Below are 110,037 nucleotides of genomic sequence, written 5' to 3'. Positions count from 1 at the left end.
CAACCGCAGATCGTGTTTGATGAACTACGACAGGTTGCTTGATTTGGCGGGTGTTGCACTTCGGAGTTGAATTCGCGGGTTCGCAGATCTACTCTGGGGCATCGGAACAGAAACCGATCAACAGGGCCGAGCACAGGTCCGACAGTGTTTACACCAGAGGAACGAACAATGAAAAAGACAGCATTGACCATGGCCATCTCCAGCGTGCTGCTGGCCGGTGGTGCGCAAGCCGCTACCGTCTACAACCAGAACGACACCAAACTCGACATCGGTGGTCGCGCTCAAGGCATGTACTACGGCACTGATGACAACGGTTCTGAAGGTGACCAGAGCTACCTGCGTCTGCACGTTGCCGGCGAAACCAAGATCGACAACGAGCTGACCGCGTTCGGCTTCGCTGAATACAACCTGCCGGTCTCCGGCTCCGACAACGACGAGCTGCGTTATGCCTACGCCGGCATCAAGCACGATCGTTTCGGTGCCTTCAGCTACGGCCGTCAGGATGGTCTGTTCACCAAAGCCGTGAACAACTACACCGACGTGCTGCCAGAGTGGGGTGGTGACGGTCTGGGCAAGGACACCGAAATATTCGGTACCGGTCGTACCAACGGCCTGGCCCAGTACATCTACACCTATCAGGGCCTGACCCTGGGTGCCCAGTTCACCGGCAACAACGATCCGCAGAATGCCGATCGCTCCAACCTGACCGGCGCCAACAGCACCTGGAATCCGAAGGGTTCTGCTGAAGGTTTCGCCGTGTCCGCCAACTATGACTTCGACATGGGCCTGAGCCTGGGTACTGCCTACAACCAGGCTGGCAAGACCGACGAGCAGGCCGCCAACGCCGCCTTCGGTGGTGACCGCGATGCCAAGCTGTACGGTGTCGGTGCCAAGTACGCCGTCGGCGACCTCTACCTGGCTGCCACCTACTCCCACGGTGAAGACCACATGTACGTCAGCACCTTCAACGGCTACGCCGAGAAGATGGATGGCTACGAAGCCGTCGCCCAGTACGCCTTCGGCAAGTTCAAGCCGTCCCTGGCCTACCTGCGTACCGACGTGAAGGACAACGCTCGCGGCATCGATGACACCGCCACCGAGTACGTTTCCATCGGTGCCTGGTACAACTTCACCGACAACTTCAACGCCTACGTTGATTACAAGATCAACCTGCTGGACAACAACGGCGATAAATCCCACACCAACTCGCTGGGCAAGAACACCGACGACGTGGTCGCCGTGGCCCTGCAGTACAACTTCTAAGTCTTCCCTGAATTGCCTACTGTATTTTTTACCGGCCGCCCAGCGGCCGGTTTTTTATTGCCCGTCAGATGTCGACCCGCGCCAGACTCGGCTCGCGGTGAAAACAGTTCACCAGCAGCAGCAAAGTCGTCACCCCGACCGTGCCCAGCACCAGCCAGGGTAACCAGGGCTGCCCCTGCAGCATGGCGTAGTCATGCAGCGCGCCGCCCCCCACGTAACCCGTCATGCCCCCCAGCGCCAGCCCCAGCCGGCTGAAGCCCATGTAGCTGCCGCGTGCCCCCGGCTGCGCCAGTTTAGTCATCAGCGTCTCCCGCGCCGGTTCGGCGATGACGATCCCCAGATAGAAGCAGGCCAGCAGCATGAACACCGCGGGCAGGGTGTTGGCAAACGCCACCAGCCCGATGCCGGTGGTCATCAACAGTACCCCCGCCATCAAGCGGCTCTCCAGCTTGAAGTGGCGCTCGCCATATCGCGCCAGCGGATAGAGCAGCGCCAGCGAGATGGCGGTCTCCAGGGTATACATCCAGCCCACCGCCGTGGTGGTGCCCGCCATCTGCTTGACCAGGATGGGGAAGATCAGCATCACCTGGACCCAGAGCGCGTAGTAGCCGCTCAGGATCAGCACCAGCCGGCAGAACGCCTTGTCCGCCAGCACCTGGCCGAGACCGGCGCGGATCGGGGTCGGTCGCACCGAGAGCTTATAAGCGGGCAGGATCAGCAGGTTGCACAGCGCGGCGCAGACAAACAGGCCGGCCCCCAGCAGACAGACATATTCGAAGTCGAAGTTGAGCAGCCAGCTGCCGAGCAGGGCCCCCACCACGGCGCCGGCGCTCTCCAGCATCATCAACAACGAGATGTAGCGCCCCCGCTGACGGGGCCGGGTGAATTTGATCACCAGCGCGGCGCGGGGCGGATCGAACAGACAGCCTCCCAGCCCCGAGATGATGCAGGAGAGGATCAGCTCCAGCCCGCTCTGGGCATAGGCCAGGCTGGCAAACCCCGCCGCCCGCAGCAGCATGCCGCCCACGATGAGCGGCCGTGCGCCGAACTTGTCCGCCAGCGAGCCGCCCAGAATGCCCAGCCCCTGCTGGGTCAGCTGGCGCAACCCCAGCGCTAGCCCGACCACCCCGGCCGCCCAGCCGAGCTGATCCACGAAACGCAGGCTGATCATGGGCATTACCACGAAGAACCCCAGGATCACCAACAGGGAATCCAACGCCAAAAACCACCGCCCCAACCGCCTCGCCCGCTCCACCATGACTACCCGTCCCCTGCTTTCTGATGACATTCCGATTAATTCGTCTCATCGCCCGAATGACGCCGTCACCAAACGGGCTCAAGGTGCAACGAGCCCCTGAACCGATATGGCAATATGCCAAAGCACAACGATTGATACTGCTATTCTGGAAGGACGCCAGATATAGTGGTAGCCGACAACTGGCTATATTTTATATTGGATTATGTTATGGCTATGACCCTCGACGATCTGCAATTGCTGCTGGATGTGGTCAATCGCGGCAGCTTCAGCAAGGCGGCCGCCGTGCGCGGCTGGTCACAACCCATGGTGAGCCAGCGGATCGCCGTGCTGGAACAGGATCTGGGCCAACCCCTGTTTCGTCGCCATCGGCGCGGTGCCACCCCCACCCCGGCCTGCGAGCAATTCCTGCCTGCCGCGAGTGCGGCACTGAGTGCGCTGGAAGGGGGTCGCCTGGCGATGCAGGGAGCGCCAGCTCTACCGCGCATCCGGCTCGCCTGCCTGCCCTCCCTGACGACCGTGGTGTTCGGCCCCCTGCTGCTGGCACTGGTCGACGAGACCTTCGAGATCCGCTGCAACACCGATCACTCCGGCATCATCATGCAGGAGCTGCTGACCGGCGAGACCGACGTCGGCTTCATCCTCAAGTGTCCCGCCATCGCCGGCATTCAACTCGAACTACTCTATCGCTCCCCCATCATCGCGGTAGCCTGCGCCACCCATCCGCTGGCCGGGCGGCAGGGCCTGACCCTGCAGGACATCGCCAACGAGCGGCTGGCCCCCCAGCAGTGGGGTACCGGCTGCGACGAGCTGATCCTGCAGTTGCGCCTGCTGCGCCAGGTGGCGAGCCCGCTGCACGCCATCCAGCCCGCCAGCGCGGCGCGGGAGCTGGCGCTGGAGCACGGCTTCATCACCCTGATGCCAGCGCTCGCCATCGCCCGGGATCTGGAGTTCGGCCGGCTGGTGCAGCTGGACGTGGTGGATCTGCCGCCGGATCACTGGGATGTGATGATGGCCTGGCGCAGCGGCAAACGGCCCAATCCCGCCAAGGAGCGGGTGCTGGAGGCCGCCCGTACCCTGGCCCGGCGCTGGGCGGGCAAATCCGCATAAAAAAAGCGCCGGACAAGTCCGGCGCTCTATCACTGTTACGGTAACTCAGGCTCAGTAGCTGGCCTTGAGGGTCACCCCCGAGAAGGCGCTGTAGGCGCTCAGCTGCACGTTCCAGGTCCCCGCCTTGGGCGAGTTCAGGGTGCAGGTCTCGGCATTGCCGCTCTTGTAGGGGCGGCAGTCATAGCTGCTGCTGGTCGGCACGCTGCCGAACTTCACATAGAGATCCGCATCGCCGGTGCCGCCGCTGCTGGCGATCACCAGCTGGCTCTTGCCGGCCGGCACGTCGATGGTGAAGTTCAACTTGCCACCCTTGGCAGCGGAGAGACCGCTCACCGGCACCCCGTTTTGCAGCACGCTGCCCGGCGGCGGCGTGGTACCGCCACAGGAGGCATTGACCCCCACGGTGGTAAAGGCTGCCGCCACGTCGGTCACACTGTAGCCCAGATCGGTGGCGGCCTTGGTCACCCCGCAGGCACCCTGATCGAAGGTGGTGTTGGCGCCCCAGTAGAGGCGGTTGGCCAGCACGAACACTTCGAAGGCCTTGCGGGTGTTCCAGCCGCTGGTGTTGGCCAGCAGATAGAAGGCGCGGTTGTAGACACCGGAGCTGTGGTGCACGTCGATGCCATCGTAGTAGTCGCTGGCATGGCCGATGGAACTGCCGTCCCGGGTCGGATCCTCGAAGTAGCGCAGCGAGCCGTTGCCCTTGAAGATCTGGGCGCCCACCAGCCAGTCGTTGCTGCCCTTCATGAAGTTCTCGGCAGCTTCCCCCGCCATGTCGGAGAAGGCCTCGTTGATGCCGCCCGACTGACCGGAGTAGACCAGCCCGGAGTTCTGCTCGGTAAAACCGTGGCTCACCTCGTGGGCCGCCACGTCCAGGCTCACCAGCGGGTAGAAGGTGGTGGCGCCGTCACCGAAGGTCATCTGGCTGCCGTCCCAGAAGGCATTCTCGTAGTTGCGGCTGTAGTGCACCCGCATCTTCAGCTTGAAGGTCAGCGGCGCCGTGTTGTACCAGTTGCGGTACATGTCGAACACCACGTTGCCGAAGTAGTGGGCATCGTTGAGCGGCGAGTAGGCGCCGTTGATCTCCTTGACCGTGTTCTCCGGGCAGGTGAACTGATGAATGGCGCCGCCCGTGGTGGCGTGATTCATGTTGAGGGTGTCCACGTTCGGGCTGGTCATCCGGCAGTTGTCGTCCACCAGCAGCGGGCCGAAGTCGGCGCCGTAGAAATATTTGCCGGTCTTGACGTTGCCACCCGGGCCGGTGGCGTCCTTGTGGTTGATCCCTTCCCAGCGCTTGAGCTCGCTGCCGTTCTGGGCATCGATCACCACGAAGGGGCGGCTTGGCTCGTCGCTCGCCGCCAGCCAGGAGACCAGATAGACCAGGCGGGCCTGACCGGCCTCATCCTGCATCACGAACAGCTTGACCCGCTCGTTGCTGCCCTTGGCCCCGGCCCGCGCCTTGCTGGCGGCATCGGCCGGCGACAGGGCGGCGGTCGGGCTGGCCACGTCGGCATCGATCTGGCGCAGGATCTGGCCGGAGACCTGGCTGATCTGCCCGCCGAGGGACTGCTCGGCCACCAGCACCTGGCCCCACACCGGGATCCCGTGCCAGGTCTGCTCATAGCGTACCCGCTGCTGACCGTTGGGCAGCTTGACCGCCCGCACCTGACGAAACTCGCCATCCCCTGCCAGTGCGCTCACACCGGCAGCGCCGCTCGGCGCCCCCTGAATGCCCGCAACCTGATGCACATTCACCTGTTCTGCAGCCAGCGCTGCGCTTCCCCAGCAGGCCAATACCACGGCCAAATAGACTTTGTTCATCCGTCTTTTCCTTAAGTCGATGAAGATTACACGTCGGGTCCGTTGCCCGGCGCTCCTACACTAGTTGGCACGCTCAAGATTGCTGCCTGTCATATGTGACAGAGCAGCACAAACCCATAGCAGGATCTGCTGTTGCCCCTGTTTGGTAGCGTGAGAAGAGTTCAAAATGGCGAATAACACCAAAAAAAGCCGAACAATGGCCAGGCGCTTTCTGGCTGCCACCAACCGCCCCTCCATATGGGGATGGCGGGGCGCAAGAACAGATGGAAAACCCTTGGCGTACAAGGGGTTGATTGGCTACATTGGCGGTTTGGCGGCCCGCGTCGGGCTCTGACTGGAGGGGAGGTGCGGATGTTTTCATGGCAACTGGACGACGAGCTGGCGCTGCTGTTCCTGCAGCCCGACATGGCCAGCGAACTCTTTGCCCTGTGTCGGGAGAACCGCGACTACCTGACCCAGTGGCTGCCCTGGCCGCCCTACATTCAGCAGCCCGCCGACAGCGCCACCTTCATCCGCCATGCCATCGAGAAGTTTGCCCGCGGCGAAGGGCTGACCACCGCCATCGAGTATCAGGGGGAAGTGGTCGGCGTCATTGGCTACAACCAGATCGACCGGGCGCTGGCCAAGGTCAGCATCGGCTACTGGCTGGCCGAACGCTGGCAGGGCAACGGCATCATCACCCGCGCCTGCCAGGCCCTGATCCATCACGCCTTCGAGGAGATGGGAATGGAGAAGGTGGAGATCAGCGCCGCCACCGACAACGAGCCCAGCCGGGCCGTCTGCGAGCGCCTCGGCATGCAGCAGGAGGGGATCACCCGCCGTGCCGAGCGGCTGGCCGACCGCATCGTGGATCACGTTCACTACAGCCTGCTGCGCGATGAGTGGCTCAGGCAGAGGGATCACTGATGGCGCTGCCACACCTGTGCACGGCCCGCTGCCAGCTCACCATACTGCCCCCCGAACGGGCCGATCTGATGCTGGATTTCTATCTGCGCAACCGCGCCCACCTCGCCCCCTGGGAGCCCAGCCGGGACGAGAGCTTCTACACCCTGAGCCACTGGCACGGCCGGCTGCGCGACAGCTACGGCCAGTTCTTCAATGGCAGCGGGGTGCATCTGGTGGCGCTCGATCCCCATGGTGAGCAGGTGATCGCCACCTGCAACTTCACCAACATCCTGATGGGCGCCTTCAAGGCCTGCCATCTGGGTTACGCCATCGACCAGGCCCACCAGGGACAGGGGCTGATGCAGGAAATTGTCGAGGCCGGCATCGACTACCTGTTCCGGGAACACGGCCTGCACCGCATCATGGCCGGCTACATGCCGTCGAATCAGCGCAGTGGCGCCCTGCTCGAGCGGCTCGGCTTCGAGCGGGAGGGATACGCCAAAGACTACCTGATGATCAACGGCCGCTGGGAGGATCATATCCTCACCGCGCGCCTCAACCCGGCACTCTAGCCGGTTCTCGGGCCGGCAAGAATCCTGTCAAAGGCGGGGAACGGGCATAAAAAAACGGGCCCGAAGTTGCCTTCGGGCCCGTTCTTCAGATGAGGTGCAGGCTTAGTTGGCCTTGGCATCGCTCACTGCGGCTTCTGCCTTGGTGGCTACGTCAGCGGCAGCCTTCTCAACGGTTGCAGTCGCTTCGGAAGCGGCCTTCTCTACGGTAGAGGTGGCTTCGCTAGCGGCTTTCTCAACAGTTGCAGCAACGTCGGCGGCCGGAGTAGCAGCCGGAGCGGCGGCTTCTTCTTTCTGACCACAAGCGGTCAACATCAGACCCAGGATACCGGCTACCAGTACTTTGTTCATGTGCATACCCTCAGAAAAATATGGAGAGATGGTTGGTACAACCATCACAGTGCGTCCTTTCACCCGGTGAAAAACCCATATGCCGGGAGCCAAGAGGCGCGCGAAATATATCCCCATACGCGCCCAATGAAAACGAGTATCACAATGATATTTTCTCGTTGGCTGGATGAAAAGAACTACTACAACGACAAACATTAATACAAAACACTGCAAACGGCGCAGTTTTGTACAATAAAACGCCACAGGCCCCGTGGTTGCTGGCAATAAACGGCTATTGCATTGTGCCGGCAACCACGCGCGGACTGCGCCTCAATCAGACAGGATCTGACAAGCCAGCCGCTTACCCTCGCGGGCGCTGTCGCGAGCCAGGTCCAGCAGCGCCATCACAGCCAGCGCCTCGCCGGCCGGCACCGGGTTCGCCCCCTCCCCACGGATGGCGGCGCAGACGCCGCGATAGTAGGCGCCGTAGTCACCTGCCTCGCCGGCCACGCTCTGCTGCAGCAGCTGACCGTCGCGGATCCGGCTGAGCTGGCCGGGTTCGTTGTCCACTCCCCAGTCTGCCGCCGGCGGCCGCTTGCCGAGCTTGAGCTGCTCCTCCTGCACATCCATGCCGAACTTGATGAAGGAGCCCTCGCTGCCGTGGATGACAAACCGCGGCATGGTGGCCGACACCAGGCAACTGCCGTGCAGCACGACCCGCATCTCGCCATAGCCGAGCACCACGTGGAAGTAGTCATCCGCCAGGGCACCGGGGCGCTGCTGAGCCAGATCCGCCTGCAGCCAGTCCGGTTGACCGAACAGCTGGAGCGACTGATCGAGGATGTGGGGGCCGAGATCGAACCAGAGACCGGAGCCCGGACCGCCCGCCTCGCGCCAGCGCTGGCGCACCTCGGGACGATAGCGATCGAAGTGGGATTCGAACTGGGCAACTTGGCCGAGCGCTCCTTCCACCAGCAGGCGGCGTACGGTGAGAAAGTCACCGTCCCAACGCCGGTTGTGGAAGATGCTGAGCAGCCGCTGCTGCTTCTCCGCCAGCTCGACCAGCGCCTTCGCCTCGGCCAAATCCAGGGCGAACGGCTTGTCGATCACCACGTGCTTGCCGGCCAGCAGGGCCTCACGGGCGATGGGGGCATGAGTGTCGTTGGGGGTGGCGATCACCACCAGGTCGACCGACGGGTCCGCCAGCACCTCGGCCAGCGAACCGACCCGGCAACCGGGTAGCTCGGCCTGCACCTTGGCGGCATCGCGGCTCACCACCCAGCCGAGGGAGAGCCCGGGCGTGCTGGTCAGAAACGGGACGTGAAAGGTTTGGCCTGCAAAGCCGTAGCCCACCAGGGCGGCATTGATTGTGTGGCTCATCCGGTTTTCTCCACGGGTAGCTGTGTCACGGGGCGCAGGCAAACCCTTGCCTGCCAAATAAAGAAAGGGGCCCAAGGCCCCCTGAGTGTGCCCATCAGAGCACAGGATTTATTGCAAACACAAGCGCCGGCCCTGGCGGGTCATCAGCATCAGCAGGGGGGGCAGCAGCAGCCACATGTGCAGCGCCAGCTGGCTGAGCGGATCATGCATCAGTACACCGATGAAGCCCACCAGCGCACCTGAGCCGCTCATCTGGAACAGACCGAGCAGGGCGGCGGCGGTGCCGGCGCAGTGGCCGAACGGTGCCAGCGCCATGCCGGCGGCCGCGCCCAGGATCATGGCAAAGCCGATACTGGAGAGGAACACCGGGCCCATCATGGCCAGCGGATGCTCGATGTGCATGGCCAGGGTCAAGGCGATGGCGGAGAGCAGCAGCACCAGCAGGCCGATGCGCAGGGTGCGTCTTGGCCCCACTCTGGCGATGAAACGGGGCGCCAGGAAGCAGGCCAGGATGTTGAGTGCCGCGTTGGCGGTGAACCAGTAGCTGAAGCCGCTCATGTCCAGCCCCAGCTTCACCATCAGTTGCACCGGCGCCGCGGTGACATAGGCCAGGATCACCGCCATCGCCAGCATGCACAGCGTCGCGTTGAACAGGAAGCTCGGGGAGCGCAGCACCGGGCTGTAGCGCGACCAGCTGATGAGCGGGCCGCTGCTGCTGGTCTCTTCCGGACGGGTCTCCGGCATCCGCCACAGCAGCCAGCTACCGACGATGACCGCATAACCGGCCATGAACCAGAAGTTGGCCGACCAGCCCGCCTTGGCGGTGAGCCAGCCACCGAGCAAGGGGGCCAGCGCCGGAATAAAGCAGATGGCACCGTTCAGGTAGGAGATCATCTGACCGCTCTTCTTGGGGCCGTAGCTGTCACGCACCACCGAGAAGGCGGCCACCGAGGTGGCACAGGCGCCAAAACCCTGCAGCACCCGCGCCAGCATCAGCTCGCCCAGGCTCGCGGCAAAGCCGGCCCCCAAGGCGCTCAGACCGTAGAGCAACACGCCGCCCAGGGCGATGGGCTTGCGGCCGTAGCGATCGGCCAGCGGCCCCACCAGCAGTTGCCCCAGTCCCATGCTGAACAGGAACCAGGTGATGGTGCCCTGCATCAGGGTCACCTCGGCCCCCAGCTGCTCGGCCATCTGCGGGATGGCGGGCAGGTAGATGTCGATGGCCAGCGGACTGAACAGCACCAGTAGGACAAGCAAAAGAATCAATGGCATCAGTCACCTCGTGGCATGGGGAAAATAGATTGGGGCGCGAGTCTACTGGCTCACAGTAATGAATTGAAATGGTATTTAATCACTTCTGTTATTCCATTCAGGAAACATTCATTTTATCCGCATCTTGCCATGACCCCGGTGAGGGTGATCCAGGGCAATTGGCGCTTTTCCTGGGCGCCAGCCCCGCATAGAATGCGCAGATTATTTTTGCGGAGGTGCTCGATGAACAAGCTTGTCCTGGCAACAGGGAACCAGAAAAAGGTGAAGGAATTGGCCGCCATGCTGGCCGATATGAAGATCCAGGTGATCCCACAGAGCGAGTTTGCGGTCTCCGATGCCGAAGAGACCGGCACCACCTTCGTCGAGAATGCCATCATCAAGGCCCGCCACGCCGCCCGCATCACCGGCCTGCCGGCGGTTGCCGACGACTCCGGCCTGGAAGTGGATCTGCTGCACGGCCGTCCCGGCGTCTACTCCGCCCGCTTTGCCGGTGAGGGTGCCAGCGACAAGGACAACATCGACAAACTGCTGGGCGAGCTGAAAGGCGCCCCCGAGTATCTCAAGAGCGCCCGTTTCTGGTGCGTGCTGGTCTACATGCGCCACGCCGACGATCCCACCCCCATCATCTGCCAGGCCAGCTGGGAAGGGATGATCATCGACGAACCGCGCGGTCAGCACGGCTTCGGCTATGACCCGGTGTTCTTCGTGCCCGATCACGACTGCACCTCGGCCCAGATGCCGGCCGAGCTCAAGAACCAGCTCAGCCATCGCGGCCAGGCGCTGGCCAAGCTCAAAGCGGCCCTGGCGGCGGTCAACTAAAGCGCTGTCTCCCGCCGCGTTGTCATCTACAATGGGGGCCGTCGGCCCCCGTTTCGTTCGCGGCGCCCCGGCCCGTTGTCATCGACGACAAGGGCAACCCGACCCCTGATGATTTTTTGAATACTGGAAACCCCATGCTGCAACTGCCGCCCCTCTCCCTCTATATCCACGTGCCCTGGTGTGTCCAGAAGTGTCCCTACTGCGACTTTAACTCCCACGCCCAGAAGGGGGAGCTGCCCCACCTCGAGTACGTGGCCGCCCTGCTGGAGGATCTGGAGCAAGACCTGCACTGGGCCCAGGGGCGCCCCCTCTCTTCCATCTTCATCGGCGGTGGCACGCCGAGCCTGCTCTCCGTGGAGGCCATGCAGACGCTGCTGGACGGGGTGCGCGCGCGCATCGAACTCACTGCGGACTGCGAGATCACCATGGAGGCCAACCCGGGCACGGTGGAGGCGGACAAGTTCGCCGGCTTCCAGCGGGCCGGCATCAACCGCATCTCCATCGGGGTGCAGAGCTTCCAGCAGGAGAAGCTGACCCGGCTCGGCCGCATTCACGGCCCGGAAGAGGCGCGCAAGGCCGCCGCACTGGCTCACGCCATCAAACTGCCCACCTTCAACCTGGATCTGATGCACGGCCTGCCGGATCAGAGCCTGGCGGACGCACTCTCGGATCTGCAGCAAGCCATCGACTGCGCACCGCCGCACCTCTCCTGGTATCAGCTCACCATAGAGCCGAACACGGCCTTTGCCTCCAAGCCGCCCACCCTGCCGGAGGATGACACCCTGTGGGACATCTACGAGCAGGGTCACGCCATGCTCACCGCCCACGGCTATCAGCAGTACGAGATCTCGGCCTATGCCAAGGCGGGCTACCAGTGCCGCCACAACCTCAACTACTGGCGCTTCGGCGACTATCTGGGGATCGGCTGCGGCGCCCACGGCAAGGTGACGGATCTCGCCAACCAGCAGATCCTGCGCAGCGCCAAGGTGAAGCACCCGAAAGGTTATCTGGACCCGAGCCGCCCCTATCTGGACGAGCAATGGCAGGTAAGTACGGATGATCTGCCGCTCGAGTACTTCATGAACCGGTTCAGATTGTTTGAACCGGCCCCCAAGGCGGAGTTCGAGGCCTATACCGGGCTGTCGCTGGAACGGGTAGAGACCATGCTGACCATCGCCCAGAGCAAGGAGCTGATCGAGGATCTCGGCGACAGCTGGCAGCTCACGTCCCTCGGCCATCGCTATCTCAACGTGCTGCTCGAGCTCTTTATGGACGAGTGAGCACGGATTCACTCTCTTGCAGCAAGAGAGTGAATCAGCACCAGCGAATAGAAAAACAATCAGGGCGCCATTGGCGTCCTGATTGTTTTAGCTGATACCTTACGGCATGAACCCGCTCAGCAGCAGACGCTTACCATCTGCTGTTGGCCGGGCTCCCACCGTTTGCCGTGCTTGGCCTTGCGCTGATAGCTGCCCTTGCCTTTCTTGCTCGGTTCGACCCGGGCCTGGAACAGGGGGGAGGTCACCAGTGCCTTGAGGTGGTTGTCCTGAATGATGCCACGCTGATGTTCGCAGGCGGGCTCGGTGGTGACCCGGGTCACCTTCTTCTTGGCCATATCGGCTCCTTGATGCGGTTGGTCGTGTTTGCCCATCGCCCCTGCCACCACAGATCCGGGGCTGGCGGCGAAAAAACGTGCCGATTGTGCACCTCTCCCGGCCTGCCTGCAAGGGGGCTGGCGGGCTCCTCAGGCCGGTTGATAGACGACCCGCACCAGCCCGCTCGGCAGCACGCTGCTCGACACCGGTACCAGCGCGCCAGGCAGCAGCCCTGCAAAGAGCGGCACCCCGCCCCCCAGGGTGACCGGCACCCAGAACAGGATCAGCTCGTCCACCAGCGCGGCCTGCAGTCCCTGCCTGACCACCTCGCCGCCATCCAGATAAAGATGGCGGCTGCCCGCCTGCCACAGCTCGTCCAGCACCTGCGCCAGCGCCCCCTGCTGGAAGGAGACATGCTCACGGGGAGCGGCGGGTCTGTGGGTCAATACCACCACCGGCTTGTCGCCATAAAACCACTCGGGAAAGCCCAGCACAGTGTCGTAGCTGTTGCGCCCCATCAGCAGGGTATCAACGCTGGCCATCAGCGCGCTGTAGCCGGTCTCTTCCTGGGAGTCGCCGTTGTAGAGCTCAAGCCAGGCCAGATCGCCCCCCTCCCCGGCAATGAAGCCGTCGAGGGAGAGAGCGAGAAAGGCGGATACCCGGGGCCGGTGAAGCTCAGTGCTCATGGTCGTGGTGCTCATGACGGGAGGGGGCGCCGGACTCCAACGTCTCGAGGATGGCGCAGTGCTCCGCCGAGCGCGGGCCGCCGCAGCAGATGTTGGAGAGCTCGCGCAGGTTGTCGCGAAAACGGGTCAGCTCGACGATCTTCTGCTCCACCTGTTCGAGCTTGGTGTCGGCCACCGCCTTCACCTCCTGACAGGTGACCTTGGCCTTGTTGGTATCGAGATCCAGCAGTTCGCCGATGTCGGCCAGCGAGAACCCCACCGACTTGGCGCGGATGATGAACTCCAGCCGCCGCTTGTCCTGCTCGCCATAGAGGCGATAGCCGGACTCGTTGCGGATGCCTGGCGAGATGAGACCATTCTTCTCGTAAAAACGCAGGGTATCCGCCTTCACCCCGCACGCCTTGGCCAGCTCCCCGATCCGATACATGCCTTTTCTCCCGTTGAATTTGCACACAGCCACAACCGGCCCCCACTATCGCCCCTTTGCCCGGCGATTGCCAGCCGGCAGCAGGAAAGAGGACGCGGCCACCCTTTTGCCATCAAGAGACTGAAAAGACAAACGTTTCACAAAAACCAACCAGAAAACGTTTAACACCGCACCAGACAAGGCTTTGTCACTTTAAAAAATCCACCACGGGTCACATTTTTTGTGTAGAATACGCGCCCACAAGAGAGCGTCGCGTCAAGCGGGCATTTCCTAAAACGCTTTTGCCTGTCGGCAGGTTTTTCAGGCGAGAGCGGTTTGCGAAATCCCCCACTTCCATTTATTTGGGGACTCTCTGTGTTGAGCCTCGCCTCCCATGGAACGGTCCCCGTTATGCTGAGGACGATAGTGTGATGGAACAAGCTCGACCCATTCGCCGTGCACTGCTGAGTGTGTCTGACAAGACTGGCATCCTGGAATTTGCCAAGGCACTCAACGAACGTGGCGTGGCCCTGCTCTCCACCGGCGGTACCGCCAAGCTGCTGGCCGACGCCGGTCTGCCGGTGACTGAGGTCTCCGATTACACGGGATTCCCTGAAATGATGGATGGCCGGGTCAAGACCCTGCATCCCAAGGTCCACGGCGGCATTCTCGGCCGACGCGAGCAAGACGACGCCATCATGGCCCAGCACGCTATCTCCCCCATCGACATGGTCGTGGTCAACCTCTATCCCTTCGCCGCGACCGTCGCCAAGCCCAGTTGTACCCTGGCCGATGCGGTCGAGAACATCGACATCGGCGGCCCGACCATGGTTCGCTCCGCCGCCAAGAACCACAAAGATGTGGCCATCGTGGTCAAGGCTGCCGACTATGACCGCGTCATCCGCGAGATGGATGGCAACGGCAACAGCCTGAAACTGGCCACCCGTTTCGATCTGGCCATTGCCGCCTTCGAACACACCGCTGCCTACGACGGCATGATCGCCAACTACTTCGGCACCATGGTTCCCTCTTACGGTGACAACAAGGAGGGTGACGAGGAGTCTCGCTTCCCGCGCACCTTCAACAGCCAGTTCATCAAGAAGCAGGACATGCGCTACGGCGAGAACAGCCACCAGGCCGCCGCCTTCTATGCCGAAGAGCAGGCCGCACCGGGCTCGGTGGCCAGTGCCACCCAGCTGCAGGGCAAGGCCCTCTCCTACAACAACATCGCCGACACCGACGCGGCGCTGGAGTGCGTCAAAGAGTTCGACCAGCCGGCCTGCGTCATCGTCAAGCACGCCAATCCGTGCGGCGTGGCCATCGGCAGCGATCTGCTGAGCGCCTACGAGCGCGCCTGGCAGACCGACCCCACCTCCGCGTTTGGCGGCATCATCGCCTTCAACCGTGAACTGGATGGCGCCACCGCCAAGGCCATCGTCGAGCGCCAGTTCGTCGAGGTGATCATCGCCCCCACCGTCAGCCAGGCTGCCCGCGACGCGGTCGCCGCCAAGCAGAACGTGCGGCTGCTCGAGTGCGGTCAGTGGACCGCGCCGGCGCAAGGCTTTGACTTCAAGCGCGTCAACGGCGGGCTGCTGGTGCAGGAGCGCGACCTTGGCATGGTGACGCTCGGGGATTTGAAGGTGGTCAGCAAGCGTCAGCCCACCGATGCCGAACTGAACGACCTGCTGTTCTGCTGGAAGGTGGCCAAGTTCGTCAAATCCAACGCCATCGTCTATGCCAAAGACGGCCAGACCATCGGCGTCGGCGCCGGCCAGATGAGCCGCGTCTACTCCGCCAAGATCGCCGGTATCAAGGCCGAGGATGAAGGGCTGACCGTGGCGGGCTCCGTCATGGCTTCCGACGCCTTCTTCCCGTTCCGCGACGGCATCGACGCGGCAGCGGCAGCCGGCATCTCCTGCGTCATCCAGCCCGGTGGCTCGATGCGCGACCAGGAGGTGATCGACGCCGCCGACGAACACGGCATGTGCATGCTGTTCACCAACATGCGCCACTTCCGTCACTGATGGATCAGGGCCGCCGCCGGCGGCCCTTTTGTTGTCTCTTTTCACCTGGCTATTTTCACCGGCGCAGGCCCCAGGCCCGCCCGTGACCCCGAATAGAAGCGAGCGATACGATGAAAGTACTGATCATTGGCAACGGCGGCCGTGAACACGCCCTGGCCTGGAAGGCCAAGCAATCCCCTCTGGTGACCCGGGTCTTCGTCGCCCCCGGCAATGCCGGCACCGCCCATGAAGGGAGCCTCGAGAACGTGGCCATCTCGGCCACCGACATCCCGGCCCTGCTGGCGTTTGCCAAGGAGCAGCGCATCGGTCTGACCATCGTCGGGCCGGAAGCGCCGCTGGTGAAAGGGGTGGTCGATGCGTTCCGCGCCGAGGGGCTGGCCATCTTCGGCCCGACCGCCGCCGCCGCCCAGCTGGAAGGTTCCAAGGCGTTTGCCAAGGATTTTCTGGCCCGCCACGCCATCCCGACTGCCGAGTACCAGAACTTCACCGAGGTGGAGCCGGCGCTGGCCTACCTGCGCGAGAAGGGCGCCCCCATCGTCATCAAGGCTGACGGCCTGGCCGCCGGCAAGGGGGTGATCGTTGCCATGACCCTGAGCGAGGCGGAAGAGGCGGTCCGCGACATGCTCTCCGGCAACGCCTTTGGCGACGCCGGGGCCCGGGTGGTGATCGAGGAGTTTCTGGACGGGGAAGAGGCGAGCTTCATCGTCATGGTGGACGGCGAGCATGTGCTGCCGATGGCCACCAGCCAGGATCACAAACGGGTCGGTGATGGTGATACCGGCCTCAACACCGGCGGCATGGGCGCCTACTCCCCCGCCCCCGTGGTCACGGCCGACGTCCACCGCAAGGTGATGGAGCAGGTGATCATGCCGACCGTGCGCGGCATGGCGGCCGAAGGCAACGTCTACACCGGTTTCCTCTACGCCGGTCTGATGATCGACGGCCAGGGCAATCCCAAGGTGATCGAGTTCAACTGCCGCTTCGGCGATCCCGAAACCCAGCCCATCATGCTGCGCATGCGCTCCGATCTGGTGGAGCTCTGCCTGGCGGCCTGTGCCGGCAAGCTGGATCAGGTCGAAGCCATCTATGACCCCCGCGTCGCCATCGGCGTGGTGCTGGCGGCGGGCGGCTACCCCGGCGACTACCAGCAGGGCAAGCCCATCAGTGGCCTGCCGGTGGAAGAGGCGAGCGGCGAGAAGGTATTCCACGCCGGCTCGCAACTGGAAGGCGATACCGTGGTGACCGCCGGTGGCCGCGTGCTGTGCGCCACGGCCCTCGGTCACAGCGTGGCCGAGGCGCAAAACCGGGCCTATCAGCTGGCGGGTCGCATCAAGTGGGACGGCGTCTTCTACCGCCACGACATCGGCTGGCGCGCCATCGAGCGTGAACAGCAGCAGTAATCAACAGGGCCCGCAAGGGCCCTCTCTTTATCCGGCGTATCTCGCGGTCACGCAGCCCGGCAGATGGCCCGAATGGCCTGGTTAGCTTGACTCAGCAACTTCCTTACATCTCCCCCTTCCCTGTTACCCTTTGTGACAAAAAACAGCAATATTCACAAACAGTTCACGCACTGTCATGGCATCATGCCTGTAATGAATCCAAACAAGGGTTCATAAGAAGCCACTTAGAATCGATAAGCATGTCGTTTAAATAAGGAAATCCCATGTTGAAAACTGTTCGCCCCCTGTTGCTGCCACTGATGTTTGGCCTGATGACCCTGCCCGCCATGGCCGGTGAGCTGGAACAGCCGATGAAGAAGATCGGCTTCAACTACAAGCAGGCGGTCAAGGCTGACGATGCCGCCACCATGGAAAAATACATCAACGAGATGAAGGCGCAGTTCGACATCGCCAAGCAGAAGAACATGCCGGCCGCCAAGAAAGAGAAGTTCCTGGAAGGCATGAACGAAGTGCAGACCGAACTGGATGCCAGCCTGGCAGCCCTCAAGGCGGGTGACGAAGCCAAGGCGCGCGAGCACCTGGCCAAGGTCAACGACCTGAAGAAGGAGTACCACAAATATGCCAAGCAAAAAGGCTGATCCCTTCCACTGGGATAGTCTGGTCCGCCTCACCCACTGGGGTGTGGCGGCCATCTGTATCGGCAACCTCTGGCTCAACGAGGCGGGCGAGGAGTGGCACGAGCGGCTGGGTTACCTGGCCATCGCCCTGATCAGCCTGCGCCTGGCGTGGGGGCTCTCGTTTGCCAAGGGCCATGCCCGGTTGCGAGCCCTCATCCCAAGCCGGGCAGATTTTCGCCAGCAAGCGGTGGAGCTGCGCGAGCGCACGCCACCGGCCCCCGGTCACCACGGCAGCGGCAAGCTGGCGGTCTGGACGCTCTGGCTGCTGATCCTGGCCACCGCCGGCACCGGCTGGTTCCAGAATACCGAGATGGGGTTCGAGCTGGGGGCGGACGACTGGCACGTCTGGTGTACCTGGGCCCTGCAGGGCATGATAGCGCTGCACCTGCTGGCCATCCTGTTCACCTCCTGGCGCCAGCGCAGCAATCTGGTGAAGCGCATGTTGCCAAGGCGCCGTGACAAAGCCCGGGCCTTGCCGCAGGAATCCGACGCCTGAATACTCATGGGGCCCTGCTGGGCCCCTGTTCATTGCTCTGCCACTCCCCAGATCCCACACTACCCACCTGTCCCCGGCTCTTGCCCTCTCTTTCGCCACTTGCATCGCTAGGAGCCATGAAAGCATTTTCATTCACATTTCTTAATTAATTCAGGCTGTTCGATTTTCAACCACTTCAATTTCATGAATGCTACTGAGCTGAACGAGGTTGTTCGTTGTCCGTTCGACTACACGACAGTGATATGTCAATAACAAGATCGAAGGGAAAATCGTCATGCACAGCACACTGCTTCGAACCGCCCTGCTGACGGCGGCACTCGGCTCTTTCAGCCACACTGCCACCGCCGAAGGGGTCATGGTTCACCTGTTCCAATGGAAGTTCAACGACATCGCCAACGAGTGCGAAACCGTGCTCGGACCCAAGGGGTTCGGGGGCGTCCAGATCACCCCACCGGCCGAGCACAAGCAAGGCAGCCAGGTCTGGTGGACCGTCTATCAACCCGTCAGCTTCAAGAATTTCAACAGTTTCGGCGGTAGCGAGGCGGAACTCAGAAGCATGATCGCCCGCTGCAACGCAGCCGGGGTCAAGGTCTATGCCGACGCCGTCTTCAACCAGCTGGCATCGGGCTCAGGCACCGCCACCGGTGGCGGCAGCTACAACGCGGGGCAGTACCAGTATCCCCAGTTCGGCTACAACGACTTCCACCACAGCGGCGACATCACCAACTACGGTGACAGCAACAACGTCTGGAACGGCGCCCTCTACGGCATGCCGGACCTCAATACCGGCTCTCCCTACGTGCAGGATCAGATCGCCACCTACATGAAGACCCTGCTCGGCTGGGGCGTGGCGGGCTTTCGTATCGATGCGGCCAAGCACATGGCCCCGACCGATGTGAAGGCCATCCTCGACAAGGCGGGCAGCCCCAGGGCCTACCTGGAGGTGATCGGCGCAGGCGGGGAGTCTCCCGACATCCAGCCCGGGCGCTACACCTACATCGATACCGTCACCGATTTCAAATACGGCACCGATCTCGCCGCCAACTTCAACGGCCAGATCAAGAACCTCAAGACGCTGGGCGAGAGCTGGGGCCTGCTCCCCTCCAACAAGGCCTTCGTCTTCGTGGTCAACCACGACCGCGAACGCGGCCACGGCGGGGGTGGCATGCTCACCTTCATGAGCGGTGCTCGCTACGATCTGGCCAACACCTTCATGATGGCCTGGCCCTATGGCTGGAAGCAGGTGATGTCGGGCTATCGCTTCGAAAACATGAGCACCTATGAAACCGACAAGGGGGCACCGGGCAGCACACCTTGCTCGGACAGCCAGTGGAACTGCGAACAGCGCCGGCCGACCATCATGAACATGGCCCTGTTCCACAACCGGACCGAAGGCCAGCCGGTCAACAACTGGTGGGACAACGGCAACAACCAGATCGCCTTCGGCCGCGGTGACAAGGGCTTCGTCGCCATCAACAACGAGAGCGGCAGCCTGGTGGCCTCGCTGCAGACCGGTCTGCCGGCTGGCGAGTACTGCAACCTCTTGGGCGGCAATGACTACTGCAGCGGCGGCTATGTCACCGTCGACGGCAGTGGCAAGGCCAGCCTGAACGTGCCCGGCATGAAGGCGGCCGCCATCATCGCCGGTTGTACCAAGGCCAGCCCCTGCGGTGGTTCCGCCCTGCCGGGCACCAAGTTCAGCAGCATGAACCTGCGCGGTACCCACAACGCCTGGGGCAATACCCCCATGACCGTCGATGCCAACCGTGTCTGGTCAGCCACCCTCACCCTGACCGGCAACGGTGACGCCACCGGCGCCCAGCGCTTCAAGTTCGACGTCTTCGGCAACTGGTCCGAGAACTACGGCGACAACGAAGGGGATGGCATCGCCGACAAGGGCAGCAGCAAGGACATTCTGGTCAGCGGGGCGGGCAGCTACCGCATCACCCTGAACGAAAGCGATCTGCATTACACGGTCACCCCCCTCACCAGCAACCAGGCGCCGGTCGCCGCCCTCTCTCCCAAGACCCTCAGCGTCAAGGCGGGTGAGAGCGTGGTGTTCGATGCCTCCGCCTCCCGCGACGACGGGGGCGTGGTGAGCTACAGCTGGTCCAGCGGCGGCACCGCCGCCACCGAGACAGTCCGGTTCGATACCTCGGGTACCCATACCGTGACGGTCACCGTGACCGATGCAGAAGGGTTGACCGCCAGTGCCAGCGCTACCGTGACCGTCACCGACGACAACGGCACCTACGCCAGCGTGCTGCCCATCCTGAATTTCCGCGGCACTCCCAATGCCTGGGGATCCCTTGCCATGACGCTGGTCGCCGACAATCAGTGGGAGGCTCTCGTCACCTTCGATGGTCAGGCAAACCAGCGCTTCAAGTTCGACGTCAAGGGGGACTGGAGCAAGAACTATGGCGACACCAACAAGGATGGGGTGGCCGAACTGGCCGGCAGTGACATCCTGACCTCGGTCACCGGCCAGTATCGGGTACGCTTCAACGATCAGACCCTGCAATACAGCCTGACCCCGGTCAGCGTCGGCTACGCGAAGAACTTCGCCAGCCTCAACATTCGCGGCACCACCAACAACTGGGGCTCCACCCCCATGTCTCTGGTAGGCGATCACCTCTGGCAGGCCAGAGTCACCTTCACCGGTAGCGGCGATGGCAACGGCGCTCAGCGCTTCAAGTTCGACGTCAAGGGCGACTGGACCCAGAACTACGGCGACACCAACAGGGACGGTGTCGCCGAGCTGGCCGGCGCCGACATCACCACGGCCGTGGTCGGTGTCTATGTGGTGCGCTTCAACGACCAGACCCTGGCCTACAGCCTGAACGCCCAGTAAGGCTCAATACGCTCGGTCACCAGACCCAGAGTACTGTCCCAGGCCTCCCACCATCGGCGGGAGGCCTTTTTTATGGCGCCATGCCACTGCTTCCAGCCTTTCGGTAGGCTGATGCTCTGGCGCCATGTCCTGGCTCATTTCAAACCATGCCCCCCCTCAACGCCGAAAAAAGGCGCGAGCAGCCCACCGCACACAAGCCGGTCTGCATGATCACATGACCAGCCTGCCCGGCAGGCTCGGGCGAGAGGATCAGGCTATCCCTTCCTCGTTAAGAGGGCCGCCACAGCGAGGCTCTGCGATGCCTCACGGTGCGAAACCTTGCCCAGTTCTGGCTGTTCGTACTGCGTTATAGGCCGCACTATGGAGCTCATCTCTAAGGGCCGGCGCCGGTGAACGGCAGAAACGACAAAGCCGCTCAAGAGAGCGGCTTTGTCTGAAAATGGTGGCCCCTGGGGGACTTGAACCCACGACCAATCGATTATGAGTCGACTGCTCTGACCAACTGAGCTAAGGGGCCATTGATACTGGTTTGCGGCGTGGATTATAGGGGATGGCGGATACCCCGTCCATAGGCATATCAATCACTTGGCGAGATTTCATCCATATTCAAGCGGTTCCGTGACTCATCTTCACGCCGCCGTCACCACGGATAAAACAAAGCCCCGCATGGCGGGGCTTTTTGGCAGCGGTCACGGGTAGACCCGCCCGGGATTACTCGTCCAGGAAGCTGCGCAGTACTTCGGAGCGGCTCGGGTGGCGCAGCTTGCGCAGCGCCTTGGCTTCGATCTGACGAATACGCTCACGGGTAACGTCGAACTGCTTGCCCACTTCCTCGAGGGTGTGGTCAGTGTTCATGTCGATACCGAAGCGCATGCGCAGTACCTTGGCCTCACGGGCGGTCAGGCCGGCCAGCACTTCGCGGGTGGCGTTGCGCAGGCTCTCGCTGGTGGCCGCATCCGCTGGCAGAGCCAGGGTGGTATCTTCGATGAAGTCGCCCAAGTGGGAATCTTCATCATCACCGATGGGCGTCTCCATGGAGATGGGCTCTTTGGCGATCTTCAATACCTTGCGGATCTTGTCTTCCGGCATGCCCATGCGCATGGCCAGCTCTTCCGGGTTCGGTTCACGACCCATCTCCTGCAGCATCTGACGGGAGATACGGTTGAGCTTGTTGATGGTCTCAATCATGTGTACCGGGATACGGATGGTACGGGCCTGATCCGCGATGGAGCGGGTAATGGCCTGACGGATCCACCAGGTCGCATAGGTCGAGAACTTGTAGCCACGACGGTATTCAAACTTGTCTACCGCCTTCATCAGACCGATGTTGCCCTCCTGGATCAGATCCAGGAACTGCAGGCCACGGTTGGTGTACTTCTTGGCGATGGAGATAACCAGACGCAAGTTGGCCTCGACCATCTCTTTCTTGGCGCGGCGGGCCTTGGCCTCACCGATGCTCATGCGACGGTTGATGTCCTTGATCTGGGCGATGGACAGACCGGTCTCTTCCTCGATCTGCTGAAGCTTGCCGATGGCGCGCAGCACATCTTCGTCCATCTCGACCAGACGCGGTGACCAGGCCTTGCCGGCCTGCTTCTGGTATTCAAACCAGGCAGTTTCGCACTCGTTGTTGGTGAAGGCCGCGACGAAGGTCTTCTTCGGCATCTTGGCCTGCTCAACGCAGAGTTTCATGATGATGCGTTCCTGCACGCGGACTCGCTCCATCATCTCGCGCATGTTGTTGACCAGGCGATCGAACTGCTTGGGCATCAGGCGGAATTGACGGAATACATCGGCCAGCTGGGCAATCGCAGCCTGAGTATCTTCGTGCGCACGACCATTCTGCTGAATGGAGAGACGAGTTACTTCGTACTGGGCGCGCAGATCACCGAACTTCTCGCGAGCGACTTCCGGATCCGGACCACCGTCGCCATCATCATCGGAGTCATCGCCATCACCGTCTTCGTCTTCATCTTCGTCTTCATCTTCGTCAGCCAGATCTTCTTCGCTGAGCTCGGAGCCGATATGAGTAGCGGTCGGGGCGACGTCATCGGTCTCGTTGGGATCGATGAAGCCGGAAATGATGTCGGACAGACGCAGCTGTTCCGCTTCGTATTTGTCGTATTGCTCAAGCAGATAGGTAATCGCTTCCGGGTACTCGGCGACGGAGCTTTGTACCTGGTTGATACCGTCTTCGATGCGCTTGGCGATGTCGATTTCGCCTTCGCGAGTCAACAGTTCGACGGTACCCATTTCCCGCATGTACATGCGGACGGGATCGGTCGTACGACCAATCTCGGATTCAACAGATGCCAGTGCCTGGGCCGCTGCTTCGGCAGCGTCCTCATCGGCGGTACCACCTTCAGCCATGATAAGGTCATCGGCATCCGGGGCGTTTTCCACCACTTGGATGCCCATGTCGTTGATCATCTGGATGATGTCTTCGATCTGGTCAGAGTCGACAATGTCTTGCGGGAGGTGATCGTTCACCTCGGCATAGGTCAGGTAGCCCTGTTCTTTACCTTTGGCAACGAGGAGTTTAAGCTGAGACTGCGGGGTTTGCTCCATAGAACTCATCCGGTTGGTGTTGCTAGGTTGCGCGTACAGTGCGCTGCTGCGCAAATAGCCAATTCTAATAGAAAACCGCCAGACATGCTATGTCTGGTTGCGGCGTCGGTCATGAGAAACCCCTGCCCGCAGTATTGTCGGGGCCAGGCGGTTATAAAATGTTTGCTTTTAATCCCGTCGATTCGGGCAACGGTATTCATATTGGGGTTAATCACTCAAATATCAAGCCCCACTCTCATTTCTTTTCTCAATTTGCACCTCTCTGATCAGCATCATCAGCTCCTGAGTTTCCTCAGAGCTTAGCCCTTCCTGCGCCACCTTGGCCTGCAATTCCTCGATACGCTGCTTCAGGAACAGGTTGATGAAACCGACGAAAGTATCCTGCAATTCTCCCAGAATATCCGGCTCCTGGTCGAGTTTTACCTCTTCAAACAGATCGTGCATTGCCAGTTGCGCCAGGATCTCTCCCTCTTTGGTGCCACGCCAGTGCTCCAGCAGGATGCCCGTCGTGACCCCGGGCTGAGTCAGGATCTGTTGATGCAACTGCAGCAAGAACCTGATGCCCTGCAGGCGCAGTCCAGCCAGTTCAGGCATGGCCGGCAACTCGGCCGTGATCGCCGGATACTGCACCATCAGTGCCAGCGCCCGGCGCAGCGGCGTCAACTTGGCTGCCTTGGGTTTGTTGAGCTCGGCCTTCGGCTGACTGTTGCGGGCAAACAGTTCGGCGATCCGCTGCTTGTTCTCGCCCCAGCGCATCATGCTGGAAAGGCGGGTGATCAATCCCTCGCGCGTGAACCCTTCCGGGACTCGCCGGATCAGCTCGGCGGCCTTGTTGGCCACTTCGAACTTGCCAGCCTCACCGGAAAGTGCCGCATCGCGTCCGAGGCGCTCAAACATGAAATCGGCGAAGGGCTGGGCCTGGTCAAGCAGAGCTTCGAATCCCTCCTTGCCGATCTGGCGCACCAGCGAGTCGGGATCCTCACCATCCGGCAAAAACACGAACTTGAGTTCACGCCCATCCTGCAGATGGGAGAGTGCGTTGTCCAGCGCCCGCCAAGCCGCTTCCCGACCAGCGTTGTCGCCGTCGTAGCAGCAAACGACCTCGGCCGTGGTGCGAAACAGGGTATGGATATGGTCGCTGGTGGTCGCGGTACCCAGCGCCGCCACCGCATAATCGATGTCGTACTGGCCGAGCGCCACCACATCCATATAGCCTTCCACCACCAGGATCCGGCGCGGATCCTTGTGTGCCTGCTTGACCTCGTAAAGGCCGAACAACTCCCGTCCCTTGTGGAAGATGGGTGTTTCCGGCGAGTTCAGATACTTTGGCGTCCCCTCCCCCAGTACCCGGCCACCGAAACCGATGACCCGGCCACGCTTGTCACGGATCGGAAACATGATGCGATCGCGAAAGCGATCATAGCTGCCGGGACCGCTGTCACGAGTGATCAGCATGCCGCCCGAGATGAGCAACTGCTCGTGCTCCCGGCTGGCGCCAAAGCGCCGACGCACCTGATCCCAATCGGCAGAGGCATACCCGATGTTGAAGCGCTTGACCACTTCACCGGTCAGACCGCGCCCCTTCAGGTATTCCACCGCCTGCGGCGCGCTCTTGAGATTGCTCTCGTAGAAGCGGGCGATCTGGTTCATCAGCTCGAACAGATCCTTGCTGACCGCAGGTTGACTGCTGCTCATCCCACCTGCAGTCTGCTCACGGGGAACCTGCATGCCATGCAGGCTGGCAAGCTCTTCAATGGCATCGGGAAATTCGAGCCCGTCATACTCCATGACAAAGCCGATGGCATTGCCGTGAGCGCCGCAACCGAAGCAGTGATAGAACTGCTTCTCCTGACTGACAGTAAAAGAGGGGCTTTTTTCGTTATGAAAAGGGCAGCAAGCCTGGTAGTTCTTACCGGCTTTCTTCAGCCGCACCCGCGAGTCGATCAACTCGACGATATCGGTGCGTACGAGCAGATCATCGATGAAGGATTGTGGGATCCTGCCTGCCATAACCGTCCTGTTTCATTGCATAGAAAATAAAAAAGCCGCGCATTCCCAGGGAAGCACGGCTTCTTTGACCAAACAAGAGAGTTGTCTGTTACGCCAAGCGGGTTTTCACCTGAGCACTGACGGCGCCGACATCGGCACGCCCCTGAATTTTCGGCTTCAAGACAGCCATGACTTTGCCCATGTCAGCCATGACGGCAGCACCACTTTCAGCGATGGCTTGCTCAATCAGTGCGGCAATTTCGGCTGCGGTCAGCTGTTGCGGCAGGAACTCCTGCAACACAACGATCTCTGCGGACTCTTTGTCGGCAAGATCCTGGCGACCGGCAGCTTCGAATTGACTGATGGAATCACGACGCTGTTTGACCATTTTGGTCACCACAGCGAGGATATCCTGATCATTGAGCTCGACACGGGTATCAACTTCACGTTGCTTGATTTCAGCCATCAACAAACGGATCGCTCCCAAGCGAGCCTTGTCTTTGGCAAGCATGGCGAGTTTTTGTTGATCCTTGAGTTGATCCTTCAGCGACACGGCATGAACCCTTGATTAGTACAGGCGGATACGACGTGCGTTTTCGCGGGACAGCTTCTTGGCGTGACGCTTAACGGCAGACGCTTTGGCACGCTTGCGAATGGTAGTCGGCTTCTCGTAGAACTCACGGCTACGAACTTCGGACAGGATACCGGCTTTTTCGCAAGAACGCTTGAAGCGACGCAGAGCAACGTCAAACGGCTCATTTTCACGGACTTTGATTACTGGCATGTGCCTTTCACCTCAGTGATAAATTGTTAGCTGACCTTCAATCGATCAGCATGTCTTAAAATGGTGCGAAATTATACTCTGGACAGGGAATGAAAGTAAACCCGCAGAGATCGCTCTGGTTTAAAAAACCCGCGAAGGTTACCATAGCCGTCTCATTTTAGCAGTGAAATTTTTTAGCAATGCGTGTATTGGGCATAGAGACATCCTGTGACGAAACCGGGATCGCGATCTTCGACGATCAAAAAGGGATCCTTTCCCACCAGTTGTATAGCCAGGTCAAGCTGCATGCGGACTACGGCGGCGTCGTTCCCGAGCTGGCCAGCCGGGATCACGTCCGCAAGACGATCCCCTTGATCCAGGCCGCGTTGCGAGAGGCGGGACTGGGCAAGGACGACATCGACGGCATCGCCTACACCGCAGGTCCAGGCCTGGTTGGCGCCATTCTGGTGGGGGCTACCATAGGCCGCTCGCTGGCGATGGCCTGGAACAAACCGGCCATTGCCGTGCACCACATGGAAGGCCACCTGCTGGCGCCCATGCTGGAAGAACGAGCCCCCGAGTTTCCCTTCGTGGCGCTTCTGGTTTCCGGCGGTCACTCCATGCTGGTACGGGTCGATGGCATCGGCAGCTATCAGCTGCTGGGCGAGTCGATCGATGATGCTGCAGGCGAAGCCTTCGACAAGACGGCCAAGCTGATGGGACTGGATTACCCAGGCGGTCCGCTGCTCTCTCGGCTGGCGGAGAAGGGGACCACCGGGCGCTTCACCTTCCCGCGTCCCATGACCGACCGCCCCGGGCTCGACATGAGCTTCTCCGGCCTCAAGACCTTCGCCGCCAACACCATCGCCGCCAACGGTGATGATGAACAGACCCGCGCCGATATCGCCCGAGCGTTTGAAGACGCGGTAGTCGACACCCTGGCCATCAAGTGTCGCCGCGCCTTGAAGGAGACCGGCCTCAATCGCCTGGTGGTGGCCGGCGGCGTCAGCGCCAACCGTCATCTGCGCGCCCAGCTGGCCGAGCTGATGGAGAGCCTCAAGGGGGAAGTGTTCTACCCGCGCACCGAATATTGCACCGACAATGGCGCCATGATCGCCTATGCCGGCATGCAGCGCCTGAAAGCCGGGGTGTTCGAGCCACTGGCAGTCAAGGCCGTGCCACGCTGGCCGCTGGATACCCTGGATCCGGTTTGATCCAGCGGATCCAGTCAGCATGAAAAAGGGGCCTTCGGCCCCTTTTTGTTTTGCTTGGTAAGGATCTTCGCTCTCACAGCCATTAGTTGGTACGGAACAGCGCCTCGATGGAGAGTCCCTGCCCCAGCAGGATCTCCCGCAAGCGGCGCAGCCCTTCTACCTGGATCTGGCGAACCCGCTCGCGGGTCAGTCCAATCTCGGCGCCCACGTCTTCCAGAGTCGCCGGCTCATAGCCGAGCAGACCGAAGCGACGGGCCAGCACCTCGCGCTGCTTGGGGTTCAGCTCCTCCAGCCAGTGCACTATGCTGGCGCGCATGTCGTCATCCTGGGACTCCAGCTCAGGGCCCATGCCGCGCTCGTCGGAGAGCACATCCAGCAGCGCCTTGTCGCGATCGCCACCGATAGGGGTATCGACCGAGGTGATCTTCTCGTTGAGCTTGAGCATGCGATTCACATCATCTACCGAGCGATCCAGCGCGAAAGCGATATCTTCCGCCGTCGGTTCATGATCGAGCCGATGGGAGAGTTCGCGGGCGGTGCGCAGATAGACGTTCAGTTCTTTGACCACATGAATGGGCAGACGAATGGTACGGGTCTGATTCATGATGGCCCGCTCTATGGTCTGACGGATCCACCAGGTGGCATAGGTAGAGAAGCGGAAGCCACGCTCGGGATCGAATTTCTCGACTGCGCGGATGAGACCGAGGTTGCCCTCTTCGATAAGATCGAGCAGCACCAGGCCGCGATTGTTGTAGCGACGGGCGATCTTGACCACCAGTCGCAAATTGGACTCGATCATGCGCTTGCGGGCGGCTTTGTCACCTCGCAAGGCACGACGGGCGTAATAGACTTCTTCTTCGGCGGTGAGCAGCGGGGAGAAGCCAATCTCCCCGAGATAGAGCTGGGTGGCGTCCATCACCTTGTTCAGTTCAGGTGCCATCAGTTCATCGGAAATCGTCTCTTCGGCCTCGGCCGCGACTTCCTGAACTTCTTCCTCTTCGTGGGTCTCCAGCTCTTCGTCGAACTCTAACTCTGCATCCTGCATAACCAGTTGTTCTTGGCTCATGGCGTGTCTCCCTGACCGGCACCAGAGTAAGACTTAACTCTCTGGGTCTAACGCTTTGGCAAATGGCTCATCGGGTTAATCGACTTGCCTCTGTACCGGATTTCAAAGTGCAATCGCACATCCGGCGCGTCCGTGCTACCCATGTTGGCAATGACTGATCCGCCTTTGACGCTGTCCCCTTCCTTCACTCGCAACTCGTCGTTGTGGGCGTAAGCAGAAAGGTAGTCATCATCATGTTTGAGAATGATCAGCTTGCCATAACCCCTCAACGCGCTACCGGCATAGACGACCTTGCCGCCGCTCGCCGCGTAGATGGGTTGCCCCTTCTGACCAGCGATATCTATGCCCTTGTTACCCTGTTCTGCAACAGAGAAACCTTCGACGATCCGACCCTTGGTAGGCCAGTGCCAAGATAGCTTGCTGTAGGAATTGTCTGATTTTTGTTCTTTTACCTGAGCGTATTCTTTTGAAGATGGCTGAGCAATCGTTTTCTGTTTGATAAATGGAGTGGTCGTACCTGAGGGCGCTGGCGCCAGGGGTTTGGGGCCGGAGCTCTGGGTCACCACCGGGCGGGTCGCCGCCACCATCTGGCCACTGCCGCTGCTGGCGGACTGCACATTCAGCACCTGCCCGACCTGCAGGGCAAAGGGCGCCTGCAGATTGTTGCTTTGTGCCAGAGTCTGATTCGACATGCCAAACTGGCGGCCAATGCTGCTCAGCGTGTCCCCAGGACGGACCTGATAGGTGCCTGCACTGCGCGCAACGGCCATGGTGCTGCCGGAGGCATCGAGCCGGATCTGTTGACCCGGATAGATGTTGTAGGGGGGGCTGATGCCGTTGAGACTGGCCAGCGAGGGCACGTCATTGCCCGAATTGAAGGCGATGGAGTAGAGGGTGTCCCCTTTTTTCACCGTGTAGCTGTTGCCCTGAATGGCGGGCTGGGCCGCTATCTGGCGAGCCGGAATGGTAGAGACGAGACCATCATTGCCCAATCCTTGTACCGGAGCAGCAGTCTTACTGGAAGAGCAAGCGAGCAGCAGCCATGACAACACGACGACACTGCTTCCTTGCCAAACACGCGAACGCATAGTGGATCCTTTAACGACTAAACCAGAAATAGGCCACAACGGCCAAACCAATACAGAGCCAACCCAGCACATCCACATAGTGCATCAGCTTGCGCTCCATCTTCTCGCCACCCCAGCGCATCAGACCTGCCACCAGGAAAAAGCGCATGCCACGCCCGATCAGCGAGGTCACGATGAAGGGCAGCAGTGCCATTTGCAACAGGCCGGCCGTCACGGTAAACACCTTGTAGGGGAGCGGCGTGAAACTGGCAATAAAAATCACCCAGATGCCCCACTGCTCGAACCATTGCCGGGCCAGGGCAATCTTGTCTTCATAGCCCACCGAGACCACCAGCGGCTGGACCACCGGCTCCCACAGGGCATAACCGAGCAGATAGCCGAACAGCGCGCCCAGCACCGAGAACAGGGTCGCCAGTGCGGCGTAGTGCCAGGCCTTGTGCGGTCTGGCCAGCGCCATGGGGGCCAACATCACGTCCACCGGAATGGGCCAGAACACCGACTCGATGAAGGCGGTGATCGCCAGATACCAGGGGGCATACTTGTGGCGAGCCCACTGCATCACCAGCACATAGAGGCGGGAAAACAACTTCACTCGACATCTCCGTCAATCAGGGGGACGAAACGGACCGGCTCCAGGATCCGGCTGGTCAGCTGGGAGCCCGACCGCTCGATCAGCTGCAGGGTCTGCTGGCTGTCCCCCACCGGCAACACCAGCCGGCCACCGTCGGCCAGCTGGTCAGTGAGGGCCGTCGGCACCTCGCTGGCGGCAGCCGTCACCAGAATGGCGTCGAAGGGCCCCTTGTTGGGCCAGCCCAGCCAACCATTGCCGTGCTTGGCGGAAACATTGTGCAGATCGAGCTGACGCAGCCGGCGCCGGGCCTGGAACTGCAGAGACTTGATCCGCTCCACCGTGTAGACGTGCTCCACCAGATGAGCCAGCACCGCCGTCTGATAACCCGAGCCAGTGCCGATCTCCAGCACATGGGCCGGATCGTTCTGGATCAGCAGCTCGGTCATCCGCGCCACCATGTAGGGTTGCGAGATGGTCTGACCGTGGCCGATGGGCAACGCCGTATTGTCCCAGGCCTTGTGGGCCATGGCTTCATCCACGAACAGCTGGCGCGGCACCTTGGCAATCGCCGCGAGTACGCGGAAATCGCGAATGTCCTGCGCGATCAGCTGGTTTAACAGGCGCTGTACTATCACACCTTCATCCCTGCAGGTCCAACCAAGCCCCCAGCCCCGCCAGACTGCTGTAGGCAGTCATATCGATGGTCAGGGGGGTGATCGAGACGTAGCCCTGCTCGATGGCGGCAAAATCCGTACCTTCGCCCGCATCTTGCTGGCTGCCGGGCGGGCCAATCCAGTAGATGGGCTGGCCACGGGGATCCTCGCTGCATATGACCGACTCCGCCCGGTGGCGGTTGCCAAGGCGTGTCACCCTGATCCCCTTGATCTGGTCGAGGGGCAGGTCCGGCACATTGACGTTGAGGATCTGATCGGCGGGCAGCGGGTGCACCATCATGCCCCTCACCAGCTGGGCGGCGTAGTGGGCCGCCGTGGCGAAATGGGTCTTGCCTACCAGCGAGATGGCCAGCGAGGGGAAGCCGAGGTGGCGTCCCTCGGTTGCCGCCGCCACCGTGCCCGAGTAGATGACGTCATCCCCCAGATTGGCGCCGTGGTTGATGCCGGCTACCACCATGTCAGGCTCCGGGCGTACCAGCTCGTTGACCGCCAGGTGCACGCAGTCGGTCGGCGTTCCCTTCACCGCATGATATCCGGTTTCGGCGATGCGGGTGACCCGCAGCGGCACTTCCAGCGTCAGGGAATGACTCGCCCCGCTGCGATTGCGATCCGGCGCCACCACGATGACCTCGCCACAGGCAGCCAGCGCCTCGCTGAGGGCTCTTATGCCCTCCGCATGCACACCGTCATCATTACTGACCAGAATTCTCATCGGACTGATTCCTGAAACCATGATCGGCCTCTTCGGCCTGCATTAACTCGCGCACCACGCTGGTGGCAAACGCCCCGGCCGGCAGGAAGAACGACAGGGTCAACACGGCCCCCTCCAGCTGCCAGCTCATGGCTTGCGGCTTGAGCAGCAGCGGGCGGCGGTCCTGGTCCAGCCCGGCTTTTTCCAGGCCGTCACACCAATCGTGATAGGGGGCCAGCACGCTTTGCTCGAACTCGGCGGCGGCACCCTGGCTGGCCAACCGGCCACGGCCCCACTGGGGCGCGGTGAGCTGTACGTCGCCGGAGGCCAGACGCGCCGCCAGCTCAGGGGTCACGCCCTCTTCGCTGAAGATGGAGTGGCTGCCCTTGAGCATCACACAGTCGCCGGCCAGCAGCTGATGGGCCAGTCCCTGCTCGATGCGGGCACTGACGATGGCATTGAACAGCATGCTGCGAGCAGCGGAGAGATAGAGGGAGCGCTTGTTGCGATCCTTGATCCGCTTGCCGGCGAACATCGCCTTGGCCGCCTCCAGGTTGTTGCCGCCCCGGCCGAAACGCTGCTCGCCGTAATAGTTGGGCACCCCCTGCTCCGCGATGGCCTGCAGGCGGGATTCCAGACCGTCGGCCTGCTCCAGCCCGGTGAGGCGCAGGGTGAAGTGGTTGCCCTTGAGATAGCCGACCCGCAGCTTCTTGTTGTGGCGCTTCACCTGCAAGATCTGGATGCTGTCGCTCTCGATGACGGAGAGATCAGGTTCCGCCTTGCCCGGCAGATGAATGCCGAACCACTGTTCGGTCACCGCGTGGCGGTCTTTCAGCCCGGCCCAGGTCACCGCATTGCGGTTGACCCCGGCTGCATCGGCCAGCAGGCCAGCCACCCAGGCGGTATTTTCCCCGGTTTTACGCACCCTGACGAAGATGTGCTCCCCCTCGCCGCAGGGTTCAAACCCGAGATCTTCATTGACCACGAAATCGGCGGCTTGCGCCTTGAGAATGCCACGGGCGGTGGGCGCCCCGTGCAGATAGGCAAGTTGTTCCAGCATTATTGTTTCACCAGTAAGACGACGGCTTCGGTGGCGATCCCTTCCTTGCGCCCCGTGAATCCCAGCTGTTCGGTGGTGGTCGCCTTGACGTTCACCCGGTTCAAATCACATTGCAGATCGGCGGCCAGCACGGCGCACATGGCTTCGATATGCGGCGCCATCTTGGGTGCCTGGGCAATGATGGTCACATCCAGGTTGCCGATGGCATAGCCCGACTGCTGCACCCGTGCAAACACGTCTCGCAGCAGGATGCGGCTGTCGATCCCCTTGAACTCGGCCGCAGTATCGGGAAAGTGACGGCCGATATCGCCGGCCCCGATGGCGCCGAGCAGCGCATCGCTCACCGCGTGCAGCACCACGTCACCATCGGAGTGAGCCAGCAGGCCCTGCTCATACGGCACCGCCACCCCGCCCAGCATGCAGGGGCCAACCCCACCAAACTTGTGTACATCAAAACCATGTCCAATCCGGATCATGCCAGCTCCTCTGTGGGTGAATCGGGTTGCGCCGGCTGGCGCGCGTTCTGTTGCTGCAAATAGAGCCCCGCCAGAGAGAGATCCTCCGGCCGGGTCACCTTGATATTGTCGGCTCGTCCTTCCACCATCCGCACCGTGAAACCGGCACGCTCCATGGCGGAGGCCTCGTCGGTGATGGTGGCCCCCAGCGCCAGCCCCTCTTCCAGTGCCCGCAGCAGAGGACGGGTGGGAAACATCTGGGGGGTCAGGGCATGCCAGAGCTGCTCGCGATCGACGGTGGCGAGGATGTTGCCCGCTCCGTCGGAGCGCTTCATGGTGTCGCGCACCCGGCTGCCGAGGATGGCACCATCACAGGCCATGGCGGTGGCAATCAGGGCATCGAGATCGCCGTGGGTCAGACAGGGGCGGGCGGCGTCGTGCACCAGTACCCACTCCCCTGCGGCCACATGCAACGCATTGAGAACGGAAAAGGCCCGCTCGGCGCCCCCTTCCACTCGCAGGATCCTCGGATCGGCGGCCACGGCCAGGGTGTCGAACCAACGGTCATGGGGAGCCAGTGCCACGATCACCTGAGCGATGGCTGGATGGGAGAGCAGCCGGGTCAGGGTATGTTCCAGAATGGTTCGACCCGCCAACTGCAGATACTGTTTGGGGCACTCGGCCCCCATTCGGCTGCCGATGCCCGCGGCCGGGACGATGGCGGTCAGCCCGGGGCGGAGATCAGTCATCGTAGGCTGCGTCTCCGGAGCTGGAACCCTTGTCTTTGTCCTTGGGGATGATCCGATAGAAGGTCTCGCCCTGCTTGATGTAGCCAAGATCGTTGCGTGACAGCTCCTCAATGGCTTCCAGGCCCGAGGTCAGATCGTCGATCTCGCGATAAATCAGGTTGTTGCGATCCTTGAGTACCAGATTGTCCTGCTGCTGCCGGGTGATGGCATCGGACAGCTCATGATAGTCAGACAGGCCGTTCTTCCCCAGCCAGAGGTCATATTGAAGCCCCCCCAACAGGAGAAGCAGGATAAGAGTGAGTAGCCGCATGCACTGAGTCTCCTTCAAGCGGCCTAGTTTCCCATATTCGCAGGCAAGACAAAAGAAAGCCTGTGCCCCGGATGGGTTGGGCCGGAATAAAAAATGCAGAAACCCGCCGTGGCGGCGGCAGAAACAAAAAAGCCCCGCCGATTGGCGGGGCTTTGCACAGCGTGGAAGCAGGCGAAAATTAAGCCTGGTTCTTCACTTCTTTCAGACCACGGAACGGAGCCTTGGCACCCAGCGCTTCTTCGATACGGATCAGCTGGTTGTACTTGGCAACACGGTCAGAACGGCTCATGGAACCGGTCTTGATCTGGCCAGCAGCGGTACCAACGGCCAGGTCGGCGATGGTCGCGTCTTCGGTCTCACCGGAGCGGTGGGAGATGACGGCAGTGTAGCCAGCGTCTTTGGCCATCTTGATGGCAGCCAGGGTTTCGGTCAGGGAACCGATCTGGTTGAACTTGATCAGGATGGAGTTGGCGATGCCGTTGTCGATACCGCGCTTCAGGATCTTGGTGTTGGTTACGAACAGGTCGTCACCCACGATCTGGATTTTCTTGCCCAGTTCAGCAGTCTGGTAGGCAAAACCTTCCCAGTCAGATTCGTCCAGGCCATCTTCGATGGAAACGATCGGGAACTTGGTGGTCAGGTCAGCCAGGAAGTCGGAGAAACCGTTGGAGGTGAAGATGCGACCTTCGCCTTTCAGGTTGTACTCTTTCTTCTCTGCGTCGTAGAACTCGGAAGCAGCGCAGTCCATGGCCAGGGTGATGTCGGTGCCCAGTTTGTAACCGGCAGCGGCAACGGCTTCGGCGATCACTTCCAGCGCTTCGGCGTTGGATTTCAGGTTCGGAGCGAAACCACCTTCGTCACCAACGGCAGTGTTGTAGCCCTTGGACTTCAGCACCTTGGCCAGGTTGTGGAACACTTCAGCGCCCATGCGCACAGCTTCTTTCAGGGTCTTGGCGCCAACCGGCTGGATCATGAACTCCTGGATGTCGACGTTGTTGTCGGCGTGCTCACCACCGTTGATGATGTTCATCATCGGCAGCGGCATGGAGTAGACACCCGGGGTGCCGTTCAGCTCGGCGATGTGGGCGTACAGCGGCATGCCTTTGGCAGCAGCGGCAGCTTTGGCGTTAGCCAGGGAAACAGCCAGGATGGCGTTGGCGCCGAACTTGGATTTGTTCTCGGTACCGTCGAGGTCGATCATGATCTGGTCGACAGTGGCCTGATCCTTGGCATCTTTACCCAGCAGAGCTTGAGCGATCGGGCCGTTTACGGCTTCGAGGGCTTTCAGCACGCCTTTACCCAGGAAACGGCTCTTGTCGCCGTCACGCAGTTCCAGCGCTTCGCGGGAACCGGTGGACGCGCCAGACGGAGCGGCTGCCATACCAACAAAACCACCTTCCAGGTGAACTTCGGCCTCAACGGTCGGGTTACCACGGGAGTCGATGATTTCACGACCGATCACTTTAACGATCTTGGACATGTGTATTTCCTCAGGTTTCGTAAAAAAACAACAAAAATATGCCAAAAAAAGCGGCTGCGGCACAGGGCCCCAACCGCATTTATTTTCAATTACTTCAGATTACGCTTCTGATACTCGCCTGCCGCCTTCACAAAACCGGCGAACAGGGCGTGGCCATCACGGGGAGTCGAGGTGAACTCCGGGTGGAACTGCGCGGCCACGAACCAAGGGTGATCCGGGATCTCGATAATTTCCACCAACTTCTTGTCGGCAGAGAGACCGGTCACTTTCAGACCTGCTGCTTCAATCTGCGGCAGCAACTTGTTGTTCACTTCATAACGGTGACGGTGGCGCTCGTAAATGGTCGGGCTGCCGTACATCTGGCGCACCTTGGAACCTTCGACCAGGTGGCAGAGCTGGGAACCCAGACGCATGGTACCGCCCAGATCGGACTTCTCGGTACGGGTCTCGACGTTGCCTTCGTCATCCACCCACTCGGTGATAAGACCCACCACCGGATAGGCACAATCCTTCTTGAACTCGGAAGAGTGAGCCCCTTCCATGCCCGCCACGTTGCGGGCGAATTCGATCATGGCTACCTGCATGCCGAGGCAGATACCCAGGTAGGGGATCTTGTTCTCGCGAGCATATTGGGCCGCCTGAATTTTGCCTTCCACGCCGCGCTCACCGAAGCCACCCGGTACCAGGATCGCGTCCAGACCTTCCAGCAGCTCGGCGCCACGGGTCTCGATATCCTGGGAATCGATGTACTTGATGTTGACGGACAGACGGGTCTTCAGGCCACCGTGCTTGAGCGCCTCGTTGACGGACTTGTAGGCATCCGGCAGGGATACGTACTTGCCGACCATGCCGATGGTCACTTCTGCGGTCGGGTTGGCCTCTTCATAGATGACCTGTTCCCACTCGGCCAGATCGGCCTCCTTGCACTCCAGACCGAAACGCTCGGTGAAGTAGGAGTCCAGATTCTGGGACTTGAGCAGTGCCGGGATCTTGTAGATGGAGTCGACGTCTTTCATGGAGATGACGGCGCGTTCCGGCACGTTGCAGAACAGGGCGATCTTGGCGCGCTCAACGGCCGGAATGGCACGGTCGGAGCGGCAGATCAGCACGTCTGGCTGGATACCGATGGAGAGCAGCTCTTTGACGGAGTGCTGGGTCGGCTTGGTCTTCACTTCACCAGCAGCAGCCAGGTAAGGAACCAGCGTCAGGTGCATGAACATGGCATTGTTGCGGCCCACTTCGGCAGCCAGCTGACGAATGGCCTCGAGGAACGGCAGGGACTCGATGTCGCCCACGGTACCGCCCACTTCGACGATGGCAACCTGATGGCCTTCGGCACCGGCAATCACCCGCTCCTTGATGGCGTTGGTGATGTGCGGGATCACCTGAATGGTGGCGCCCAGATAGTCACCACGGCGCTCTTTGCGCAGCACGTCGGCATAGATGCGGCCGGTAGTGAAGTTGTTGCGACGGGTCATCTTGGTGCGGATGAAACGCTCGTAGTGGCCCAAGTCCAGATCGGTCTCGGCCCCGTCCTCGGTTACGAACACTTCACCGTGCTGGGTCGGGCTCATGGTGCCCGGATCCACGTTGATATAGGGGTCCAGTTTCATGATGGTCACATCCAGACCACGGGCTTCCAGAATGGCTGCCAGAGAAGCTGCGGCAATGCCTTTGCCGAGGGATGAAACAACGCCACCAGTTACAAAAATATATTTTGTCGTCATGCTGAACCTGAAAGAAGTTTAGGGAATTTTAAGGGGTGCTTCGGGGATGAAGCAGGACGGGGAAACAGTATACCAAAACCCCCTCTCCCAAACAATGAACAAAAATCTATCAGGCTCCCGGCGCCCCCATCTTGCGCCAAATCAACTTTGTTCGGTTTCCTTGGCTCTGTCCCAGGCGGCATCGAGCTTTTCCAGCGAACAGTCGCTCACTTTCAGCCCTTCTGCGGCGATAAACTGCTCAACCTGACGAAACCGGCGTTCGAACTTGGCGTTGGCGCCCCGCAATACCTGCTCCGGATCCTTTCCCAGATGGCGCACCAGATTGACGGTGGCGAACAAGAGATCGCCGAGCTCATCGCTCACCCGTTCCTCGTCCACGTCGGCCATCAGCGCCTCTTCCATCACCTCGTCGATCTCCTCGTGGATCTTGTCCACCACCGGGCCCAGGGTCTTCCAATCGAAGCCGACGGTGGCGCAGCGTTTCTGAATTTTGGCGGCGCGGGTCAGGGCCGGCAGCGAGAGCGGGATATCGTCCAGCACGCTCTCCTTGTCGAGCGCGGCCCGCTCTCTGGCTTTTTCCGCCTCCCAGTTCACCTTCACCGCCTGCTCGTCGCCAAGGTCGGCATCGGAGAAAACATGGGGATGGCGGCGGATCAGCTTCTCGCTCACCGTATCGACGATATCGGCGAAATCGAACAGCCCCTGTTCCTTGCCGAGCTGCGCGTAGAACACCACCTGGAACAGCAGATCGCCCAGTTCACCCTTTAATCCGTCCCAATCCTGGGTTTCGATGGCATCGGCCACCTCGTAGGCCTCCTCCAGGGTGTGCGGCACTATGGTCTGGAAGCTCTGCTTCAGATCCCAGGGGCAACCCCCGTTCGGGTCGCGCAATCTGGCCATGATGTCGAGCAGTTGAGGCAGGTCGTAACGTTGGGACATGGGATATTCGCTTCTTGATTCGTAACGCAGGGGGAAAACAGTGACCGACCTGGCGGTCGGTCACGAATTGGTTGTTGATGACAATCAGAGGCGCTTGGCGCTGATCACATCGTTGAGCTGACTGAGCTTGGCCAACGCCCGGTTGAAGGCGTTGATGTTGTAAATCTCCAACTCCATGTCGATCTCGGCGGTCTGCTCGCGCACGTTGGAGCGCGAACGCACCCCCATCACGTTGATCTTCTCGTTGGCCAGCACGGTGGTGATGTCGCGCAGCAGGCCGGAGCGGTCGTTGGAGAGGATGCGGATGGTGAGGCCGTAGCCGCCGGAGTAGTTCTCCCCCCATACCGCGTCGATCAGCCGCTCCGGGTTGCGACGGGAGAGCTCTTTGAGCTGCTCGCAATCCTCCCGGTGGATGGAGACGCCGCGCCCCATGGTGATGAAACCCTGAATACCGTCCCCCGGAATGGGCTGGCAGCAACGGGCGATATGGGTCATCAAGTTGCCGACCCCTTCCACTACGATGTGATCCTTGGGCTTGGGCCGGAACGGCACGTTGGCCTTCTGCTCCAGCTTCTCCAGCAGGCGGCGATCTTCCTCTTCCGCCGTCGGCTTGTTGTAGCGGGTGTCCAGGTAGTTCAGCAGCTGGTTGATGCGGATGTCGCCACTGCCGATGCCGGCCAGCAGATCTTCCAGCTCGTCGGCATGGAAGCGCTCCAGCACCACCTTGTCCACCTTGGAGAGGGTCAGGTTGTGCCTGTCCAGCTCCTTCTCCAGCAACTCCTTGCCGGCGGCGATGTTCTTGTCCCGATCCAGCTTTCTGAACCAGGTGGCCACCTTGGCCCGCGCCCGGCTGGAGCGCAGGAAGCCGGAGTTGGGGTTCATCCAGTCGCGGCTCGGGTTCGGCTCCTTCTGGGTGATCACCTCCACCTGATCGCCGGTCTGCAGCGCATAGGTGAACGGCACGATGCGGCCGTCAATCTTGGCGCCGATGCAGCGGTGGCCGATCATGCTGTGCACGTGATAGGCAAAGTCGAGCGGGGTGGCGCCCGCCGGCAGATCGATCACATCCCCTTTCGGGGTGAAGACGTAGACCCTGTCCTCGAACACCTGACTGCGCAGATCTTCGAGCAGGGAGCCGCTCTCGGAGAGATCTTCCTGCCAGGCGAGCAGCTTGCGCAGCCACTCGATCTTGTCTTCGAAGGTGTTGGCCTTGCCGCCGGCCTGCGCCCCTTCCTTGTAGCGCCAGTGCGCCGCCACGCCGAGCTCGGCATCCTGGTGCATCTGGTCGGTACGGATCTGGATCTCCACCGTCTTGCCCTCGGGCCCCACCACGACTGTGTGGATGGACTGGTAGCCGTTGGGTTTGGGGTTGGCGACATAGTCGTCAAACTCACGGGGGATGTGGTGGAAGTGGGTATGAACGATGCCGAGCGCCGCATAGCAATCCTGCAGCCGCTTGGTCACCACCCGCACCGCCCGCACGTCGAACAGTTCGTTGAATTCGAGGTGCTTCTTCTGCATCTTGCGCCAGATGCTGTAGATGTGTTTCGGCCGGCCGTAGACCTCGGCCTCGACCCCCGCCTCTTTCAGGGCATCGCGCAGGGACTGCACGAACTCGCGGATGTAGCGCTCCCGATCGAGCCGCTTCTCGTCGAGCTGCTTGGCGATCTGCTTGTAGGTATCCGGGTGCAGGTAGCGGAAGGCGAGATCTTCGAGCTCCCACTTGAGCTGACCGATGCCGAGCCGGTTGGCCAGCGGGGCGTAGATGTTGGTGATCTCCTGGGCCATCAGCACCCGGGTCTCTTCATCCGCCTTCTTCGCTTCCCGCAGGCAGGCTATCCGCTCCGCCAGCTTGATCACCACGGCGCGCACATCCTCGACCATGGCGAGCAGCATGCGGCGCACGTTGTCGACCTGTTCCGGCGAAGTTTCGCTGCGGTGCAGGGTCTGCAGGGAGCGGATGGCCTCCATCTCCAGCACCCCTTCCACCAGCTTGGCGATCTTGGGGCCGAAGTCCTCGTCCATCCGCTCCTGGCTGATGAGACCGGCTTCGACGAAGGGGTAGATGATGGCGGCCTTGAGGGTGCCGAGATCCATGCTGAGCATCAGCAGGATGCCCACCATCTCGACCCCGCGGACCAGCAGGCGGTTGGTGAGCGCTTCGTCACCGAGCGTCAGACAGTACTGGTAGACGGTTCGCAGCTGATCTTTGTCACTGTCACTCAGGGTGAGCGAGCTGACCCACTCCTCCAGGGTGAAGTTGTCTTTCAAATGAATATCGCGAACCGCAACCATGGTATCAATCCTTTAAATTATTGGGCCGAAGGCTGTCGCCCCCTCCCCCTCATGAGAATGCCTCAAATGGGGATATGCGGAGATTTTTTCAAGGCATATTGTCAAGAAAGACAATAGAGTTCTCCGCCAGCCCCTGCCGATTTACGAGGGTCTAGATTACCCCAATCATGGCCGCCCAGACAGCGTTATGGACCGGGCAAATGCCACGCAACCTGGCGTTTGGCCATAGCGTTTCATCTGCCCCGCAGCGCCCGTTACTTGCGCTCGAACAGCGCCATGGACTCCAGATGGCCGGTGTGGGGGAACATGTCGAGCATGCCGAGGCGCACCAGCCGGTAGCCCCCTTTCACCAGCACCTGGCTGTCGCGCGCCAGGGTGACCGGATTACAGGAAACGTAGACCACCCGTCTGGGTGAAAGTTTCACGACGTGCTCCATCACCTCGAACGCACCCGGGCGGGCAGGATCCAGCAGCACCAGATCGAAGCCTTCCCGTGCCCAGGACATGCCGGCGATGTCGCCGCTCAAGTCCGCCTTGTAGAAACGGGCATTGCTGATGCCGTTGCGACGGGCGTTCTCTTCGGCGCGCGCCACCATAGCCAGCTCCCCTTCTACCCCCACCACTTCGCGGGCCTGACGGGCCAGCGGCAGGGTGAAGTTGCCGATGCCGCAGAACAGATCGAGCACCTTGTCATCCTTGCCCGCCTCCAGCCAGCAGAGCGCCTGCTCCACCATGCGCTGGTTGACCGGCGCGTTGACCTGAATGAAGTCACCGGGAGCGAATGCAAGAGACAGGCCATCCAGCGAGTAGGAGGGCGCAAACTGCTGGTGCAGCGGCTCAATCTGCTCGTCGGCCGCCTGCAGATAGAGGTCGATCCCCTGCGTCTTGGCAAACTCGATCAGTTGCGCCCGATCAGCCTCGGTCGGCCGGCCGGTATGGCGCAGCAGCATCAGGATGCCCTGCTCGGCCTGAATGAGTTCCGCATGGCCCAGCTCGCGCTGGCTCTTGAGGCGGTTGAGACACTCACGCAGCGGGCTGATCAGCACGGAGAGCGGCTCGGCCAGCACCGGACAACCGCCGATCTCCACCAGATCATTGGACTGGCGACGACGAAAGCCCACCCGGGTGCAGCGGCCGTTCTTGTCGAACTTGATGGCCAGCCGGCAGACCCGGCGATAGGCGCGGGACTCTCCGCCCAGCACGGGCTCGAGCGCCGGAGGCTGGATGTTGCCAAGCCGCTCGAACAGGCTGACCAGGCCAGCCTCCTTGGCGGCGCGCTGATCTGCTTCGGCCAGGTGCTGGGCACTGCAGCCGCCGCACTCGCGGTAGTGGCTGCAGAAGGGGGCGATACGATTGGCCGCCGGGGTCACCACCTGTTGCAGGGCGGCGTGGGCATACTGCTTCTTGTCTTCAAGGATGCGGGCCTTGACCTGCTCACCGGGCAGCGCCCCTTCGATGAAGATCGCCTTGCCCTGATGGCGGCCGATCCCGACGCAGTGGTGATCCAGGCTGTCTACCGTAAATTCAATGCGTTGGGGCTGGGTGGATTTCTTTTGGGGCTTGAAAAACTGGGCCATAAAACTTGGTGCCTATAGGTGGCTATGTCATGATTGTGGAATCTGCAGCAGGCTATTGTCCCACAAGAATAATAGTATGACCAAATACGGCCTGTGGGCCCGCTCCCGCTCGTTTACGCCATTGCCAACCCTGCTCATCGGGGGACCATCCGCATGACCAAATACGGCCTTCGGGCGCGTGTGCTGGCCTTTACCATCTTGCCGACCCTGATCATCGGCGGCCTGATGGCCGGCTATTTCACTTTCCACCGCTATCAGCAGCTGGAAAACAACCTCATCGATCAGGGCATCAACATCATAGAGCCGCTGGCCATCGCCAGCGAATACGGGATGACCCAGCACAGCCGCGAGTCGCTCAAGCGGCTGATCGGCCTCACCCACCGCAAGAACTCGCCGCTCATCAAGTCCATCGCCGTCTTCACCCAGGACAACCAGCTGTTCGTGACGTCCAACTACCACAGGGACTTCACCCGGCTGCGGCTGCCGGACGGCAGCCAGATCCCCGAGCTCACCAGCGTCACCCTCTATGGCGACGACATCATACTGCGCACCCCGATCCAGGCCGAGACCAGCATGGATGGCTTCCCGCTGCCAAGCGACGTGGAGCCGCCGATGATCGGCTACATCTCCATGCAGATGACCACCGACCGGGCCATGATCCTGCAATACCGCGACACCTTCTTCGCGGTGATCATGGTGCTCATCGGCATCGCCTTCAGTACCCTGTTCGGCTTCAGGCTGGTCAAGAGCGTGACCCAGCCCATCACCGACATGGTGCAGGCGGTGCACAAGATCAGGGAGGGGCGGCTCGATACCCGGGTCAGCGGCCAACTCACCGGCGAGCTCGACATGCTGAAAAACGGCATCAACGCCATGGCCAAGGCGCTCTCGGAATACCACGAGGAGATGCAGCAGAACATCGATCAGGCCACCTCCGACCTGCGCGAGACGCTGGAGCAGATCGAGATCCAGAACGTCGAGCTCGACATGGCCAAGAAGCGGGCGCAGGAGGCGGCGCGGGTCAAATCGGAGTTCCTCGCCAACATGTCCCACGAGCTGCGCACCCCGCTCAACGGGGTCATCGGCTTTACCCGCCAGCTGCTCAAGACCAGCCTGACTCCGAGCCAGACCGACTACATGCAGACCATCGAGAAGTCGGCTCGCAACCTGCTCGGCATCATCAACGACATCCTCGACTTCTCCAAACTGGAGGCGGGCAAGCTGCAGCTGGAGCACATCCCGTTCAGCCTGCGCGACACTCTCAACGAGACCATGCACCTGCTCGGCCCCAGCGCCCACGACAAGCAGCTGGAGCTCTCCCTGCAGGTGGATGCCGAGGTGCCGGACTACCTCACCGGCGACCCCATGCGCCTGCAGCAGGTGCTGACCAACCTCACCGGCAACGCCATCAAGTTCACCGAGCACGGCAACGTGGATGTGCGCATCGAACAGATCGGCAGTGCCAGCGGCAGCAAGGTGCGGCTCAACGTGCTGATCCGCGACACCGGCATCGGCATCTCGGAAGAGCAGCAGCGCCAGCTGTTCCAGGCCTTCAACCAGGCCGACTCCTCCATCTCCCGCCGCTATGGCGGCACCGGCCTCGGCCTGGTCATCACCCAGAAGCTGGTACAGCAGATGGGTGGCCAGATCCGGTTCGAATCGGAGCTCGGCAAGGGGTCGGTCTTCTCCTTCAGCCTGGATCTGGAGGTCTCTCCCCTGCCCCAGACCGACAAGCTGCCGCTGGATCGCATTCAGGGCAAGCGGGTCTGGCTGCTGGAGCCGGATCCCTTCAGCCACTCGGCCCTCTGTGCTCTGCTGGCGGAGTGGCAGCTGGAGGTGCAATCCCTCGCCAGCGACGCCCCCTGGCCCGACATGAGCAGCCAGGACATGGTGATCATCGGCAGCGGTACCCAGCACAGCCCGCAGCAGGTGGTGGCGCGCCTCGACGGGCTGGATCGCCAGCAGAACACCATAGTGCTGCTCAGCAGCCACGAACCTTCGCTCTACGAGGCCATGCTGGCCCACGGCGCCCAGCACTGCCTCTCCAAACCCATCAACCATCGCAAGCTGCTGCACGCCCTGCTCTCCCCCGAGGCGGTGCGCAGCGCCCCGCTGCCGACCCCCTCCCCGCGCAGCGTGCAGGAGATCAAGGTGCTGGCGGTGGACGACAACGCCGCCAACCTCAAGCTCATCGCCGCCATGCTCAAGGAGATGGTGAGCCAGGTGGTGGTGTGCAAGAACGGCAAGGAGGCGGTCAGACTGGCCCAGAGCCAGCCGTTCGACATCATCTTCATGGATATCCAGATGCCGATCATGGACGGCATCAGCGCCACCCAGGCGATTCGCAGCCAGTCCCTCAACACCGAGACCCCCATCGTCGCGGTCACCGCCCACGCCATTCCCGGCGAGCGGGAGCGGCTGATCCGCCAGGGCATGGACGACTACCTGGCCAAGCCCATCGACGAGGCCATGCTGGCCAAGCTCATCACCGACTTCGCCCATCGTCGCCACCAGAATCACGCCAGCCAGCAGATCGACTGGTCACTGGCGGTGCGTCAGGCGGCGGGCAAGCTGGATCTCGCCAAGGAGATGCTGACCATGCTGATGGCCAGTTTCGACGAGGTGGATCCGGTGCTGGAGGCGGCGCTTGCCGGCCAGGTGGAGGATAGCGAGGTGTTGGCCCAGCTCCATCGCCTCAATGGCGGCTGCGCCTATTCCGGCGTCCCCGGCCTGCAGCGACTGCTCTCCCAGCTGGAGCAGCAGCTGCGCGACGGGGTGCCGGTGGCCGAACTCGAGCCCGAGCTGCTGGAGCTGCAGGATGCGATGGAGCAGGTACGCCAGGAGGCACCACGCTATCTATCCTGAACCGGGCAACCCGCTTTTTCTGACGCGGGCCCCGCCAGATGGTAAAGTTGCGCCGTTTCCACAGGAGTCGACATGACCAACAACGATATTTTGCGCCGCCTGCGCTACGCCCTCCGCATCAGCAACGACCAGATGGTCGACATGTTTGCCAAGGGCAACCTGACCGTCACCCATGCCCAGCTGCACAGCTGGCTGATCAAAGAGGCGGAGGAAGGGGAAGAGCAGGAAGCGGGCTTTGCCGCCTGTCCGGATTCGGCCCTGAGCCAGTTCCTCGACGGCTTCATCCTGGTGCGCCGTGGCGCGCGGGAAGATGCGCCGGCCCAGGTGATCCCGAACCGGATCAACAACAACATGATCCTGCGCAAGCTGCGCATCGGCCTCAACTTCAAGGAAGAGGACATGCTGGGCACCCTCAAGCTGGCCCACTTCAACCTCTCCAAGTCCGAGCTGAGCGCCCTGTTCCGTTCACGGGACCACAAGCACTATCAGGATTGCGGGGATCAGATCCTGCGCAACTTCCTCATCGGTCTCACCGCCAAGTATCGCGGCTGAACCATGGGCCGGCGTCTGCACTCACCGTCATCCCGCCAGCAGGCGGCCGGTGGGTGGCGCCGGCCATGGCAACTGGGTATTCTCTTCCCGGACACTCGTCGCTACGGGTTTGCGCTCTGCCTCGCCCTGCTGCTCTGCGCCTGCCAGCCCGCCCCCTATCGGCTCAACAACGACTATCAGAGCGCCAGCCAGAACGAGCGCATCGCCTTTCTGATCCTGCACTACACGGACGAAGACGATGGCCACTCCCTGCGCCTGCTGACCGAGCCGGCCCATCAGGTGAGCGCCCACTACCTGATCCCGCGCGATACCCATGAGCGGCCGCTGCCGGTCTACCAGCTGGTGCCCGACAGCCAGCGCGCCTGGCATGCCGGCCGCAGTCGCTGGCATCAATATGCGGGGCTCAACGCCAGCTCACTCGGCATCGAGATCGTCAACCTCGGCTACCCGCCAGAAGATGAGCTGCAGCCCGCCCACCAGCGGCGCTGGCAGCCCTACACCCAGGCACAGATAGCCGCCCTCGGCGCCCTCACCCGCAAGCTGGTCGAGCGCTACCAGATCCCCCCCACCCAGGTGCTGGCTCACAGCGATGTCGCCCCCGAGCGCAAGCAGGATCCCGGCCCCCACTTCCCCTGGCGCGAGCTGGCCCTGCACTACGGGGTGGGAGCCTGGCCCGACGAAACCCGGCTGGCCGAATTGCGCCAGCAGCCGGCACCGGCCTGGGATGCCCTCGGCTGGCAGCAACGGCTGGCCCGCTACGGCTACGGCGTCGCCCCGAGCGGCAGCTGGGACGAGCAGAGCCGCGCCGCCCTGCGCGCCTTCCAGCTCCACTTTAGGCCCGCCCTGGTCAGCGGTGAAGCGGATGCCGAGAGCCAGGCCATCCTCACTGCCCTGCTCGAGCGTTATTTTCCCGAGCAACGCTGAGTTTCGTCACCGAACACAAAAGAGGGACGCCGCGGCGTCCCTCTTTTGCATTCTCCGTCGAGTGCCTGCTCAGGCCTCCACCAGCAGCACCTCTATCCCGGCCTGACGCAGACCGGCCAGGGTCTCGGCCGCAATGGCGTCGTCGGTGATCAGGGTGTGGATACGCCGGGTATCGATGATCTTGTGCAGGCTCAGCCGGCCAAACTTGCTGGAATCGGTCACGACGATGATCCGCTCGGCCACGTGGCACATGCAGCGGTTGAGCCTGGCCTCGTCTTCGTGATGGGTGCTGACGCCGCGCTCCAGATCGATGCCATCCACCCCGAGAAACAGCAGATCGAAGTGATAGTTCTGCAAGGAGAGATCCGCCTGGGCGCCGTAGAAGGAGAGCGACTTGCGGCGCAGGTGACCCCCCGTCATCAGCAGCTCCACCCCTTCCGCCTCCAGCAGGGCATTCGCCACGTTCATGCCGTTGGTCATCACCACTATCTCCTGGTGATCGCGCAGGTGGCGTGCCACCTCCAGGGTGGTGGTGCCCGAGTCGAGAATGAGGCGGCAACCCGGCTGCACCAGGCTCGCCGCCATGGCGCCGATGCGCTGTTTGACCGGAGTGTTGAGCACGCTCTTGTCGGCGATGGTGCGCTCGGCCACCGGCTGGCCGGATTCACACAACAGGGCGCCACCGTAAGCGCGCACCGCCACCCCCTGTTTCTCCAGAAATGCCAGATCGTTGCGGATGGTGACGGTAGATACCTGATAGTGGCCGGCCAGCTCGTTGACCTGAACGCTGCCATTGCTGCGCAGCTGCTGAATGATGCGCTCCCGTCGCTCGCTGGTGCCGAGCACGCTCTTTTCGGTGATTTGCATAGTCTCTCTGCCGGAGTCCTGTGGTGAAAGTAGAGCTTTCACTTCGTTACGTTTCCCTATTAACACTCAGCCTCGATGGCAAATCAAGCTTTCATTGAATTGAAAAGTGCCGTCAGACTCCCTAAAACAGCCACAACACTTTCGATTCATTTCTTTTTGTGATCTTGCTCAAGATGTGAACACGCTTTTATTTCGTTTCGAACGCCGTACGCCTAGGGTAAAGAAAGATATCGAAAGCAAAGCATCTTGTTCAGGCCAAGAGGAAGAGGGAAATGAAATCAATGCTGGATCTGGTCGCACAACACAAGCAGGGGGAGCAGGTCGGGATCTACGCCGTCTGCTCCGCCCATCCGCTGGTGCTGGAGGCGGCCCTGCGACTGGCGGCGCAAGGGGATCAGCTGCTGCTGGTCGAGGCCACCTCCAATCAGGTGGATCAATTTGGCGGCTACACCGGCATGACGCCGGCCGATTTTCGCGACCTGCTGCACCGGCTCGCCGCCGAATGCCGCTTTCCCGTACAGCGGCTGGTACTGGGTGGGGATCACCTCGGCCCCAACCGCTGGCAGAGCGAGCCCGCCGCACAGGCCATGGCCCATGCCGAGGATCTCATCGCCAGCTATGTCGCAGCCGGCTTCAAGAAGATCCACCTCGACTGCAGCATGTCCTGCCAGGGGGATCCGGTGCCGCTGACCGACGAGCTGGTGGCGGCGCGCGCCGCCCGGCTGGCAAACGTGGCCGAACAGACCGCCATCCGGCAGTTTGGCCACAGCGACCTGGTCTATGTGATTGGCACCGAAGTGCCGGTACCGGGCGGCGCCCACGAAGAGCTGGCCGAGCTGGCTGTCACCACGCCGGAGGCGGCGCGCCACACCCTGGTCGCCCACCAGCAAGCCTTCGAGCAGGCCGGACTGGCCCAGCTCTGGCCGCGGGTGATTGGTCTGGTGGTGCAGCCCGGCGTGGAGTTCGACCACACCCACGTCATCGACTACCGTCCCGAGCGGGCCGCCCCCTTGAGCCGGATGATCGAGGCCTATCCCCATCTGGTGTTCGAGGCCCACTCCACCGATTACCAGACCCCGGACGCCTACCGCCAGCTGGTGCGCGATCACTTCGCCATCCTCAAGGTCGGCCCCGCCCTCACCTTTGCCCTGCGCGAGGCACTGTTTGCCCTCGCCGCCATCGAGGAGGAGCTGGTGGTGGCCAAGTCCTGCTCGGGCCTGCGCCAGGTGCTGGAAGAGACCATGCTGGATCGCCCCGACTTCTGGCGCAGCCACTATCAGGGCAGCCCCAACGAGTGCCGGCTGGCCCGCGGCTACAGCTACTCCGATCGCATTCGCTACTACTGGCCCGACAGCCGGGTCGACGACTGTTACGCCCGGCTGCTGGCCAACCTGGCCGCCGAACCCATTCCCCTGCCGCTGCTCAGCCAGCACCTGCCGCTGCAATACCGCAAGGTGCGCCAGGGCACGCTGTCGCCCCGGATTCACGACCTCATTCTCGATCAGGTGCAGGAGGTGCTGCGCCAATACGCGGCGGCCTGCAGCGCCGTCCCCGCCAGCCACTCCCGGCTGACCCCGGTTGTATAAGGAGTTGTAGAGATGATCCTTGGTTATCCAGAAGAGACGCTGCGGTCGGCCAACGGCCTGGCCACCGCCCGTGAAATTCGCCAGCAACCCGCCACCTGGCGGGAGACCCTCACCATGGTGGAGGAGTGCCGCGCCACCATAGAGCGCTTCCTGCTGCCCCTGCTGTCACGAGGCAACCTGCGGGTGATCCTGACCGGAGCCGGCACCTCCGCCTTTGCCGGCCGCGCCCTCGCCCCCTATCTCAGTGCCCGCCTCAACGGCCGCTTCGAGGCAATCGCCACCACCGACATCGTCACCGATCCGGGCGAATACCTGGCACAGGACTGCCCGACCCTGCTCATCTCCTTCGCCCGCTCCGGCAACAGCCCGGAGAGCGTGGCGGCGGTCGAGCTGGCCAGCCAGCTGCTGAGCGAGTGCCACCACCTGGTGCTGACCTGCAACGGCGAAGGGGAGCTCTATCGCCGCTGTCAGAAGGATGCCCGCTCCCTGGCGCTGCTGATGCCGCCCCAGACCCACGACCGCAGCTTTGCCATGACCAGCAGCCTGACCAGCATGATGCTGAGCTGTCTGGCGGTGTTCCTGCCACGCCAGTTCAACCCGATCGCCAGCCAGCCGCTCATCGCGCTGGGGGACGCCATTCTGCCCCAGGCCGAACTGAAGGTGCCCGAGTGGGATCGACCGCTGCCGGAGCGGGTCATCTACCTTGGCAGCGGCAGCCTGCAGGGGGTGGCCCAGGAGGCAGCCCTCAAGCTACTGGAGCTCACCGCCGGCCAGGTGATGGCCATGCACGACTCCCCCACCGGCTTTCGCCACGGGCCCAAGTCGGCCATCAATCGGCAGACCCTGATCGTGCTGCTGGTGTCCAACGATCCCTATACCCGCCAGTACGACCTGGACCTGCTCGGCGAGCTGCGCCAGGACGGCCATGCCGCCCGGGTGGTCGCCCTGGCCGACCGGCCGGATCCGCTCATCAGCGCCGGCGAACACATCTATCTGCCCACCCCCCTCAACGGTGACGACGCCGAGCTGGCGCTCTGCTACCTGCTCTACGCCCAGTACTACGCCTTCCACACCGCGCTGGTGCTGGGCATCACCCCGGACAACCCCTGCCCGAGCGGGCGGGTCAACCGGGTCGTGCAGGGGGTCAACATCTATCCGTTCAACCAGCAAGGAGGCGTCTGATGCCGAACATAGTGCTGAGCCGTATCGACGAGCGCCTGATCCACGGTCAGGTCGGCGTGCAATGGGTCGGCTTCGCCGGCGCCAATCTGGTGCTGGTGGCCAATGACGAAGTCGCAGAGGACCCCATCCAGCAGAACCTGATGGAGATGGTGCTGGCAGAGGGCATCGCAGTGCGCTTCTGGCCGCTGCAGAAGGTGATCGACAACATCGGCAAGGCCGCCGATCGCCAGAAGATCCTGCTGGTGTGCAAGAGTCCGGCGGACTTTCGCACCCTGGTGGAGGGCGGGGTGCCCATCCCCCGCATCAACGTCGGCAACATGCACTACGCCGACGGCAAGCGTCAGATCCACAAGACGGTATCGGTGGACGAGTCGGACATAGCGGCGTTTCGCGCCCTGCAGGACGCCCACGTCACCTGCTTTGTCCAGGGGGTGCCGACCGAACCGGCACAGGACATTTTCAACCTCATCTGATTAAGGACAATTGTGATGGAAATCAGTTTGTTGCAAGGGCTCTTGCTGGGCATGCTGGCGTTCTTCGCCGGGCTTGACCTGTTCAACGGCCTGACCCACTTCCACCGGCCCGTGGTACTGGGCCCGCTGGTGGGCCTGATCCTCGGCGACCTGCCCACCGGCATTCTGGTGGGCGGCACCCTGGAGCTGGTCTGGATGGGGCTGGCCCCGCTGGCGGGGGCGCAACCGCCCAACGTCATCATCGGCACCATAGTCGGCGCCACCTTCGCCATCACCACCGGGGTCAAGCCGGATGTGGCGGTCGGGGTCGCAGTGCCGTTCGCGGTGGCGGTCCAGATGGGGATCACCTTCCTCTTCTCGGTGATGTCGGGGGTCATGTCCCGCTGTGACCGGATGGCGGAACAGGGGGATGTGCGCGGCATCGAGCGGGTCAACTACCTGGCGCTGCTGGCGCTCGGCTCCTTCTACTTCCTGTGCGCCTTCCTGCCCACTTACTTCGGGGCCGAACACGCCAAGAGCGCCATCGACGTGCTGCCCGCCCGTCTCATCGACGGCCTCGGCGTCGCCGGCGGCATCATGCCCGCCATCGGCTTCGCCGTGCTGCTCAAGATCATGATGAAGAACGTCTACATCCCCTACTTCATCCTCGGTTTTGTTGCCGCCGCCTGGCTCAAGCTGCCGGTGCTGGCCATCGCCGCGGCCGCCCTGGCCATGGCTCTGATCGATTTCATGCGCAAGGACCCGGCGCCACAAGCCCGCCCCATCCAGGAGGAAACTGAAGATGGCATCTAACAACACCGCTACCCGGCTGACCCAGGCGGCCGAGCCGCAACCGACCCGCACCGTCTCCGACGACGTCTACGAAGATCAGCAACTCGGGGCCGAGCTGACCCGCCAGGACATCAACCGCTTCGCCTGGCGCTCCCTGCTGCTGCAGGCCTCCTTCAACTACGAGCGGATGCAGGCCTCCGGCTGGCTCTACGGCCTGCTGCCGGCACTGCAAAAGATCCACACCAACCCCAAGGATCTCTCCCGGGCGATGAAGGGGCACATGGGCTTCTTCAACACCCACCCCTTCCTGGTCACCTTCGTGATGGGGATAGTGCTGGCGATGGAGCGCTCCAAGCAGAACGTCAACAGCATCCAGAGCACCAAGATCGCGGTCGGTGCCCCGCTAGGCGGGATCGGCGATGCCATGTTCTGGCTCACCCTGCTGCCCATCTGCGGCGGCATCGGCGCCGACCTGGCCCTGCAGGGTTCCATCATGGGGGCTGTGGTCTTCTTCCTGCTGTTCAACCTGGTGCACTTCGGCCTGCGCTTCGGGCTGGCGCACTACGCCTACCGCATGGGGGTGGCCGCCATTCCGCTCATCAAGGCCAACACCCGCAAGGTGGGCCATGCCGCCTCCATCGTCGGCATGACTGTGATCGGCGCCCTGGTCGCCACCTATGTGCGGCTCGGCACCACCCTGGAGATCACCGCCGGCGATGCGGTGGTGAAACTGCAGGCGGACGTGCTCGACAAGCTGATGCCCGCCTTCCTGCCGCTGCTCTACACCCTGGCCATGTATGGGCTGATCCGCCGCGGCTGGAGCCCGCTGCGCCTCATCGTCATCACGGTCGTGCTCGGCATCGTCGGCAAGTTTGCAGGCTTCCTCTAATCCGGTGCCGGCACCAGGCCGGCCCTTTGCTGTAAAGGAACAGATTATGTTGGGCATCATCATTTGCGGACACGGCGGCTTCGCCAGCGGCATGGAACAGGCCATGCTGCAGATCCTCGGCGAGCAGGAGGCGGTGGTCGCCATCGACTTTCCCGAGTCCTCCACCACGGCCCTGCTGCAGGATCAGTGCGAAACCGCCCTGACCCAGGTTGAGCGAGGGGATGGGGTGGTCTTTCTGACCGACCTGCTGGGGGGAACCCCGTTTCGGGTCGCCTCCACCCTGGCGCTGCGCCAGCCCGGGCGGGAAGTGGTCACCGGCACCAATCTGCAGTTGCTGCTGGAGATGGTGATGGAGCGCGGCGAGCTGACCCCGTCCCAGTTTCGCGAACAGGCGCTGTGCTGCGGTCATCGCGGCCTCACCAGCCTGGTGGACGAGCTGGCGCGCGAGCGGGCCGAGACGCTGGCCGAGGAGGGGATCTAGATGGCAGAGCGGATCCGCGCCCACCGCCTGCTGACCGAGCAGGGCTGGCTGACACATCAGGTACTGACCCATGAAGGGGGCGTCATCACCGCCATCGGCCCCATCCCGGCCGACGACCCGGTGCGGGAGGTCGAGCTGCTGGTGCCCGCCCTCATCGATGGCCATGTTCACGGCGGGGCCGGCGTCGACGTGATGGACGAGGCGGCCGACGCCCTGGCCCGCCTCTCCCTTGCCAAGGCGGCGGAAGGGGTGGGCGCCTTCCTCGCCACCACGGTCACCGCCCCGCTGCCCGCCATCCTCAGCACCCTGGGTCGCATCGCCGATGCCATGGCGAGCCCCCTGCCGGGCGCGCAACTGCTCGGCAGCTATCTGGAGGGGCCCTACTTCACCCCTGACAACAAGGGCGCCCATGATCCGGCCCTGTTCCGGGAGCTGGATCTGGCGGAGCTCGACCAGTTGCAACAGGTGGCACGAGGCACCCTCAAGGTGGTCGCCCTCGCCCCCGAGAAAACCGGGGCGCTGGCCGCCATCCGTCATCTCAAGCAGATCGGCATCCGGGTGATGCTGGGTCACTCCGCCGCCGACCATGACACCACCATGGCGGCGCTGGCGGCGGGGGCCTCCGGACTGGTGCACTGCTTCAACGGCATGCGCGGCCTGCACCACAGAGAACCCGGCATGGCCGGCGCAGGCCTGGTGCATCCCGATGCCTGGCTGGAGCTCATCGCCGACGGCCACCACGTCCATCCGTGCGTGCTCAGACTCTGCCACTGCTGCGCCAGGGATCGCCTGCTGCTCATCACGGATGCCATGCGCGCCGCCGGCATGCCGGACGGTCACTACCTGCTCGGCGACTACCGGGTGGAGATGAAGGACGGAGTGGTGCGCACCGAAAGCGGTGGCCTGGCGGGCAGCACCCTCACCCTGCTCGGCGCCGTGCGCAACATGGTGCAGCTGGCCGGCGTGCCACTGGAGGAAGCCATCCGCATGGCTTCGCTGGCACCGGCCCGGATGCTGGGGATGGAACATCGCCTCGGCTCGCTGGCCGTCGGCAAGCAGGCCAACCTGCTCGCCCTGACCGCGGAACTCAATCAACAACATATCTGGGTGACGGGCCGGGAGATCCTCCCCGCCCCTGCCACGCTCTCTTTCCCTGAAGCTGGTGCCCGCCAGGGTGCCAAGGAGTCCTCATGTATCTGATCTCGTCCCACGAAATGCTTAAAGATGCCCAGCGCCGCGGCTATGCGGTGCCCGCCTTCAACATCCACAACCTGGAGACCGTCGAGGTGGTGGCCCGCACCGCCGCCAAGCTGAACTCCCCGGTGATCCTGGCCGCCACGCCGGGCACCTACCGCCACGCGGGGGTCGAGTACCTGGTCTCCATCTGCGCCTCGGCCGCCCATCAGTACCGCATCCCGCTGGTACTGCATCTGGACCACCACGAGGACGAGCAGGATATCCACTACAAGGTCGAGGCCGGCATCCACTCCGCCATGATCGACGCCTCCCACCTGCCGTTCGAGGAGAACGTCGCCAAGGTGCAGCGGGTCGTCACCTTCTGTCACCGCATGGGGGCGAGCGTGGAGGCCGAGCTGGGCCAGCTCGGCGGGCAGGAGGATGACCTCATCGTGGACGCCGCCAACGCCCATCTGACCGACCCGGACAAGGCGGCCGAGTTCGTGGCGCGTACCGGCATCGACTCCCTGGCCGTCGCCATCGGCACGGCCCACGGCCTCTACAAGGAGGAGCCGCGCCTAGACTTCGAGCGCCTCGCCGCCATCCGGGCCAGGGTAGCGGTGCCGCTGGTGCTGCACGGCGCCTCCGGCATTCCCGACCGGGACGTGCGCCGCTGCATCGAGCTCGGGGTGTGCAAGGTCAACGTGGCCACTGAGCTCAAGATCGCCTTCTCCGACGCCATGAAGGCGTTCCTGGCCTCTCACCCCGACGCCAGCGACCCGCGCCAGTATCTGGTACCCGCCATGGCCGCCATGGAGGAGGTGGTCGCCGCCAAGATCCGCACGTGCATGAGCGACGGCAAGCTGTAATCCCAAAGGCGGGCCCGCTGCGGCGAGCCTGCCTCCATCCTGGTATCACAGGTGAGGTCTGCCGACTCACACCTCACTCACATCAACACGTGGAGACAACCATGCACGCACGTACCGCCATGACGCTGCTGCTCATGCTGACCCCCTTCGCCCAGGCCGAAACCCTGTCGCTGGAGGGTGACCAGTACCGTATCAAGGTCGAAACCGATGCCGGCAAGTTCCGGGAGCTGACCTTCACCAATACCGCCAACGGCGATCTCATTCGCTCAGACAACCTGTTCGACATCAAGGGGACGGATGATCGGCTGACCCCCTCCGCCGACTTCAGGGTCACCGCATTCACCAAGAGCGACGACCGGATCGAGATGGCGTTGGAAAATGCCGACTTCGTGGTCAAGAGCGCCATCCGGCTGGGCCGGGACAAGCGCTACGCCAGCATCGACTTTGCCCTCGACACCCTCAAGAACGGCAAAAAGATCAACGGCTTCTCCATGCTTCCCTTCCACTCCCAGGCGCCGTTTGTCTATGGCGCCATCAACAGCTCGCCCATCGTCAGCGACAGCTTCTTCATTACCCCCCAGAATCCGCTGGTCAATACCCGGGCCTACGAGGGTGGCGTCAGCCAGCTGATCCCGCTCAAACTGCCGCTCACCGAAGGCAAGCCGCTCAGCTATCGCACCTATGTCGGCACCTTTGGCGAGGGTCAGCTCAGACGCGACTTCAACCGCTTCCTCAACGAGGCCCGCGATCGCCCCTACGCCCCCTACCTGCATTACAACTCCTGGCTCGACATCGGCTTCTTCAATCCCTATACGGAGGCCGAGGCACTCAAGCGCATCGATCAGTTCGGCGAGGCGCTGATCAGCCGGCGCGGCGTGCCCATGAACGGCTTTCTGTTTGACGACGGCTGGGACGATCGACTGGGCAACTGGGGTTTCAGCAAGGATTTCCCCAACGGCTTCAGCAAGCTCAAGCGTGCGGCCGAACGCTACCATGCCCAGCTCGGGATCTGGCTCTCCCCCTGGGGTGGCTACAACAAGCCAAGGGATGAGCGGGTCTCCCATGCCGCCGAGTTCGGCTATGAGCTGAGCGATGGCAAGTTCGCCCTCTCCGGCCCGGTCTACTACCAGAACTTCCACCAGAAGGTGATCTCGCTCATCAAGGATCAAGGGGTCAGCCACTTCAAGTTCGACGGGACCGGCAATGCGGACAAGCTGATCGAGGGGAGTCGCTTCACCAGCGACTTCGATGCCGCCATCCATCTGATCGCGGATGCCCGGGCCGCCAATCCGAAGGTGTTCATCAACCTGACCACCGGCACCACCGCCTCCCCCGCCTGGCTGTTCTTTGCCGATTCCATCTGGCGCGGCGGCGATGACATCAACTTCTACGGACCCGGCTCCAAAGTACAGCAGTGGATCACCTACCGGGATGCCGAGACCTATCGCTCCATCGTCAAGAACGGCCCCCTGTTCCCGCTCAACTCCCTGATGCTGCACGGGCTGGTCTATGCCAAACAGGCCAAGCATCTGGATCGGCAGTCACCGCAAGACTTCGCCGATCAGGCCTGGAGCTACTTCGCCACCGGCACCCAGTTGCAGGAGCTCTATCTCACGCCGGAACTGCTGAGCGGCCAGAACTGGGACCTGCTGGCCAAGGCGGCTCTCTGGTCGCAACAGAACCAGGCCGTGCTGTTCGACAGCCACTGGATCGGTGGCGACCCCACCCTGCTGGCGGTGTACGGCTGGGCGGCCTGGAGTCCGAGCCGCGCCTTCATCACCCTGCGCAATCCCTCCAGTAAGCCGCAGACATTCCTGCTGGAGCCTCAGCGCCAGCTGGAGATCCCGGCGGGCGAGGCTACCCGCTTCACGGTGCAGCCGCGCTACGGCAGCAATGCCAGCGTGCCGGCCACCCTCGATGCCCCCAGTCTCATCACCCTGGCGCCGCTGGAGCTCATCACCCTAGAGCTGACCCCGGCAGGAGCCAAACCCGCGGCTGCGAAAAAGTCCTGACCCAGACCAAGTTTGACCTGACAAAAAGGGACGCCGTGGCGTCCCTTTTCTCTTCGTGCCACGGGGCCCAGCCCCTGCCTGCAGATCAGATCCCCTGACGGGCTTCCTGCATCAGCAGGCGCATGTCGCTGACCGCTTTGGCCAGGCCGTCGAAGGCGGCGCGGCCGATGATGGCGTGGCCGATGTTGAGCTCATAGAGCTCGGGGATGGCGGCGATGGCCTTGACGTTGTGGTAGTGCAGGCCGTGGCCGGCATTGACCTTCAAGCCCTTGCCGGCGGCGTAGGAGGCACCGGCGGCGATGCGCTTGAACTCGGCGTTGCGCTCGGCATCCGTGGTGGCATCGGCGTAACGACCGGTGTGGATCTCGATGAAGGGGGCACCGCTCTCGGCGGCAGCATCGATCTGCAGCGGATCCGCATCAATGAAGAGGGATACTTGAGCGCCGACAGCCGCGAGGCGGGCCACCGCATCGGTCACCTTGTCCAGCTGGCCAGCCACGTCCAGACCACCCTCGGTAGTCACCTCGGTGCGCTTCTCCGGCACCAGGCAGACGAAGTGGGGCTGGATGCGGCAGGCGATACCGATCATCTCTTCGGTCACCGCCATCTCCAGGTTCATTCTGGTCTGGATGGTCTGGCGCAGGATCTCCACGTCACGGTCGGTGATGTGACGGCGATCTTCGCGCAGGTGCACAGTGATGCCATCGGCACCGGCCTGCTCGGCCACGAAGGCAGCCTGTACCGGATCCGGGTACTGGGTGCCGCGGGCGTTGCGCAGGGTGGCGATGTGATCGATGTTCACACCCAGATAGATTTCACTCATTGAGGACTCCTTGAAACTCTTCGCTGTTAACTGTGCAACTGCCGCCTTGGCGCCAGCGCCGATATCCATATGTCACGTGTGTGGCAGCTCGTAGGTTCGATTAGCGCAGCGTAATCGGACCTAGGTAACATTCTTGCCGTGTTGGTTAACGCCGCAGGGCGGTTAACCCAAGCTATTACGGCGTTTTAAAAACAGCTCCCGGCTCTTCAACTGGCGCCGCCCCAGATAGGGCTGCAGCGCCAGCCGGCTGAAACGCTTGGCCGCCTGCAGCAGGGGCGGACTGTCGAAGCGCCCCTCGGCAAAGGCCAGCAGGTGCGCGCCGAGAAACAGGGTACGGGGATCCGGCGCCCGCTCGCAAGCGACAAAGCCCAATTCACGCTCGAAGCCGTAGAGCAGCTCGGGCTGGATCGGCGACTCGTCGTCGGCGGCATATTCGAAGTCCACCGCGTAGCCGAGCGCCTGCAGCAGCAGGAATTCGAAGCGGCGCAGGGGCAGCTCCGGCGTCTCGCCGTCGGCCAGCGCCATGATGGCGCGGGCATAGGCGTCAAACACTTCGGGGAACGGGGTGTGGGCTTCCAGCAGGTAGTAGACTAGCTCGTTGAGATAGAGGCCGTAGAAGAGGCGATCGCCGCCGAGCCGCAGGGAGTGATCCGGGCACTCGACCTGGGTGAGATTCTTGAGATCGCCCTTGCCGCGCCAGGCGATGGTGAGCAGGGTAAAGGGTTGCAACAGCCCCTTCAGAGGCGAGCGTGGCCCGCGGGAACCGCGAGCCACCAGAGTAAAACGGCCACTATCCTGGGTGAAAACCTCGACCAGCTGGCTGGTCTCCCGATAGGGCCGACTGTGGATGACGAAAGCCGGGGTCAGCAATCAGTCGTCACCGTAGCCGAGACTGCGCAGGGCGCGCTCGTCGTCAGCCCAACCGGATTTGACCTTGACCCACAGCTCCAGGTGAACCTTTTTCTGGAACAGCCGCTCCATGTCGAGGCGCGCCTCGGTGCCGATGGTCTTGATCTTCTCGCCCTTGTTGCCGATGACCATCTTCTTCTGGCCATCGCGCTCCACCAGAATGAGGCCATGGATGTGGTAGAGACCGTTCTCCTCCACCTTGAAGCGCTCGATCTCCACCGTCACCGAGTAGGGCAGCTCCTCACCGGTGAAGCGCATCAGCTTCTCGCGGATGATCTCGGAGGCCATGAAGCGGGAGGAGCGGTCGGTCACGTAGTCTTCCGGGAAGAAGTGGACGTTCTCCGGCAGCAGATCCTTGGCCCACTCGCGGATCTTCTCCACGTTGGTGCCCTTCTCGGCACTGATGGGCAGGATGTGGGCAAAGTTCATCTGCTGGCCCAGCCACTCGAGGTGCGGCAGCAGATCCTCTTTCTCCTTGACGTTGTCGATCTTGTTGACCGCCAGCACCACAGGGCACTTGAGGTGGCGCAGCTTGCCCAGCACCATCTCGTCGTCCTTGGTCCAGTGAGTCCCGTCGACCATGAACACCACCATGGCCACGTCCCCCAGCGAACTGGTGGCGGCGCGGTTCATCAGGCGGTTGATGGCCCGTTTCTCTTCGATGTGCAGACCCGGTGTATCGACATAGATGGTCTGGTAGTTTTCCTCGGTGTCGATCCCCAGAATCCGGTGACGGGTGGTCTGGGGCTTCTTCGAGGTGATGCTGACCTTCTGGCCAAGCAGCTTGTTGAGCAGGGTGGACTTGCCCACGTTGGGGCGGCCCACGATGGCGACAAAGCCGCAGTAGGTGGTATCTGTCATGACAGTTTTTCCAATGCTTGCTGCGCAGCGGCCTGTTCGGCCTTGCGACGGCTGGTGCCGACCCCGACCAGCGGACCATCCAGGCCTTCCACGTCACACTGGACGGTGAACTCCTGGTTGTGGGCTTCGCCCTTGACGTTGGTCACTGTGTAGGTCGGCAGGGATTTGCGGCTTCCCTGCAGAATTTCTTGCAGACGGGTCTTGGGATCCTTCTGTTCTATGCCCGGCTTGATCTCTTCCAGGCGGCTGGCGTACCAGCCCAGCAGCAGTGTCCGTACCGTCTCAAGATTGGTATCCAGATAGACGGCACCGATCACCGCCTCGACCGTGTCGGCCAGAATGGATTCACGGCGAAAACCGCCGCTTTTCAGCTCGCCCGGCCCCAGGATCAGGTGATCCCCGAGGTCGAACTCCCGGCCCAGTTCGGCCAGGGTCTTCTCGCGTACCAGAGTGGCGCGCATCCGGCTGAGATCCCCTTCCGCCGCCTGCGGGAAGCGGTGGAAGAGATCATCGGCAATCACCAGACTCAAAATGGAGTCACCCAGGAATTCCAGTCGCTCGTTGTGACGGGAACCGGCGCTGCGGTGAGTCAGCGCCCGGGTCAGCAGTTCTTGATCCTGAAAGACATGCCCGAGACGGGACTGCAGTCTGTTCATCTTGATATTCATTTACTTGATTCCGCCAATGCGGTTGAAGCGCACCCCTGTCGGTACCCAGCTTGGCAGCAGGGAGCCTTCTTCGCGCTCGAATTCAAAACTTATCCAGATAGCGACCGCCTTGCCGACCAGGTTCTGCTCGGGCACGAAGCCCCAGAAACGACTGTCGGTACTGTTGTCACGGTTGTCACCCATCACGAAGTACTGGCCTTCCGGCACCACCCATTCGTCTGGGTAGGTGCCGGGCTGGCGGTAGTAACGGCCGACCATATCGGGCATCAGCGGGTTGCGCAGGGTCTCGTGAGACACCTCGCCCAGCTGCTCGGTATAGCGGTCAAGCGGGATCCCCATCTGGGTAAATTCACCCCTTTGTTCAAACTTGACGTCGAGCTTCTGGAAGCCCGGGCACGTTTTCCCTTCCTGCTCATCGCACTTGGGCCGGATCATCAGTTCCTTGTTGCGATAGATGACCCGATCCCCCGGCATGCCGACCACCCGCTTGATGTAGTCCACCCGGGTATCCAGCGGATACTTGAACACCACCACGTCGCCGCGCTTGGGCTCACCGGTCTCGAGGAACTTGGTGTTGGTCACCGGATCCTTGAGGCCATAGGCAAACTTCTCCACCAGGATGAAGTCGCCCACCAGCAGGGTGGGCATCATGGAGCCCGACGGGATCTGGAACGGTTCAAAGATGAACGAACGCAGGATCAGCACGAGCGTGATGACCGGGAATACCCCGGCGGTCTGTTCGATCCAGACCGGCACCGGCGCCACCTTGGCCAGGGTTTTCTCGTCCAGATGGGCGCCGCCGTGGGCACGGGCCACGGCAATCTTGGCGGCCCGCTGCTTGGACCAGATCATCTTGTCCAGACACCAGATAACACCGGTGATCGCGCAGACCACCACCAGGATCAGGGAAAACGTGCTTGCCATCTATTAGTCCTTTCCGACGTGGAGAATTGCGAGGAAAGCTTCCTGCGGCACGTCGACACGGCCCAGAGACTTCATCCGCTTCTTACCTTCTTTCTGCTTGTTCAGCAGCTTCTTCTTCCGGCTCACGTCACCACCGTAACACTTGGCGGTCACGTCCTTGCGCAGGGCCTTGACGGTACTGCGAGCGATGATCTGGTTGCCGATGGCAGCCTGGATGGCGATATCGAACATCTGGCGCGGGATCAGCTCACGCATCTTCTCCACCACCTGGCGACCGCGGTACTGGGCGTTCTCCTTGTGGGTGATGATGGCCAGGGCGTCGACCCGCTCACCGTTGATCATGATGTCCAGACGGACCATGTCGGAGGTCTCGAAGCGCTTGAAGCCGTAGTCCAGCGAGGCATAGCCGCGGCTGGTGGACTTCAGGCGGTCGAAGAAGTCGAGCACCACTTCCGCCATCGGGATCTCGTAGGTCAGCGCCACCTGCTTGCCGTGGTAGACCATGTTGGTCTGCACGCCGCGCTTCTCGATACAGAGGGTGATCACGTTGCCCATGTACTCCTGCGGCAGCAGGATGTGACACTCGGCGATCGGCTCGCGCATCTCCTTGATGCTGGTGATGGCGGGCATCTGGGCCGGGCTGTCGATGTGGATGGTGGTACCGTCGGTCAGCTCGATCTCGTAGACCACGGTCGGCGCCGTGGTGATGAGATCCAGATCGTATTCACGCTCCAGCCGCTCCTGGATGATCTCCATGTGCAGCATGCCGAGGAAGCCGCAACGGAAGCCGAAGCCCAGCGCGGTGGAGCTCTCCGGTTCGAAGAACAGGGAAGCATCGTTCAGGGAGAGCTTGTCGAGGGCGTCGCGGAACGACTCGTAGTCATCGCTGGAGATGGGGAACAGGCCCGCATACACCTGCGGCTTCACCTTCTTGAAGCCAGCCAGCGCCTTCTCGGCACCGTTCTTGGCCTGGGTCAGGGTATCACCCACCGGCGCGCCGTGGATGTCCTTGATACCGCAGACAACCCAACCTACCTCGCCACAACCCAGCCCCATGGTGTCCACCTGCTTGGGCGTGAAGATACCGATACGATCGACACCCCACACCTGACCGGTGCTCATCACCTTGATCTTGTCATTCTTCTTCAGCGAGCCGTTCTTGATCCGCACCAGCGACACGACGCCCAGATAGGAGTCGAACCAGGAGTCGATGATCAGCGCCTGCAGCGGCGCATCCGGATCACCTTCCGGCGCCGGGATCCGGGCCACGATCTCTTCCAGCACCAGGTCAACACCCAGGCCGGTCTTGGCGGAGCAGCGCACCGCATCGACCGCGTCGATGCCGACGATGTCTTCGATCTCTTCGGCAACCCGCTCCGGCTCGGCGGCCGGCAGGTCGATCTTGTTCAGCACTGGCACCACTTCCAGATCCATTTCCATGGCGGTATAGCAGTTGGCCAGAGTCTGTGCCTCAACCCCCTGGCCGGCATCCACCACCAGCAGCGCCCCTTCACAGGCCGCCAACGAGCGGGAGACCTCGTAGGAGAAATCCACGTGGCCAGGGGTGTCGATAAAGTTCAGCTGGTAGGTGTTACCGTCTTGTGCCTGGTAGTTCAGGGTCACACTCTGTGCTTTGATGGTAATGCCGCGCTCGCGCTCCAGGTCCATGGAGTCAAGCACCTGAGCCTGCATCTCGCGGTCGGACAGGCCGCCACAAGTCTGGATCAGACGGTCCGACAGGGTCGATTTACCGTGGTCGATGTGCGCAATAATCGAAAAGTTACGAATGTGTTTCATCGAGCAAGAATCACTCAAAATTAGGTTAGGGCCGGATATGGAGGCAGGATTTTACTGGATAACCCGGTCGACGGCCAATCTTTAGTCGACGAAGCACCAGAAATACAGGCCTGGACAGTGTCAGGAGAGGTGGCGGGTGGGCAGGACCACACCCAGCATGCGGGGACCATAAGCCCCCTGATCGAGCCGGTTGGAAAAGTAACGAACCAGTGAAAATCCGATAAGGCCGCCCAGCAGGCAGCTGAGGATGGTGACCCCTTCCCCGGCCGACAGCAAGGGAGCCAGCCAGAGTTGCCCCAGCAGGGCTCCCGCCAGCAGGCAGAACAGCGGCAGCACGTAGACCAGCGCGGCCCCCTGCAGAATGCTCGCCTGGGGGATGCCGAGCCTTACTTGCTGACCGACGCTCACCTCGATGGTGAGCGCCACCCGCAGCCGCTGCGCCTGCAACGGAAACGCCTTGGCTACCGTGCCGGTGCCGCAGTTGGACTGTTGATGACAACCGCTGCAGGCGGAGCGCCGTTCGCACTCCACCCAGGCATGTTGTCCATCAATGGCCACTACGGTTGCCAGCTCTTCGCTCATTCCACTCACAAGACGGTTCCACATTAACTAGACAGAGATTGACCCAATCTGAACATGACTGCCCGGATTGGGCAAGCAACAGTGCATCGGCGACTACTGGACGGTCTCGTTGCGGGCCAGCGGTTGCACCGACTCGGCGATGCGTTTCGCAGTGTCGGCCGGCACTTCCCCCACCACAGTGATCTCGACCCCCACGTCGTTGACATAGCTCACCAGCGAAGTAGCCCCCTGGCGGATCAACTGCTGGCGCACCGCCTGCTTGGGGTCGACCCGGGCAACGTAGACCGAGAGATCCACCAGCCCGTCGGAGAGCATCATGTAATCCACCGGCAGGCTGGTGGTCACCAGCTGATGCCGATCCCGCGAGAGCACCTTGAACCCCTCCGGCAACCAGGTCAGGTGCCAGTTCAGCTGCTGCTGCGGCGCCGGGTAGGCGTCTTCCAGTGCCAGAGCCTGGGGCAGCTTGCTGCCAGCCAGCTTCACCAGCCAGGGCGCCGGGGCTGGCAGCCTGTCCAGATCCACTCCCAGCACCTGTTCCACCAGATTGCCCTCCCGATCCACCATGTCCACCCGCACCAGCAGGTGGCTCTGCTCGTCGATCCAGAGCACGAAGCCATACTTGTCGGCCTCTTTGGGTACCAGCCGCACGACCTGTGCTACCAACCCGGCCGCCCGGCTGCGACCGGCCAGCACGGGGTCATAGCTCTCCAGCACCCGTGGCAGCGGCATCCTGACTAGGCTCGCCCACACACCGGGGAAGCGGGCTCCCTTGAGAGTGTAGGGTTCGTGGGTATTTTCGAAGAAGGTGTACTCATCCTGGCGCTGCAGATACTCGATGGTCTTGCCATCGAGATAGCTGAGGTGAGCCACCTCCTTGCCATCGATCACGCCATGGCTGAAGCGGATGGGTTCGAGGCGCCCCTGCCGGGCCTTGACCATGGACAATTCAAAATTCTGTTGCGAGACGGCACTCTGCATCTGCTGCAACAAGGCCTCGGCCGACTTGTCGTCGGCCGAGGCCTTGGCACTGATCAGCAGGAGAGAGGCCAGCAAAATACGGCTGGACTGGCGCACGTTCTGATCCCTAAATCCGTTATTCCTGAATCTGCTTGTCTTGCAGCAGACGCTGTTGCAACTGGTGGTCACGCAGGAAAGCATTGATGCGCTCGCGCTGCTCCTGCATCTGCTGCTCGCTCAGCCCTTGCTGACGGGCAGTGGCCCGGTTGCCATCCTGCGGGTAGTGCACGCTCACCGGTGAGGCACTGCCACCAACGGGGATAGTGTTGAGTACCGGATTGGTCGGCAGACCATCCTGCCCCTGATACTGCTGCACCCCGAAGATGACGGCGGCAGCGACCGAGGCGGCGATGGCGTATTGCCCCACCTGCTGGCCGGCACGGCGCAGAAACGGCACGACCTTGGCGGTCCCCTGCTGCGGTGCAGCAGGTTTGCTCTCCACCGGTTTGGGCGCCAGGATGGTGGGTTCATCTTCCAGCGCAGCCATGATGCTGCCGCTCAGATCCAGTTGCAGATTGACCGGCAGGTCCCCCCGCATGGCATCACCAATCAGGTGGTAACGAGACCAGGTGTCTTGCAGAGCCGGATCCGTTCCCAGCTCGTTCAGAACCTCAACATCGCTCAAGTCACCGTCCATCAGGGCCGAGAGTTGCTCTTTAGTTGCCATAAGTTAACCTGTCTTTCCCCAGTTAATTCTCGATCAGAGGTTGCAGCTTTTTATCGATTGCTTCCCTCGCCCGGAAGATGCGGGATCTCACCGTACCCACCGGACAATCCATGATTTCGGCAATCTCTTCGTAGCTCAGCCCTTCCAGTTCGCGAAGGGTGATAGCTGTCCTCAAGTCTTCCGGCAAAGCTTCTATGGCAGAAAACACGGTGCGCTTGATCTCGTCGGTCAGCGTCAGGTTTTCCGGGGTAGCCACCTCTTGCAAGGCTTCGCCACCGCCATAGTATTCTGCCTCTTCCGCCTCTACGTCACTGCTGGGCGGCCTGCGCCCTTGAGAGGTCAGATAATTTTTGGCCGTGTTCACGGCGATCCGGTACAACCAGGTGTAAAACGCGCTCTCGCCACGGAATGTCGGCAGCGCACGGTAGGCCTTGATGAATGCCTCCTGCGCCACATCCGGTACATCGCCCGGGTTGTTGACATACCTGGCCACCAGGTTGACCACCTTGTGCTGGTATTTTTTTACCAACAGGTTGAATGCATTTTTATCGCCACGCTGGACCCGTTCAACCAGCTGTTCGTCCAGTAGATTCTGGTCGCTCATCAGAGCCGTAAAACCCCCATCAGGTTATCGTTTTTCTTTTCCGGCCCTTCCTAAGCGCACAAGTTCAGACAGGAGGAATCAGGGAAAGTTCGCTTGCATTGAAAAAAATGTGACGCAGGCTGCATCACCACCCTCGCTTGGGCTACCATGGTGCCAGTTCTTAATCCAGGCCAATGATACTTATGAAAGCAAGTGTTGAATACCTTTGCGACGTACTGATCATTGGCAGCGGTGCCGCCGGTTTGTCTCTCGCGTTGCGATTGGCAGACCAGGCCAAAGTCCTGGTTCTGAGCAAGGGGCCCATCAGTGAAGGGGCCACTTTCTATGCGCAAGGAGGCATCGCTGCCGTGTTCGACGAGACCGACAGCATCGAATCCCACGTGAGCGACACGCTCAACGCCGGGGCCGGGTTGTGTGACCCGGCCGTGGTGGAGTTCACCGCCCGCAACGCCCGCGAGTCCATCCAGTGGCTGATCAAACAGGGGGTCCCCTTCGATCAGGAGGAGGACGCCGAGGGCGAATCCCACTATCACCTGACCCGGGAAGGGGGCCACAGCCATCGCCGCATCTTCCACGCGGCGGATGCCACCGGCAAGGCGGTACAGCTCACCCTGATCGATCAGGTGCGCGCTCACCCCAACATCCAGCTGATGGAGCGCTTCAACGCGGTCGACCTCATCACCACCCGCAAGCTGGGTCTGCCGGGCAACCGGGTGCTGGGCGCCTATGTCTGGAACCGCAACGCCGAGCAGGTCGAAGTGATCCGTGCCCGCTTCGTGGCGCTGGCCACCGGCGGTGCCTCCAAGGTGTACCAGTACACCTCCAACCCGGACGTCAGCTCCGGTGACGGCATCGCCATGGCGTGGCGCGCCGGCTGCCGGGTGGCGAACCTGGAGTTCAACCAGTTCCACCCCACCAGCCTGTTCCACCCCGATGACCCCAACTTCCTGCTGACCGAAGCCCTGCGCGGCGAGGGGGCCTACCTGCGCCGTCCCGACGGCAGCCGCTTCATGCCGGAGTTTGACGAGCGGGCCGAGCTGGCACCACGGGACATCGTCGCCCGCGCCATCGACCACGAGATGAAGCGGCTCGGCGCCGACTGCATGTATCTGGACATCAGCCACAAGCCGGCCGACTTCATCATCAAGCACTTCCCGACCATTCATGAACGCTGCCTCGCGGTCGGCATCGACATCACCAAGGAGGCGATGCCCATCGTCCCTGCCGCCCACTACACCTGTGGCGGCGTGATGATCGACAACAACGGCCAGACCGACATCCCCGGCCTCTACGCCATCGGCGAGGTGACCTACACCGGGCTGCACGGCGCCAACCGGATGGCCTCCAACTCCCTGCTCGAATGCGTGGTCTATGCCCATCAGGCGGGGGCCGACATCCTGGCCAAGCTACCGATGAGCGTGGAGCCGCCCCGTCTGCCGGTGTGGGACGAAAGCAAGGTGGAAGATTCGGACGAACTGGTGGTGATCCAGCACAACTGGCACGAGCTGCGGCTGATGATGTGGGACTATGTGGGGATAGTGCGTACCAACAAACGCCTGGCCCGGGCCAAGCGCCGCATCGACCTGCTCAAGCAGGAGGTGCAGGAGTACTACGCCCACTTCCGGGTCTCCAACAACTTGCTGGAGCTGCGCAACCTGCTGCAGGTCGCCGAACTCATCGTCAACTGCGCCCTGCAGCGCAAGGAGTCCCGAGGCCTGCACTACAACCTGGACTACCCGGACATGCAGCCGGACTCCAAGCCAACCGTGCTGACGCCGGAGCGGGACTAATCCTTTCGCTTCGCAATGAGCCAGAGGGTCCCGCGGCCTGCACCGCTGCAACCCGGACTACCCGGACATGCAGCCGGACCCCAAGCCGACCGTGCTGACGCCGGACAAGGATTGATCCTGTCCGTCATGAACCAGCATTGCTGACGATGGATAGGGATTAATCGATCCTCCCCCCCAGATGACCTCGCTCCGGCGGGGTCATCTGTTTTATGGGGAAGAGAGACTAGCGGGTCGGCTGAGAAAAGTGGATGGCGCGAGCCAACGTGCGGTAGTGGGCTGGCGTCAGCGCATCGCTGAACAGCCAGAGCCGGATGGCGGGACGCTCCGTCGCGACCAGTTGCAGCCAGAGTACCCCGGGCCAAATGCGGCTGCCTGTCCCCAGCTGATAACGATGGCCCTGCCAGGTGAGCCACAGCCCATCCCACTCCAGCACACCGCTCATCCGGCTTGCACCTAGCCAGGCGCGCCATAGCCCCAGCCCCCAGCAGGGCAGCAACAGGGCCCACTGCCAGCCGTGGATCAGGGCGGCCAGCGGCCACAGGATCAGCAGAAACAGCGACAACAGCAGCAGGCGCTGCTGCCTGGAGACGGTGACGGGCATCGACACCCGTACGGGCAGATCAGCGCTGGCGATCGTGGCGGGCCTGATTGCGCTCCAGGATCAGCGGGATCATGGCGGCAAATGCGGGGTCTTCCGGCACGCCGTGGCCCATGCTCCAGCGGAACAGCTCCGGATCCTCGCACTCCAGCAGGCGGATGAAGGTTTGCTGCTCCGCCTCGCTCAGACCGTCGAACTCGTGTTCGAAGAAAGGCATAAAGATCACATCCAGCTCGAGCATGCCACGGCGGCAGGCCCACTTCAGGCGGGATTTTTCAATTGGGCTCAACATGGAACTCTCCTTACAAAGACCCGGCGATGGTAACAGCTGGATTTTCCGGCTGACAAACATTCCTTACGTCTTTACCATGCAGGTCACATACTTTCTGTCTCTGGAATGCCATCGTGAGCCTGCCAACCCTTCCCGCCGAGCCAACCCTGTTCCCTCTGACCGATCTGGCCATCACCAGCCTGAGCGGCCAGGATCGCGCCAAATACCTGCAGGGCCAGGTCACCTGTGACGTCAACGCCCTGCAGCCGGGCCAGCACACCTTGGGCGGCCACTGTGATCCCAAGGGCAAGCTGTGGAGCGATTTTCGCCTGCTCTGCCTGAGCGATCGCCTGCTGTTGCTGACCAAGCCGTCAGTGCTGGCACGCCAGCTGCCCGAGCTCAAGAAGTTCGCGATCTTTGCCAAGGTCGAGATCAGCGAAAATCATGGTCAGGCGGTCGGCGTGGCCGGTCAGGGGACCGATGGCTGGATCGCAGGGCAATACGGCCTGCAGCAGAGCGGTCTCATCGAGGGTGGCATGGCGGTGCGGGTCGAGGCCGATCGCTGGCTGCTGGTCAGCGAACAGCCGCTGGCGCTGACTCTGCCCAGCGGCCCCGAGTCGCTCTGGTGGGGACTGGAGATCAAGGCCGGCATCCCCCATCTCGAGGCAGTTCATCAGGGTGAGTACATTCCCCAGATGCTCAACTTGCAGGCGCTCGATGGCATCAGCTTCACCAAGGGCTGCTACATGGGGCAGGAGACGGTGGCCCGCGCCAAGTATCGTGGTGCCAACAACCGCGCCCTGTTCGTGCTGAGCGGCACTGCCGCAACGCCGGTTGCCAGCGGTGACACCCTGGAGATCCAGCTCGGTGACAACTGGCGCCGTAGCGGCATGGTGCTCAACGCCTGGCAGCAGGATGGCGAGCTGTGGCTCACCGCCGTGCTGCCCAAGGACACCGAGGCCGACGCCCGTTTCCGGCTCAAGCAGGAGGAGGGCTCAAGCCTGAGCCTGCAGCCCCTCCCCTATCAGCTGACCGAGTAAGCGAAGAGCCCTGCTAGCGCGCCCGCGCCAGCAGGGCCTCCTTCAACCAGCGCCCCGCCTGCCCGAGCGGGCGGGCGCGATGCCACTGCAGCTCCAGTGCCAGCTCCGGCTGGGTAATGAAGTCCGGCTTGAGCACCACTACCTCGCCCCGGGCCAGCGGCCGGTGCAACAGAAAATCGGGCACCACGCCCCATCCCAACCCGCGCTTGACCAGTTCCAGTACCCCCAGATCCCCCTCGACCCACCACACCTGAGAGGCAATGCGAAAACGCTGGCGCTCGGGCCCCTCCCGTCGCCCGGTGGCAACCAGCTGGCGCGCGCCCTGCAAATCGACTTCCTGTACCAGCCCTCTGTGAGCAAGCGGATGTTCGGGGGAGACCACCAGCGGCATGACCACTTTCCCCAGAGTACGGGTGACGATCCCCCGCTGGAGAGCGACCTGCTGGTAACTGATGCCGAGCTGGGCACGGCCGCTCTTGAGCAACTCGGTCACATCCTCCATCAAGGGAAACAACAGCTCCAGCTCCACCGTCGGGTAGCGGGTGGCAAATTCCTCCAGCAGGGAGCCGAGCCAGGGCAGGTGGGAATCATCGTCAATGGCCAGGGTCAGACGCGATTCGACACCGGTGGCCAGCTCGCCGGCGATTGCCTGCAGTCGCTCGCTCTGAGCCAGCAGTATGCTGGCCTCCTGGCTGATGCGGGTGCCCGCCTCGGTCAGCACCGGGTAGCGGCCGCTGCGGTCGAACAGCTCGAGCCCCAGATCTATCTCCAGATTGGCGATGGCGGTGCTCACCACCGACTGCGCCTTGCCCAGCTGACGCGCCGCCGCCGAGAAGGAGCCCGCCTGTGCGGCGACCAGCAGCGTCTTGAGTTGTTCCAGTGAAGGGTTCATGCAGTGCTCCGGTCAGGTCGGATGATAGCTGTATCTATTTTAGCGATACATACCAACGTGAACCTATCAGAAAATAGCGATAAATTGAACGCCATCGACACTCAGATAGATAGAGAGACTGACTATGCGCAACACACGTGACCGCCTGCGCCACGCCATTGGCTTCGAATTGATTGGCCTGCTCATCGCCGCCCCTCTGGCCAGCTGGGTGACCGGCGTCGGACTCAACCACATGGGGCCCCTGGCCCTGTTCTTCTCGGTGCTCGCCACCGTCTGGAACTATGTCTACAACATCGGGGTCGACAAGCTGCTGCTCAAGTATCAGGGGCATACCCACAAGAGCCTGTGGCAGCGGGTAGCACATACTTTCGGTTTCGAGGGGGGCCTGCTGTTCGTCGCCCTGCCTGTGATGTCCTGGTGGCTCGACATCAGCATGATGGAGGCGCTGGTACTGGATCTGGGCTTCGTGCTGTTCTACCTGGTCTACGCCTTCATCTACAACTGGAGCTACGACAAGGTGTACCCAATCCCGGGTCAGTTGCAGCAGAACGCACTGGGTTGAAGCACGGCAAAAAACGGCAGGAAAAACGAGGCACCATCATGCAAGTGGCATGATGGTGCTGGGGGAGGACAAGCCCGGCGGGCCTGCCGCGGCGTTCAGGCTTGTGCCTTCAGCTCTTCGGTCGGGGCCTCTGCCTCGGCCGACTCCTGCATCAGCATGGCCTCAAGGTCACTCTGGTACTGGGTCAGCAGTCGCTGGGCCGCGACCATGTCGCCCTTGTGCAGGCGCTCGAACAGATGGTGCTGCACCACGCCGTTGAGATACTCCACCGTGACCGGTTGCTCGAGGGTATCCAGCAGCTCCTCTTTTTCCAGCTCGGCATTGATTTCATCGGCACTGGTACGCAGCAGACCGGCCAGTTGCACCAACATACGGCGCTCACCTTCGCGCAACAGGCTCAACATGCGGTTTCTCTGCTGCTCATTCTGTTGGGTCATACATTTCCTTACGTCGAATGGGAACAAGCCCGCTCATTCTGCCTTGTCGCTCTGACAGCGTCTATCTCATGCCCCCCACTTATTTTCATGTCGCAGCCGCAAAGTGCGCCAGATGCTATTTGACCCGTCGCTAGGTATAGTAGCCACTGGTTTACGGGCGCCGAGCCGCCCCGATCGGACGAGATATTTCACCATGACCGACACCATTCTGGTGCTTTGCACCTGCCCGGATGAGGCCAGTGCCGACCTCATCTGCGCACAACTGCTGAACCAGCGGCTGGCGGCCTGCATCAACCAGCTGCCCGGCCTCACCTCCGTCTATCGCTGGCAGGGCCAGATCGAACGGGCCACGGAGATCCAGCTCATCATCAAGTCGCACGCCGCCCTGTTCGAGCCGCTGCGCCAGTGCATTCTTGCTCATCACCCCTATGAGGTGCCGGAGATCCTGGCGCTGCCCACAAGCCAGGGCCACCAGCCCTATCTCGATTGGATAAAACAGGAAACCTCATGACTCCGTCTCGCCTGCTCTTTCCCCTGTTGTTGCTCTGTGCCCTGCTGGCCGGCCTGGGCTCACTGCCGGCCCGCGCCAGCAGCACGGATCTGCTGAGCGCCCTCGGCATCGAGGCCAGCGCCCAGCCCAAATTTCTGAAAGTGGACGAGGCGTTCATCCTCGAGAGCGAACAGCAGGGCAATCGGCTGCTGCTGCGCCTACGCATCGCCGACGACTACTACCTCTATCGCCACAGCTTCCGCTTCAAGGGGGAAAACCTCGCCTTCGAGGAGCCGGTGCTGCCCGCCGGCACCGAGCATGAAGATGACTTCTTCGGCAAGACCCAGGTCTATTACCGGGAGGTGCAGATCCCCGTCACCCTGACCGAGGCCGGCCAGCAGGCCAGCCTCAAGATCAGCTATCAGGGCTGTACCGACGGCCTCTGCTATCCCCCCACCGACAAGCTGATCAGCATCCAGCCGCTCACCGCCCAGCAGAGCGAGCAGCCTGACCAGCCCACACCGGCCAGCAGCCAGCAGGATCAGCTGGCGGCGGCCCTCGGCAGCCAGGGCTTCTGGCTCAGCGTCGCCGCCTTCTTCGCACTCGGGCTCGGCCTCGCCTTCACCCCCTGCGTCTTCCCCATGTATCCCATCCTGACCGGGATCATCGCCGGGGCCGGCCATCATCTCTCCACCCGTCGCGCCTTCCTGCTCTCCTTCGTCTACGTGCAGGGGATGGCGGTCACCTACACCCTGCTCGGGTTGGTGGTGGCGTCGGCAGGCTTGAAATTCCAGGCAGCCCTCCAGCATCCCTACGTGCTGATCGGCCTCTCGGTGATGTTCGTGCTGCTGGCCCTCTCCATGTTCGGGCTCTACACCCTGCAGCTGCCGAGCAACCTGCAGACCCGGCTGTCAGGCCTCTCCAACCGCCAGCAGGGCGGCTCCGTGCTCGGAGTCGGCATCATGGGGATGATCTCCGGCCTGGTCTGCTCTCCCTGCACCACGGCCCCGCTCTCCGGCGCCCTCATCTACGTGGCCCAGAGCGGCGATCTCTGGCTCGGCGGTGCGGCTCTCTATGCCCTGTCGCTCGGCATGGGGCTGCCGCTGCTGCTGCTCGGTACCTCGGGCGGCAAGCTGCTGCCCAAGGCGGGCGCCTGGATGGACGTGATCAAGCAGTTGTTCGGGTTTGCACTGCTGGCGGTGCCCATCCTGCTGCTCTCGAGGCTCTGGAGCGATCAGGTCACCACCCTGGCCTGGCTCGGCTGGGGGCTGCTGCTGTGCGGCTACCTCTATCATCACAACCAACATCAGGGCCATTCGGTGGGGCGCAGCCTGCGCGGCTTCGTGCTGCTGTTGGCCATGATCAGCGCCGTGGTGGTGGGCAAGGATCTGCTGCTGCCACCCCAGGGTGTCAGCGCAGCCGCTCAGGCCGAGGCACCGGCCTTCATTCGCATCAAGACGCTGGACGATCTCAAGACCCAGCTGGCCGCCGCCCGTGGCAAGCCGGTGCTGCTCGATCTCTATGCCGACTGGTGTGTGGCCTGCAAGGAGTTCGAACACAAGACCTTCAGCGACCCCGCCGTGCGCGAGCGGTTCGGCCAGATGGTGCTGCTGCAGGCGGACGTCACCGCCAACGACGATGCCGATGTGGAACTGCTCAACGGCCTCAACGTGCTGGGGCTGCCGACCCTGATCTTCTTCGACCGCGCTGGCAACGAGGTGAGTGGCCAGCGGGTCACCGGCTTTATGGGGCCCGCCGAGTTTCTCGGCCAGCTGGACAAGCTGCGCTGAGGCCGGGTGGCCCGTGCAACCGTGCGGGCCCCCGGTTTGACCGCCATTTTTCCGGCAATCCCTTGTATATGATCGACAGCGTGGCAATATTTGCGCTTTCCCGTCTCGTTCGTCCGGAGTTTTGATGAAAAAGTGGTTCATCCCCCTGCTGGCCCTCTGGCTATATGGCTGTTACGCAGGTCCAGGTGAAGAGGCAATCCGGACCCAGGTCACCGCCAAGTTGCAGGCAGACACCGACGCCAATCTGTTCGAGATCAGTGACTTCGCCATCCTCGATAAGGAAGAGCGCATGGAGGGGGTCTATCTGGTCAAGGTGAGCTACCAGCTCCACTTCAAGCAGGGGATCGAACAGCTGCAGGTGCTGCACGACGAGGATCTGGTCTATGACAGGGTCGGCCCCTTCCAGCAGGAGATGGGGCTGATGGAGCTGGAACGCAAATACGGCGAGTTCGAGGCGGGCCAGGTGCTGCCGCAGCAGGCCGAAGTGTGGATGATGAAAACCGAGCAGGGCTGGCGTCTGGCCGAGCCCGCACACTGACACGCAACCGACCAGAATACCCAGGCTGACTCAGGCCTGGGTATCCACCCTATCCTCTTGCTATCCGACGTGCAGCCCATTCAACACGCGGGATGGGCGGACGCTGATTGTTTGACTGCCCTCTCTATTACTGCAAGAAGCTGCAGGATCAAGCCAGCTGGCGTACCGACCCTGCTCCCCTTATTAGAACAAATCCTTGAAGCGGTACCAGAGCATGCCAAGCGCCAGCAGGGGCGAGCGCAGCGCCGGGCCGCCGGGGAAGGTCATGTGGGGCACGCTGCCGAACAGATCGAAACCCCGGCTCTCCCCCTTGATCGCCTCCGCCACCAGCTTGCCCGCCATGTGCGTGGCATTGAGCCCGTGGCCGGAATAGGCCTGGGCGTAGAAGACGTTGGGCTGCTCCGGCAGACGGCCGATCTGGGGCAGCCGGTTGGCCCCGATGCCTATCATGCCTCCCCACTGAAATTCGATGGCGATATCCGCCAGCTCGGGAAACACCCGCAGCAGCTTGGGCAGCATGAAGGCCTTGATGTCGCGAGGATCCCTTCCTGAGTAGTTGCAGGCGCCGCCAAACAGCAGCCGGCCGTCGGCGGAGAGGCGGTAGTAGTCGAGCGCCACGTTCTGATCGCACACCGCCATGTTCTGCGGCAGCAGGCGCTGGCGCAGCCGCTTCTCCAGCACCTCGGTGGCGAGGATGTAGGAGCCCGCCGGCAGCACCTTGCCCCCCAGCTCGGGGTTGAGGTCGTTGAGATAAGCGTTGCAGCCGATCACCAGGTAGTCGGCGCTGACCCGGCCGTGGGCCGTGGTGACCTGCAGCCGATCGCCATAGTCGATGTGCACCACTCTGGACTGCTCAAACAGAGCCACTCCCAGGCTGGCCGCCGCGCGCGCCTCACCCAACGCCAGGTTGAGGGGGTGCAGGTGGCCGGAGCCCATGTCGATCATGCCGCCGATGTAGCGATCCGACCCCACCACACTGTGAATATCCTCCCGTGCCACCAGCTTCACCTCATGCCGGTAGCCGAGACTCGCCAGATGCGCCGCCTCCTCTGCAAACCCGGCCAGATGGCGCTGACGGGTGGCGAGATCGCAGTAGCCCCAGCGCAGGTCGCAATCGATGTTGAAGCGCTCGATCCGCTCGCGCACCAGCTCGACCGCCTCCAGCCCCATCAGATCCAGCTCGCGCACGCCCTCTGCACCAATCCAGCGGGCGAACTGGCTGGTGTCGTGACCGATACCGCGAATGAGCTGACCGCCGTTGCGCCCGGAGGCGCCCCAGCCGATGCGGTTGGCCTCCAGCAACACCACCTTGTAACCGGCTTCGGCCAGATTGATGGCGGTGTTGAGACCGCTGAAACCGCCGCCGATGATGCAGACCTCGGCATTCAGTTCGCCACTGAGCTCAGGCCACTGCTGATTGTCGTTGCGGGTGGCCGCGTAATAGGAGGCCACGTGCTCCTGATGGGGGTAGTGCTTTCCTGCCTGCATGCTCAGCATCCTGCCTTGATAGCGTTGCGTTTACTAAAATAAACGGCCTGTCATCGATAATACTCAGCCACCCGCCGCCAATCCAGCCCGCAGGGATCACAGAAATGCAAAAGGTGCCTCGAAAGGCACCTTGTTCACGTCCGCTGGCGACCCCGCCATGCTGCAATGCAAAAGGCGCCCCGCAGGGCGCCTTTTCATGCAATCAAACTACCGTAACGAATTACAGTACGTCGATGGCGTTCAGGTCGGAGAACGCCTTCTCCAGACGAGCGATCATGGTAGTCTGGCCAGCACGCAGCCATACACGCGGATCGTAGAACTTCTTGTTCGGCTTGTCAGCGCCTTCCGGGTTGCCCAGCTGACCTTGCAGGTAGGCTTCGTTCTTCTTGTAGAAGCCCAGAATGCCTTCCCAGGTCGCCCACTGGGTGTCGGTGTCAATGTTCATCTTCACCACGCCGTAGGAGATGGACTCGCGGATCTCTTCCAGAGTGGAACCTGAACCACCGTGGAATACGAAGTCCAGGGACTTGGCCGGCAGACCGAACTTCTCGGAAACGTACTTCTGGGAAGCATCCAGGATGGACGGGGTCAGCTTGACGTTACCCGGCTTGTAAACACCGTGTACGTTGCCGAAGGAGGCAGCGATGGTGAAGCGCGGGCTGATCTTGGACAGACGCTCGTAGGCGTAGGCCACGTCTTCCGGCTGGGTGTACAGGGCGGACTGGTCCATGTGGCTGTTGTCGACGCCGTCTTCTTCGCCACCGGTGCAACCCAGTTCCAGCTCCAGAGTCATGTTCATCTTGGCCATGCGGGTCAGGTACTCGCAGCAGATGTCGATGTTCTCTTCCAGAGACTCTTCGGACAGATCCAGCATGTGGGAGGAGAACAGCGGCTTGCCGGTTTCGGCAAAGTGCTTCTCGCCCGCGTCCAGCAGACCGTCGATCCACGGCAGCAGCTTCTTGGCGGCGTGGTCGGTATGCAGGATGACCGGTACACCGTAGGCTTCGGCAACGGCGTGAACGTGCTTGGCACCGGAGATGGCACCGATGATGGCAGCTTGCTGGCCTTCCAGTTTCAGACCCTTACCGGCGGTGAACACGGCACCACCGTTGGAGAACTGAACGATAACCGGTGCTTTCACCTTGGCGGCAGCTTCCAGTACGGCGTTGACGGAGTCGGTACCGACGCAGTTGACGGCCGGCAGAGCGAAGCCGTTCTCTTTCGCGATGGCGAACACTTTCTGAACGTCATCACCAGTGATCACGCCGGGTTTTACGAAGTCGAAAATTTTCTTAGACATGTTTAATCGTCCTGTTCTCGTATGCCGTTAATAAAAAATGGGGGGTTCATCATGAACCGGCACAGCGGGCACATGATAAACGAAACGGGAGGCTTTTGCCCCCCGTCTCGGGTCAATTAGGCTTTGGCGCGCTGTTCCAGAATCGCAACAGCCGGCAGTACCTTGCCTTCCACGAACTCCAGGAAGGCGCCGCCGCCGGTGGAGATGTAGGAGACCTTGTCGGCGATGCCGAACTTGTCGATGGCAGCCAGGGTGTCACCACCACCAGCGATGGAGAAGGCCGGAGAAGCAGCGATGGCTTCGGCGATCACCTTGGTGCCTTCAGCGAATTGGTCGAACTCGAATACGCCGACCGGGCCGTTCCACAGGATGGTCTTGGCGTTCATGATGATGTCGGCCAGGGCCTTGGCAGAGTCAGGGCCGATGTCGAAGATCATGTCGCCGTCGGTCACGTCAGCGACGGACTTGATGGTGGCCGGGGTGGACTCGGAGAACTCGGCACCGACAACCACGTCGGTGGTCACCGGGATATTGGTTTCGGCAGCCAGTTTCTTGGCGGTGTCGATCAGGTCGTGCTCGCACAGGGACTTGCCGACGTTGTGACCGGCAGCAGCGATGAAGGTGTTGGCGATGCCACCACCGACCACCAGCTGGTCAGCGATCTTGGAGAGGGATTCCAGTACGGTCAGCTTGGTGGAGACCTTGGAGCCGCCAACGATGGCAACCATCGGGCGCTCAGGCTTCAGCATGGCTTTGCCCAGGGCTTCCAGTTCACCCGCCAGCAGCGGGCCGGCACAGGCGACCGGTGCGAACTGGGCCACACCGTAGGTGGAGCCTTCGGCGCGGTGAGCAGTACCGAACGCATCCATTACAAAGACGTCACACAGGGCGGCGTATTTTTTGGCCAGCTCTTCGGTGTTCTTCTTCTCGCCCTTGTTGAAGCGGCAGTTTTCCAGCACAACCAGCTCACCTTCGGCGACTTCTACGCCATCCAGGTAATCCTTGGCCAGGCGAACCGAGCAGGACAGAGCGTCTTTCAGATAGTTGACAACCGGAGCCAGGGAGAATTCTTCGTTGTACTCGCCTTCGGTCGGACGACCCAGATGGGAGGTGATCATCAGCTTGGCGCCCTTTTTCAGAGCCAGCTTGATGGTCGGCAGAGTCGCCACGATACGTGCATCGGAGGTGACCTTGCCGTCTTTTACCGGCACGTTCAGGTCAGCACGGATCAGAACGCGTTTGCCCGCCAGATCCAGGTCAGTCATCTTGATAACAGACATATTCAGTCCTCTATATTTTCAGGTAATGTTAAAAACAGTAACCTTGCGCCCGGTGCAAGCTCTCAGCCTGCGGCCATCATGGCCCGGGTGGTATCCAGCATGCGGTTGGCGAAGCCCCATTCGTTATCACACCACATCAACATCTTGACGAGGTTGGCATCGCTGACCCGGGTCTGGGTACCATCAATGATGCAGGAGTGAGCATCATGATTAAAGTCTACGGAGACCAGTGGCTCTTCCGTGTAATCCAGAATACCGCTTAATGTACCTCTGGATGCCCGTTGCAGGGCTTGATTTACGTCAGTAACCGTCACTTTTTTACGAACAGTAATACTGAGATCCATTGCCGTTACATTGATGGTCGGTACCCGTACCGCGATCGCCTCGAACTTGCCGGCGAAGTGGGGGAGGATCCGCTCCAACCCCTTGGCCAGCTTGGTATCCACCGGGATGATGGACTGGCTGGCAGCGCGGGTTCGACGCAAGTCGCTGTGGTAGGCATCGATGACTTGCTGATCATGCATGGCCGAATGAATTGTCGTAATAGTACCACAATTTATCTCGAATTCTCGATGCAATGTTTCGATGACGGGGACCACGCAGTTGGTGGTGCAGGAGGCGTTGGAGACGATCCGCTCGCGCCCCGTCAGCACCTGATGGTTGACCCCGTAGACGATGGTGGCGTCCACGTCCGCCTCGGCCGGATGGGAGAACAACACCTTGCCCGCCCCCGCCGCCAGATGCAGCTCGGCATCGGCCCGCGAGCCGAACACCCCGGTGCAGTCCAGCACCACGTCCACCCCCAGCGCCCGCCACGGCAACCGCGACGGATCCCGCTCGGCGAACAGGGAGATGAGATCCTCCCCCACCAGCATGCTGTTGCCGGCCAGCTGCACCGGATGGTGGAACCGACCGTGGCTGGTGTCGAAGCGGGTCAGGTGCACCATGGCCTCGGGGGCAGCCAGCTCGTTGATGGCCACTATCTTGATGTTCTTGTCGCGGCCGCTCTCGTAGAGGGCCCGCAGCACGTTGCGGCCGATCCGCCCGTACCCGTTGATGGCAATCTTGATCATGAAAACTCTGGGTCCTTAGCTGGGACAAAGGGACAAGCGGATGGCTGACTCACGACAGCAGGGCATCCTGAAATTCACCGCGGGCCAGCAGTGCCGCCCCGAATACCCCGGCGCTGTCCCCCAGGGCTGGAGCAATAATGGGGGTGGCGAAGCGGGGATTAAAGAGGAAGGGCAAAATAGTCTCCCGTCCCACACTGTACAGGCTCTGCACGTTGCCGACCCCGCCGCCGATGACGATCACATCCGGATCGAGAATGTTCACCACGTTGGCCAGCGCCTGGCCAAACAGCAGATGCAGCCGGTCGATGGTGAGCTTGGCCACGTGGTCGTGAGCCGTCGCCGCCGCTATCTTGGCCAGCGAGAGGTGACGCTTGGCCTTGGCCTCGTACCAGGCCTCCAGCGCCGGGCCGCTGATGAAGGTCTCGACGCAGCCGCGCTTGCCGCAGTAGCACTCGGGGCCGTCGGGTGAGAGCACGTTGTGGCCCCACTCGCCGGCGATGCCGTGGTGACCGTTGAGGATGCGGCCGTTGATGACGATGCCGGAGCCCACTCCGGTACCCATGATGATGCCGAACACTACCTTGGCATCAGGGTGGTGCTGGCGCACCGCCCCCAGATGGGTTTCCGCCAGCGCGAAGCAGTTGGCGTCGTTGGCGATAAGCACCGGCACGCCGAGCCGGCGCTCCAGATCTTCCTTGAACGGCTTGCCGTTGAGCTCGGTGGTGTTGCAGTTCTTCATCAGGCCGGTTTGCGGATCCCGCGCCCCCGGCGTCCCCATGCCGATGAGGGTCGGCCGCTGACCGATCTTGTCGGCGCACTCTGCCACCAGTTTGGCGATCTGGCCGATCATGTGGTCATAACCGCCGGCACGCTCGGTGGGAATACGATGGCGCAGCAGCACCTCGTCCCCGTCCAGTACCACGCATTCGCACTTGGTACCGCCAAGGTCGATACCCCAATCCAACAACCTGTTGCTCATCCTGCCTCCAGCCATCACCTTGGGGCGTCAGGCCCGGGGGCACCTTGCCGTGCCCACCTGCCGTCGACCGCCCGCTACCGGGTTGAAGTGTAACCCGAGCGGCGGTCAGGATGCAGCCCCCGCCGCAGGCAGCAAAACGGGGCCCGCAGGCCCCGTTGTTCACTGTGTTGTCGGCGGCGCTCAGCGGCCGTGGTACTGGGCGGACAGCTCGTGTACCGCGTTGACGAACACGCCGGCATGCTCCGGGTTCACATCCTGATGGATGCCGTGACCCAGGTTGAAGACATGGCCGTTGCCGTGACCGAAGCCGGCCAGGATGGAGGCGACCTCTTCACGGATGCGGGCCGGGCTGGCGTAGAGCATGGAGGGGTCCATGTTGCCCTGCAGCGCCACCTTGTCGCCGACCCGGCGCTTGGCGTCGGCGATGTCGGTGGTCCAGTCCAGACCCAGCGCATCGCAACCGGTAGCGGCGATCTGCTCCAGCCACTGGCCGCCGTTCTTGGTGAACAGGGTGACCGGCACACGGCGACCGTCGTGCTCGCGAATGAGGCCATCGACAATCTTGTGCATGTATTGCAGGGAGAAGTCGCGGTAATCGCGCGGGGTGAGCACGCCGCCCCAGGTATCGAACACCATGACCGCCTGGGCACCCGCCTTGATCTGGGCGTTGAGATAGCTAATCACGCTGTCGGCCAGCTTGTCGAGCAGCAGGTGCAGGGTCTGCGGCTCTGCATACATCATCTGCTTGATCTTGGTGAACGCCTTGGAGCTGCCCCCCTCCACCATGTAGGTGGCCAGGGTCCAGGGGCTGCCGGAGAAGCCGATGAGCGGCACTTCGCCCTTGAGCTCACGGCGGATGGTGCGCACCGCATTCATCACGTAGCCGAGTTCATCCTCCGGATCCGGCACCGGCAGCGCCTGCACATCGGCCATGGAGGTGATCGGACGCTCGAAGCGCGGGCCTTCCCCCTGCTCGAAGTAGAGACCCAGCCCCATAGCATCGGGCACGGTGAGGATGTCGGAGAAGAGGATGGCGGCATCGAGTGGATAGCGGCGCAGCGGCTGCAGGGTGACTTCACAAGCCAGCTCGGCGTTGCGGCACAGGGACATGAAATCCCCCGCCTGGGCGCGCGTGGCCTTGTATTCCGGCAGATAGCGGCCAGCCTGGCGCATCATCCATACCGGGGTCATGTCCACTTCCTGGCGCAGCAGGGCACGCAGGTAACGATCGTTCTTCAGCTCTTTCATCCCAGTTCCTGAGTCATATCCAGCATAAAATGGCGGATATGATACCACTTTGTGCGCGGCGGGGGGCGGCTCAAACGCCTGCCGCCGCCGTTGGAGTGCAAAGATGTGAAGGGGCGCAAACAAGCGCCCCTCTTTGCCTCCCTCAGGCTTGGTCGTCGAGGCAGAGCGCGATGAGCCGCCGCGCTATGGTGCCGTGGGGCGGCAGCCGTGGCAGCGTATCGGCCTCGAAGAAATCGGCGGCCACCAGTTCGTCATCCTGCACCTTGATCTCGCCGCTCTCGTAGTCGGCGGTAAAGCCCATCATCAGGCTATGGGGAAACGGCCAGGGCTGGCTCGCCACGTAACGCACGTTGGTCACCCGGATGCCGCTCTCCTCGAACACCTCCCGCGCCACGCACTGCTCCAGGTTCTCCCCCGCCTCTACGAAGCCGGCCAGCACGGTATACATGGGATCCTCGGCCTGATAGTGACGGCGGTGGGCCGCCAGCAAGATGGCGGGCCCCTTGCGCACCGCCACTATGATGCAGGGGGAGATACGCGGATAGGCGACGTGGCCATGGCGGCACCCTTGCGCCCACTCCCCCGCCTTCGGGCTCATGGGGGCACCGCACTCGCCGCAGAAACGGTGGGTGCGGCGAAAGGTGGCGAGCTGCCAGGCGCGGCCGGCCAGCTGAAAGCCCGTTTCATCACCGGCCACCATCAGCTGGCGCAGGGGGGTCAGGGCCTCGGTGTCAGCCGCCTCCCCCAGATCCAGCAGCAGGCAGGGCAGCCCGTCCCACTCGTCAAAGCGCTCAAAGGCGGCATGCTGCAAGTGGCTGGGCAGACAGGCACGGGGGCCTTGTGGAATGCGTCCCTGCTCATCCAGCAGGACGAGGTGATCGCCCCCCAGCACGAACCAGCGGGCCTGTTCGGTTAATGGCATAGATGCAGCACTCTTTGTTGTGACGTCGGTCGGGATGCGCGCCCGGGGCCGGGCGGCGGTGACGGATGAAAGCGACAACCGGCCACCATATTAAGACGCGGCAAGCCGGGTGGCGACCCCAAGATGGCGGCTTTTCAACGCTCATGAGAACGCCCATGAAAAAGGCCGCCCGCAGGCGGCCTGATGTCGGTCACGGTCGATCAGGCGTCGCCCATCGCCAGCAAAGAGGCGTTGCCGCCCACCGCCGTGGTGTTGATGGTGCGGGTTTTCTCGGTAATGAAACGGCTCAGGTAATGGGGGCCGCCCGCCTTGGGACCGGTGCCGGAAAGGCCCTGCCCGCCGAACGGCTGCACCCCGACCATGGCGCCGATCTGGTTGCGGTTGATGTAGACGTTGCCCACGTTGATGCGGCTCGCCAGCTCCTCGGCATGGGATTCGTTGCGGCTGTGGATCCCCAGCGTCAGACCGTAACCGGTACCGTTGATGTCGCTGATCACCTTGTCCAGATCCCGGGCAGCATAGCGCACCACGTGCAGGATGGGGCCGAACTGCTCGCGGGTCAGCTCGCGGATGGAGCCGATCTCCAGCGCGGTCGGTTGCACGAAGTGGCCACCCAGGGTCACGGCCGACATCGGCGCCTGGGCGATCAGGCGGGCACGCGGGATCATGTGCACCAGGTGTGCATCCAGCCCGGCCTTGGCCTCGGCGTCGATGACCGGGCCGACGTCGGTGTTGTGCTCGGCCGGGTTGCCCACTTTGAGCTCCTGCAGGGCACCGGTCAGGATCTCCAGCACCCGCGGCGCGATCTCTTCCTGCAGGTAGAGCACCCGCAGGGCGGAGCAGCGCTGGCCGGCGCTCTGGAAGGCGGCGCTCACCACATCGCGCACCACCTGCTCCGGCAGGGCGGTGGAGTCGACAATCATGGCGTTCTGGCCGCCGGTCTCGGCGATGAGCGGCAGGATGGCGCCCTCGCGCTGGGCCAGGGTCATGTTGATGAGCTTGGCGGTCTCGGTGGAGCCGGTGAAGCAGACGCCGCCGATGCGGGCATCCGCCGTCAGCTTGGCGCCGACGGTGGCGCCGTCACCCGGCAGCAGTTGCAGCACGTCGCCCGGAATGCCAGCCTGATGGGCCAGGGTCACCGCCAGGTGGGCGATGAGACCGGTCTGCTCGGCCGGCTTGGCGATGACGGTGTTGCCGGTGGCCAGCGCCGCGGCGACTTGTCCCAGGAAAATCGCCAGCGGGAAGTTCCACGGGCTGATGCAGACGAACACGCCACGCCCCTGCAGGAATAGCTCGTTCATCTCGCCGGTGTAGCCGGGCAGCAGGGTGGCCTGCCCCATCAGGCCACGGGCCTGCACCGCGTAGTAACGGCAGAAGTCCACCGCCTCGCGCACCTCGTCGATGCCATCCTGCAGCAGCTTGCCCGCCTCGCGGGTACAGAGGGAGATGAACTGCTCGCGGTTCGCTTCCAGCAGATCCGCCAGTTTCTCCAGCGCGGCGACACGCTCGCTCACCGGGGTCTCGCGCCAGCGCGGGAAGGCGGCATGGGCCGAGGCCAGCGCCTGCTCCACCGCCTGTTCGTCGGCCCAGTGGATCTTGCCCACTAGCTGGCTCACATCCTGCGGGCTCAGCACCACACGGGCCTCGTTGCGCTTGAGGGTCTCGCCATCGACGATGGGGCCCGCCAGCCACTGCTTGCTCTCCAGCTCCTTCAGCTTGGCGAAGAAGGGGCGCTGGATGGAGACGATATTCATGTTGACGCCGCTGGAGTTCTTGCGGTCGCTGAACAGATTCACCGGCTGCGGAATGCGATCGTTGGCCAGGCTGGAGTAGCGCTTGAGGGTGCGCAGCGGATGCTCGGCCAGGGAATCGACCGGGGTGTTGGGATCCACCAGCTTGTGGACGAAGGAGGTGTTGGCCCCGTTCTCCAGCAGGCGACGCACCAGGTAGGGCAGCAGATCCTTGTGGGCGCCGACCGGCGCATAGATGCGGCAGTGCAGGCCGGGATATTCGCTGAGCACGGCGTTGTGCAGCTCCTCCCCCATGCCGTGCAAGCGCTGGAATTCGAACTGGCGATCACCGGCCATCTCCAGAATGCTGACCACGGTGTTGGCGTTGTGGGTGGCAAACTGGGGCGAGATGAAGCCGCGGGTCGGCTCGCTCAGCAGGTAGCGGGCGCAGGCGAGGTAGGAGATGTCGGTGCCCGCCTTGCGGGTAAACAGCGGGTAGCCGGGCAGGCCGGCCTGCTGGGCATATTTGAGCTCGCTGTCCCAGTAGGCGCCCTTCACCAGCCGCACCGGGATCAGGTCCCCCTGCTCGCGGGCCAGCCCGGTCAACCAGCAGAGCACCGGCAGGGCGCGCTTGGAGTAGGCCTGTACCACCATGCCGAGCTTGCCCCAGCCGCGGTTCGCCTCGGAGCGATAGAGCTGCTCGAACAGATCGAGGGAGAGCTCGAGGCGATCCATCTCTTCGGCATCGATGCTGATGGCCACGTCCTTGTCACGGGCGAGGCGCACCAGTCCCACCAGCCGCTCGCACATTTCGCCGAGCACCCGCTCGCGGTTGGCCACGTCATAGCGCGGATGGAGCGCCGACAGCTTGATTGAGATGGAGGGGGCCGGGCCGCCGTCGCTGATACGCTCGTTGCCCACCGCCTCGATAGCGCGCTGGTAGTCACCGAAATACTTGTCGGCATCGGCCAGGGTCAGGGCGGACTCCCCCAGCATGTCGTAGGTGTGGGTGTAACCCTTCTCGCGGGACTTGCGGCTCGCCTTGAGGGCTTCCTTCATGTCGCGCCCCAGCACGAACTGCTTGCCCATGATCTTCATGGCGGCGTACATGGCGGAACGCACCACCGGCTCCCCCAGCTTGTTGACCATGCGGCCCAGCAGGTTGGCCGGGTTGCCATCCAGCTTCTTGTCCAGCTTGATGATCTTGCCGGTCAGCATCAGCCCCCAGGTGGAGGCGTTCACCAGGGTGGAGTCGCTCTTGCGAAAATGGGACGACCAGTTGGCGCCGGAGAGCTTGTCCTTGATCAGGGCATCGGCGGTCTCGGCATCGGGAATGCGCAGCAGCGCCTCCGCCAGGCACATCAGGATGATCCCCTCCTGGGTATCCAGGCTGTACTCCTGCAGGAAGGCGTCGATGCCGTCGCCGGAGCCGCTCTCCTTGCGCACCTTGGTCACCAGGGTGCGGGCACGCTGGGTCACCCGTTCCAGCGAGGCGCCGTCCCCCGGCAGCATGGCCGACAGCTCGGCCAGATAGGCATTTTCATCCACCACGTAGTTCTGGGTGATGGCTTCGCGCAGGGCGGCCAGATCGGAGGGAACATAGTCAGCGGCAAGCACTTGGGTAGCTTTGAACATATGGGGTCTTCCTGTACGCCCTAGGGCTGATATCGACGAAGGCGGCCGTGCCGCCGAAACGCCGATAATGTATACAATATCAACCCATAGATGAAATGAAATTGTTGCCTGTTATTAACAAAGATCGCTGATTGGCTCATATGACGCACGATATCGGCCCCATATGCTAACCAGACAAAATTCATGGCCTTATTTTGTATACAATTTTTCTCAAGGCAAAAAAGAAGGGTCGCCATGGCGACCCTTCACTCTGCTTCCGACAGCCGTTGTCAGTTCATCCAGCGATCGCCGCGGCTGCGACGACGGGGCAGCATGGGCAACAGGATGCCGAGCAGGATGCCGCCACCCACCATGGCACCACCGCGGATGAACCAGTCCATCTGCATGTCGTGCTCCTGGTTGTCGTAGCTCTGGGTCAGGGCGTCGTTCTGCTCTTTGAGATTGCCCATCTCCTCGCTCTGGCTGGCCAGCTGAGCCTTCAGGCTGGCGATCTCCTTGCTCTGCTCGGCGAGCTTGCCATCCTTCTCGGTGAAGCGTTTCTCGTTGTCACCGTTGAGGTTCAGCAGGCGGGCCTTGGCCTCTTCCAGCTCTTTTTGCACCTGGGGCAGCCGTTCGCGCAGGCTGATCTCGCCCTGCAGCTCGCTGCTCTTGATCCAGCCTTCACGGCCACGACCATCCACCACCTGGGTGAAACCGGCTTCGTTGTTCACTGCCTTGACGTCCAGCGGCTCACCCGCCTTGACGCTGCCAAGGATCCGGTACTGGGTACCCGGACCATTGTGAATAAAGGTAAAGATGTTGTCTGAAACATAACGGGTATCGGCCAGTGCCTGTTGGGCACACAAGCAGATCAGGATCCCGAGAAGGGCGCGCATGGTCGATCGGTTCTCTTCGTTTGGTTAGGTGACTGGCGAATGTTAAGCCGCCTGCGGGTCAAAGGACAAGCAAAGAAAAGTGGCGCCCCCCGAGCTGAGAGCTGGCTCGCAACTTGTCTGCGCCGCGACGCGACCATTCCGGACGCCGCAGCCTATTTCTGTTTCAGTGCCTTCACCTCGTCCCGCAGGGCACGCAGCTCCTGCAACAACAGATCCTGCTGCGCGCTCTGGTGATGACGCCACTTCTCCAGCTCGCCATCCCCCCGCCCCGGCTGCAGAAACAGGCTGGCCATGAAACCGCTGATGGCGCCGAACAGGCCGACCCCGAACAGGATCAGCAGGCTGGCGACGAAACGCCCTTGCTCCGTCTTGGGCACCAGATCGCCGTACCCCACGGTCGACAGGGTCACCAGGGTCCACCAGAAGGCATCGTAGGGGGTCTGGATCTGGCTGCCGGGCTGGCCCGATTCGATCAGATACATGACCCCGGAACCGACCCCCAGCAGCAGGAAGAACAGGAACAGGATGCCGGAGAGGGTGGTCTCGTTGCGCTCGCGACGGAACATGGCGAGCAGATCCGGCTGATCCCGCAGCAGCCGGTAGACCCGCCACAGCTGAATGAGCCGTGCCCAGCGCAGCTGCTCCACCATCGGCAGGCTGCCCGGCAGATAGAACCAGTTGGCCTTGAAGAAGGCCATCCGGTCGGAGGCGCGGGCCCAGCCATAGGCGAAGTGGGCGAGGAAGAAGTAGCAGATCAGACTGTCGACGTCATAGAACAGCTGCAGGGTCTGGGGGGTGAGCTGGGCATGCCCCCACCAGCGGGCCGTGACCAGCAAAACCGAGATCACCGACAGAAACGCCATCAGCAGATCCATGGCGCGCAGATGAGTTAAGTGATGTCGCATACATTTTCCCACTTTAGGCACGGTGCGAATTAATAAAAAGGAAGATAATGCCGATAGTCCTGAGGACAAAGGAAAACCGGTCATTAAAAGGAGAAATATTATGCAGTTAAACCCGCTGGAGAGGCGAATGAGCAATATCCGGCTGGTACCCAAAGTGGTACTGCTCATGGTGTTCAGTACTGTGCTGCTGCTGGTCAAGCTCTGGTTCGACGCCAGCAATCTGGAAACCACCCTGCTCAGCGAAGGCATCGCGCCCGACAAGGCGGACACTATCGCCAACAGCCTGCTCTGGACCGGGTTGATGGAGACCGCCATCATGGGGTTGCTGTTCGTGGTGCTGCTGCTGACCGGCTCGCGCCTGATGGTCAAGCAGGTGCACTATCTGGTGGGCCTGCTGGAGCGCTTCGCCCGCAAGGATCTGAGCCACCGGGTACTGCTCAAGTCCCGTGACGAGTTCGGTGACATCGCCAAGGCGGTGGCCCACTCCCAGGAGAACCTCAAGGAGGTGTTCGGCACCCAGCGCGTCGCCTGCAAGGAGCTCAACGACATCGCCTCCCAGGTCACCCTTTGCATGGAAGAGGCCAACGAGGCCATCAGCGAGGAGTTCACCCAGATTGAACAGCTGGCCAGCGCCATGAGCCAGATGGTGGGCGCCATTCGCGAGGTGGCCGCCCATGCGGAGCAGGCCTCCCACGCCACCGCCGAGACCAGCCTGCTGGCCGAGGAGGGCAGCCGCTGCGTGGCCGCCACCGTCAACACCATAGATACCCTCTCCGGCAACATTCAGCGCTCCTCCACCGTGGTCAATCAGGTGGAACAGGGGGTCGAGCAGATTGGCTCCGTTGTGGATACCATTCGCGGCATCTCGGAGCAGACCAACCTGCTGGCGCTGAACGCCGCCATCGAAGCCGCCCGCGCCGGCGAGGCCGGCCGCGGCTTCGCGGTGGTCGCCTCCGAGGTGCGCGAACTGGCCAACCGGGCCCAGGCCGCCACCGTCGAGATCCAGAAGATGATCGAGCAGTTGCAGGGCAACGCCCGCCAGGCCGCCGAACTGATGGCCCAGAGCGTGCAGCAGGCCGACAAGGGGGTGGAACAGGTGACCCAAGCCGGCGACCAGCTCGCTACCATAGTGCAGAGGGTACAAGGGGTGGCCGACATGAACCGCCAGATCGCCGCCGCCTCCGAGCAGCAGAGCTCGGTGGCCGAGGAAATGAGCGGCAACCTGGAGCAGGTCAAGCAGGTGGTAGAGGGCTCCGTGGTGGTGCTGCGCGAGCTGCAGGAGGCCTCCGAACTGGTGGAGCGCCACAGCCAGACCCTGGATACCCATATCCAGGCCTTCAAACTGGCCTGACGGGCGTCATCTCACAGACAGGAAGGGATGGCTCAGCACAGCCAGCCCCTGGACAGCACTCATCATTCAGGTCTTCAAACTGGCCTGACACAGGGCCGCTGTTGTTGAACGTCGCAATCCGGTTAGACTGGAAGGCCCCACGAGGGGCCTTTCTTTTTTCATCGCGGCAAGGAGCCAGGATGCAAACCACAGAACTTGCGCTTGAAATCAGCGCCGACAAGGGACGGCTCGACGTGCCGCTGATCCACCGCTTCTTGTCTGAAGAGGCCTACTGGTGTCGCGGCATTCCCCTTGCCACCCTGCAGCGGGCCATCAACCATTCGCTCTGCTTTGGCGGCTACCTCGGCGCTCAGCAGGTCGCCTTCGCCCGGGTCATCACCGACCGGGCCACCTTCGGCTATCTGGCCGACGTGTTTGTCCTGCCTGAGCATCGCGGCCGGGGCTACAGCAAGGCGCTGGTGGCGGCCATGCTCGACCATCCCGAGTTGCAGGGATTGCGCCGCCTCTCCCTCGCCACCTCGGATGCCCACGGCCTCTACGCCGGTTTCGGCTTCGTGCCACCCGCCAGCCCCGGCAGCCTGATGGAGATCTACCACCCCGATATCTACCAGCGCACCTGAATGGCCGGCTGCCGATAATTCCCGCCGGATCATGCTTCTCGCCCCTGCGCTGTGACGCGGGGGCCTGACAGTGCTAGATTGGCAGCCAGCTTTTTATCCGGCAGTTTCGTTAATCACAAGGACGGCAACCGTGGCCCAGCACTCTCCCTCTTTCTCCGCCTTCTCCCCCCTGCTGCAGGAGCTGGCCCAGCGCCACTGGCAACGGCTGATTGAACTGGCCCCCGACTATGGCAACCAACCCGAGTCGGTGCGCCAGACCCTGCTGACCCTGCTCGGCCTCTCCGATTTTGTCGCCGATTCCCTCTTCAAACAGCCGGAGTTGCTGACCGAGCTGCTCGCCTCCGGCGATCTGGATCAGGCCGAGCGCTGGCCCGCCTACCAGCACGATCTGACCGCCCTGCTGGCCGAGGTGGACGACGAAGAGGCGCTCAAGCGCATCCTGCGCCAGTTCCGTCGCAGCCGCATGCTGGTGATCGCCTGGCGCGAGCTGCTGGGTCACGCGGCGGTGGAAGAGAGCTTTATCCACCTCACCAGACTGGCGGATGCGCTTATCTGCGCGACCCGCGACTGGCTCTACGCCAAGCAGTGCGGCGAGCTGGGCACCCCGATGGATGGCAACGGCAACCCGCAGCCACTGCTGATCCTCGGCATGGGCAAGCTGGGGGGCGGTGAGCTCAATTTCTCCTCGGACATCGACCTTATCTTCACCTTCCCCGAGAACGGCTACACGGTCGGCGGGCGGCGCGAGCTCGCCAACCAGCAATTCTTCATCAAGCTGGGCCAGCGCATCATCAACGCCCTGCACCAGGGCACGGTCGACGGCCAGGTGTTTCGGGTCGATATGCGGCTGCGCCCCTTTGGCGATGCGGGGCCGCTGGCCATCTCCTTTGCCGCCATGGAGGATTACTACCAGCACCACGGCCGCAACTGGGAGCGCTACGCCATGGTCAAGGCGCGGGTGCTGGGGCCTCAGTGCGAACACGCGGTGGAGCTGGCCGAGATGCTGCGCCCCTTCGTGTTTCGCCGCTATATCGACTTCGGCGTCATCGACGGCCTGCGCCAGATGAAGGCGATGATCGCTGCCGAGGTGCGCCGCAAGGGGCTGGAGGGCAACATCAAGCTGGGGGCCGGCGGCATTCGCGAGGTGGAGTTCATCGCCCAGGCGCTGCAGCTGATTCGCGGCGGCCGTGAGCCGGCGCTGCGGGTGCGCCACCTGCCGGAGGCGCTGGCCGCCATCGCCCAGTGCGGCGCCCTCGAAGCCACCCATTGCGACCGCCTGCTGACGGCCTATCGCTTCCTGCGCCGGGTCGAGAACATATTGCAGGAGATCGGCGATCAGCAGACCCAGACCCTGCCCACCGAGGAGCGGGATCGCCAGCGGCTCGTCGCCGCCCTCGGCTTTGCCGACTGGGGCGCCTTCATGGCCCATCTGGACGAGGAGATGGCCGCCGTCCATCAGGAGTTCGCCGCCGTGGTGGGGGAAGAGAAGGAGGCCCCCGCCCATCTGGAGCAGCTCTGGCTCGATCTCTGGCGCACCGAGCTCGACGCCGCCGAGCTGGAGCAACTGCTGATTGCGCAGGGGGTGGCTGAGCCTGCCTCGCTCTGCGGTGCCCTGCTGCGTTTCAAGGAGGAGTACAAGCGCCGTCAGGTGGGCCCGCAGGGGCGCATCGCGCTGGACTGGCTGATGCCGGAACTGCTGCGCCTGGTGGTCGCCAGCGAGCAACCTGCCCGCCTGTTCGAGCGGGTGTGCGAGCTGCTGACCCGCATCTTCACCCGCAGCGCCTATCTGCAACTGCTGGCGGAGAACCCGGGCGCCCTGCGCCAGCTGGTACGGCTGTGTGACGCCAGCCATCTGGTGAGCGAGCAGCTGGCCCGCTACCCGATTTTGCTGGACGAGCTGCTCGATCCCCAGCACCTCTACCACCCCACCCCGCTCGATCAGTACAAGCCCCAGCTGCGCCAGTTCCTGCTGCGCATCCCCGAGGAGGACGTGGAGCAGCAGATGGAGGCGCTGCGCCAGTTCAAGCAGGTACAGCTGCTGCGCATCGTGGCGGCCGACATCGCCGGCGCCCTGCCGCTGATGAAGGTGAGCGACCACCTCACCTGGCTGGCGGAGGCGATCACCGAAGAGGTGGTCAATCAGGCCTGGGCCCAGATGAGCGAGCGCTACGGGGTACCGCCCGAGGTGGCGGTGAGCGGCCAGCGCGGCTTTGCGGTAGTGGCCTACGGCAAGCTGGGCGGTATCGAGCTCGGCTACGGCTCGGATCTCGACCTGGTGTTCCTGCACGGTGGCGACCCCAACAGCTACACCGACGGGCGCAAGCCCATCGACAGCCGCCAGTTCTACTTGCGCCTGGCCCAGCGGATCCTGCACCTGTTCAGCACCCGTACCCCCTCCGGCATCCTTTACGAGATCGATATGCGGCTGCGCCCCTCCGGCGACTCAGGCCTGCTGGTCTCGTCGCTGTCGGCCTACGAGCTGTATCAGCAAAACGAGGCCTGGACCTGGGAGCATCAGGCACTGGTGCGGGCCCGCCCCATCTATGGCGATGAGGCGGTGATCGCCGAGTTTGCCCGCATCCGCCGCGCCGTGCTGGCCAAGGAGCGCGACCTGCCGACCCTGGCCCGCGAGGTGCGCGAGATGCGCCACAAGATGCGGGATCACCTGCTCAAAGCCGGTGCCGGTGAGTTCGATCTCAAGCAGTCCCCCGGCGGCATGGTGGACATCGAATTCATCGCCCAGTACCTGGTGCTGGCCCATGCCTGCGGCGAACCCGAGGCGCTCACCCGCTGGTCCGATAACGTGCGCATCTTCGATGAGTGCGTGCTGGCGGGGGTACTCACGCTGGAGCAGGCGGAGGGGCTCAAGCACGCCTATCTGGAGATCCGCAACCTCGGCCATCGCCTCAACCTCTCCGAGGTCTCCCGCAAGGTGGGAGACGACAGGTTGCTGCCGGAGCGCGGCCATGTGCTGGCGGTCTGGCAACAGCTGCTGGGGGAATAAACCGAAGGGGCGCCGAGGCGCCCCTTCTCATTGCTCGGGGCAACAATGGACAAATATTCTCCATATAAAACTCAATAGCGGTGAGCTAGATCCTGTTTCAAGAATACAAGCCTTGGAATCGTATGGCGCTTTGCTGAATATAAGCAGAGGTTATGGGTATCTGTCCCCCATTATTCTGACCAGGGATGATGGTGGGGAATATAGCGTTAAAAAGTAGAACTTTGCCGCCATACAGAGAGGAAGAAATGGATTTTTCAGAACAGCTACAGAGTCTATCCAAGAAAATTGCTCAACAGTCATCGATGATCACGACTGAAGAAGCGACCAAAAATGCCTTTGTCATGCCGTTTCTCAACCGCGTTCTCGGTTACGATGTCTTTGACCCCACCGAGGTAATCCCTGAGTTCACCGCAGACACCGGTATCAAAAAGGGAGAAAAGGTTGACTATGCCATCCTCAAGGATGGTCAAGTTCAAATTTTGGTTGAATGTAAAAAATACAGTGAAAAACTGTCTGCAAAGCACTCAGGTCAACTCTTCCGTTATTTCTCGGTAACCAATGCCAGAATTGGCATTCTCACTAATGGCGCTCAATATGAGTTTTATACCGACTTGGATGCGCCGAATAAAATGGATGAAAAACCTTTTCTGACACTTGATCTTGAGGACATAGATGAGCATGTAGTTCCTGAGGTATTAAAACTGACTAAAACAGCTTTCGATGTTGAGTCAGTTGTTGATGCAGCTGGAGAACTTAAATATCTTAGCCAGATAAAGAAACTACTTGCTGAGCAGTTCGCCTCTCCAGAGGAAGATTTTGTCAAATTTTTTGCGTCTCGAATTTATGATGGTGTACTTACTGCCAGGGTAAAACAGTCGTTCACGGATATCACCAAGAAAGCTCTGAATCAGTTCCTCAACGATAGCATCAATGCCAGATTGAAATCTGCAATAGGTAACAGTGTCAGCACCTCGTCTGTCTCATCAGCCTCAGAGAGTGAGCTACCGAATGACAACAGTGAAAATGATAACAACAAAGAAAAATCTAGAGTAGATACAACTATTGAAGAAATGGAAGCATTCAACGTTGTAAAAGCTATTCTCAGACAGAAATTTGATGTTGCTAGAATTGCGCCGAGGGATACCCAGAGTTATTTTGGGATTCTGCTTGATGATAATAACCGAAAACCACTTTGCAGATTACATTTTAACTCTCGCCAAAAGTATATAGGGCTGTTTGACGCTGAAAAGAAAGAAACTAGACACCCGATTGACTCAATAGATGAAATTTTCACTTTTGCAGATCAATTACTTCATACAACTGCTGTCTACGAATAATCCTGCTATTAGGGGGAGATTCCTCCCCCTTTAATTCAAAATACAAATATCAGTCACCTTATTTAAATCAGGCCGTGATCCATCACAGTCTCCACCAGCACCTTGTTGAAGCGCCGATAGCCCTGCTCATCGAGCGGGGCCGGATAGCTCAGCACCCGCAGCGCATGGCCTTGATGACCCGGCTGATAGGGCGGGTGCACGTGATCATGCTCGTTCAGGCAAAAACCCAGCGACTGGTAGAAGCGCAGCCGGCGCAGGGCGATCTCGTCCTCTGGCGGATCTATCTCCAGGATGACCGGGCGCCCCGCCGTCTCGCAGAAGGCGGCAAGCAGGCGTGAGCCGTGGTTCTGGCCGCGCAGGGCCGGGTTGATGGCCAGGTGTTCGATGTAGATCTGCTCGCCGCAGTCCCACCAGAAGATGAAGCCGAGCAGCTGCTCGCCCTGATAAAAGAGCTGACAGCGAAAGCGGGAGTCTCCCATCTTGAGCTGTTGATGCTGCGGCTGGCGCTGTTCGTAGCGGGGAAAGCTGCTGCCGTAGATCTGCCAGACCAGCGGCCAGTCCGGATGGGATGTCTCTCTTGCGATTTCACTTCGACTCATTCATCTGCTCCTCGGTAAAACCACAGTGATACCATCTTTGTCCGGCCCAAACACCCCTCTCTTTTGCTACCGACGCAGACTGCATTGAACTTCCACACCTTGCACAAGCGCAGCCAAAAATGCACAGAGCCCGCACGGGGCGGGCTCTGCATGGCGATAACGCGAAAGGCTGGGGCTATTTGAACAAGCCCTTGAGCAGCTGGTCGGCCACCCCCTTTACCCCTTCGTTGTCGGCCTTGTCACCCAGCAGCTTCTTGAGACCGCGCTCGGCCTCCTTGCGGGCCTTATCCTCCAGCAGTTTGTTGTTGCTGAGCAATTCCTTCACGTCGAGCCGGTAGCTCGGCGCCTGCCAGTGGCCGCCGATGCGCACCGGTATGGTGATGTCCTTGAGCTCGTCCACCGTCTTGCCCCCCTGCCCCTTGCTGCTCTCCACCACAGAGGTGAGGAACAGGAAGTCGAGGGTCTCCGGCACCAAGGCGGTCTGGCCCTGCCCCTTCACCCGCAGGGCGGGGGCAAACAGCTGGATGTCGTCGCTCCTGGCAACCCCGTCGGCAATCCGGAAGCTGGCGGTGAGCGCGCTGAAGTCGGTCTTGCGCACCTCCTTCACCTGATCCGCCCCCTTGCCGGTCAGGGTGGCCCGCGCCTCGCGGATCATCTCCGCCAAGTTGATGCCGTGCAGGGCACCGTCGCTCAGTCTGAGGCTCACCTTGCCCTGCATCCGGCTGCGCAGCGCCTGCTCGGAGAGTCCTGAGCCCTGTGCCTCGACCTCCAGATCCCCCTTGCCTTCCAGCAGGTCGGTCTGGGCCAGGGTCTGCAGCAGCGGCCGCACATCGACCCCCTGCACCCGCTTGTGCACCTGATAGCGGGCCGGTAGCTGACGGGCATCGAGCACGCCGCTGGCGGTCACCTGGCCGCCGGCCACGCCGGCGCTGAACTGCTTGAGGGTGAGCTGACCACCGGCCAGGGCCAGTTGCAGATCGACGGCGCTCAGATCCAGCCCCTTGAGGCGCAGGCTGCCCAGTTGCAGTCGGCCAGCCAGGTCCACCGCCTTGAGGGCGGTAAGATCCGGTTCGGCCGTGGAGAGCGCCTTGGCGGCGGGCGCGGCGGTCTGCGCCTGTGCTCCGGCCGGCGCGGCGGCGCCCGAGGTGGCGGTCGCAGGCGCCGCCTTGGCCGGCTGACCGAGCCAACTGTCGAGATCCAGCTTCTCCCCCTTGAGGTCGAACTCCACCTTGGGCACGGCACCCAGCTGCACGCTGCCGTTGCCGCTCAGCAGGGCGTCATCCACCCCCATCACCAGGTTGCTGAGGGTGACAGCCTGTTTGCCCAGCTCGGCGCGGGCAAAGCCCGCCAACTTCACCTGCATCTGCGGGCGCGGCAGGGCATCGCCGCTGAGCTTGGCGGCCAGCACGGCATCCGATATCTCCAGCAGTTGCCGGTTTTCATCGAGCCGCGCCTTGAGCGTTCCCTCCAGGGTTCCGGCCAGGGTCGGTTTGTCCGCCGCCCCCTGTGCCCCCTGCAGACTGAGGGTGAGGCTGCTCCACTGCCCCAGTGCCAGCCGGTCGGCCTTCAGGGAGAAGGCATCCAGCCGCTGGGTCGGTTCGCTCAGGCTCCCCGCCAGCGCGACGTCTTTCAGCTCGCTGCGGCTGGCATCGGGCGCCAGCTTGAGCTGGGCCGACCCCTTGAGATCAAACGCCAGCTCACCCTGGGCTCCCTTGGCGGCCAGGGTCACCGGCACCCATTGATCCACGGCCAGCTGGCCCAGGTTCAGGTCCAGCTGTTCGAGGCGGGAGACGGTGCCGCTACGATCGTCCTGCAGCAGGGCGCTGGCCTGTTGCAGCGCCACCCCTTGCAGACTGATCTGCCAGGGCTGCTTGTCACTGGCGGGCGGGGGCGTCGTTGCGGCGGGCTCGGAGGTCGTCGCCTCCCCCTTGGGCTCGGCGGAGGCCTTGAGCAGATCGCTCAGGTTGGAGCTGCCGTCAGCCTTGGTCTGGATAAACAGATGGGCGCCGCTCAGGGTCACCTTGCCGATCTCAAGCTTGTGGGAGAGCAGCGGCAACAGGCCCACCGAGGCCTCCCCGCGCGTGAAACGCACCAGGTCGGGCTCGGCAAAGCCGGCGGGGTTGCGCAGCGCCACCTGCTCGAGGGAGAGGCCGAGGCTTGGCCAGAAACGCCAGCCGATCGCCCCCTCCATCACCAGCTCGCGACCGGTGCTCTTGCGCACCTGCTCCACCAGCTGGGGCTTGAACTGATTGGGATCGATGAGGGACACCAGGGCGGCGATGGCCACCACGGCCGCCAGCGCCAACCCCAGCAGGATGTAGATGATCTTCTTCACGATGGACTCCTTGAATGCGGATCTTGTTGCTGACTATACCACCGGGGGGATGACAGATGGGGCCCGTCTGCCAAAACGGGCCAGCGGCGAGACAGGGATGGTCGCAGCTAGTGCTGCCAGCGCAGCCCTGCCAACGCGCGGCAATGAAAAGGGCCCCGCAGGGCCCTGATGATAGTGGATGGCTGGCGCCCCTCTCGCCCGGATCAAGGCTGACGCGGCAACTGCTGATAGCCCATCTCGTACAGGGTGAAGGCATAGATGTCCGCACTCTGCTCGATCAGCTTCGCCACCGGCGTGCCCGCCCCGTGCCCGGCATTGGTCTCGATGCGGATGAGCTGGGGACGGGGGCCGCCATTGTCGGCCTGCAGAGTGGCAGCAAACTTGAAGGAGTGAGCCGGCACCACCCGATCGTCGTGATCCGCCGTGGTCACCAGGGTCGAGGGGTAGCTGACCCCGGGCCGGACGTTGTGCAGAGGCGAGTAGCCCTTCAGGTAGTCGAACATCGCCTCGCTGTCGGCACTGGTGCCGTAGTCATAGGCCCAGCCCGCTCCGGCGGTGAAGGTGTGGTAGCGCAACATGTCGAGCACCCCCACCGCCGGCAAGGCGACCCGCATCAGATCCGGCCGCTGGGTCATTACCGCCCCCACCAGCAGACCGCCGTTGGAGCCACCGCGGATCGCCAGCCGCTCGGTGCGGGTGTAGCCCTCGGCCTTGAGATACTCGGCCGCCGCGATGAAGTCGTCGAACACGTTCTGCTTGTTCATCCTGGTGCCCGCCAGGTGCCAGGCCTGGCCGTACTCGCCGCCCCCGCGCAGGTTGGCCACCGCATAGACGCCCCCCAGATCCAGCCAGTTGGCCACCGACACGCTGAAGCTCGGAGTCAGGCTCACGTCGAAGCCGCCGTAGCCGTAGAGGATGGTCGGGTTGCTGCCATCGAGTTTCAGCCCCTTGCGGTAGCTGATGATGAGCGGCACCCGGGTGCCGTCCTTGCTCTGGTAGAAGCGCTGCTCGGAGACGTAATCCGCTGGCTTGAACGGCGCCGCCGAGGCGCGATAGAGGCTGATGGCGCCGCTTTTTGGCTCGAACCGGTAGAGAGTGGGCGGCTGGGCATAGTTCTCGAAGCCGAAGTAGAGGGCGGGATCATCGTGCTTGCCGTTGAAGCCGCTGACGCTGCCAAGGCCGGGCAGCGCCACCTCGCGCACCCGCTTGCCTTCGTAGTCGAACTGTTCGACCCGGGCGGTGGCATCCACCATGTACTCGGCGAACAGATAGCAGCTGCCGCTGTGCACCGTCAGCACCTGCTGACGCTCGGGGATGAGATCACGCCAGCGGGCCGGCCCCGGGTTGGCGGCATCCACCGTCACCAGCCGGCGGTTGGGGGCGTCCCGGTTGGTCAGCAAATAAAGCGTGCTGCCCTTGTTGTCCACCAGGCTCACGTCCGCATCCAGATCCCCCTGCACCGTCAGCAGCGGCGCGTTCTCCTGGCTCAGATCCTTCACATAGAGGCGGTTGCCGGAGGTGGAGTTCGCCGCCGAGATGAGCAGGAAGCGGTCATCCTCGGTGACGGTCGCCCCCACGTAGCGGTGGTGCTGGGCAGGAATGGCGCCGAACACCAGCCGGTCATCCTCCTGCACCGTGCCGAGCCGGTGGAAATAGACCTTGTGCTGATCGGTCTTGGCCGACAGCTCGCTGCCATCCGGCTTGTCGTAGCTCGAGTAGAAGAACCCCTCGTTGCCGAGCCAGCTGATGCCGCTGAACTTCACGTCCTTGAGGGGCGCCTCCAGCGGCTGCTTGCTTTCCACGTCCATCAGGTGGATCTCGCGCCAGTCGCTGCCGGCCAGCGACAAGGAGTAGGCCAGGATGCGGCCATCGCGGGAGAAGCTCAGCTGATCCAGCGCCGTGGTGCCGTCGGGGCTGAGGGTATTGGGATCGAGGAACACCTCGGCCGGCTTGCCCTCCAGCTGGCGCCACAGCACGTTCTGGTTCTGCAGGCCGTCGTTCTTGAAGAAGTAGTGGTAGCGTCCCTCACGAAACGGCGCCCCCTCCTTGGCATAGTTCCAGGAAGAGGCCAGCTTCTCCTTGATGGCGGCACGATACGGGATCTGTGCCAGGTAGTCCCGGGTCACGGCATTCTGGGTCTTGACCCAGGCCTCGGTCTCGGGGCTGCGATCATCCTCCAGCCAGCGATAGGGGTCGGCCACGGCCTGGCCGAAGTAGTGATCCACCTGCTCACCCTGACGGGTGACGGGGTAGTGAAGGCGCGCTTTCCCTGACATGGCATCCTCTTTGGTTGACTGGCCACTGCATGCACACAGCAGTGACAGGGCCAGCAGGCTGACAATGGCTCGCATCGATGCGGCTCCCTGCGATTTCGGGTGAAGCGGGCAGGTTAGCAAAGAGTGCCGGACGGCCCAACCCCCCAGCGGGTGACCAGGCGACATGAACGGGCAACCGCCACAACCCTGACCAATCGGAGTCATATGAATTTTTTCGCTTAGGTTTGCCAGTTTATTTTGTTTGTTATCCGGCACTTGGGTCACAGGATGGAATAAGCGACTGACCATCTCGACTCATTCAGGATAAAGCATGCCGTACAGTTACCTATCACATCTGCGTTGCAGCAAGTCCGGCGAGATTGTGGATGCCGATCAGCCCCAGCAGCTGAGCCCGGTCGGCGCCCCCTTGCTGGCCAGCTACGACCTCGAGGCCCTGAAGCAGGCCTGGCATCCGGCCGCCCTGCTGGGACGCCCCGCCAGCCTGTGGCGCTACCACGAGCTGCTGCCGGTGCGCGACCCCGCCCAGGTGGTCACCCTGGGGGAAGGCTTCACCCCGCTGTTGCCGCTGCCGCGCCTCGGCAAACAGGTCGGCATTCCGGATCTCTGGATGAAGGATGAGAGCCTCACCCCCACCGGCTCCTTCAAGGCCCGCGGCGCCGCGGTCGGCGTCTCCCGCGCCCGCGAACTCGGCGTCACCCACTTCGCCATGCCCACCAACGGCAACGCCGGCGCGGCTTGGGCACTCTACGGTGCCCGCGCCGGCTTGCGCAGCACCATAGTCCAGCCGCAGGCGGCCCCCGCCATCACAAGACTGGAGAGCGCCCTGGCCGGTGCCCGCCTCTATCTGGTGGACGGCCTCATCAGCGACGCCGGTCGCCAGGTGGCCGAAGCGGTGGCGCAGCAGGGGCTGTTCGATGCCTCCACCCTCAAGGAGCCCTATCGCATCGAGGGCAAGAAGACCATGGGGTTTGAAATCGCCGAGCAACTCGGCTGGACCCTGCCGGACGTGATCCTCTACCCCACCGGCGGCGGGGTCGGCCTCATCGGCATCTACAAGGCGCTGCGGGAATTGCAGGAGCTGGGCTGGGTGCAGGGGCCACTGCCGCGACTGGTGGCGGTGCAGGCGAGCGGCTGCGCCCCCATCGTCCAGGCCTGGCAGCAGGGAGAGCGCGAGTCGCGCTTCTGGCCCGACTCCCAGACCCTGGCGTTCGGCATCAACGTGCCCAAGGCGCTGGGGGATTTTCTGGTGCTGGACGCCCTCTATCGCACCGAGGGCTGCGCCGTCGCGGTGGAAGATGGCGCCATCCAGCGCGAGCTGCGTCAACTCGCCTCCCAGGAGGGCTGCTTCGTCTGCCCGGAAGGGGCGGCCGCCTTCGCCGCCGCCCGCCAGTTGCGGGAAGCGGGCTGGATCCAGGGGGGCGAGCAGGTGGTGGTGCTCAACACCGGCGCCGGCATCAAGTACCCGGACGCCATCACGGTCGTGCCCCAGCGGCTGCGCCGCGACGGGAGGATCCCGGCATGAGCTTCGACTGGTCCTTTGTTCTCACCACCCTGCCGGCGTTCGGCCAATCGGTCTGGGTCACCCTGCAGCTCGGCGCCATCGTGATCCTCACCTCGCTCACCGTGGCGCTGCTCAATGTGACGCTGCAAAGCCTGCACAAGCCCTGGCTGAACGGGGTGATCCGCGCCTATGTGGAGCTGGCCCGCAACACGCCGCTCTTGATCCAGCTGTTCTTTCTCTATTTCGGGCTGCCGGCGCTCGGCCTGTCGCTGTCGGGCTTTGCCACGGCGGTGATCGCCATGACCTTCCTCGGCGGTGGCTACCTGACCGAGGCGCTGCGGGCCGGGGTGCAGGCCGTACCCACCAGCCAGCTGGAGGCCGGGCGAGCCATCGGCCTCTCTCGCTGGCAGCTGCTGCGCCACGTGCAGCTGCCCCAGGCCTGGCTTGCCAGCCTGCCGGCGCTGTTTGCCAACTTCATCTTTCTGCTGAAAGAGACCACGGTGGCCTCGGCGGTGGCGGTGCCGGAACTGCTCTACACCACCAAGAACTACATCGCCCTCTACTACAAGACCTACGAGATGCTGGCGGTGCTGACCTTGATGTGCGTGCTGATCTTTCTGCCGCTGTCCCTTGCCCTGCGCGTCGTTGAAAGGAGGCTGCAACATGGTCAGTTCGGTCACTGAATCGCTGATGCAGGCATCGATCGTCCTGCTACCGCTATCACTCGTCACCGAGGTGCAGGAAAGGAGGGATCAATATGGTCAGTCCGGTCACTGAGCCACTGATGCAGGCATCGATCGTCCTGCAGCCACCGTCATTCGCCACCCATGCACCAGAAAGGAGGGATCAATATGGCCAGTCCGGTCACTGAGCAGCTGACGCAGGCGCTGCCGCTGCTGGCGGTGGGCGCGGGTCAGACCCTCGCCATCTCGCTGCTCGCCATCCTGTTCGCCACCCTGGGCGGAGTCGGTTACGGCGTGCTGGCCCAGCAGGGGGGAAAGCTGACTCGGGGAGTGTTGCGGGTCTATCTGGAGCTGTTTCGGGTGGTCCCCGTGCTGGTCTGGCTCTACCTCTTCTTCTTCGGGCTGCCGATCTTCTTTGGCGTAGACATCCCTGCCTTCTGGTGCGCCGTGCTGGTGCTGGCCCTCTGGGGCGCCAGCGAGGTGGGTGAAGTGGTGCGCGGCGGTCTCAAGTCCCTCGCCCGCGGCCAGCAGGAGGCCGGCCTGGCGCTCGGGCTCTCCCGCTGGCAGCTCTATCGCCACGTGCTGCTGCCCCAGGCGCTGCAACGGCTGACGCCGCCGACCATCAACATCTACACCCGCATCATCAAGACCAGCTCGCTGGCGGTGCTGATCGGGGTGGTGGAGGTGATCAAGGTGGGCCAGCAGATCATCGAGCGCACCTATGGCTCGTTGCTTATCTACGGTCTGCTGTTCCTGTTTTTCTTTCTGGTCTGCTATCCGCTCTCGCTCGCCTCGCGCCGGCTGGAGCAACAATGGGGTAATGCGGTATGACACCTCTGCTTGAGCTCAATGCTGTCAGCAAACAATTCGGCCAAAACCGGGTACTGGACGAGGTCAGCCTCACGGTGCACGCCGGGGAAGTGATCGTCATCCTGGGACCGAGCGGCTGCGGCAAGAGCACCTTGCTGCGCACCCTCAACGGGCTCGAACCGATTCAGGGGGGCGACATTCGCTTCGATGGAGAGCGGCTGAATGCCAGCACCGACTGGCAGCGGCTGCGCCAGCGCATCGGCATGGTGTTCCAGAGCTATCACCTCTTCCCCAACCTGACGGTGCTGGAGAACGTGCTGCTCGGCCCCCTTCAGGTGCAAAAACGAGAGCGGCAGGAGGCCCTGCTGCAAGCCGAGCAGCTGCTGACCCGCATCGGTCTGTGGGAGCGGCGCCATGACTATCCACGCCAGCTCTCCGGCGGCCAGCAGCAGCGCATCGCCATCGTGCGGGCCCTGTGCATGAACCCGCAGGTGATGCTGTTTGACGAGGTGACCGCTGCGCTGGATCCCGAGATGGTGCAGGAGGTGCTGGAGGTGATCCGCGATCTCGCCGGCAGCGGCATGACCCTGCTCATCGTCACCCACGAGCTGGCGTTCGCCCAGGCGGTGGCGGATCGCATCGTCTTCATGGACGGCGGCCACATTCTGGAGCAGGCCGCCCCCCACCAATTTTTCGAGAACCCGCGCAGCCAGCGTGCGCGCCAGTTCCTCGCCAAGTTTTCTTATACCAATGTCATCAAACGAAAGGAGTCAGCATGAAAAAAATCACCTCGGTTCTGTTCAGTGCCTTGTTGGGACTGGGTCTCGCCAGCGGCGCCGCCCATGCGGCGGACGGTTCTCTCGACAAGATCAAGGCGCGTGACAAGCTCATCGTCGGCGTCTTCACCGACAAGCCCCCGTTTGGCTATGTGGACGAGAAGGGCAACTACGTCGGCTTTGACACCGACCTCGGTCGCCGTTTCGCCAAGGATCTGCTGGGGGACGAGAACAAGGTCGAGTTCGTGGCGGTAGAGCCCGCCAGCCGCATCCCCTTCCTGCAGAGCGACAAGGTGGACCTCATCCTCGCCAACATGACGGTGACCCCGGAGCGGCGGCAGGTGGTGGACTTCACCAACCCGAACCTGCGAGTCGCGGTGCAGGTGCTGGTGCCACAAGGGAGCCCGGCCAAGCAGCTCGATGACCTGGCCAGCAAGACCCTGATCGTCACCACCGGCACCACGGCCGACATCTGGCTGACCCGCAACCACCCGGACTGGAAGGTGCTCAAGTTCGAGAAGAACACCGAATCCCTGCAGGCGCTGGCTCAGGGCCGTGGCGACGCCTATGCCCAGGACAACCTGGTGCTGTTCAGCTGGGCCAAGGAGAACCCAGGCTATCGGGTGCTGCCCGAGAAGTTGGGCTCGGAAGACCCCATCGCGCCGGCGGTGAAGAAGGGCAATATCGAGCTGCGGGACTGGGTCAACGACCGTCTCGCCAAGCTGGGGGAAGAGAAGTACCTGCTGAAACTCTACGACCAGTATGTGCGCGACAAACTGAGCGCCGATACCGATCCCAATGACGTGATAGTGGAAGGAGGCAAGTGGCAGGGCTGAGCCTGCCAGAAGTGCTGAGAGTGTGATGTGTGTGAAGTCTTGGTTCCGTTGGTCCGCAAACCGCAAGGTTTGACCTTTCAGGCGTCTCCCTCGGGTGGCGCCTTTTTTTCGCATGGGAAAAAGAACCGGGCCAGGGGCCCGGTTGAAAACCCGCGCAGAGCAGGCTGTGTCACGTCGATGACACGGTTCAGGCTGCCGGACTGGCACAGGGTGCCGTCCGGCCAACTCGCCAGGCCACCGAGGCGGGATGAGCCCTCGGCAGCGCCGGCGAATGGGGTGGCGCCGCGGGCGCCGAAGAGAGAGCCTACTCCCGCTCCAGTGCGTGGATGGGGTCCATCCGCGCCGCCCGCCGCGCCGGGAAGAAGCCAAACAGCACGCCGATGAGGCTGGAGCAGAAGAAGGCCATCAGCACGGCGTCCAGGGAGTAGCTCAGGGTGAACTGGCTGCTGAAATGCTCGAACAAGACGCCGATCAGCAGGGAGAGCAGCACCCCGGCCGCCCCGCCCAGCAGGCAGACCAGCACCGCCTCGATCAAGAACTGCTGCAGTATGTCGCCGGTTCTGGCCCCCACCGCCATCCGCACGCCGATCTCGCGGGTGCGCTCGCTCACCGACACCAGCATGATGTTCATCACCCCGATGCCACCCACCACCAGGGAGATGAGCGCAATCATGGCGATCAGCAGGGTCAGGGTGGCATTGGTGCTGGTGATCGCCTGGCGGATGCTGTCGGTGTTGAGCACGAAGAAATCCTGAGCGCCGTGCCGTTCACGCAGCAAGCGGCTGATACCATCCTCGGCGGCGGCCAGCGCCACCTCGTCCTGCACCCGCACGCTGATGCTGCGCAGGTAGCTCTGGCCCAGCATCCGCGTCATGGCCGTGGTATGGGGGATCCAGACGTTGAGGTTCTCGTCGCTGCCAAAGCCGCTCTGATTGCGGGCCACCACCCCGATCACCCGGCACGGCAGGCTCCCCAGCAGGATCACCTGACCGAGCGGCGACTCCCCCGCACCGAACAGGCGCGCCAGGCTGTTCTCGTCGATCACCACCTCCTGCGCCAGAGCGCTCACGCTGGCGGCATCGAACAGCATGCCCTGCAGCAGTCGGTAGCCACGCACTTGGAAGAACTGCTCCCCCACCCCGTTCACCGAGCCCAGCACCGCCTGGCTGCCCCGACGCAGGGTGACGCTGGTGGCCAGACTGGGGGTCACGCTGTGCACATAACCGAGCCTGGTCAGGGCCTCGGCATCCTCCACCCTGAGGGTCTGGACCGCCTCGGCCCGCCGATCACCGAAGCCGCTGCCGGGGAAGATCTCCAGGGTGCTGGTGCCCATGGCATTGATGTTGGCCAGCACCTGCTGCTGGGAGCCGCGTCCCAGCGCCACCACCGACACCACGGCGGCGATGCCGATGATGATGCCGAGCATGGTGAGGAAGGTGCGCATGCGCTGGGCCTGCATGGCCAGCAGCGCCATCTTGAAGGCGGCGCCGAGCCGCCCGGCCAGACCGCCGCGCCCTCCTGTGTCGGCACGGGGAGTCGTTGGCGCAGGAGACGGCGATGCCGGCTCGCGACAACGGTCGGCCACCACCTCGCCATCTTTGAGCTCGATGATCCGCTCGGCCTGTTCGGCGATCGCCATGTCGTGGGTCACCAGCACCAGCGTGTGGCCCTGCCGATGGAGCGCGCCCAGGATGTCGAGCACCTCGGCCCCGCTCTGGCTGTCGAGGGCGCCGGTCGGCTCGTCCGCCAGGATCACCTGACCGCCGTTGATGAGGGCACGGGCAATGCTGACCCGCTGCTGCTGGCCGCCGGAGAGCTGGCTCGGCTTGTAGTCGAGTCGGCTGCCGAGCCCGAGCCGCTGCAGCAGGCTCTCGGCCCTCGCCTTGCGCGCATCGCCGGCCAACCCGGCATAGAGGGCGGGCAGCGCCACGTTGTCGCGGGCACTGAGATCCCCCAGCAGGTGGTAGCGCTGAAAGATGAAGCCGAAGTGCTCGCGGCGCAGGGTCGCCAGCGCATCGGCCGTCAGCCGGCTCGTCTCCCGTCCGGCCACCCGATAGCTACCCTCGCTCGGCTGATCGAGGCAGCCCAGAATATTGAGCAGGGTCGATTTGCCGGAGCCGGAGGCGCCGACGATGGCCACCATCTCGCCCCGCGCTATGGTCAGATCGATGCCCTTAAGCACCTCGACGCGCCGCTCCCCGTCACCAAAATGGCGGCGGATCCCGCTCAGTTGCAGCAATGGTTCCCTCATGGTCACATCCCCATTGGCGGGCCCATTCGCCCGCTCTGCTGGTGCTGGGCCGTCAGCTGGCTCACCACCACGGCCTCCCCGGCGGCCAACCCCGCCAGGATCTGGGCATCCACCTTGTTGTTGAGGCCCACCTTCACCTGCCGCCATTGGGGCTGGCCCGCACCATCCACTACCTGCACCCTGTCACCGCTCAGGGCGATGGCCGGGATCACCAGGGCGTTGCGCTCGGTCGCCAGCACTATGTGCACCTGGGCCGTCATGCCGATGCGCAGAGCCCCTTCAGGGTTCTCCACCTCGAACAGACCGTGGTAGTAGACGGCCGTGCTGGTCGAACTGCTGCAGGTCGTGTCGTCGTTGATGGTGTCGGGGGCGGGCTCGATGGCACGCAGACGGGCCTGGTAGCGCTGCTCGGGCGCCCCCAACACGGTGAAATAGCTGGGCAGACCGGCCTTCACCCTGATCACGTCCGCCTCCGAGATCTGCGCCTCCACCGTCATGGTGTCGAGCCGTGCCACCTTGACCATGGTCGGGGTGCTCTGCACCGCGTTGACCGTCTGCCCCTGCTCCACCGGGATCGCCACTATGGTGCCCGCCATGGGGGAGACGATGCGGGTGTAGCCCAGATTCACTTTGGCGGTGTCGACCGCGATATGGGCCTGCACCGCTTGCGCCGTCAGCGCCCGGATGTCGGCGCGGGTCGCCGTCAGGGTCGCCTCCGCACTGTCGTAGTCGGCCTGGCTGCCCAATCCCCGAGCCAGCACCTTGCGCTGGCGCTCGAAGGCCAGCAGGTTGTTGCGCAGAGTTGCCCGACGCGAGGCCAGCTGGGCCTGCACGTTGTCGAGAGCGGCTTCGGTATCCTTGAGGGCGTTCTGCTGGGTGAGATCGTCGATCTCGACCAGCAGATCGCCCTGCTTCACCTGATCCCCCAGCGCCACATGCAGCGCCTTGATCTGCCCCGACACCTGCGCCCCCACGCTCACCAGCTTCTGGGCCTGCAGGGTGCCGTCGGCCAGCACGCTCTGCTCCAGCTCCCGCCGCTCGACCGGGGCGGTGATGAACGAGGCGGTTGGTGCGGCAGTGGAAGGCAGCAACAGCCAGCCGGCACCGACCAGCACCAGGGCGGGTAGCAGCAGGCAAACAACGAGGAGACGGGCACGGGCCATCGCGGATATCCTTGGCTGAAACAGACCCGGGCAATCTACTCCAATGTCCGGTTAAGCCTCTTGCAGGGCAGTGTAAGGATTGCGTAAAAGCAGCTGTCAGGCGGAGACGGACACGGGAAAATGGCGCCAACCCGAGACGGAGAAGAGCGATGAAGATCCTGCTGGTGGACGATGATCTGGAGCTTGGCACCATGCTGAGCGAATACCTAGCTGGCGAAGGCTTTGCCACCACTCATGTGCTGACCGGCAAGAGCGGCGTGCAGCACGCCCTCTCCGGCAACTATGCCGCCGTGGTGCTCGACATCATGCTGCCTGATCTGAATGGCAGCGAGGTGCTGCGCCACATCCGCCGCGACAGCCGGATCCCCGTCATCATGCTCACCGCCAAGGGGGACAACATCGATCGGGTGATCGGGCTGGAGATGGGGGCCGATGACTATGTGCCCAAGCCCTGCTACCCGCGGGAACTGGTGGCCAGGCTGAGGGCTGTGCTGCGCCGGGTCGAGCCAGCCCCCGCCCATCCGGGCAAAGAGCAGGGTCTGCGCCTTGGTGAGCTGGTGCTCTCCCCCGCCAGCCGTCAGTGTCACTGGCAGGCGCAGCCGCTGGAGTTGACCGCCACCGAGTTCAACCTGCTGGAACTGCTGCTGCGATCCCCAGAGCGGGTGGTCAGCAAGGATGAGCTCTCCCTGCACGGGCTCGGCCGCCCGCGCGAGCCCTATGATCGCAGCGTCGACGTGCACATCTGCAACATCCGCCAGAAGCTGCAGGCCCTGGCGGGGGAAGCCATCGGCATCGAGACGGTGCGCAGCATAGGATACCGGCTGGCATGATCCTCAAGGGGCGCCTGTTCTGGAAGATCCTGTTCGGCTTCTGGTTCACCATCATCATGATGAGCCAGCTGCTGTGGGTGGCGTTCAGCCTCTATCGCCACGAAGGGCCGCCAGAGCAGCGGATGGCAAACCAGCTGGCCGAACGTCAGCTGGCAGCCGCCGCCAGCCTGTTGCAGCGGCAGGGACCGGCTGCGGTTGCGGCCCTGCAGGCCAGCTGGCCGGCCCAGGAGCGAAGGCTGCTGCAGCTTGAACCGATCGCTGCAGAGCCATCCACAACACAGGACGACCGCATCCTGCTGGGAGCCGATGGCCGGCACTACCGGCTCGACTACGACAGTGCCGGCCTGCAGCAGTTGCTGGCACCACCCCAGCCCCGCCGCAACTGGCTCAACATGCCACCACCCATGTGGTGGATCGGCGGGCTTGGCGGCCTCTTCTTCAGCGCCCTGCTCGCCTGGCACCTGACCCGCCCCATGAACCGCTTCCGGCAGGGATTCGAGCGCCTCGCCCAGGGGGATCTGGCAGTGCGCCTCTACCCCGCCATGCGGCGGCGCCACGACGAGATCAGCGATGCGGCCCGCGACTTCGATGCCATGGCCGAGCGGTTGCAACTGCTGGTAGAGAGCCGCGAGCAGCTGCTGCACGACGTCTCCCACGAGCTGCGCTCCCCCCTTGCCAGGCTGCAGCTGGCCATCGGCCTCGCCCAGCAGGATCCGGTCAGGATCGAGGGATCCCTCGAGCGGATCCAGCTCGAGACCCAGCGCATGGACAAGATGATCGGCGAACTGCTGACCCTCACCCGTGCCGGCCATGGCGAGCGGGACGGCGAGGAGTATTACGATCTGCAGGGGCTGGTCGACGCCGTGGTGAGCGATGCCCGCTACGAGGCGCAGCACATGGGCGTCGAGATCAAAACCTGGGTGGATGAGACCCAGGAATATACAGTCTGCGGACAGGCGGAGCTGATCCGCCGGGCCCTCGACAACGTGCTGCGCAATGCCTTGCGCTTCTCGCAAGCGGGCCAGACTATCCGCCTGACCCTGATGCGGCAGGGCGATGAGTTTATCGTCGAGGTAGCGGATCAGGGAATGGGTGTGGATGAGAGCAAGCTCTCCAGCATCTTCGATCCCTTCGTGCGGATCGGTTCCCCCGCAGCAGGCAAGGGTTATGGGCTGGGCCTGGCCATCACCCGCAAGGCGATCCAGGCCCAGGGCGGACGGGTCGACGCCAGAAACGGTGAAGAGGGCGGCCTGATCGTCACCCTCCACCTGCCGGGCTAGCCCCTTATTCCAGCTCAGCCATCTGGTCGCCTCGTTCGAAAGCTGTGAGGCAGGTACTCATCCCCGCAATCTTTGCAGCTGGCCGATGGCTGCACCCGTGGAACGGAAGGCAAACTCGGTGGGCGAAATCCCGGCCAGCTTGCGCCACTCACAGGCGGCCACATCGTCGGCCGCTACCACCAAAGGCTTGTGCGCCAACTCCAGCAGAAAGACGGTGTCGCAGGTGTGATAGGTCACCTCGTCATAGGGATAGACGTTGGCATAGGAGCCCAGGTAGCGCGGCGTCTCCCCCGTCAGATCCAGTCCCAGTTCCTCCTTGAGCTCCCTTACCAAGGCTTCCTCCAGCGATTCGCCTGGATCGACGAAGCCGCCCGGCAGATCCAGCAAGCCCCGGCCGGGATCCCGGGCCCGCACCGCGACCAGCAGCTCGTCCTGCCAGCACAGCGCCGCCATCACGGCCGACGCCACATTCTGGAAATAGTGAAAACCACAGCCACAGGCAAACTCTTTCTCGCTGTGCTGTTGCAGCGATCCAGAACCACAACGCGGACAAAACATAGGGGGACTCCCATCTGACACCAAAGGCGCATTGTATGCCGAACCCCATCCCCGATGGAAAGCCTTGAGGCACAACACCCATAGCGTGATAAATCCGCAGGATATAAAGAGGGAGAAGGGGTAATACAGAGGGAATCAAACGAAAAAAAGCCCAGTCGTTAGACTCGGCTTCTTAAGTAGTGGCGGAGCGGACGGGGAGACGGACTGAGTCCGGCTCAAGCACAAAGGACAACAGACAGGGACCGAGTTGCCAGTGGCAAGTCGCAGCCCTGTCTGTGGTCCTTTGTTTCCTTATTTCATTCGCCAAAACCAGATAGCAAAAAGGCCTTCCCATCAGGGAAGGCCTTTCAAATTAGTGGCGGAGCGGACGGGACTCGAACCCGCGACCCCCGGCGTGACAGGCCGGTATTCTAACCGACTGAACTACCGC

General features: G+C 62.6%; 98 protein-coding genes and 1 tRNA gene. 41 read left to right on the top strand and 58 right to left on the bottom strand.

Annotation, left to right across the window (positions count from 1 at the left end; translation table 11 throughout):
• The first annotated feature begins 168 nt into the window (after window positions 1-168).
• Window positions 169-1,263: a porin gene (locus PG899_RS12050; protein ID WP_077097915.1), complete on the top strand. Its 1,095-nt coding sequence runs from the start codon at window positions 169-171 to the stop codon at window positions 1,261-1,263.
• A gap of 64 nt (window positions 1,264-1,327) precedes the next feature.
• Here PG899_RS12050 and mdtH read toward each other — a convergent pair whose 3' ends face one another.
• Window positions 1,328-2,521, bottom strand: a complete 1,194-nt coding sequence (mdtH, locus tag PG899_RS12045; RefSeq protein WP_190284304.1) for a multidrug efflux MFS transporter MdtH — start codon at window positions 2,519-2,521, stop codon at window positions 1,328-1,330.
• Window positions 2,522-2,728: 207 nt separating this feature from the next.
• On the opposite strand from mdtH, the gene PG899_RS12040 reads away from it, so the two are divergent.
• Window positions 2,729-3,628 carry a LysR family transcriptional regulator gene (locus PG899_RS12040; RefSeq protein WP_024946193.1) on the top strand — a complete coding sequence of 300 codons (900 nt, stop codon included), beginning with the start codon at window positions 2,729-2,731 and terminating at the stop codon, window positions 3,626-3,628.
• A gap of 51 nt (window positions 3,629-3,679) precedes the next feature.
• On the opposite strand, the gene PG899_RS12035 is transcribed toward PG899_RS12040, so the two are convergent.
• Window positions 3,680-5,449 carry a M4 family metallopeptidase gene (locus tag PG899_RS12035; RefSeq protein WP_077097481.1) on the bottom strand — a complete coding sequence of 590 codons (1,770 nt, stop codon included), beginning with the start codon at window positions 5,447-5,449 and terminating at the stop codon, window positions 3,680-3,682.
• Between the two features lie 351 nt (window positions 5,450-5,800).
• On the opposite strand from PG899_RS12035, the gene PG899_RS12030 reads away from it, so the two are divergent.
• Together PG899_RS12030 and rimJ are read left to right on the top strand one after the other, a co-directional pair.
• The gene (locus PG899_RS12030) at window positions 5,801-6,355 is read left to right on the top strand and encodes a GNAT family N-acetyltransferase (protein WP_017410624.1); all 555 of its coding nucleotides are present in this window, start codon (window positions 5,801-5,803) and stop codon (window positions 6,353-6,355) included.
• Window positions 6,355-6,906, top strand: a complete 552-nt coding sequence (gene rimJ, locus PG899_RS12025; protein WP_016349554.1) for a ribosomal protein S5-alanine N-acetyltransferase — start codon at window positions 6,355-6,357, stop codon at window positions 6,904-6,906. Before PG899_RS12030 ends, rimJ begins: the two co-directional genes overlap by 1 nt.
• 102 nt (window positions 6,907-7,008) lie before the next feature.
• Here the strand turns inward: rimJ and PG899_RS12020 are convergent, their stop codons facing one another.
• The 3 genes from PG899_RS12020 to PG899_RS12010 form a co-directional block, all read right to left on the bottom strand.
• On the bottom strand, window positions 7,009-7,254 hold the full coding sequence (locus PG899_RS12020; RefSeq protein WP_005309486.1) for a hypothetical protein: 246 nt from the start codon (window positions 7,252-7,254) through the stop codon (window positions 7,009-7,011).
• A 309-nt stretch (window positions 7,255-7,563) separates the two neighbouring features.
• Complete coding sequence (locus PG899_RS12015; protein WP_190283855.1) at window positions 7,564-8,613, bottom strand: oxidoreductase; 1,050 nt, start codon at window positions 8,611-8,613, stop codon at window positions 7,564-7,566.
• A gap of 108 nt (window positions 8,614-8,721) precedes the next feature.
• Window positions 8,722-9,885 carry a multidrug effflux MFS transporter gene (locus PG899_RS12010; RefSeq protein WP_024946189.1) on the bottom strand — a complete coding sequence of 388 codons (1,164 nt, stop codon included), beginning with the start codon at window positions 9,883-9,885 and terminating at the stop codon, window positions 8,722-8,724.
• A 222-nt stretch (window positions 9,886-10,107) separates the two neighbouring features.
• Here PG899_RS12010 and PG899_RS12005 point away from each other — a divergent pair, with 222 nt between their 5' ends.
• Window positions 10,108-10,704, top strand: a complete 597-nt coding sequence (locus PG899_RS12005) for an XTP/dITP diphosphatase (protein ID WP_011704791.1) — start codon at window positions 10,108-10,110, stop codon at window positions 10,702-10,704.
• Between the two features lie 134 nt (window positions 10,705-10,838).
• Window positions 10,839-11,984 carry a radical SAM family heme chaperone HemW gene (hemW, locus tag PG899_RS12000; RefSeq protein ID WP_077097485.1) on the top strand — a complete coding sequence of 382 codons (1,146 nt, stop codon included), beginning with the start codon at window positions 10,839-10,841 and terminating at the stop codon, window positions 11,982-11,984.
• A 116-nt stretch (window positions 11,985-12,100) separates the two neighbouring features.
• On the opposite strand, the gene PG899_RS11995 is transcribed toward hemW, so the two are convergent.
• The 3 genes from PG899_RS11995 to zntR form a co-directional block, all read right to left on the bottom strand.
• The gene (locus tag PG899_RS11995) at window positions 12,101-12,319 is read right to left on the bottom strand and encodes an alternative ribosome-rescue factor A (RefSeq protein ID WP_042065979.1); all 219 of its coding nucleotides are present in this window, start codon (window positions 12,317-12,319) and stop codon (window positions 12,101-12,103) included.
• 129 nt (window positions 12,320-12,448) lie between these two features.
• The gene (locus PG899_RS11990; RefSeq protein WP_077097487.1) at window positions 12,449-12,985 is read right to left on the bottom strand and encodes a dihydrofolate reductase family protein; all 537 of its coding nucleotides are present in this window, start codon (window positions 12,983-12,985) and stop codon (window positions 12,449-12,451) included.
• The gene (zntR, locus tag PG899_RS11985; protein WP_005309469.1) at window positions 12,975-13,412 is read right to left on the bottom strand and encodes a Zn(2+)-responsive transcriptional regulator; all 438 of its coding nucleotides are present in this window, start codon (window positions 13,410-13,412) and stop codon (window positions 12,975-12,977) included. The genes PG899_RS11990 and zntR overlap by 11 nt, the downstream gene beginning before the upstream one ends.
• A gap of 410 nt (window positions 13,413-13,822) precedes the next feature.
• On the opposite strand from zntR, the gene purH reads away from it, so the two are divergent.
• From purH to PG899_RS11960, 5 genes are all read left to right on the top strand, one after another.
• Window positions 13,823-15,415 carry a bifunctional phosphoribosylaminoimidazolecarboxamide formyltransferase/IMP cyclohydrolase gene (gene purH / locus PG899_RS11980; RefSeq protein WP_077097489.1) on the top strand — a complete coding sequence of 531 codons (1,593 nt, stop codon included), beginning with the start codon at window positions 13,823-13,825 and terminating at the stop codon, window positions 15,413-15,415.
• Between the two features lie 110 nt (window positions 15,416-15,525).
• A complete protein-coding gene (purD, locus tag PG899_RS11975; protein ID WP_077097491.1) occupies window positions 15,526-16,815 on the top strand; it encodes a phosphoribosylamine--glycine ligase in 1,290 nt (429 codons plus the stop codon).
• A gap of 263 nt (window positions 16,816-17,078) precedes the next feature.
• Window positions 17,079-17,453, top strand: a complete 375-nt coding sequence (locus PG899_RS11970) for a cytochrome b562 (RefSeq protein ID WP_011704785.1) — start codon at window positions 17,079-17,081, stop codon at window positions 17,451-17,453.
• On the top strand, window positions 17,434-17,988 hold the full coding sequence (locus tag PG899_RS11965; RefSeq protein WP_029302376.1) for a cytochrome b/b6 domain-containing protein: 555 nt from the start codon (window positions 17,434-17,436) through the stop codon (window positions 17,986-17,988). Before PG899_RS11970 ends, PG899_RS11965 begins: the two co-directional genes overlap by 20 nt.
• A gap of 274 nt (window positions 17,989-18,262) precedes the next feature.
• On the top strand, window positions 18,263-20,839 hold the full coding sequence (locus PG899_RS11960; RefSeq protein ID WP_077097493.1) for an alpha amylase C-terminal domain-containing protein: 2,577 nt from the start codon (window positions 18,263-18,265) through the stop codon (window positions 20,837-20,839).
• Between the two features lie 440 nt (window positions 20,840-21,279).
• Here the strand turns inward: PG899_RS11960 and PG899_RS11955 are convergent.
• The 5 genes from PG899_RS11955 to rpsU all read right to left on the bottom strand — a co-directional run bounded on the left by PG899_RS11955 (window position 21,280) and on the right by rpsU (window position 26,180).
• Window positions 21,280-21,356: transfer RNA gene (locus PG899_RS11955), tRNA-Ile, on the bottom strand.
• A 194-nt stretch (window positions 21,357-21,550) separates the two neighbouring features.
• Window positions 21,551-23,446, bottom strand: coding sequence for an RNA polymerase sigma factor RpoD (gene rpoD / locus PG899_RS11950; RefSeq protein WP_263642045.1), 1,896 nt, complete (start codon window positions 23,444-23,446; stop codon window positions 21,551-21,553).
• A gap of 183 nt (window positions 23,447-23,629) precedes the next feature.
• A complete protein-coding gene (gene dnaG / locus PG899_RS11945) occupies window positions 23,630-25,417 on the bottom strand; it encodes a DNA primase (RefSeq protein WP_077096096.1) in 1,788 nt (595 codons plus the stop codon).
• Window positions 25,418-25,505: 88 nt separating this feature from the next.
• A complete protein-coding gene (locus tag PG899_RS11940; protein WP_016349543.1) occupies window positions 25,506-25,949 on the bottom strand; it encodes a GatB/YqeY domain-containing protein in 444 nt (147 codons plus the stop codon).
• Window positions 25,950-25,964: 15 nt separating this feature from the next.
• Window positions 25,965-26,180: a 30S ribosomal protein S21 gene (gene rpsU, locus PG899_RS11935; RefSeq protein WP_005309452.1), complete on the bottom strand. Its 216-nt coding sequence runs from the start codon at window positions 26,178-26,180 to the stop codon at window positions 25,965-25,967.
• Window positions 26,181-26,359: 179 nt separating this feature from the next.
• Between rpsU and tsaD the strand changes: the two genes are divergently transcribed.
• A complete protein-coding gene (tsaD, locus tag PG899_RS11930) occupies window positions 26,360-27,373 on the top strand; it encodes a tRNA (adenosine(37)-N6)-threonylcarbamoyltransferase complex transferase subunit TsaD (protein WP_024946180.1) in 1,014 nt (337 codons plus the stop codon).
• Between the two features lie 82 nt (window positions 27,374-27,455).
• On the opposite strand, the gene rpoS is transcribed toward tsaD, so the two are convergent.
• From rpoS to rlmD, 14 genes are all read right to left on the bottom strand, one after another.
• Window positions 27,456-28,439: an RNA polymerase sigma factor RpoS gene (gene rpoS / locus PG899_RS11925; protein ID WP_011704778.1), complete on the bottom strand. Its 984-nt coding sequence runs from the start codon at window positions 28,437-28,439 to the stop codon at window positions 27,456-27,458.
• 47 nt (window positions 28,440-28,486) lie between these two features.
• Window positions 28,487-29,527, bottom strand: coding sequence for a peptidoglycan DD-metalloendopeptidase family protein (locus PG899_RS11920; protein WP_081398591.1), 1,041 nt, complete (start codon window positions 29,525-29,527; stop codon window positions 28,487-28,489).
• A gap of 10 nt (window positions 29,528-29,537) precedes the next feature.
• Window positions 29,538-30,119, bottom strand: a complete 582-nt coding sequence (locus tag PG899_RS11915) for a YqaA family protein (protein WP_179101395.1) — start codon at window positions 30,117-30,119, stop codon at window positions 29,538-29,540.
• On the bottom strand, window positions 30,116-30,733 hold the full coding sequence (locus PG899_RS11910; RefSeq protein WP_011704775.1) for a protein-L-isoaspartate(D-aspartate) O-methyltransferase: 618 nt from the start codon (window positions 30,731-30,733) through the stop codon (window positions 30,116-30,118). Before PG899_RS11910 ends, PG899_RS11915 begins: the two co-directional genes overlap by 4 nt.
• Window positions 30,734-30,737: 4 nt before the next feature.
• On the bottom strand, window positions 30,738-31,484 hold the full coding sequence (gene surE / locus PG899_RS11905) for a 5'/3'-nucleotidase SurE (RefSeq protein WP_029305164.1): 747 nt from the start codon (window positions 31,482-31,484) through the stop codon (window positions 30,738-30,740).
• A complete protein-coding gene (gene truD / locus PG899_RS11900; RefSeq protein WP_077096098.1) occupies window positions 31,465-32,523 on the bottom strand; it encodes a tRNA pseudouridine(13) synthase TruD in 1,059 nt (352 codons plus the stop codon). Before truD ends, surE begins: the two co-directional genes overlap by 20 nt.
• Window positions 32,523-32,999, bottom strand: a complete 477-nt coding sequence (gene ispF / locus PG899_RS11895; RefSeq protein WP_016349536.1) for a 2-C-methyl-D-erythritol 2,4-cyclodiphosphate synthase — start codon at window positions 32,997-32,999, stop codon at window positions 32,523-32,525. The genes truD and ispF overlap by 1 nt, the downstream gene beginning before the upstream one ends.
• Window positions 32,996-33,727 carry a 2-C-methyl-D-erythritol 4-phosphate cytidylyltransferase gene (gene ispD, locus PG899_RS11890; protein WP_024946177.1) on the bottom strand — a complete coding sequence of 244 codons (732 nt, stop codon included), beginning with the start codon at window positions 33,725-33,727 and terminating at the stop codon, window positions 32,996-32,998. The genes ispF and ispD overlap by 4 nt, the downstream gene beginning before the upstream one ends.
• The gene (ftsB, locus tag PG899_RS11885) at window positions 33,720-34,037 is read right to left on the bottom strand and encodes a cell division protein FtsB (protein WP_011704770.1); all 318 of its coding nucleotides are present in this window, start codon (window positions 34,035-34,037) and stop codon (window positions 33,720-33,722) included. The genes ispD and ftsB overlap by 8 nt, the downstream gene beginning before the upstream one ends.
• A 178-nt stretch (window positions 34,038-34,215) precedes the next feature.
• On the bottom strand, window positions 34,216-35,517 hold the full coding sequence (gene eno / locus PG899_RS11880) for a phosphopyruvate hydratase (protein WP_017410642.1): 1,302 nt from the start codon (window positions 35,515-35,517) through the stop codon (window positions 34,216-34,218).
• Between the two features lie 89 nt (window positions 35,518-35,606).
• Window positions 35,607-37,244 carry a glutamine hydrolyzing CTP synthase gene (gene pyrG / locus PG899_RS11875; RefSeq protein ID WP_017410643.1) on the bottom strand — a complete coding sequence of 546 codons (1,638 nt, stop codon included), beginning with the start codon at window positions 37,242-37,244 and terminating at the stop codon, window positions 35,607-35,609.
• Between the two features lie 141 nt (window positions 37,245-37,385).
• The gene (gene mazG, locus PG899_RS11870) at window positions 37,386-38,183 is read right to left on the bottom strand and encodes a nucleoside triphosphate pyrophosphohydrolase (protein ID WP_077096099.1); all 798 of its coding nucleotides are present in this window, start codon (window positions 38,181-38,183) and stop codon (window positions 37,386-37,388) included.
• A gap of 84 nt (window positions 38,184-38,267) precedes the next feature.
• Entirely contained in the window at window positions 38,268-40,478 is a 2,211-nt protein-coding gene (relA, locus tag PG899_RS11865; RefSeq protein ID WP_016349532.1) for a GTP diphosphokinase, read from the bottom strand.
• Between the two features lie 254 nt (window positions 40,479-40,732).
• The gene (gene rlmD, locus PG899_RS11860; protein ID WP_077096101.1) at window positions 40,733-42,055 is read right to left on the bottom strand and encodes a 23S rRNA (uracil(1939)-C(5))-methyltransferase RlmD; all 1,323 of its coding nucleotides are present in this window, start codon (window positions 42,053-42,055) and stop codon (window positions 40,733-40,735) included.
• 153 nt (window positions 42,056-42,208) lie between these two features.
• Between rlmD and barA the strand changes: the two genes are divergently transcribed.
• The 3 genes from barA to PG899_RS11845 all read left to right on the top strand — a co-directional run bounded on the left by barA (window position 42,209) and on the right by PG899_RS11845 (window position 46,396).
• On the top strand, window positions 42,209-44,920 hold the full coding sequence (gene barA, locus PG899_RS11855) for a two-component sensor histidine kinase BarA (protein WP_043165792.1): 2,712 nt from the start codon (window positions 42,209-42,211) through the stop codon (window positions 44,918-44,920).
• Window positions 44,921-44,992: 72 nt separating this feature from the next.
• A complete protein-coding gene (locus tag PG899_RS11850) occupies window positions 44,993-45,472 on the top strand; it encodes a DUF1456 family protein (RefSeq protein WP_077096102.1) in 480 nt (159 codons plus the stop codon).
• Window positions 45,473-45,475: 3 nt separating this feature from the next.
• Window positions 45,476-46,396, top strand: coding sequence for an N-acetylmuramoyl-L-alanine amidase (locus tag PG899_RS11845; RefSeq protein WP_077096103.1), 921 nt, complete (start codon window positions 45,476-45,478; stop codon window positions 46,394-46,396).
• A gap of 69 nt (window positions 46,397-46,465) precedes the next feature.
• Here the strand turns inward: PG899_RS11845 and PG899_RS11840 are convergent, their stop codons facing one another.
• On the bottom strand, window positions 46,466-47,263 hold the full coding sequence (locus PG899_RS11840; RefSeq protein ID WP_005309410.1) for a DeoR family transcriptional regulator: 798 nt from the start codon (window positions 47,261-47,263) through the stop codon (window positions 46,466-46,468).
• Window positions 47,264-47,535: 272 nt separating this feature from the next.
• On the opposite strand from PG899_RS11840, the gene kbaZ reads away from it, so the two are divergent.
• The 9 genes from kbaZ (at window position 47,536) to ast (ending at window position 56,702) form a co-directional block, all read left to right on the top strand.
• On the top strand, window positions 47,536-48,849 hold the full coding sequence (gene kbaZ, locus PG899_RS11835) for a tagatose-bisphosphate aldolase subunit KbaZ (protein ID WP_077096104.1): 1,314 nt from the start codon (window positions 47,536-47,538) through the stop codon (window positions 48,847-48,849).
• 12 nt (window positions 48,850-48,861) lie between these two features.
• Window positions 48,862-50,031 carry an SIS domain-containing protein gene (locus tag PG899_RS11830; RefSeq protein ID WP_077096105.1) on the top strand — a complete coding sequence of 390 codons (1,170 nt, stop codon included), beginning with the start codon at window positions 48,862-48,864 and terminating at the stop codon, window positions 50,029-50,031.
• Window positions 50,031-50,504: a PTS N-acetylgalactosamine transporter subunit IIB gene (agaV, locus tag PG899_RS11825; protein ID WP_043160451.1), complete on the top strand. Its 474-nt coding sequence runs from the start codon at window positions 50,031-50,033 to the stop codon at window positions 50,502-50,504. Before PG899_RS11830 ends, agaV begins: the two co-directional genes overlap by 1 nt.
• 15 nt (window positions 50,505-50,519) lie before the next feature.
• Entirely contained in the window at window positions 50,520-51,296 is a 777-nt protein-coding gene (gene agaW, locus PG899_RS11820; RefSeq protein WP_042051145.1) for a PTS N-acetylgalactosamine transporter subunit IIC, read from the top strand.
• On the top strand, window positions 51,286-52,164 hold the full coding sequence (agaE, locus tag PG899_RS11815) for a PTS N-acetylgalactosamine transporter subunit IID (RefSeq protein ID WP_017410651.1): 879 nt from the start codon (window positions 51,286-51,288) through the stop codon (window positions 52,162-52,164). The genes agaW and agaE overlap by 11 nt, the downstream gene beginning before the upstream one ends.
• A gap of 46 nt (window positions 52,165-52,210) precedes the next feature.
• Complete coding sequence (gene agaF / locus PG899_RS11810) at window positions 52,211-52,645, top strand: PTS galactosamine/N-acetylgalactosamine transporter subunit IIA (RefSeq protein WP_010635027.1); 435 nt, start codon at window positions 52,211-52,213, stop codon at window positions 52,643-52,645.
• A complete protein-coding gene (gene nagA / locus PG899_RS11805; RefSeq protein WP_077096106.1) occupies window positions 52,646-53,845 on the top strand; it encodes an N-acetylglucosamine-6-phosphate deacetylase in 1,200 nt (399 codons plus the stop codon).
• Entirely contained in the window at window positions 53,836-54,690 is an 855-nt protein-coding gene (locus tag PG899_RS11800) for a tagatose bisphosphate family class II aldolase (RefSeq protein ID WP_077096107.1), read from the top strand. The genes nagA and PG899_RS11800 overlap by 10 nt, the downstream gene beginning before the upstream one ends.
• Window positions 54,691-54,791: 101 nt before the next feature.
• Window positions 54,792-56,702, top strand: a complete 1,911-nt coding sequence (ast, locus tag PG899_RS11795; protein WP_077096108.1) for a thermostable cytotonic enterotoxin Ast — start codon at window positions 54,792-54,794, stop codon at window positions 56,700-56,702.
• An 85-nt stretch (window positions 56,703-56,787) separates the two neighbouring features.
• Here ast and pdxJ read toward each other — a convergent pair whose 3' ends face one another.
• The 10 genes from pdxJ to rpoE form a co-directional block, all read right to left on the bottom strand.
• Window positions 56,788-57,525: a pyridoxine 5'-phosphate synthase gene (gene pdxJ / locus PG899_RS11790; RefSeq protein WP_016349522.1), complete on the bottom strand. Its 738-nt coding sequence runs from the start codon at window positions 57,523-57,525 to the stop codon at window positions 56,788-56,790.
• A 162-nt stretch (window positions 57,526-57,687) separates the two neighbouring features.
• The gene (gene recO / locus PG899_RS11785; protein ID WP_039214654.1) at window positions 57,688-58,395 is read right to left on the bottom strand and encodes a DNA repair protein RecO; all 708 of its coding nucleotides are present in this window, start codon (window positions 58,393-58,395) and stop codon (window positions 57,688-57,690) included.
• The gene (gene era, locus PG899_RS11780; protein ID WP_270697380.1) at window positions 58,396-59,295 is read right to left on the bottom strand and encodes a GTPase Era; all 900 of its coding nucleotides are present in this window, start codon (window positions 59,293-59,295) and stop codon (window positions 58,396-58,398) included.
• Window positions 59,292-59,963, bottom strand: a complete 672-nt coding sequence (gene rnc, locus PG899_RS11775) for a ribonuclease III (RefSeq protein ID WP_044799232.1) — start codon at window positions 59,961-59,963, stop codon at window positions 59,292-59,294. Before rnc ends, era begins: the two co-directional genes overlap by 4 nt.
• Window positions 59,964-60,887 carry a signal peptidase I gene (lepB, locus tag PG899_RS11770; protein WP_016349520.1) on the bottom strand — a complete coding sequence of 308 codons (924 nt, stop codon included), beginning with the start codon at window positions 60,885-60,887 and terminating at the stop codon, window positions 59,964-59,966. It abuts the gene before it with no gap.
• 3 nt (window positions 60,888-60,890) lie between these two features.
• Entirely contained in the window at window positions 60,891-62,684 is a 1,794-nt protein-coding gene (gene lepA, locus PG899_RS11765) for a translation elongation factor 4 (RefSeq protein ID WP_016349519.1), read from the bottom strand.
• A gap of 120 nt (window positions 62,685-62,804) precedes the next feature.
• A complete protein-coding gene (locus PG899_RS11760; protein WP_011704746.1) occupies window positions 62,805-63,266 on the bottom strand; it encodes a SoxR reducing system RseC family protein in 462 nt (153 codons plus the stop codon).
• A gap of 93 nt (window positions 63,267-63,359) precedes the next feature.
• Window positions 63,360-64,340, bottom strand: a complete 981-nt coding sequence (locus tag PG899_RS11755) for a MucB/RseB C-terminal domain-containing protein (protein ID WP_016349517.1) — start codon at window positions 64,338-64,340, stop codon at window positions 63,360-63,362.
• A gap of 19 nt (window positions 64,341-64,359) precedes the next feature.
• On the bottom strand, window positions 64,360-64,950 hold the full coding sequence (locus PG899_RS11750) for an RseA family anti-sigma factor (RefSeq protein ID WP_077096109.1): 591 nt from the start codon (window positions 64,948-64,950) through the stop codon (window positions 64,360-64,362).
• Window positions 64,951-64,972: 22 nt separating this feature from the next.
• Window positions 64,973-65,554 carry an RNA polymerase sigma factor RpoE gene (gene rpoE, locus PG899_RS11745; protein WP_005309371.1) on the bottom strand — a complete coding sequence of 194 codons (582 nt, stop codon included), beginning with the start codon at window positions 65,552-65,554 and terminating at the stop codon, window positions 64,973-64,975.
• Between the two features lie 182 nt (window positions 65,555-65,736).
• Between rpoE and nadB the strand changes: the two genes are divergently transcribed.
• Entirely contained in the window at window positions 65,737-67,344 is a 1,608-nt protein-coding gene (nadB, locus tag PG899_RS11740; protein ID WP_039214655.1) for an L-aspartate oxidase, read from the top strand.
• 223 nt (window positions 67,345-67,567) lie between these two features.
• Here nadB and PG899_RS11735 read toward each other — a convergent pair whose 3' ends face one another.
• Together PG899_RS11735 and PG899_RS11730 are read right to left on the bottom strand one after the other, a co-directional pair.
• On the bottom strand, window positions 67,568-67,945 hold the full coding sequence (locus tag PG899_RS11735; protein ID WP_077096110.1) for a protein YgfX: 378 nt from the start codon (window positions 67,943-67,945) through the stop codon (window positions 67,568-67,570).
• Between the two features lie 19 nt (window positions 67,946-67,964).
• Window positions 67,965-68,234: an FAD assembly factor SdhE gene (locus PG899_RS11730; protein WP_011704741.1), complete on the bottom strand. Its 270-nt coding sequence runs from the start codon at window positions 68,232-68,234 to the stop codon at window positions 67,965-67,967.
• A 113-nt stretch (window positions 68,235-68,347) separates the two neighbouring features.
• Between PG899_RS11730 and ygfZ the strand changes: the two genes are divergently transcribed.
• A complete protein-coding gene (gene ygfZ, locus PG899_RS11725; protein WP_077096111.1) occupies window positions 68,348-69,253 on the top strand; it encodes a tRNA-modifying protein YgfZ in 906 nt (301 codons plus the stop codon).
• A gap of 13 nt (window positions 69,254-69,266) precedes the next feature.
• Here ygfZ and PG899_RS11720 read toward each other — a convergent pair whose 3' ends face one another.
• Window positions 69,267-70,145 (bottom strand): LysR family transcriptional regulator, encoded by an 879-nt coding sequence (locus tag PG899_RS11720; RefSeq protein WP_077096112.1) that lies wholly within the window; start codon window positions 70,143-70,145, stop codon window positions 69,267-69,269.
• A 124-nt stretch (window positions 70,146-70,269) separates the two neighbouring features.
• On the opposite strand from PG899_RS11720, the gene PG899_RS11715 reads away from it, so the two are divergent.
• Window positions 70,270-70,707: a PACE efflux transporter gene (locus tag PG899_RS11715; protein WP_077096113.1), complete on the top strand. Its 438-nt coding sequence runs from the start codon at window positions 70,270-70,272 to the stop codon at window positions 70,705-70,707.
• 95 nt (window positions 70,708-70,802) lie between these two features.
• On the opposite strand, the gene PG899_RS11710 is transcribed toward PG899_RS11715, so the two are convergent.
• Window positions 70,803-71,144 (bottom strand): hypothetical protein, encoded by a 342-nt coding sequence (locus PG899_RS11710; protein ID WP_179101396.1) that lies wholly within the window; start codon window positions 71,142-71,144, stop codon window positions 70,803-70,805.
• A 193-nt stretch (window positions 71,145-71,337) separates the two neighbouring features.
• Here PG899_RS11710 and cutA point away from each other — a divergent pair, with 193 nt between their 5' ends.
• From cutA to PG899_RS11695, 3 genes are all read left to right on the top strand, one after another.
• Window positions 71,338-71,655: a divalent-cation tolerance protein CutA gene (cutA, locus tag PG899_RS11705; protein ID WP_039214661.1), complete on the top strand. Its 318-nt coding sequence runs from the start codon at window positions 71,338-71,340 to the stop codon at window positions 71,653-71,655.
• Window positions 71,652-73,424, top strand: coding sequence for a protein-disulfide reductase DsbD (locus PG899_RS11700; RefSeq protein WP_077096115.1), 1,773 nt, complete (start codon window positions 71,652-71,654; stop codon window positions 73,422-73,424). Before cutA ends, PG899_RS11700 begins: the two co-directional genes overlap by 4 nt.
• 124 nt (window positions 73,425-73,548) lie before the next feature.
• Window positions 73,549-73,962, top strand: coding sequence for a hypothetical protein (locus tag PG899_RS11695; protein ID WP_077096116.1), 414 nt, complete (start codon window positions 73,549-73,551; stop codon window positions 73,960-73,962).
• Between the two features lie 183 nt (window positions 73,963-74,145).
• On the opposite strand, the gene PG899_RS11690 is transcribed toward PG899_RS11695, so the two are convergent.
• The 10 genes from PG899_RS11690 to PG899_RS11645 all read right to left on the bottom strand — a co-directional run bounded on the left by PG899_RS11690 (window position 74,146) and on the right by PG899_RS11645 (window position 87,466).
• Window positions 74,146-75,450 (bottom strand): NAD(P)/FAD-dependent oxidoreductase, encoded by a 1,305-nt coding sequence (locus tag PG899_RS11690; RefSeq protein ID WP_077096117.1) that lies wholly within the window; start codon window positions 75,448-75,450, stop codon window positions 74,146-74,148.
• A 220-nt stretch (window positions 75,451-75,670) separates the two neighbouring features.
• Window positions 75,671-76,750: a class II fructose-bisphosphate aldolase gene (gene fbaA, locus PG899_RS11685; protein WP_024946156.1), complete on the bottom strand. Its 1,080-nt coding sequence runs from the start codon at window positions 76,748-76,750 to the stop codon at window positions 75,671-75,673.
• Window positions 76,751-76,866: 116 nt separating this feature from the next.
• Complete coding sequence (locus tag PG899_RS11680; RefSeq protein ID WP_024946155.1) at window positions 76,867-78,030, bottom strand: phosphoglycerate kinase; 1,164 nt, start codon at window positions 78,028-78,030, stop codon at window positions 76,867-76,869.
• Window positions 78,031-78,092: 62 nt separating this feature from the next.
• Window positions 78,093-79,103 carry an erythrose-4-phosphate dehydrogenase gene (gene epd, locus PG899_RS11675; RefSeq protein WP_010635047.1) on the bottom strand — a complete coding sequence of 337 codons (1,011 nt, stop codon included), beginning with the start codon at window positions 79,101-79,103 and terminating at the stop codon, window positions 78,093-78,095.
• 49 nt (window positions 79,104-79,152) lie between these two features.
• The gene (locus PG899_RS11670; RefSeq protein WP_039214666.1) at window positions 79,153-80,082 is read right to left on the bottom strand and encodes an ROK family protein; all 930 of its coding nucleotides are present in this window, start codon (window positions 80,080-80,082) and stop codon (window positions 79,153-79,155) included.
• 180 nt (window positions 80,083-80,262) lie between these two features.
• Window positions 80,263-81,330 carry a uroporphyrinogen decarboxylase gene (gene hemE, locus PG899_RS11665; RefSeq protein ID WP_041217975.1) on the bottom strand — a complete coding sequence of 356 codons (1,068 nt, stop codon included), beginning with the start codon at window positions 81,328-81,330 and terminating at the stop codon, window positions 80,263-80,265.
• A 142-nt stretch (window positions 81,331-81,472) separates the two neighbouring features.
• Window positions 81,473-82,252 (bottom strand): NAD(+) diphosphatase, encoded by a 780-nt coding sequence (gene nudC, locus PG899_RS11660; protein WP_077096119.1) that lies wholly within the window; start codon window positions 82,250-82,252, stop codon window positions 81,473-81,475.
• Window positions 82,253-82,452: 200 nt separating this feature from the next.
• Window positions 82,453-85,617, bottom strand: coding sequence for a bifunctional proline dehydrogenase/L-glutamate gamma-semialdehyde dehydrogenase PutA (putA, locus tag PG899_RS11655; protein ID WP_077096120.1), 3,165 nt, complete (start codon window positions 85,615-85,617; stop codon window positions 82,453-82,455).
• A 269-nt stretch (window positions 85,618-85,886) separates the two neighbouring features.
• Window positions 85,887-86,492 (bottom strand): TIGR04211 family SH3 domain-containing protein, encoded by a 606-nt coding sequence (locus PG899_RS11650; RefSeq protein ID WP_077096121.1) that lies wholly within the window; start codon window positions 86,490-86,492, stop codon window positions 85,887-85,889.
• A gap of 152 nt (window positions 86,493-86,644) precedes the next feature.
• Window positions 86,645-87,466 (bottom strand): potassium channel family protein, encoded by an 822-nt coding sequence (locus tag PG899_RS11645; RefSeq protein ID WP_039214669.1) that lies wholly within the window; start codon window positions 87,464-87,466, stop codon window positions 86,645-86,647.
• Between the two features lie 31 nt (window positions 87,467-87,497).
• Between PG899_RS11645 and PG899_RS11640 the strand changes: the two genes are divergently transcribed.
• From PG899_RS11640 to PG899_RS11625, 4 genes are all read left to right on the top strand, one after another.
• Window positions 87,498-88,748 carry a methyl-accepting chemotaxis protein gene (locus PG899_RS11640; RefSeq protein WP_029302409.1) on the top strand — a complete coding sequence of 417 codons (1,251 nt, stop codon included), beginning with the start codon at window positions 87,498-87,500 and terminating at the stop codon, window positions 88,746-88,748.
• Between the two features lie 179 nt (window positions 88,749-88,927).
• Entirely contained in the window at window positions 88,928-89,368 is a 441-nt protein-coding gene (locus PG899_RS11635) for a GNAT family N-acetyltransferase (RefSeq protein ID WP_017410669.1), read from the top strand.
• 130 nt (window positions 89,369-89,498) lie between these two features.
• Window positions 89,499-92,372 carry a bifunctional [glutamate--ammonia ligase]-adenylyl-L-tyrosine phosphorylase/[glutamate--ammonia-ligase] adenylyltransferase gene (glnE, locus tag PG899_RS11630; RefSeq protein WP_179101397.1) on the top strand — a complete coding sequence of 958 codons (2,874 nt, stop codon included), beginning with the start codon at window positions 89,499-89,501 and terminating at the stop codon, window positions 92,370-92,372.
• Window positions 92,373-92,617: 245 nt separating this feature from the next.
• Entirely contained in the window at window positions 92,618-93,709 is a 1,092-nt protein-coding gene (locus tag PG899_RS11625; RefSeq protein ID WP_016349498.1) for a type I restriction endonuclease, read from the top strand.
• Between the two features lie 62 nt (window positions 93,710-93,771).
• Here PG899_RS11625 and PG899_RS11620 read toward each other — a convergent pair whose 3' ends face one another.
• The 3 genes from PG899_RS11620 to PG899_RS11610 form a co-directional block, all read right to left on the bottom strand.
• Window positions 93,772-94,308: a GNAT family N-acetyltransferase gene (locus PG899_RS11620; protein WP_077096123.1), complete on the bottom strand. Its 537-nt coding sequence runs from the start codon at window positions 94,306-94,308 to the stop codon at window positions 93,772-93,774.
• A gap of 175 nt (window positions 94,309-94,483) precedes the next feature.
• Window positions 94,484-96,643, bottom strand: a complete 2,160-nt coding sequence (locus PG899_RS11615) for an AsmA family protein (RefSeq protein ID WP_252411297.1) — start codon at window positions 96,641-96,643, stop codon at window positions 94,484-94,486.
• Between the two features lie 203 nt (window positions 96,644-96,846).
• The gene (locus tag PG899_RS11610; RefSeq protein ID WP_077096125.1) at window positions 96,847-98,994 is read right to left on the bottom strand and encodes a prolyl oligopeptidase family serine peptidase; all 2,148 of its coding nucleotides are present in this window, start codon (window positions 98,992-98,994) and stop codon (window positions 96,847-96,849) included.
• A 235-nt stretch (window positions 98,995-99,229) separates the two neighbouring features.
• Here PG899_RS11610 and PG899_RS11605 point away from each other — a divergent pair, with 235 nt between their 5' ends.
• The 5 genes from PG899_RS11605 to PG899_RS11585 all read left to right on the top strand — a co-directional run bounded on the left by PG899_RS11605 (window position 99,230) and on the right by PG899_RS11585 (window position 103,525).
• Entirely contained in the window at window positions 99,230-100,441 is a 1,212-nt protein-coding gene (locus tag PG899_RS11605; protein ID WP_077096126.1) for a threonine synthase, read from the top strand.
• The gene (locus tag PG899_RS11600) at window positions 100,438-101,103 is read left to right on the top strand and encodes an amino acid ABC transporter permease (RefSeq protein WP_077096127.1); all 666 of its coding nucleotides are present in this window, start codon (window positions 100,438-100,440) and stop codon (window positions 101,101-101,103) included. The genes PG899_RS11605 and PG899_RS11600 overlap by 4 nt, the downstream gene beginning before the upstream one ends.
• A 168-nt stretch (window positions 101,104-101,271) precedes the next feature.
• Entirely contained in the window at window positions 101,272-101,934 is a 663-nt protein-coding gene (locus tag PG899_RS11595) for an amino acid ABC transporter permease (protein WP_077096128.1), read from the top strand.
• Window positions 101,931-102,692, top strand: a complete 762-nt coding sequence (locus tag PG899_RS11590) for an amino acid ABC transporter ATP-binding protein (RefSeq protein ID WP_077096129.1) — start codon at window positions 101,931-101,933, stop codon at window positions 102,690-102,692. The genes PG899_RS11595 and PG899_RS11590 overlap by 4 nt, the downstream gene beginning before the upstream one ends.
• Window positions 102,689-103,525, top strand: coding sequence for a transporter substrate-binding domain-containing protein (locus tag PG899_RS11585; protein WP_011704713.1), 837 nt, complete (start codon window positions 102,689-102,691; stop codon window positions 103,523-103,525). Before PG899_RS11590 ends, PG899_RS11585 begins: the two co-directional genes overlap by 4 nt.
• Before the next feature lie 304 nt (window positions 103,526-103,829).
• Here PG899_RS11585 and PG899_RS11580 read toward each other — a convergent pair whose 3' ends face one another.
• Entirely contained in the window at window positions 103,830-105,776 is a 1,947-nt protein-coding gene (locus PG899_RS11580; protein ID WP_077096130.1) for a MacB family efflux pump subunit, read from the bottom strand.
• Window positions 105,777-105,778: 2 nt separating this feature from the next.
• Window positions 105,779-106,939: an efflux RND transporter periplasmic adaptor subunit gene (locus PG899_RS11575; protein WP_077096131.1), complete on the bottom strand. Its 1,161-nt coding sequence runs from the start codon at window positions 106,937-106,939 to the stop codon at window positions 105,779-105,781.
• Window positions 106,940-107,088: 149 nt separating this feature from the next.
• Here PG899_RS11575 and PG899_RS11570 point away from each other — a divergent pair, with 149 nt between their 5' ends.
• Together PG899_RS11570 and PG899_RS11565 are read left to right on the top strand one after the other, a co-directional pair.
• Window positions 107,089-107,769 carry a response regulator transcription factor gene (locus PG899_RS11570; protein ID WP_077096132.1) on the top strand — a complete coding sequence of 227 codons (681 nt, stop codon included), beginning with the start codon at window positions 107,089-107,091 and terminating at the stop codon, window positions 107,767-107,769.
• Window positions 107,766-109,049, top strand: a complete 1,284-nt coding sequence (locus PG899_RS11565; RefSeq protein WP_179101398.1) for a HAMP domain-containing sensor histidine kinase — start codon at window positions 107,766-107,768, stop codon at window positions 109,047-109,049. Before PG899_RS11570 ends, PG899_RS11565 begins: the two co-directional genes overlap by 4 nt.
• Before the next feature lie 57 nt (window positions 109,050-109,106).
• Here the strand turns inward: PG899_RS11565 and PG899_RS11560 are convergent, their stop codons facing one another.
• On the bottom strand, window positions 109,107-109,607 hold the full coding sequence (locus PG899_RS11560) for an NUDIX domain-containing protein (RefSeq protein ID WP_077096133.1): 501 nt from the start codon (window positions 109,605-109,607) through the stop codon (window positions 109,107-109,109).
• Window positions 109,608-110,037 lie beyond the last annotated feature (430 nt).

The sequence above is a fragment of the Aeromonas sp. QDB39 genome, from assembly GCF_027707585.1.
Classification (GTDB): Bacteria; Pseudomonadota; Gammaproteobacteria; order Enterobacterales; family Aeromonadaceae; genus Aeromonas; species Aeromonas hydrophila.
This window is presented reverse-complemented; position numbering and strand designations above follow the sequence as displayed.

Excerpts from the sequence above, each read along its gene's own strand:
- PG899_RS11990 (WP_077097487.1), bottom strand. The coding sequence starts at position 12,985 with ATGAGCACTGAGCTTCACCGGCCCCGGGTATCCGCCTTTCTCGCTCTC.
- PG899_RS11580 (WP_077096130.1), bottom strand. The coding sequence starts at position 105,776 with ATGAGGGAACCATTGCTGCAACTGAGCGGGATCCGCCGCCATTTTGGT.
- PG899_RS12010 (WP_024946189.1), bottom strand. The coding sequence starts at position 9,885 with ATGCCATTGATTCTTTTGCTTGTCCTACTGGTGCTGTTCAGTCCGCTG.
- PG899_RS11620 (WP_077096123.1), bottom strand. The coding sequence starts at position 94,308 with ATGAGTCGAAGTGAAATCGCAAGAGAGACATCCCATCCGGACTGGCCG.
- pyrG (WP_017410643.1), bottom strand. The coding sequence starts at position 37,244 with ATGACGACAAAATATATTTTTGTAACTGGTGGCGTTGTTTCATCCCTC.
- cutA (WP_039214661.1), top strand. The coding sequence starts at position 71,338 with ATGACCGACACCATTCTGGTGCTTTGCACCTGCCCGGATGAGGCCAGT.
- PG899_RS11560 (WP_077096133.1), bottom strand. The coding sequence starts at position 109,607 with ATGTTTTGTCCGCGTTGTGGTTCTGGATCGCTGCAACAGCACAGCGAG.
- lepA (WP_016349519.1), bottom strand. The coding sequence starts at position 62,684 with ATGAAACACATTCGTAACTTTTCGATTATTGCGCACATCGACCACGGT.
- agaE (WP_017410651.1), top strand. The coding sequence starts at position 51,286 with ATGGCATCTAACAACACCGCTACCCGGCTGACCCAGGCGGCCGAGCCG.
- agaV (WP_043160451.1), top strand. The coding sequence starts at position 50,031 with ATGCCGAACATAGTGCTGAGCCGTATCGACGAGCGCCTGATCCACGGT.
- rpsU (WP_005309452.1), bottom strand. The coding sequence starts at position 26,180 with ATGCCAGTAATCAAAGTCCGTGAAAATGAGCCGTTTGACGTTGCTCTG.
- PG899_RS11625 (WP_016349498.1), top strand. The coding sequence starts at position 92,618 with ATGGATTTTTCAGAACAGCTACAGAGTCTATCCAAGAAAATTGCTCAA.
- PG899_RS11850 (WP_077096102.1), top strand. The coding sequence starts at position 44,993 with ATGACCAACAACGATATTTTGCGCCGCCTGCGCTACGCCCTCCGCATC.
- ftsB (WP_011704770.1), bottom strand. The coding sequence starts at position 34,037 with ATGCGGCTACTCACTCTTATCCTGCTTCTCCTGTTGGGGGGGCTTCAA.
- nagA (WP_077096106.1), top strand. The coding sequence starts at position 52,646 with ATGGCAGAGCGGATCCGCGCCCACCGCCTGCTGACCGAGCAGGGCTGG.
- truD (WP_077096098.1), bottom strand. The coding sequence starts at position 32,523 with ATGCTGGAACAACTTGCCTATCTGCACGGGGCGCCCACCGCCCGTGGC.
- PG899_RS11570 (WP_077096132.1), top strand. The coding sequence starts at position 107,089 with ATGAAGATCCTGCTGGTGGACGATGATCTGGAGCTTGGCACCATGCTG.
- PG899_RS11800 (WP_077096107.1), top strand. The coding sequence starts at position 53,836 with ATGTATCTGATCTCGTCCCACGAAATGCTTAAAGATGCCCAGCGCCGC.
- dnaG (WP_077096096.1), bottom strand. The coding sequence starts at position 25,417 with ATGGCAGGCAGGATCCCACAATCCTTCATCGATGATCTGCTCGTACGC.
- ast (WP_077096108.1), top strand. The coding sequence starts at position 54,792 with ATGCACGCACGTACCGCCATGACGCTGCTGCTCATGCTGACCCCCTTC.
- PG899_RS11690 (WP_077096117.1), bottom strand. The coding sequence starts at position 75,450 with ATGCAGGCAGGAAAGCACTACCCCCATCAGGAGCACGTGGCCTCCTAT.
- PG899_RS12035 (WP_077097481.1), bottom strand. The coding sequence starts at position 5,449 with ATGAACAAAGTCTATTTGGCCGTGGTATTGGCCTGCTGGGGAAGCGCA.
- hemW (WP_077097485.1), top strand. The coding sequence starts at position 10,839 with ATGCTGCAACTGCCGCCCCTCTCCCTCTATATCCACGTGCCCTGGTGT.
- eno (WP_017410642.1), bottom strand. The coding sequence starts at position 35,517 with ATGTCCAAGATCGTTAAAGTGATCGGTCGTGAAATCATCGACTCCCGT.
- PG899_RS11610 (WP_077096125.1), bottom strand. The coding sequence starts at position 98,994 with ATGCGAGCCATTGTCAGCCTGCTGGCCCTGTCACTGCTGTGTGCATGC.
- PG899_RS12020 (WP_005309486.1), bottom strand. The coding sequence starts at position 7,254 with ATGAACAAAGTACTGGTAGCCGGTATCCTGGGTCTGATGTTGACCGCT.
- PG899_RS11760 (WP_011704746.1), bottom strand. The coding sequence starts at position 63,266 with ATGAGCGAAGAGCTGGCAACCGTAGTGGCCATTGATGGACAACATGCC.
- nudC (WP_077096119.1), bottom strand. The coding sequence starts at position 82,252 with ATGCCATTAACCGAACAGGCCCGCTGGTTCGTGCTGGGGGGCGATCAC.
- rpoE (WP_005309371.1), bottom strand. The coding sequence starts at position 65,554 with ATGAGCGACCAGAATCTACTGGACGAACAGCTGGTTGAACGGGTCCAG.
- fbaA (WP_024946156.1), bottom strand. The coding sequence starts at position 76,750 with ATGTCTAAGAAAATTTTCGACTTCGTAAAACCCGGCGTGATCACTGGT.
- PG899_RS11960 (WP_077097493.1), top strand. The coding sequence starts at position 18,263 with ATGCACAGCACACTGCTTCGAACCGCCCTGCTGACGGCGGCACTCGGC.
- rpoS (WP_011704778.1), bottom strand. The coding sequence starts at position 28,439 with ATGAGCCAAGAACAACTGGTTATGCAGGATGCAGAGTTAGAGTTCGAC.
- PG899_RS11635 (WP_017410669.1), top strand. The coding sequence starts at position 88,928 with ATGCAAACCACAGAACTTGCGCTTGAAATCAGCGCCGACAAGGGACGG.
- purD (WP_077097491.1), top strand. The coding sequence starts at position 15,526 with ATGAAAGTACTGATCATTGGCAACGGCGGCCGTGAACACGCCCTGGCC.
- agaW (WP_042051145.1), top strand. The coding sequence starts at position 50,520 with ATGGAAATCAGTTTGTTGCAAGGGCTCTTGCTGGGCATGCTGGCGTTC.
- PG899_RS11565 (WP_179101398.1), top strand. The coding sequence starts at position 107,766 with ATGATCCTCAAGGGGCGCCTGTTCTGGAAGATCCTGTTCGGCTTCTGG.
- PG899_RS11590 (WP_077096129.1), top strand. The coding sequence starts at position 101,931 with ATGACACCTCTGCTTGAGCTCAATGCTGTCAGCAAACAATTCGGCCAA.
- PG899_RS11970 (WP_011704785.1), top strand. The coding sequence starts at position 17,079 with ATGTTGAAAACTGTTCGCCCCCTGTTGCTGCCACTGATGTTTGGCCTG.
- PG899_RS11730 (WP_011704741.1), bottom strand. The coding sequence starts at position 68,234 with ATGTTGAGCCCAATTGAAAAATCCCGCCTGAAGTGGGCCTGCCGCCGT.
- kbaZ (WP_077096104.1), top strand. The coding sequence starts at position 47,536 with ATGAAATCAATGCTGGATCTGGTCGCACAACACAAGCAGGGGGAGCAG.
- rnc (WP_044799232.1), bottom strand. The coding sequence starts at position 59,963 with ATGAATATCAAGATGAACAGACTGCAGTCCCGTCTCGGGCATGTCTTT.
- PG899_RS11845 (WP_077096103.1), top strand. The coding sequence starts at position 45,476 with ATGGGCCGGCGTCTGCACTCACCGTCATCCCGCCAGCAGGCGGCCGGT.
- era (WP_270697380.1), bottom strand. The coding sequence starts at position 59,295 with ATGACAGATACCACCTACTGCGGCTTTGTCGCCATCGTGGGCCGCCCC.
- PG899_RS11995 (WP_042065979.1), bottom strand. The coding sequence starts at position 12,319 with ATGGCCAAGAAGAAGGTGACCCGGGTCACCACCGAGCCCGCCTGCGAA.
- hemE (WP_041217975.1), bottom strand. The coding sequence starts at position 81,330 with ATGAAAGAGCTGAAGAACGATCGTTACCTGCGTGCCCTGCTGCGCCAG.
- PG899_RS12050 (WP_077097915.1), top strand. The coding sequence starts at position 169 with ATGAAAAAGACAGCATTGACCATGGCCATCTCCAGCGTGCTGCTGGCC.
- purH (WP_077097489.1), top strand. The coding sequence starts at position 13,823 with ATGGAACAAGCTCGACCCATTCGCCGTGCACTGCTGAGTGTGTCTGAC.
- mdtH (WP_190284304.1), bottom strand. The coding sequence starts at position 2,521 with ATGGTGGAGCGGGCGAGGCGGTTGGGGCGGTGGTTTTTGGCGTTGGAT.
- PG899_RS11585 (WP_011704713.1), top strand. The coding sequence starts at position 102,689 with ATGAAAAAAATCACCTCGGTTCTGTTCAGTGCCTTGTTGGGACTGGGT.
- rlmD (WP_077096101.1), bottom strand. The coding sequence starts at position 42,055 with ATGGCCCAGTTTTTCAAGCCCCAAAAGAAATCCACCCAGCCCCAACGC.
- mazG (WP_077096099.1), bottom strand. The coding sequence starts at position 38,183 with ATGTCCCAACGTTACGACCTGCCTCAACTGCTCGACATCATGGCCAGA.
- surE (WP_029305164.1), bottom strand. The coding sequence starts at position 31,484 with ATGAGAATTCTGGTCAGTAATGATGACGGTGTGCATGCGGAGGGCATA.
- PG899_RS11830 (WP_077096105.1), top strand. The coding sequence starts at position 48,862 with ATGATCCTTGGTTATCCAGAAGAGACGCTGCGGTCGGCCAACGGCCTG.
- rimJ (WP_016349554.1), top strand. The coding sequence starts at position 6,355 with ATGGCGCTGCCACACCTGTGCACGGCCCGCTGCCAGCTCACCATACTG.
- nadB (WP_039214655.1), top strand. The coding sequence starts at position 65,737 with ATGAAAGCAAGTGTTGAATACCTTTGCGACGTACTGATCATTGGCAGC.
- PG899_RS11640 (WP_029302409.1), top strand. The coding sequence starts at position 87,498 with ATGCAGTTAAACCCGCTGGAGAGGCGAATGAGCAATATCCGGCTGGTA.
- PG899_RS11650 (WP_077096121.1), bottom strand. The coding sequence starts at position 86,492 with ATGCGCGCCCTTCTCGGGATCCTGATCTGCTTGTGTGCCCAACAGGCA.
- PG899_RS11605 (WP_077096126.1), top strand. The coding sequence starts at position 99,230 with ATGCCGTACAGTTACCTATCACATCTGCGTTGCAGCAAGTCCGGCGAG.
- PG899_RS11695 (WP_077096116.1), top strand. The coding sequence starts at position 73,549 with ATGAAAAAGTGGTTCATCCCCCTGCTGGCCCTCTGGCTATATGGCTGT.
- PG899_RS11720 (WP_077096112.1), bottom strand. The coding sequence starts at position 70,145 with ATGAACCCTTCACTGGAACAACTCAAGACGCTGCTGGTCGCCGCACAG.
- PG899_RS11750 (WP_077096109.1), bottom strand. The coding sequence starts at position 64,950 with ATGGCAACTAAAGAGCAACTCTCGGCCCTGATGGACGGTGACTTGAGC.
- pdxJ (WP_016349522.1), bottom strand. The coding sequence starts at position 57,525 with ATGAGTGAAATCTATCTGGGTGTGAACATCGATCACATCGCCACCCTG.
- PG899_RS11735 (WP_077096110.1), bottom strand. The coding sequence starts at position 67,945 with ATGCCCGTCACCGTCTCCAGGCAGCAGCGCCTGCTGCTGTTGTCGCTG.
- PG899_RS12015 (WP_190283855.1), bottom strand. The coding sequence starts at position 8,613 with ATGAGCCACACAATCAATGCCGCCCTGGTGGGCTACGGCTTTGCAGGC.
- PG899_RS11680 (WP_024946155.1), bottom strand. The coding sequence starts at position 78,030 with ATGTCTGTTATCAAGATGACTGACCTGGATCTGGCGGGCAAACGCGTT.
- relA (WP_016349532.1), bottom strand. The coding sequence starts at position 40,478 with ATGGTTGCGGTTCGCGATATTCATTTGAAAGACAACTTCACCCTGGAG.
- PG899_RS11600 (WP_077096127.1), top strand. The coding sequence starts at position 100,438 with ATGAGCTTCGACTGGTCCTTTGTTCTCACCACCCTGCCGGCGTTCGGC.
- lepB (WP_016349520.1), bottom strand. The coding sequence starts at position 60,887 with ATGGCAAGCACGTTTTCCCTGATCCTGGTGGTGGTCTGCGCGATCACC.
- PG899_RS11965 (WP_029302376.1), top strand. The coding sequence starts at position 17,434 with ATGCCAAGCAAAAAGGCTGATCCCTTCCACTGGGATAGTCTGGTCCGC.
- barA (WP_043165792.1), top strand. The coding sequence starts at position 42,209 with ATGACCAAATACGGCCTTCGGGCGCGTGTGCTGGCCTTTACCATCTTG.
- zntR (WP_005309469.1), bottom strand. The coding sequence starts at position 13,412 with ATGTATCGGATCGGGGAGCTGGCCAAGGCGTGCGGGGTGAAGGCGGAT.
- PG899_RS12040 (WP_024946193.1), top strand. The coding sequence starts at position 2,729 with ATGGCTATGACCCTCGACGATCTGCAATTGCTGCTGGATGTGGTCAAT.
- tsaD (WP_024946180.1), top strand. The coding sequence starts at position 26,360 with ATGCGTGTATTGGGCATAGAGACATCCTGTGACGAAACCGGGATCGCG.
- PG899_RS11715 (WP_077096113.1), top strand. The coding sequence starts at position 70,270 with ATGCGCAACACACGTGACCGCCTGCGCCACGCCATTGGCTTCGAATTG.
- ispD (WP_024946177.1), bottom strand. The coding sequence starts at position 33,727 with ATGACTGATCTCCGCCCCGGGCTGACCGCCATCGTCCCGGCCGCGGGC.
- putA (WP_077096120.1), bottom strand. The coding sequence starts at position 85,617 with ATGTTCAAAGCTACCCAAGTGCTTGCCGCTGACTATGTTCCCTCCGAT.
- epd (WP_010635047.1), bottom strand. The coding sequence starts at position 79,103 with ATGATCAAGATTGCCATCAACGGGTACGGGCGGATCGGCCGCAACGTG.
- ispF (WP_016349536.1), bottom strand. The coding sequence starts at position 32,999 with ATGATCCGGATTGGACATGGTTTTGATGTACACAAGTTTGGTGGGGTT.
- PG899_RS11575 (WP_077096131.1), bottom strand. The coding sequence starts at position 106,939 with ATGGCCCGTGCCCGTCTCCTCGTTGTTTGCCTGCTGCTACCCGCCCTG.
- PG899_RS11710 (WP_179101396.1), bottom strand. The coding sequence starts at position 71,144 with ATGACCCAACAGAATGAGCAGCAGAGAAACCGCATGTTGAGCCTGTTG.
- PG899_RS12005 (WP_011704791.1), top strand. The coding sequence starts at position 10,108 with ATGAACAAGCTTGTCCTGGCAACAGGGAACCAGAAAAAGGTGAAGGAA.
- PG899_RS12030 (WP_017410624.1), top strand. The coding sequence starts at position 5,801 with ATGTTTTCATGGCAACTGGACGACGAGCTGGCGCTGCTGTTCCTGCAG.
- PG899_RS11840 (WP_005309410.1), bottom strand. The coding sequence starts at position 47,263 with ATGCAAATCACCGAAAAGAGCGTGCTCGGCACCAGCGAGCGACGGGAG.
- PG899_RS11700 (WP_077096115.1), top strand. The coding sequence starts at position 71,652 with ATGACTCCGTCTCGCCTGCTCTTTCCCCTGTTGTTGCTCTGTGCCCTG.
- PG899_RS11595 (WP_077096128.1), top strand. The coding sequence starts at position 101,272 with ATGGCCAGTCCGGTCACTGAGCAGCTGACGCAGGCGCTGCCGCTGCTG.
- agaF (WP_010635027.1), top strand. The coding sequence starts at position 52,211 with ATGTTGGGCATCATCATTTGCGGACACGGCGGCTTCGCCAGCGGCATG.
- PG899_RS11670 (WP_039214666.1), bottom strand. The coding sequence starts at position 80,082 with ATGAGCAACAGGTTGTTGGATTGGGGTATCGACCTTGGCGGTACCAAG.
- PG899_RS11920 (WP_081398591.1), bottom strand. The coding sequence starts at position 29,527 with ATGCGTTCGCGTGTTTGGCAAGGAAGCAGTGTCGTCGTGTTGTCATGG.